The organism is Cupriavidus consociatus (genome assembly GCF_017814975.1).
Classification (GTDB): Bacteria; Pseudomonadota; Gammaproteobacteria; order Burkholderiales; family Burkholderiaceae; genus Cupriavidus; species Cupriavidus consociatus.
The window spans coordinates 57,431-142,001 of record NZ_JAGIQA010000022.1; the positions used below are offsets into that span (position 1 = coordinate 57,431).

Below are 84,571 nucleotides of genomic sequence, written 5' to 3' on the forward strand. Positions count from 1 at the left end.
GACTCCGGGAATGCACCGTCTGGGGGGAAATGCAGCGATTGTCACTGCCAGCCGATTCTGTGCCCACCGCAGACCGCGGTCGGGTCGAAGATTGAATGACGGCCGGTATCGCCTACTTCGAACCGGCCGTCCTAGCCTGTTATTTGTTGTTCGACAGCGCGGCATGCGCATCAAGGACGCGTGCCGAGTACACCGCCGCAGCTCCGGCATTCAGGGCAACGGCCATGCCCAGCGCTTCGGCAATTTCTTCCCGCGATGCACCAAACTCCACGGCCGCCTTCGTATGTGCCGCAATGCAGCCATCGCATCGAGTCGTCACCGCAACTGCCAGGGCGATCAGTTCGTGGACCTTGGGTTCGAGATGTCCTGTCTTCGCGGCACTGCCGCCGATCTTCCTCAGCCCTCCAACCACGTCAGGGCTCATCTCGGCAAACTCGCCAAGTCGGCTCGACACTTCGCTACGATATGCATTCCAGTCCATCATCACGACAACTCTCCTTTGTGAGGTGATTTACATCCGACAATTGAGTTCGCGCAGTCGCCTCGTCGCCTATCAAGCGCCTCCGCACTCACGTAGGGCACCACCACCCCACGATCCAGGATCGCGCTGACTACTTCGGTGCCTCCCTACACAGGCAGAAAAGGACGCCGTCCGGCGCGACCGACTAGCCTCGGCTACAACGTCAAATAGAAGAAAAACTATCCACTGGCACTTTCCGATGGCCGACGGTGGAGATGAAGGGGCGCCACGCGTTCCACGTCCCGCCTCACGCATCCGCATATATTAAAAGGCAGCAGCGTTCGGCCTCGCAAGCGAGATATTCTTCCAGACATATAAAGAAAATCTTCTTTGCCTCAGACCCTGAGGAATTTGCTATATTGGCCCACAGATGGCAAAGAATTTCTTTTATGAAAACACCGGTCTTTCTCAATGCGCTCCGTGCGTTCGAAGCGAGCGCAAGGCACCAGAGTTTTTCTGCCGCAGCAGCCGAGCTGAACGTGACGCCTGCTGCAGTTGGGCAACTGGTTCGCTCACTCGAAGAGTGGCTCGGCACTCCCTTGTTTCTCCGCGGAACGCGCGGCCGCTCACGCCTGGTCGCAACCGAAGCTGCAGAGCGTGCGCTACCGGACATTCGGGCCGGATTCGACCGCCTGTCGCTCGGGCTACGCCGCTTGCGTGAGGAATCGAGAACCGGGATGCTGACAGTCGCCGTGAGCCCAGCATTTGCCGCAAAGTGGCTATTACCGCGCCTCGACAGGTTCCATGCCATGCATCCGGAAACTGATGTACGCCTTGACACAAATCTCAAGCTGGTCGACTTCACTGCCCAGGGCGTTGATATTGGGGTACGTTATGGGCGAGGTTCCTGGTCTGATCTTGTAGCGGAAAAACTGATGGACGAGCAGATCTACCCCGTTTGCGCCCCAGGATGGCTCGCCAAGAATCGCGATCTGAAGGCGCCCCACGACCTCGCGGGGAAGGCTCTGATACACGACTTATCCGTAGACGCTCACATCGGGTTCGCGTCATGGGACGATTGGCTTCAGCGTGCTGGGGCCGCAAATGTAGACTCCAGCCGCGGGATGCAGATCAACAACTCCGCCGCTGTATTGCAAGCCGCTGTCGACGGTTACGGCGTTGCCCTCGCCCGGAGTGTCATGGCCCATGACGACTTGGCCGCTGGTCGGCTGACCCGGCTGTTTCCCACGGTTGAGTTGGCATCGGAATTGGCTTACTACATTGTCTACCGCACAGAGTCTGCGACTCTACCGAAGATCACAGCCTTCCGTGAATGGTTGCTGCAGGAGGCGGCATCCCTCTTAACCAATGTTCCATCATCGGATTAGCGTGACTCCCGGTACACCACAAGACAAGTAGTCATAATCTGCCATCCTCACTGCCCATCCAACCATTTAACGATTTTTATAGCTAAACTCCAATCGCGCTTTTCGAGAGGATTCCTAATCAGTCGAACTCGAATGGATTTGTGAGGAGGATTCACAACTGCGTCCACGAATCATCATAAATCTCTAGGGCAATTACGGATAGAGCCACGCTTTTCTGAAAAGTAAAATTGTTGCCATTAAGCCGGACCCTCTCCTCCTCCTTCGTTGGTCTTCCTCTGCGGCCCCGCAATCATAGACGGCCATCAAGAATAATATCGGCAGTTCATACTTCTATCGTGGATGGCACACCGACGTTTCGGCATCCCACACAGTAGGAAATTCAAATGCAGAGCGCAGCAGGAAACATGGCAACTGCCGGCAACAAGGCACTTCCACTTGATAGAGCATCTTCCGAACGGATTCCATTCACCTTATACGACGCCGGATGGGTGGTCCTGTGCATTGGGATGGCGATTGGTTCCGGCGTTGTCTTCATGCCATTGCAGATGGGAATAAAGGGACTCTGGACCTCCGCAGCGGCATTGGCAATTGGTTACCCGGCCGTTCATTACCTTTCAAAACTCTATATTCGCTCCCTGTCAGAAAGTGATGAATGCAAAGACTACTCCGGCATCATTACAGAATATCTCGGAAAGAACTGGAGTATCGTGCTCAGTGTGGTTTATTTCCTTACGCTCACTAAGGCGATGCTGGCTTATACCACGACGATCACCCATGACGTTTCTTCCTATCTCCAGGTCTTTCACGTCACGGAGCACTCGCTTTCATCGACCGGATGGTTTCCGCTTCTTCTGATTGGTGTATTCGTCGCGATTGCCTCACGCGGTGAAAAGATGCTCTTTAAAGTTTCCGGACCACTGATCGTTGTTAAGCTTTCAATCGTGGTGTTCCTGGGACTCGCCATGGTTCCATATTGGCACATTGAGAACGTCAACATGGCCGCACCGGACGGGATCCTGTCATTTGTACGGGACGTTCTTGTGTCACTTCCGTTCGCGGTATTCTCCATTGTCTACATTCAAATCCTGAATCCAATGAATGTCGCCTTCCGGAAGGTAGAGGCTGACCGGGCGATTGCGACCTATCGATCGCTGCGTGCGAGCAAGTACGCCTACATGATCCTTGTAGTGAGCGTGCTGTTCTTCGCGTTCTCGTTCCTGTTCTCCATCAGCGCCGCAGACGCCCGTTACGCGGTCTCTCAGAACATCTCGGCGCTTGCATTGGCTGCACGGGTCATCCCCGGGGAGACGGTCAAGATCCTTGCAACTGTGCTGAACATTGTCGCCATTCTCTCGGCATTCCTGGGGGTCTACTTGGGATTCCATGACGCAGTCAAAGGTATCGTCGTCAACATCGTAGACCGCTTCATCACGCGCGGCCCTATGTTCGATCGTCTCCTCCCTGCAGGCGTTGCAGTTACTTCCACGCTTCTTCTAACCGGTTGGGTCATGGCAAACATCTCCTCTATGGCGTTGCTGCAGTGGACGACGCCGACGTTCGGTCTCGTGTCGTGCCTGATCCCCTGCTACCTTGTGCTACGGGTGCCGTCGCTGAAGAAATTCCGCTCGGCTAGCGTTGTGTTCGTCGCCTTCACCGGATTCCTGCTGATCGTTGCGCCGCTGTTCAAGCTGCTCGAAAGGTAGCTTCAATGCGGCTCTGAACTTGGCTTGAGTGATAAGCAAGCTCCCCGGTCGCGCTCGACTGGGGGGAAGTTCCCGACCCCGAGAAGTGACTTCAGAGAGTAGGGCTCCGTTCAGAATCAAGCTCTCCGCGCCAACGCATGGGCCATGCATCTAATGCAGAAGGAGCCGATCATCCCTCCCGAGACTGAAAGCATGCAGGAAGAATTCAGACTGCAAGAGAGAATTAAAGCATTGATCGTGCAAGGGGAGTTCGAGATAGGAGCCAAGATCAGTGAGCATCAGCTTGCACAGAGATTCCGCGTAGGCAAGGCTCGCGTGCGTCGTGCACTGGACAACCTCGCTGTCATGGGATTCGTTCAAGTCCGTCCACGAATTGGTACCTTTGTCTTTACGGTAACTGAAGTCGAATTTGACCATCTGAATGCGGTACGGGCTCTGCTGGAGTGTGCAGCAATTCATCTCGCGATGTCTGTGGCCCCACAGCGCTTCATTGCAGCGATGCGGGAGAACATTCAAAGGGCCGAAGCCCTAGCTCTCAGGGATAACTACCGCAGGGCGTTTCAGCAACTGGACCGGGAGTTCCACCGCCTGTCCTTCGCCTATGCTGACAACCCGTACTTGACCGACGCTTATGAAGCGATAGACATCAAGATATGGGCCATGCGAAGCCAGCTCACTTTCCCAGGCTCGCACGTTAGCTCGTCGTTGGATGCCCATCGCGCGGTATTTCAACAGCTCGAGACTGGAGAAGTCGAACTCGCCTCCCAGCGTCTTCAGGAACATATTCGGAAGAGTTTTTCACAGCAAGCACGAGCCCTACTTAGCGTAGTCGCTATCATAGCGCCTCCAGACTCTAAAATCATCACCCTGTTTAGCAACACAGGCAGTCCTTTGACGCGCCATCGCAGAGGCCCTTGCCATGACGGGCGGGGCTGTCGGTTCGCACTTATCTGCCACTACGCCACGCGACTACACGCCTATGGCGCCCCCAGCGGGGCGACTGTCCGAGACAGTCGTATTTGCTTCAAATGGGGCTAGCCCTAGATCCTGTCGATCGCATAGCCAACAATGCAAGAGCAGGGCTGATGCCGTGTGTCAAAGAAACGCCCGACGCCGCAGCTCGTGGCTAGCGTGCTCGCTCCAGCACAGGGCGCCTTCACTGGCTCACCGTACCCGCTCGGCCGCTCGTGCCCATCTGTTGACACAAGCGTTTCCGTATTCCGTCATCGCCGCCGCAATGTCGACGCCAGACTTGTAGCCAATTGTGCCTGGGCGCACGTCAGCCTGCCACGGTCCTCCCGATAGATCAATGCCGGCGAAAGCTCGCTGCGCCTGCCGCTAGCGTAGAGCGGCGGGTTCCCGCTTCGTCGGCCAGGCGGTACAACCGCACCTTTCTGCTTACCAAGCTAGCTGCCGATGGATGCAGTCAATAAGTAAAAACGCCGATCCTGGCATGCCAGCGTGGCAAGCACCTCATTGAAGGACTCATCTCTTCATCCCTAAAATTCCTGACATTGCAGCCATGACTTTAGCTTCCGCGAAAGCCGCTGTTTATCAGGAGACGACATGAAGATTACGAAGGTTGAGATTTTCGATTGCGAAGTAAATCGCAAGGACCCCTCCATGGCAAAGTTCAACCCCGTGCTGATCCGCGTCCATACGGATGAAGGAGTAAGCGGCATCGGCGAAGTGGGGCTGGCTTATGGCGCTGGCGCCAAAGCAGCGGTCGGAATCGTTCGTGACTTCGCTCCCTTCATCATCGGCCAGGATCCGATGAAGGTCGAAGCCATCTGGGAACTCCTCTTCCGCACAACTTACTGGGGTGCCGGTGGCGGCCCCGTCGTATATGGCGGTATCAGCGCGATCGATATCGCGTTGTGGGATATCCGCGGTCAAGTGATGGGGCAACCAATTTACCAACTTCTCGGTGGCAAGACGAACGACAACCTCCGTACCTATGCTAGCCAGTTGCAGTTTGGTTGGGGCGATGTGTACTCGCAGAACGTCTCCCCGGAGCAGTATGCGGTCAGCGCTCGGGCCGCGATGGCGGAAGGCTACGATTCCGTCAAGGTCGATCCGTTACAGATTGGTCCTGACGGCGTGAAAACAGGGGTCACCAAAATCAACCAAAAAAACTATGGCTTGCTGAGCCACGACGACGTGCAGATGGGTGTTGAGCGTATCGCTGCAATTCGCGAAGCCGTGGGACCGAACGTAGACATCATCTGCGAAATCCACTCTCTGCTTGGAACAAACTCCGCCATTCAGTTCGCCAATGCGATAGAGCCCTACAACATCTTCTACTATGAGGAGCCGGTGAACCCACTGAACCCGAAGAACTTCCAGAAGATTGCGAGCAAGACGTCGATTCCGCTCGCTACCGGCGAGCGATCGTATACGCGGTGGGGCTACCGGGAACTGTTGGAGAAGCACACTCTGGCCGTTGTACAGCCTGATCTCTGCTTAGTCGGCGGCATCACCGAGGGCAAGAAGATCTGCGACATGGCCAATGTCTACGATGCCACCGTGCAAGTTCATATTTGCGGGGGACCTGTTTCGACCGCTGCCGCCCTGCATATTGAGGCCGTGATCCCGAATTTCGTGATTCATGAGCATCACACCTACGCATTGAAGTCCTGCGTGCGAGAGCTATGTGTGAATGACTATCAGCCAGAAAATGGTCGCTTCCAAGTTCCAGATGAGCCCGGCCTCGGTCAGAAGCTCAATGACGAGGTTGTGAAGGACTATCTCGCTTACACCATCGCGTAACTCCGTTAGCTATTTTCCTCTCCTCGAGCCGCTATACCGCGTTTCGAGGCAGGAAACGCCTACCTCTGAGAAGCGATGACGTCATGGGCATGAGTCTGTAGGGAGATTTGCTGCCTCCCTAAGATGCATGCTCCTTCACGACTCTAAAAAAATTAGCCCGAACTACCGCATCGCGGTAAACAGGAGACAAACCATGAAACCCTTCTTCTGCAAATTGGCGCTGCTGGCCCTGTACACGGCGCCACTTATCGCGCAGGCACAAGAATATCCCAACCGTCCCATTACTCTGATCGTTCCGTGGAATGCCGGGAGCAATACTGACGTCGTCATGCGCGCTGTCGCTGACGCGGCTAGTAAAAAGCTTGGCCAACCCTTTGTGATCGATAACAAGCCTGGAGTGACAGGCACGCTAGGACCGGGCATTATGGCCCTCAATGCAAAGCCAGATGGCTACACCATTGCCCAAGTCTCTGTCCCGCTGGTGAGGCAGCCTTTTCTGCAGAAGACCCGATGGGATCCGATAAAGGACTTCACCTACATCTCCAACCTGATGGGCTATACCATGGGCGTCGTCGCCGGCGCTCAGACGCCCTTTAAGTCCTGGAACGACGTCGTCGCATTCGCCAGGACCCATCCCGATGAAGTATCCTACGCCTCTTCCGGCCAGTACGGAACACCGCATCTTGCCATGGAGCAAATCAGCGCTCTCGCCAAGGTTCGGTTTAACCATGTGCCGTTCAAAGGTGGCCCGGAGGCCAATACCGCAGTAGCGGGTGGACACACCCAACTTCAGGCTAACTCCGCCAATTGGAAGCCACTTCTGGACTCAGGAAAAGCCAGATTGTTGGTCGTGTGGAGCCAGCAACGGAGCAAGCAGTGGCCTGAAGTCCCGACGCTGAAAGAGCTTGGCTACCCGCTGATATTTGAATCACCGTTGGGAATCGCTGGCCCCAAAGGCATGGATCCCAAGATCGTCACCAAACTGGATGTAGCCTTCCGCGCCGCCATGGACACGCCGGAAGTGAAACGCGTCATGGATGATTTTGCCATGTTCCCGAACTACAAAGGCCCTGAAGAATATCGCCAGTTTATGGTTGAACAGCAAAAGCAAGAAAAGAGGCAGCTAGAGAAGATGGGCATCCCGATCGTGAAATGACCACATGGCTGCTAACTGACCCGCGGCCGTTGAACGGTGACATTGTCGCCGTTCACCCACCCCAGGTGAGCCCACCTTAACTTCGGCGAACCAGCTTATCGCCACTCGCGAGCCTGCGCAAATTGTCTACGACGATATCTCTGATGTTGGCGGGAACCAGGTCTGACACTAAGCCCGCGACATGAGGAGTGATGATCAGATTTGGTGCCGACCAGAATGAGTCGTCCGCCGGCAGTGGCTCCACATACGTGACAATCTACTCCGGCTCCTGCCAACTTTCCGGACTGAAGCGCGCCCCCCCAGATCAGCCTGATTGACGACATTTCCCTGGCCACATTGATGAACAACACATCGTGCTTGCACTGGGAGAACGCATCCCGATCGAACATGCCGACCGTCTCGGGAGTCGATGGAACCGCCGCAACAACGATATCAGCGCGCGCGACTGCCTTGTAGAGGTCCGCGGATTCCACCATTTCGTCGACGTGTAGCTAGCGCCTCCGCTACCAGCGATCTCGCCAAATTCCCCAGGTAAGCCACTTTCATATTGATTTTCCCACCCATCATCCTGCTACATTGCCGTGGAGACACCACGGAATCACCGCTGCACGCGTTTCTCCACAGATTCTAACGACATGACATCGTTTGTCGCTAAATCCACCAATGGAATAATAACGCACCGCGCGGTGCATTTAGTCTAGCTCCTTCGACTGCGGGTGTTCTATTCGGTTTCGCCCCAAAGATTGGTGAATATCTGTTCAGTCACCTGTGAGCGAAGTTCAAAAACCATGCGGGATGCCCGTGGCTGCATTGCTTCTGCAGGAGCATAAAAGAAAGAATTTCTTTATATTCAATAAAGATCATCTTGTTTGCCGATCATGAACTCTTTCGCGACACTCTTTTTCTCCTTACCTTCCGTTTGTGAGGGTGCGCACGACTCGGAGCATGCTGTCAAAGAGGCTCATTTTCCGGCTCGGCAGCGGAGATGAAGATTCGGATAGAGGCGAGGTGTTCAACGGACAACCGTCTCGCTCCATCGCTTCGATGGCGGACGAAGCTACCTGGTTGGCGAGGGAAGCAGCCGCTGGCGCTTGGCTCGACATCAACGGAGTCCGGCACATCGCCCTGCAGGCAAGGCGCGACGCATACAGCCGGGCCACGGCTTCCTGTCGGAAGGCCCCGACTTCGCACATCAACGACAAGAGGAATGCACGTGACGTACTACGGAAAGATCGAAGCAGGCGCGGAGCGCGAGGCCGCCACCGAGGGGAGCAAGTTGCATGCTGGCCAGGCGCTCGGCGAGAACGGCACTCGCACCGACTCGCTTCCACGGCGGTCACATTGGGCATGGGCAGTCGCAAAGGGTCACCATGACTGGATGGATTCGCACACTCCATTTTCGCTCCACGAATAGCAGTTCGTTCAGGTTAGCGCACTAACGGGCGGAAGCTCCGGTGCCCGCCCATAGCGTCGCCTGCCCACCTCCCGACCTTGCCGTGCCGCTTGCGTATGGCCGATTCTCTTTTTTCGCCACATGAATTACACCCCAATCAAATCCCTGCTGATTGCCAACCGCTCCGAGATCGCGATCCGCGTGATGCGCGCCGCGGCCGAGATGAATATCCGGACGGTGGCGATCTATTCGAAGGAAGACCGCCTGGCGCTCCATCGCTTCAAGTCGGACGAAAGCTACCTGGTTGGCGAGGGCAAGAAGCCGTTGGCGGCCTACCTCGACATCGACGACATCCTGCGCATCGCGCGGCAGGCCAAGGTGGATGCCATCCACCCGGGCTATGGCTTTCTCTCGGAGAACCCGGAATTCGCGCAAGCCGTGATGGACGCCGGGATCCGCTGGATCGGTCCGTCGCCGGAGGTCATGCGCAAACTGGGCAACAAGGTGACGGCGCGCAATGCGGCGATCGAGGCTGGTGTGCCGGTGATGCCCGCGACCGATCCGCTGCCCGCCGACCTCGAGGAGTGCAAGAGCCTGGCGGCCGGCATCGGCTATCCGCTGATGCTCAAGGCAAGCTGGGGCGGAGGCGGGCGCGGCATGCGCGTGCTGGAGAACGAGCAGGACCTCGAGATATTGCTGCCGTCCGCGCGACGCGAGGCCTTGTCGGCGTTCGGCAATGACGAGGTGTATGTCGAGAAACTGGTGCGCAATGCGCGCCACGTCGAAGTGCAGGCGCTGGGCGATACGCACGGCAATCTGGTGCACCTGTACGAACGCGACTGTACCGTGCAGCGGCGCAACCAGAAGGTGGTGGAGCGCGCGCCGGCGCCTTATCTGGACGATGCCGGCCGCGCAGCACTGTGCGATGCGGCGATGCGGCTGATGCGCGCGGTTGGCTACACGCATGCCGGCACGATCGAGTTCTTGATGGACGCGGACTCGGGCCAGTTCTATTTCATCGAAGTCAACCCGCGCATTCAGGTCGAGCACACGGTTACCGAGATGGTCACGGGTGTCGATATCGTCAAGGCGCAGATCCGCATCACTGAGGGCGGCCATATCGGCATGACCGAGAACACGCGCGATGCAGATGGCAAGATTGTCATGCGCGCCGCCGGCGTGCCGGAGCAGACGGGGATCTCGCTGAACGGGCATGCCCTGCAATGCCGGATCACGACCGAGGACCCCGAGAACGGCTTCTTGCCGGACTATGGTCGGCTCTCCGCCTACCGTAGCGCCGCGGGCTTTGGCGTGCGCCTGGACGCCGGTACGGCCTACGGTGGTGCCGTGATTACGCCGTACTACGATTCGCTGCTGGTGAAGGTCACCACCTGGGCGCCGACCGCCCCCGAGTCGATCCGGCGCATGGACCGTGCACTGCGCGAATTCCGCATTCGGGGCGTGGCGTCCAACCTGCAGTTCCTTGAGAACGTCATCAACCATCAGGCCTTCCGGTCCGGCGAAGTCACCACGCGCTTTATCGACAAGACGCCGGAACTGCTGGCCTTCACCAAGCGGCAGGACCGTGCCACCAAGCTCCTGCGCTATCTCGGTGATGTGTGCGTCAACGGGCATCCGGAAATCAACGGCCGCTCGTTGCCTCCGCTGCCGTTGCCCAGCCCGGTACTGCCCAAGGTGGATACTGCCGGCGAGCTTCGGACCGGCACGCGCGACCTGTTGCGCGAACTCGGCGCGCAGAAGTTCTCCCGCTGGATGCTGGAGCAGAAGCGGGTGCTGCTGACCGACACGACCATGCGCGATGCGCACCAGTCGCTGTTCGCCACGCGCATGCGCACTGCGGACATGCTGCCGATCGCGCCGTTCTATGCCCGCGAACTGACACAACTGTTCTCGATGGAGTGCTGGGGCGGGGCGACGTTCGACGTGGCACTGCGCTTCCTGAAGGAAGACCCGTGGCAGCGCCTTGAGCAACTGCGCGAGCGGGTGCCCAACATCCTGTTCCAGATGCTGCTGCGCGGCTCGAATGCGGTCGGCTACACCAACTACGCGGACAATGTGGTGAAGTTCTTCGTCCGCCAGGCCGCCAGCGCGGGGGTGGACGTGTTCCGCGTGTTCGATTCGCTGAACTGGGTGCGCAATATGCGCGTGGCCATCGATGCCGTGGGCGAGAGCGGCGCGCTGTGCGAAGGCGCGATCTGCTACACCGGGGACATTTTCGACAGCTCCCGTCCCAAGTACGACCTGAAGTACTACGTCGGGATCGCGCGCGAGCTGCAGGCTGCAGGTGTGCACGTGCTGGGCATCAAGGACATGGCGGGGATCTGCCGTCCGCAAGCGGCCGCCGCGCTCGTGAAGGCGCTCAAGGAAGAGACGGGCCTTCCCGTGCATTTCCACACCCACGACACCAGCGGCATTTCGGCCGCCTCCGCGCTCGCCGCCATCGGTGCCGGCTGCGATGCGGTCGATGGTGCGCTCGATGCGATGAGCGGGCTCACCTCGCAACCGAACCTGTCAAGCATCGCGGCGGCACTGGCCGGCAGCGAGCGCGACCCCGGACTCAGCCTGGACCGCCTGCACGAGGCGTCGATGTACTGGGAGGGCGTGCGTCGCTACTACGCACCGTTCGAATCGGAGATCCGCGCCGGCACGGCCGATGTCTTCCGCCACGAAATGCCCGGTGGCCAGTACACGAACCTGCGCGAGCAGGCGCGCTCGCTCGGTATCGAGCATCGCTGGACCGAGGTGTCGCGCGCATATGCCGATGTCAACGAAATGTTCGGCGACATCGTGAAGGTCACGCCGACGTCCAAGGTGGTTGGCGACATGGCACTGATGATAGTGGCCAACGATATGAACGCAGCCGATGTCTGCGATCCGGCCAAGGAGATTGCCTTTCCCGAATCAGTGGTGTCGCTGTTCAAGGGCGAACTCGGCTTCCCGCCTGACGGTTTCCCTGCGGAACTCTCGCGCAAGGTCGTGCGCGGCGAGCCGCCCGCGCCCTACCGGCCCGGCGACCAGATCCCGGCAGTTGACCTCGACGCGGCGCGCGCCGAGGCCGAAGCGGTGTGCGAACAATCGATCGACGACCGGCAACTCGCCTCCTACCTGATGTACCCCAAGCAGGCGATCGCCTACCACGCACACGTGCGGACATTCAGCGATACATCGGCTTTGCCGACGCCGGCCTTCCTGTATGGACTGCAACCGCAGGAAGAGGTCGCCATCGACATCGCGGCGGGCAAGACTTTGATGGTTTCCCTGCAGGGGACGCATCCAGATGCCGAGGAGGGTAACATCAAGGTCCAGTTCGAGCTGAACGGGCAATCCCGCACGGCGCTGATCGAGCAGCGCAGCGCGGCGCAAGCCGGTCCGACACGTCAGAGCCGGACCGTTGCCGATCCCGATAATCCGCTGCATATCGCCGCGCCGATGCCAGGGTCGATCGTGACCGTGGCAGTCCAGCCGGGGCAGAAAGTCGCGGCTGGCACGACGCTGCTGGCGCTGGAGGCGATGAAGATGGAAACTCACATCCCGGCCGACTGCGATTGCGAGATCGTCGCAGTACACGTGAAGGTAGGAGAGCGGGTCTCGGCAAAAGACCTGTTGATTGAGTTGAAGAATGTAAGCTGAGCTGCAGGCGGCGAACACGAGGGCTCCTCTTGGCAGCTCTTGGCCCCTGCCGGCTGATTCTCCATCGTCCCCATTGACGAGACGCAGCACAGCAGAGAGGAATGGGGCGCGTGGTTCGGAGACCTCCTAATCTCACGCCCCGTGGCTCCGCGCTAGCATCGGGGTGCTATGGCGCAGTATGCTCTCGCTGCGCCGACTTTCCCTCTGTCCTTAGCCAATCTCTAGGTTGGTAGGCTTACCTCGTCGCACATCATCTTTGGACGGCCGCGTTCCGGCGTCAGAGCAAAGTCTGAGTCGCCTTCGATGAAGCCCGCCGCCGACCTAGCCGGTTTGATGGCACTCGATTCGCGCGATTCCAGATGGCCTGAGTCAGGCCCCCGGGGATTGCTAGTGCGGATCAATCCTTCGCCAACTGCTTGCCAGTTTGGTCGCCGGTAATCCAACCCCAGCGGGCGAAGATTGCCGCACCCGCTTTGGAACGCAGGAAATCAACGAACTGTCGGGAAGACGGATTCGCTTCCCCGCGTTTGGTCACGGCGACGCCCGTATCGCGGTAGATTGCATAGCGCGGCTCGATTGGGACAGTCTCGGCAAGCGACGGATTCGAGACCTGCCAGATATTCCAGATGAGCCATGCGTCGATCTCGGGCTGCGCAATCCAACTCTGCCGGGCAATCGCGCTATTACCTGCGTAGCTCACGATATTGCGACGCAACGCTGCGACCGTGCGGATCTCGCCAAGGCGGCCTGCCACGTCTTCCCACACACCGTTCTGTCCCGCGCCATTGACGACCAGGACTTTCACACCAGGCTTAAGCAAGTCCGCCAAGCCGCGGATTTGGCGCGGATTACCGGGGCGGACGAGGATCGCCATCGGACGCAGGTACAAAGGTTCTGGCGACTGTTGCGTTAGTTGGTCGCCCATCGCCACGACAAAGTCTGACATCATCGTCTCCGAACCGCTGAAGATTAGGTCAGCGTCGGCGCGCGCATGCTCAATCCAAGATGGCGTCGGTCCAGCCGTGACTTCGACGTGTGTACCGCTCCGTTTTTCGAAAGCCCCGGCAGCCTCCCTCATCGCTGGAGCGGGACCACCGGGGCCATAGACATGCAGCACGGATTGGGAGAACGCATTCAGCGATGAGGCGGACAATGCCAGGACGGCAACGGTTCGCAAGATGGTCTTCATGGAAGGGGGGCTCCTATAGGGTTGAACCGATTCGGCGAGACGGCGTTATGTCCTGCTAGCAAGGTGCCTCATCATTTGCGTCATGCCGACTGCGTCACAAAGAGAATGCTCTGAATGGGCCAGTTGCGGCTCCGGACCAACGGCGCGCGGTTTCCCCAGCGCGCATGAGGATGATGTCCACGACCTGTCGCAAGAAGCGCATTGCTGGATGAGCTTCCCGGTCGCTCCTTCTGCCGTCATCCTCATAGGGTAGGGGCCAACAGAAGGCGTCGTGTGGATGTCTGCAGAATGGATTGATCGTGGCACGCTCGGCAGAATTATTCGTTGCTACACCCGCCTATCGCAACGAAGATTAACTACCATGCCGTCAAAGAAAATCTTGCTGATCAGCCTTTGTCAAGACGGGCCGAGCCCCTGCCCAATTGGCAAAACGGCCGAGCCTGCATCATTTTTGTCGGATTGCCTTTCCACGCGCCTCTGCCTCGCCCGCCTTTGCGCACCAGCGTCAACCTCGTCTCCCACGTCTAAGCTCCATCTCCATGATGGGACCCGCGTTGGAGGCGTAGGTATCATCGCGGAAGCTTTCGCCATCCATCAGTTAGCGGCGATAATCGTTCCAACTAATATCGAGAGGCGCAAACAGCATGGACAAGCAAGGCTTCACTACTGGCATCGTTCACGGCGATAGGAAGACGGGCACAGAGCACGGCGGCGTTCATCAGCCGATTCACGCATCCGTCCAATATGGGTTCGACCGCGTCGAAGATCTGATAGGCGTGTTCCAGGGCACGAAAAAGGGAGGTTTCAACTACGCGCGACAGGGCACGCCAACGACCGCAGCGCTTGAGCGCAAGATCACGAGCCTGGAGGAAGGCGTCGGCACGGTCTGCTTCAGTACCGGCATGGCGGCGATCACAGCGACGTTTCTCACTCTCTTGCGCGCGGGGGACCATCTCGTATCGAGCCGTTACGTATTCGGCAACACCAACAGCTTGTTTGGGACGTTGCGCACACTCGGCGTCGAAGTGACGACCGTCGACGCATGTTCCGCCGAGGAGGTGAAGAGCGCAATCCGCCCGAATACCCGCATGGTGTTCGTCGAAACCATCGCGAATCCGGGCACGCAGATTCCCGACTTGCATAACATCGGCAATGTATGCCGCGGGCATGGCATCGCGTATGTCGTCGATAATACGATTACCTCGCCCGCACTTTTCAAGCCGAAAGCGATCGGCGCAAGCCTCGTGATCAACTCGCTAACGAAGACGATCGCGGGCCATGGCACCGCGCTTGGCGGAGCCGTGACCGATACAGGCCTGTTTGACTGGAGCGCGTATCCCAATATTGCTGCCGAGTACCGGCGTTCGATGGCACAGGAACAGGGGCTTCTGCAGATCCGCAAGAAGGGCCTGCGCGACATGGGCGCAGCACTGTCGTCAGAGCAGGCGCACGCCATCTCGGTAGGGGCGGAAACGCTCGCCTTGCGTGTGAAGCAATGCAGCGAAAACGCGCTCACACTCGCGCATTTTCTGGAAGGGCACGCAGCCATCTGCAGGGTGCTTTATCCCGGCTTGAAGAGCCATCCGCAATACGGCATCGCGCAAGAGCTGTTCAAGGGCGCATCGTGGCTCCTGTCGTTCGAACTGACTAACGCGGAGTGCATGATCGAAGTCGTCAACGCGCTGGAACTGCCGATCAAGGCGACCGGTCTTGGTGACACGCGCACGCTGATCATTCCTGTGGCATCGACGATCTTTTTCGACCGGCGCAGAGACCCGCAAAGCCATGGGGATTTCCGACGGTATGCTGCGGCTGTCGGTAGGCATCGAGGACATTGACGATCTGATCGCCGACTTCTCGCAAGCGCTGAAGTCGGCAGCTTGACGATCGGGCCCCAATATTATTGATCTTTCCGTAAATCATGACATCACCACAACGTTGCCTGAACCCAGCATGCGGCGATGATCGAAGGCCGGTGTTGAGCGCTTTTTAGCTTGCGATGCGCCCCCACCTGCAGCCGTGTGCGCAAGGCGCCCAGGCCGAGCATCTCATACACGGCCAGTGGCTCGCGAAGTCCTTTGATGTGGGTACGTCCCAGGGCCTGGAACGCGAAATACCCCTCCGTCAGCCGGTGGGTCGATTCGCTGACCAGGATGGAGGATGGAGTTCCGACGCCTTCCATCCGGGCGGCGATGTGCATGGTGTGGCCCACCGGGTCATAGTCGGTGCGCAAATCGTCCTTGCGGATCGAGCGGACCACCACTTCCCCGGTGTGAACGCCCACCCGGATCTGCAGCGGGATGCCCTGCTCCAGCCGGATCCTGTCGCTATGGCGGCGCATCGCCTGCTGCATCCGCAGCGCCGCGAACAGTGCCCGCAGCGCATGGTCTTCGTGGGCGATCGGCGCGCCAAACAGCGCGAGGATGCCGTCGCCGAGCGACTTGGCTACGTAGCCCTCATAGTGATGGACGGCTTCCATCATCAGCGCCACGACCGGGTCGATCAGGCTGCGGGCTTCCTCGGGGTCGAGGTCCTGGATCAACGCGGTGGAGCCGGCCATGTCGGCGAAGAGTGCCGTGATGGTCTTGCGCTCACCAGCCGCGTCCGCGCCCTTGGCTTCCATCGCGACGCGCTCGGCGCGGATGCGCTCGGCCAGATGGGGCGGCGTGTAGAGGACCGGGGCCGGGATGGGCGGCGCCGACGGCGGAATCTGCCGAGGCGCTGCCACCGTATCGGTCAACACCGCACCGCATGCACCGCAAAACCTGGCAGTGGCGCTAGACTCGTGGCCGCACTGCGGGCAGAGCTGCGCAAGCCTTTGCCCACACGCCTCGCAGAACCTGGCGCCCACGGGGTTCTCAAACTGGCAGTGCGTGCAGCGCATCTCGCCCTCGGACTGTCTGTTGGTCGCTACGCACTCATTCAAGGTCCAATCGATACCTGTGGCAAGCCCGTCACGGTCCCAAGGGTTGCCGACGACGACGCGTCAAGCAACCGGGGCCGCCGCAGGTCGCCCCGCTCAACTCAGTCGTCCGCCACTCCCGCGCTGGCGGTATCCGCCGGCGTTCCAGGTGGGCGCGAAGCCGATCGCAGCGTCTTCGCCTGTCGGTCGCGGCCGTCCTGCGTCGCTGGTCCCGAGGCTCCCGGGCGTCTATTAGTAGCGGTGTCTCAACGCCTCGCAGTTGACGCTTCGCCAGAGTGGCTTGGCGCCACAGCAACACATTGGCGCTTGCACAACTAAAGAATGAAAGGGACTTCCCCGTCCCGAGGGCTGCGGCGGAAGCCGCGAATCGGCATCAACGTGCCATGATGAGGTTTTGGCCTTCATCAACACCAGCAAGAGGGGAAGTCCATGCCTATTGTCACCGTTGGAATTGACCTAGCCAAGAACATCTTTGCCATCCACGGCGTGGACGAGGCCGGCAAAGCGGCGCTGACCAAGCCACGTGTCTCGCGCGATCAGTTGGCGGCTCTGATCGCGAAGTTGTCGCCGTGCGTGATCGGCATGGAAGCCTGCTCAGGAGCCCATCATTGGGCCCGCGTGTTCCAGCAACATGGCCACACCGTCAAGCTGATGGCGCCCAAGCACGTAGCGCCGTATCGCATGTCCGGCAAGCGCGGTAAGAATGATGCGGCCGATGCAGCGGCGATCTGTGAGGCGGTGACGCGCCCGAGCATGCGTTTCGTGCCACTGAAAGACGAACATCAGCAGGCCACGCTATGTCTCCATCGGACTCGGCAGGGGTTCGTCGAGGAACGGACTGCAGCCTATAACCGGATGCGTGGCCTGCTTGCTGAATTTGGTGTTGTCCTGCCACAGAGCCCGGAGCGTTTGCGAAGAGAGATTACTCCCCATTTGGATGCCCTGCCAGGCTGGACCCGACGCTGCATCAGCGATCTCCTTGACCACACGGGTAACCTCGAGGACCGTATCGCAGAATATGACCGGGCAATCAGGGAAATCGCACACACCGACGAGCGCAGCAAGCGACTCACGCAGCTCCGCGGCATCGGCCCGACTACGGCGAGCGCTCTGCTTGCAACCCTAGGCGCCGGACACGACTTCAGGAACGGGCGTCAGGTAGCCGCCTGGCTCGGACTGACGCCTGGCCAGTACAGCAGCGGTGGGAAGTCCCGGCTGGGCAGCATCACGAAGGCGGGAGATGCCTATTTGCGCGGTCTGTTGGTAATCGGTGCGCGTGCCGTCATTGCCAATCTCAGCGAGAAACAGGACCGCTTCAGCCGTTGGGTCCGAAGTCTCGTGGAGCGTCGAGGATACTGGCGTGCGGCTGTCGCGATCGCCGCCAAGAACGCGAGGATGGCTTGGGCGATTCTGAAATATGGCGATCCCTTCAAGTACGAACCGGTAGCCTTGGGAAGCCCATGACCGATGGTCACATTTGAATCAAAGATATTGGCTATGACTCAATAGACGATCACTTTGCACTGCCAGCGGTGATGTGAAGCGGGTTGGACCCGCGCAGGGCGTACCTGAAGTTACAACGGGGATATCCATTCCCGGCTAATGAATGAGGCCCCTGCGCGCGTCTTTCATCAGGGTCCGGGCCATTGGCCCAACATGACCGGTTGTAGTACCGCAGTCCTTCACCTTCTCACTCGCACCGGCCAGGCGGCGCAGCAGCAGAAAAATACGTTGAGCTTGTGTTCAGCGGGGAAGCCCTTCTATGAGCAATGGTTTGTCAAGATCGTAAACGTGAGGCTGTCCTCAGTGAGTGGGGCTCGATTAGGAAGGGGCTGTTGTGTTCGTGGGATGCCAGCACTGCGGATATGAAGCCGTTTATCGCGCCCGTGAGACCTGAGGTCTGCACTCACCTTCTATCCGCTGGCGTATGGCCAGCCCCATCCTGCATGCGCGCTTTGCCCGGAATATCACCGGGGCATGCGTCCCATCTTGTAAGCGGTTGCGCTATCGGCAACCAGGGCTTCCCACGGACGCATGCACTTCAAACCATTGTGCTGGTGTGCTCGACGGCGACATCGCCTCCTTCGTACAATATTCTTCTGGATCTACACGGACTTCAGTTGTGCCCCTTCGGGGACAATTCCGTCCGTCAGGTAGCGCCACAGCGCAATAGCGAGGCGGCGGGCGACGGCTACGATGGCGACCCGTCGGATTCGGCGACTCGCGGTCGCACCTTGTGTGCGCTGATAGAACCAGCGCGTCAACGCACTGTCGGGTTGATGCCGCAGCCAGACCCAAGCGATTTCGATAAGGAGGGCGCGCACCCGTCGATTGCCTTGTTTGCTGATGCCCTGATCAACCTGACTCTCGCCGCTATCGTACGGCTGAGGCACGAGTCCCACGCATGCTCCAACTTCACGACGGTTGTTGAAGCTGCGCCAGAACAGTTCGAGCGCCAGTCTCTGAGCACCAACACCTCCAATGCCTTTGAGGTGACTCAAATGGTCGACGCGCTCGCGTGCGGGTTCAGGCAATGCGCTCCGTAACGTGCGGTCAAGCTTGACGAGTTGCTGTTCGACGAACTCAAGCCGTTCGCACTCTCGCTGCAGGCGCTGAAGTAGTTCGGGCGGCAGCGGTGTACCGTCGTGACATCGCACGTCGTTGTGCGCGAGCCGTTGGGCGAACGCTTTTTGCCCGATGTCGTCCCAGCAGCCAAGGGTGGCCAGCAGTTTGCGCATGCGATTGCGATGCTGAAGCACTTCCTTTTGCAACTGGGCGCGTTCGCGCATCAGGTGGCGTGATGCTTCATCTTGAGGTGATGGCACGCGCACGACGCGCATGCGATCGCGTTCGCCGTGAAGCCAGGCGCGCAAGTTTATGACCAGCCTAATCGCATCGAGCCGATCCGTCTTGGCTCGTCGTTTGTGGCGCTCGACAGGAATGCTCGCGGGATCAACGACATGACACGCAATATTGCGAGCTTGCAGTGCGTGAGATCCCAGCTCATAGGAGGGCATCATGCGCACAGATTCGGCATCAACGGGAAAGACATCTACGGGCCCGAACTGCCGCCGCTGAAGAATCGGACGTGGAGATCAATCTGACCACGTGGCCCACGGTCGATGAGCAAGCACTGCCGGAGCCTCAGCGCGCCAATTTTCTCGCCCGCGTCAGAGCGGTTCGCCTCTATTTGAGCGGCGCCGATGGCAAGGAGATTCAGGCGAAGGCAGGGATCAGCCGTGGCCAGGTGTACCGCTTGATCACCGAGCGTTGCCTGGCGCCGCATCCTGACGGTCGCATCTTTGGCTGGCGCGGATTGCTGCCGCACCAGCGCATCCGCCCTTACACACGTACTGCACCTCTTGCGGTGAATCCCTGGGGAGGCGGGGCGGTCGGGGCGCTCCAGGCTTTGTTCTTGAGCGCCGCAGGCCAAGGTTTGGAAGCTGAATTTCGCCAGCAAATCCTCGGGAATCGTAAAACACTCGAATCGTCCCGACGACCTCGGGCCGTGCTGTACCGCTGGATTCTGACCGCGTTGCGGGAACGAGGCTTCGAGCAGCGCGGCGAATGGCCATTCAACGTCGCAAAGCAAGGCTACAAAGCCATCTGCCATTACATGGATACGGTCATTGCAGCGGCACCGCTACGGACCCGTTGCGCACTACTTGGCGGCCCGGAAGCTGAGCGCAAGACCCGCACGGGCGACGGGACACGCCGTCCCCCGTTGCGGTTGTTCGAGCGCGTGGAATGCGACGCGCACAAGCTCGACGTGCGGATGGTGGGCTCGTGCCCTCCCCGCACGGCGGCTACGAGCCGCGCGTCATCCACCGCCTCTGGGTGGTCGTGCTGATCGAAGTGGCCTCGCGCGCCGTTCTTGGCTACAGCTTGTCCTTGCGGCTATGCGCAAGAGAAAAAAGATGGACATCAGGCCGAGCCTTGAAAATACTGGAATCGGCAGACCGCGGGGTGTCCATTAGAGTGGGAGAAAAAGTGGACACAACGTCCGTCGCGTGTCCATGTTCCCCCCACAAGTTTGCCTGTATCGTATTTCGAGATCTAGCGGGACTGCAAGGGCAGGACACTACCGCCACGCAGCGCGGCCAGTTCCTTGCGCAGGCTGAAAACCTGACGCAGCAGGGCGAGTTCACGAGCCAGTGACTCGTCAAGCTGTGCCTGCAGATCCTTCGCGTTGCCCTTCGCGCGGTTCAGACGGTCGGTCAGTTCGAGCTTTGGCCGCTCGGCTACGGCGTTGGCCGCATCGATTGCTTCGATCAGCGCGGCAAACTGAGGGCGCGACTTCTTGATGCTGCCTTTCTTCCGCCCCGCCTCGATCGCCACGGTATCGTTATTGATACGCGCACCCTTGCGCTTCTTCAGTCGATCAAGGGCCGCGTAGTAGTCGGTCATGGCATCGCTCATGCGGCCTCCGGTTTCATCAGTTTCTCTTGCGCGTCAAGCAGTCGTTGCAGCGTCTGTGCCTCGATGCGGCATTCGACGCTCGCCTCATCGACAGCGCGCAGCTTCTCGACTGTGGTGCGCTGCGCCTTGATCAAGCGCTGAAGCTTCGACGGCACGACCACGAGGTTACGGCAGTTCGATTCAAGGCAATCCAGACGCATCCAATCGAGCGGCGTCGACTTGCACGGCTCGACGCTGGCGCAGCCGCCCAGCACCGTCTCGCGGTACGCCAGTTCGCCGTTCCCGAACATCCTCACCGTCTGCTCGCGTGAGTAGACCGACACAGGCGATGCCTGCACGGCACGGCTCTGTGTCCATGCTGCGTGCCCGCCGAACAGCCGCTCGTCAGAGAACAGAACCTGCTCAGCGTACGCAAGGTACTCGGACAAGGCCTGTGCGTCGGCCCATTCCTTCGCGAAGTGAGCCTTGTCGGTGTCGATGAAGCCCTGCGCAAACGCCGAGCCACGAGCGTAGTACATGCTCATTTCCTGCGTGATGTGTTGCAACTGACGTTTGAGTGTCGGCAGCGTGACGAGGCCACTACGTTGCGCATACAGCGCGAGCGAGCGGCGGAGCTGATGACGCGTGAACGGCCACCGCTGCCCGATCGCGTACTTCGGCTCGTCTTCCCATGCGCGGTGCATGTCGACACGCTTCAGTTCAGCGATGTCCTCGGCCGTGATTCTTGGAAAAACGCGCTCACGAAAAGCTTCAACTTCGTTATGTATGGTAGTGGGCGGCCGGCTTGCCAAGTACTTACGATGCAGACCCATCCGACAGAACAGCAGATGAGAACCGTCCTTCGACTCGGCGTAGCCTTGTGCGCCGTGCGCGCGATGCGCGTCGCCCGACAGCCGTTGCGCTAGCCTGACGGCACGAGCACCGAGCAGGCTCGTCACCCAACATGCGCGTTTAGGACGTCCGCCGGACAGCTTGGTCGTCACGCCCTCAATGGCGTAGTGCGTCATACCGTCCAGCCTGGTTTCCCTCAGGCAGTCGTACGGCAGGTTCTCTGCTTCCATCGCGCGCATGCCGGTGAACGACAGAATGACAAGTTGGCATAACGCGCTGATCGACGCCAAAAGCGACGCCACGACGTAAGGGGAGTCCGTGCACTCGAAGTGGACAGCAGCCATCTTCAGTGCGGCACAGACGCCAGGGCGTTCGCCAGCGTATGCGCGCGCGAGGTAGCTCGACAACGCGTTGGCGACGCTCTCAGCGATCACGAGGTCATGCTCGCAGGTCGACAGGAAGTGCTGGTAAATCCGCGTCGGGATGACCGGGTATTGTGAATTTCCGGCGCGTTGCGCGGAGCGTTCTAGCAGCGGCTTATGCAGTTGAGCCAATGGCACGCGCAGTCCCGTGGCTGCGGCGCCCACTCGGTGAAGCTTCGCCAGAATCGAGTGAAGGCGTTGGGCCTTCATGTCCATCCCGGCTCGTGCCGCATAGTCAAGAACAACGGCAACGCTGGATAGCCCGTCATAAAGAGTAAGCTGGCGTTCGTCTGCAAAGTAAGCAAAGTCCTTCAGGTAAACCGAGCAACCTTGAAGAGTACTGGACGCAGGTACCGTCTCGCTCGCTTCGTGCATCAGAAAGTACATGACCTGCTTCCACTGACGTGTAGTCGCGGCTGAAAGGGTGCGGCCTGCGTCGTTAAGGGGGTGGCCCCTAAAGTGGATATGGGTGCGGCGCGATCCAATCCTATATGCACGGATGTCCCAAGCGTCGTCGCCAAACAGCGAAGCAGCTTTCCCGGCCTTGTCGCGAGTCACGACCGCATCGTCTTCAATCCGATACCAGTCTGGGCGCTCGGCGAGCGCCGCGATCAGCGTATTGTTCATGCCACTCCCAATTCGTAAAGCTGATCAAGCTTGGTCGACCAGAAAGCGTCCAGGTCTCCATCAATATCAACGCCGTGCTCGATCTGACCGACCAGCGCGGCGTCGCGCTTCCGTAGTTCATTCAGAAGGAAGTCGACTCTTCGCAGCACCGCGCCGAACGAGCTCTCGTACTGCTCGAGCGAGTCAGCACGCCCGCTTACGAGCCTGATGCAGTGGCGGCAGCTCAGCAGTTTTCGAATGTCGGCGGCGTCAGCGTGCACGCGGTACTGGTCGCAAAAGAGACACCCTTCGGTCGAGCGGCAGTCAGGCTGTACTGCGACCGAAGCCGCGATCGGAGCTGGCTTGTGGAACTCGATGCAAACGCCCACCGCGCTCTTGATGGAACCCGCCGGGTCGTTGCCAGCCTTCAGCACGGTCTTCTCGACTGAAGCGAGGAATGCACCCATCTCAGCCTTGTGCGCAGTGTCCATGCCATTCGAGTACGAGCGCAGCGCCGTGGCCAAGGAGTGGCCCATCAGCCTGGCTGCAACGACAGGGCCGTGATTGCTCACCGCCCAATCCTGCTTCGCCGCACGCCACTGACGAGCGCTAATGCGCGGCAGCACAATCCCGAGCGTCCCGAGCCGACTGTAAAGCCGATCAAGGAATTGGGCTGAGAGAGCCGTTAGCCGCCGTAGCTGCGCATGATGCCCGACTACGACGAACAACGCGTCACAGTCTGCGTCCTGCACAAGATACCTGCGCAATGCCAGATACGCCTTGAGCTTTGGCATGAAGGCCAGCGAGACGGTGAACGTAACTTCCATTCCACCTGCACGGTACTTAACTTCGCGAAACTTCTGACGTACAACAGACGCTTCCTGCAGGTTCGCCGCAAGCTCCGGGCTCCATTTCATTGCGAGCAGCTGCGCGAGGCTGACGCCCGTTTCAGCCAGAAACAGCGTGGCGAAGCAAAAGACCGCCATCGAAGCGTGCGAGCGCCGGATCGGTGACTGTGCGTCCTCGTTGGCCGCCGCAAGATGTTTGGAAGTTAACCGCGCGATGCACCACGAACGATGGCGAGGATTGTTAGCTCCAGCCTCGGCCAAGCGCCTCGTGATTTCTTCCCGGGTTCGCAGCTGTCCCGTCTCTAGATTCCAGCCAAGCAAGCCGTACGAATCGTGCCCTTCGCTACGGCCATGTGTGTGCGGAACAAGGCAAAGATTCTCACCTCGCGCCGTGGTCACGTGCAACGGGTATGGCTTGAAGTCGAGCACCAGCGTGCTGATGCTGCTGAACAGTGCGTCAGCCCACGCGAGCAAGGCGGCTTGTGCCTCGGCGTCGGGCACAGCTGTCGGTGCATAAGCATACCGTTGCTGGCGCAGCACCCTTGCATCGGCGCAGAAGTCGTCGTTTCTGAAGAACTCACGAAGCATCGACAACAGATTAGGCTGAATGCCTGCGACGGTATTGTGGTTCAGGTTGCCCAGTGAGACCTGTTCACGCTTTTCACGAAAGTAACGATGAACCGCCTCCGCCGTAGCCTTCTCGTTACAGAGCACCTGATGCAAGCCCAGCCTGTCCGCCCAGTTGGCGAAGTCAAGCACGCCGCGCAGAGCACCGTAGATTGTCTCCGAACGCCAGGCGCCAAGGGTCACACGCTCGGAAAGCTGCGTCACCAGCAGGCGTACAACCTTGGTGCGTTCGCTGCTGAAGCTTCTGGGATCGAAAGTGTGCCGCGTGGGCCGCGTGTTCGACGTGTCGCGCGTCAGGTAGCAGATCTGTCCGATATCGGAACGGTTGCCAATGCCCTCCCACTTAAGCAGCGCGCGCTCGGGGTGCAGCAGCGTCGTGCCCGCTGCGAGCGGCATGCGAACCTCCTCGTACACGCGGCTCATATGGCCACCGCGGTGTCCAGGGTTCGCGTGACCAGCGTCGACAGGTGTGTGCCCCAGCTGTCCTGCACAGCGTCGAACAGCTTGCGGTTCTCGCGGTAGCTAAGGTAGCCCTCAGTGGTGGACAGTCGTGTGTGCCACATCAACTGCCGCAACTGATCGAGCGCTCGCGTGTACCTGGTCTCATTCGCGGTCATCGCGTCAACCATGTTCAGCCCGAAGGTTGCACGCAGGTCGTGGAAGCTGAACTCGTACCAAAGGTTGCCGAGCCGCGCGCGCATCATGGGCAATAGTTCATCCTTGATGAACTGCCGCACGGCTTGTCCAGTCTTGACGTGACGGCGCACTTGAGGGCTAGTGCTGACCGGGTCGCGCGATGCACGATCCTCGTAGAGCGCCGCACCGCGATGGCTCAGAAAGAGCGGCTGGTCGCGGTCATCGCCGCCGCCTGCCAGTTGGCGACGCTTGCGCGCACGATCGCTGTGCACGTAGATGTACAGCCGCTCGTAGAAACCGCGCGGCAGGTGCAATACGCCGTTGACACCGCCCTTCGTGTCGATGCCCGTACCCGGCCCACACGCGAGACGGATGTCGTCGCCGTGAAACTCGCCCGGCTTGCGCATTACGTGTTTCGCGCGAAGGGTCAATACCGTCTGGATGCGAGCGCCCGTCAACAGCGCGAACAGATGAATGAGCGTCATCTCGATGTTGCCGAGAGCGGCTAAGGATTCAAGCAGCACCGACTGCTCTGAAGAGGAGAGCGGGCGCAGGCGACCGCCGTCCCGAATGCGATCGTCCCACGGGTCTTCCGCGCGGCGACAGCGGATCGACAGGTCTGTGGTCTTGACCTCGATCACGCCGCTGAATCCCTTCTGGTCCTTGACCTCAATGAAACGATCAGATTCGACCCACGGCGCGTTCGCGGGCTTGAAGGCTGCTTCCGTTATGAGCCAGCGATAGAAGCGCACTACAGCACCCATACGACGCTTCGCGACACCCGCAGACAGTTCTCCCGCCTGCACGGCCAGCCTGAGCGATGCGCTATAGCGATAGGTCGGCCGTTGTCGCTTGTTCGCGGGGAACGTTAGCCAGTCGATACCCTCGTCATCCAGGTAACGACGGAACGCGACCAGATCGTCAGCGATGCTTGCAAACGTCAGCATATTGGGCAAGGACTTCGACTCCAGCATATCGACGAGCCAGACGTTCGCTTCAGCCCACGGCGCGCCGTCGGCAAGTCGGACAACGGGAAAGAGAGGGAAGGTGCTTGCAATCCACTGCGGTCGTGCGTCGCGCCGCTTGCGGGTGGCGGGGTCGGCGAGCGGGACCGTGTGATAGATGGTGCCACCCTCGGACGTTGTGATGCTAACCGGCGTCGCGCCGGGAGTGTCGGGGTCAACGACCTCGGTAAGCGGTAGTTGCCGGATGGTGGTTCTCCTTGCGATCATCGCCCAGATCCTCTTATGTGTTTGGGGGTGTCTGCTTTAACACAGCCTGCGAGTATCAGCAGATCGTTCTTGGCTTGCGCATATGCGGCGCGAGTGCGCGGCCGAGGATGTGCTGCGCGCCGTGCGTTGCGCACTCCTGCCGTGGACGCCGCGTGAATTGCAGTTCAGTGGCGACGCCTACGTGCCGGGGGCCGGCTTGCCCTCGTACCGCCTGCCGCAGCTCACTGGGGCGTGCTGGAATGAATTCAGCGTTGACGGTGCCCTCGCCAATACCTGCGCGCGCGTCGAAGGCGTGTTGCGCGACGTGGTGGGCGCGAAGATCGTCAAGCCGCAGGATCCGACGAGCTACAGCTGTCGACGCGGCAAGGATGACCGGCCATTTATCGAATCGTTCTTTGGACACCTGGCTGCCGGCGGCAGCGGGAATGGATGTGGCTGGTCGAGTTGCATAGCGTGCTGGAGAAACAACGCATCCGCCTGTGCGTGTTCTCGATCGCGTCGCTGCAGTTCTTCGACGAGCCGTTCGGCATGGCACTGGCCGGCGGCGCCCATGTCGCGGCGCGCTTCATGTTGGCGGCTGCGCCCTTTCACGGCGTGCGCAGCGTCGACGAACTCGCTTATGTAATGCGCGGCTACGACGAGGGCAGCGAATGGCCCTCTGGTTCAGGTTGTTCGTTCACGGCAGCCCTGGCACCGCGTCCGTGGGCCGGAGGATTTCGCATGGCGCAGCAGGCGGACGCGCTGATGCAGGCCATGCACGAAACCTTGCCGCCACGTTACGCGGGACCGATCGACTTCCCGATGAAGACCGTGGCACAAGCATGCCGCCATGTCTTGCTACGCATCGCCGGCGGCACCGACATCGAGATCGCGACCTCGGCCGAAGCCTGGCGGACCGCCGTTGAAAACTGCGGGCATAGCATGCTGATGGCCCTGGTGTCGGCGACCGCAGCCCTGCGGCACGCAGGTCGCGGGCAGACCCCGCATGCCTGACAGGCGTCTGACCTGGCATGTTGGCAGCGTGCTGCCCTATGCATCGCTCTGGCATACGGTATTGCGCGCGTGTGCGCTCAATGTGCTTCATCCACACGACTTGCCACCCCCTGGGGCGCGTCCACCCGCGACAGTGGCGTTGCTCGAGCGCGCCGGTGGCGTCGATGTCGCAGCGTTCGCACGCTTGCTCGGCGAGACGCCGGAGGTATTTCGGTGGTCCACGCTCGGTGCGCTGCCGTCTTGGCTGAGCGCGTCGCTGGTCGTGCCGCAGCCGCGCCTCTGCTTCGCCTGTCTCGCTGCCGGCTACCACACGGCGCTTTTCTCCGTCGCGTTGCTCGACGCGTGCCCGATCCACGGTACGCCGCTGGTTGAGCGCTGTCACTGCGGCGCACCGTTTCACGCGACGTTGCACTCCCTGGAAGACTACGCAGCGGCCGGCAGCTGCCGCTGTGGCCGGTTGCACTTTTTTACGCACGAAACCTGCCGTCGGCCTTCGCTGGCGCCGGAGGCAACCCATGCGCTCGATCCGGTCGCCGCCTGGCTGGACGCAATGGCGAGGCTGATCCGGTCGGCGCGGCTGGACGAAGCCTTGTGCCAACACGCTCCGGACGGCCTGGAGTGGGTAATCACCGCCGCGCAAGCGCTGGGCCTCGCCTATCCGGCGTGCTTGCGGCCGATCCGTTTGGTACCGCCCCCAATCAGCACGGCGTGGTACACGCCCCGCCCACGGCAAACGCCATCTCGAGATCATGCGCCGCCACCACCTGACAAACGCGAGCACGGGAAGCCTTCGTATTGGCCGTCGCTGCCGGCCACTACGGTGTATCGGGCCCTTGCCCGCCACGTGCGCCGACACCTGGCTCCCGACGGCGCGAGATGGGTGGCCCGGTTCATCGACTCGTGCGATCCGTTGGCGATCAGCGCGTGGATCGGCAGCAGTCCCTGCGCGCGGCAGGCATTCATCGACCTGCTGTGGGGACGTGCAGCCGAACCTGGCGTTGAACAACGGCGTTGGCCCGATCGTCAGCCGCCGGGCAGGGACCGCGGGTCAGCTTGCTGAACCCGTGCAAGCCGATTGTCAGGTGCGCGGCGCGGACCATGCCGATGCCGCGACGCGACACTGGCTTGCCTGCCATGCGGCGCGCGTGAGTCTGGGCGCGATCTGGTGCGATGCGCAAGCGCGCGCCACCGCGGCCGTATGCTCGGGCGTCGCCACCTGGGCAGACGCGGCGCCCAGCACATCGTGGCGTGACAGCGCCTGATTGGCGCGCCTCACGGCCAGCGGACTCGGCTTCGCGGCGGCGATCCCGGCAGAGTGGACAGCGGCCCCGCATGCTGACAAAGCAATGCGACAGGTGGCAGCGGCCGCGTGCCGACAGGCGCGCCGGGACACGATGTGGGTGGCCAGTCGTGGCGCGTGCCTGACCTGGTCGGAAGAGACCGGTTGGGAGGTGATCGACGCGATCGCACCCGCCGATTGCGATGTGCGACGTCGCCGCTTGCTGGGCCTGCAGGACGGGCATCCGTGGTGCTGGCTCTATCGCGCGGCCGATGCCCGCTATGTCGCACGCTGGGATCACGCACCGCTGCAGGCATGGGCGCCGACGCCGGCCGGGGCGATCGCGGGCCTGCGGCGCTGTGCGATGGACTATCAGCGGATCGCAAGGGTCGCGCTACCGTTTCCCAGTTCGGCGCACGCGGTGACGCCCGCACCGATTCCGCCGTGGCCGGCGGGGGGCTACCACGTCTTTGTGGCGATCGTCCGCCGCAGGAAGGGATTCTGGCAGGAGGCTCATGAGCTGACCGAGGTGGCCCGCTGCCACCAGCGGGCGCGCGCCCAGCCCGATTTTGCCGGGCGCTGAATTGCGCCTTCTCTTTCTGGCCGGCGCGACCCATCATATAGACACGCTCCGCGCCGGATTGCAGGGAAGTCGATGTGACGGCTCAGCTTACCCGGACGAGTGGTTACAACTTTAGTTGACGACATAGAAAGTTCCACCCAACCAGATTGCATAGTTTGGCCACTCCAGGCCTGAATCGCGTCTGACTCCCCTGCTAAAGGGGCATTTCCTTGCGTTCCAGCTTTGTAAAGCTATACCTGTTGCTTGCATCGCATGTAGCAGGAGCTGGACGTGAACGGTCAGGAACGGGCTGAAGAGAATTACAGGGCTTTCCTGAGCTGGGTCGGTACAAGAAGCAACAGCGACTTCCGCGAGCTCGCAGGCCAAGGGCGCCTGAACCGCGGTGAGATTTGCCGCGAGTGCAACTTCAGTCGCTCCGTGCTCACGCAAAACCCACGCGTCAAGGCAGCACTGCTGCAACTGGAGGAGCGGCTGCGCGCGACTGGCGTGCTGCCCCAAGCGGTAGCGCCGGGCACGGCCTTGCCGTTGCGGGCCAAGGGACAGCTGCAAGCGGCCAGCGATGCCGAACGGCTCAAGCGTCTCGAAGCCGAGAACTCCGCCATGCGGGTCGAGCTGGCTGATTTGCGGCAGCGCCTCAAGCGCTACGAAGCGCGCGAGGCCCTACTGGCCGAGACCGGGCGGTTGGCCCGATGACCACCGCCTTGACGCTGCGCGTGCAGCGCGTCCGCCACCGCTGCCAGGGCAGCGCAACTGCAACCGCGCTGGCAATCGACGCCAATGGGCGAGCCATACCGGACGCTCCGCGCTATGCCGTCATCTTCCCGGCGCGGAGCACGCCCGCTGAGGTGCAGCAAGGCCAGTGGTGGCGGGTGGTAGGCGACGCGAAGCCTGTGGAGTACGTGGTGGACGGCTTCCACGTGTTGGAGCACCGGCTCGTTGCGCAGGCTGCCGAGTTGCTTCGCCCCTCGGGCGAGCACATCGTGCAGCTGCTGGCCACCAGTCCGGCGTTCCCGGGCATCGGTGAGGTCAAGGCACGCCGGTTGTGGGAGGCGCTGGGGGAGCGGCTCTACCAGTGCCTGGAACAGGCAGATCAAGCCAGCGTGGCCGCCATAGTGGGCACTGAGCTGGCCGGCGTGCTGCTCACCGGCTGGCAGGCGTACGGCAACGCCAATGCGCTGCGGTGGTTCCAACGTGCGGGGTTGGAGCTGCGGCTGTCGCACAAGGTACTGGAGGTCTACGGGGCCGAAGCCCACGCCGCCATCGCGGCCGACCCCTACCGGCTGCTGGCCTTCGGCATGAGTTGGCCAGCCGCCGACGAGCTGGCCTGCGAACACTTCGGACTCGGCGTGAACGATCCCAGGCGCCTCACGGCAGCTGTGGAGGCGGTGCTCTACGGCGCGTTTGACGACGGCAACACCTGCTGCGACCGCGCGGATGTGGTCAGGGCTCTTGGGCGCCTGGTCGGCACCACCGCGGTGGCTGCGGCGCTGGATCTCGCCATCGAAAGCCGCGCGGTCCTCGTGCGCGGGGGGCGGCTGCATGCCCAGGGTCCCTACCTCATCGAACGCGGCGTGGCCACGGCCTTGAACAGGCGGCTGGATGTAGAGATGCCGCTGGCTTTGCCGTGCGAAGTGGCGGAGATGCTGGAGCGATTCGAGCACGAAGATGCGGCATTCACCGGTCGGGCGGACTTCGCCCTCAATGCCGCGCAGCGCGCTGCGGTGCATGCGGCGGCCACGCATTCCCTGACGCTCATCACCGGTGGCGCGGGCGTGGGCAAGACGACAGTGCTCAAGGCCGTCGGCAGGCTGCTGGACAGTTGCGGACGCACCAGCTACCTCATGGCCCTCTCAGGCCGGGCTGCCAAGCGCATGGCCGAGGCAACGCATCGGCCGGCTATGACGATTGCGGGGTTCCTGCGCAACGTCGCCCGGGAAGGCGTGCCGGACGACGCGGTGCTGGTTATTGACGAGGCCAGCATGCTTGACGTGCTGCTGGCGTACCGGCTGCTGGAGGCGATTCCGACTTCCTGCCGCCTCGTGCTCATCGGCGATCCGTTCCAGCTGCCACCTGTCGGGCCAGGTCTCACACTGCATGCACTCGTAGCAGTAACCCGGGTGCCCCGGGTGGAGCTCACCGGGGTGCGCCGCTTCGGCGGCGACATCGCCCAAGGGGCGCAAGCCGTGCGCGAGGGAGGCTGGCCCGCGATACCGGACGACCCGCAGGCGCCAATGGCCTTTGTGCCATGCGCGCAAGCCGACCTCGCCGCGACGGTGCTGCAACAGTACATGCAGGATCCGCAGCGCACCCAGATACTGACTTTCACGCGCGAGCGCGGGCCGGCTTCAGCCAAGGTCCTCAACGCCTTGTGTCAGGAAGCCCTGGGTGCCAATGCCCCGCCGCTGCTGGTGTGGAGTCAGGAGCGGCAACGAGTGGAGGACTCCGGGTTGCGCCTGGGCGACCCGGTGCTGTGCACGCGCAACCTATGGGACCTGGGCATCCAGAATGGCAGCTTGGGACGGCTTGAAGCCATCGAGGAGACGCCGCATCCGCTGGCCGACACCGAGGCTCGGCTTGCCAGCACTGTGCTGGCCTGGGTGCGGTGGGACGACGGCGAGCGCAGGCCGGTGACCGAGGAGGTGCTGGACGCGCTGGAGCTCGGCTACGCTGTGACAGTGCACAAGGCGCAAGGCAGCCAGTTCCCACGCGTCATCGTTCCGGTGTGGGCCGCGCGCAACCTCGACCGGACGATGCTCTACACCGCCATCACCCGCGCCACCACGCAGGTGCTATTGGTGGGCGACGCGCAGGCGGCACGCCGGGCTGCCGAGGCCGAGCCGTACGCCAGCCGGCGGCAGGTCGCCTTGGCAGGCCTATTGGAGGAGACGCCCTGATGTTCGTCACCGCCAAGGCGCAGGTGCATACCGACGCGACGAGCGCTTACACCGAACTGCCGGTGCTGCTGACGCCAGCCGGGGTGCTGGAGCCGCTGCTGGACTACTTCCTGGCCCGCAGCCACGACCGCAGCCTCGTGTGGATGGGTAAGGTCGCGCGTTCGGTGCGCATGTTCCTTGAATACCTGCACAGCAATCCAGCCGAGCGCGACAGCTACCGCCTGTTCCAGAACTTCGCCCAGCGCCTCTACACCGGCACCTTCGACCGCGATGGCCTGGACCCCAGCGGGCTGGCATGGTCGGCGCGCTCGGCAGTCGATGCCCAGCACATCATCACGCACCTCACCGACTTCTTCGAGTGGCTTGGCCAGATGCGCCCGGCAGCGGCGACCCTCAACCCGCGCTACGCGGGCGCAGCGTTCGACCGCCTGTGCGACGAGGCGGCCTACCAGTACCGCCGCGACCGCTCGTTCCTTGGACACATCTGGGCCGCCAACGCCACGCTGCATGCCCGTGGGCACCGCCTACGTCCACAGCGCACGCCCCAGGTGTTCCAGCGCGAGCCGCCCGCCTTCCCGGACGACCGCTTCATGGAATTGCTGACCAGGGGCTTCATGGTGGCGGGCCATCACGACTACCGTTGCATGCTGATCACGCTGTTGCTGCATGGAGCAGGCTTCAGAGAGTCAGAGCCGTTCCACCTCTACATCGGCGACGTATGTCCTGACCCGTCCAACCAGCAGCAAGCCCTCGTGCGGATCCACCACCCGAGCCAAGGCGCCGCGCCTGAGGACTGGCGTGATGCCCAGGGCCATCCGCGAAAGGGCAACCGTGCCGCCTACCTGGCAGAGAAGTTCGGCCTCGTGCCACGCACGCAAACGCTCGACAGCCGTGCCGCAGGCTGGAAAGGCGGCATGCACGACGGCCCGTACTACAAGCAGGCTCACTGGTTCGTGCCGCAGTACGGCGAACTGTTCCTGCAGTTATGGCACCGCTACCTCGAAGAGGTGGCTTGTCTGGAACGCGATCACCCCTTTGCGTTCATCAACCTGCGCCGCTCGCCGTTGGGTGAGATGTATTGCCTGGCTCAGTACAACAAGGCCCATGCCGCAGCCTGCAAGCGTATCGGCTTGCAGGTTGGCAAGGCCTTGGGCACTACGCCGCATGGACATCGGCACGCCTATGGCCGGCGCCTGATGAACGCGGGCATCGACAGGGCATTCATCCGCCGCTTCATGCACCATGCCTCGCCGGAAAGCCAAGAGGTCTACACGCAAGCCAATAGCCGGGAGATGCAGGCGGAACTGGCTGCCGCAGTGAATCGATTGCTGTCGGCTGTTGGCTCCACTGCAGAGATACAAGTGCCAGGGTGAGCAAAATCGACGTGCACCAGAAGGGAGATCACACATGAAACTGTCATCCACGCCGAAGATCGATGGCATCCCTGCGCCCGCGTCGCCGACAAGAAGGTACGGTGTCACGAAGGACAACGACACTACCCTTGGCTGGGTTGGCCGCGAATTCCCGCAACTGGAAGCGTGGCGCCTGCTGGCTGTGGAATGGCTCAGGGGTGAAACGCGAGGAGTAGACGTGCGTCTCTGGTCCCTGGTGGTCTTCCTGAAGCGATACATCGTCGGCCAGGGACTGCCGCTGAACCCGGCATTATTCCTTGCACGCGATACCGTGCTGCCCGACTTCTATACAACCGCTTGCCCGGACTCACGTCCAGGTGTGACGTACAACAATTACATTCACGCCTTCCTGACCTTCGTTCTGCAGCACAAGTTCAGCGAGCTGGATGTTCAAGGGAATGTCAGGGTATTGCCGGCATTCCACAACCCAGTCGCCAAACTGTCTGCCTCAAAGTTCGTCAGGCTTGACGAAAGCGTGCATTCGCCACTGCCCTACGGCTACGTTGATGAACTGCGCCAGATACTCGCGCAAGGCCCCACTTTCCGAGACTGGACCTGGGCACAGAGCGCGATGGGTGTTGAAGTCGGACAGGGCGGATATGCCGCGCCTGACTGGTTCAGCGTCAGCGAGGACCGGGTAGACCGAAGCGACCCGGATTGTGTATGGCGTGTGCGACAGCGGACCAAGCATGGTGGGGGACCTGTACTGGAAATATGGAGCCCCGTACGCTGGGTCGCCCTGTTGGTTAAGCTCATACTGCCGCTGCGGACTTTCCAGGTACGCATGCTTGACTCGGGCGAGGCCGACACTTAGCGCTACGACTCAGCCGCTGCCGGTCCATCTGGTGCTTGGCAGCTCAACACGCATCCGCGCAGCCGTCATCTCGTGCAGGGCAGCGAGCGCAAGCCCCTCCAGCAAGGTGTGTTCCGCCGCAACCAGCAGCCTGGCGATACAGGCAGGGGCGCGACCGTGCTCTATGTCAACACCAACAAGACAGCTGACATGACACGCTCGGGTGCTGAGAAGGGGTATGTGTTGCCTTGGCTTGCAGGCGGCCCGCTGCACCAGGACGTCTTCTATTGGTTGGAGAAGCTGCGCAACTGGCAGAGCAAGTACAACCCCATTCAGCGCCGCACGCCCTGGTCTGAACTGGATGGCCGTCATATACAGGCGAAGAGCGACGTGCAGCTTGCTGGCTACCCTGACGCCTGCTTCCTGTTCCGAACGCCAGAAGAGCGTGATGGAAATGCGCACTTGCCTATTACCACAGGGGCCGTGGAACGCGTCTGGTTCGCTTTGTTGGAGGTCCTTGAATGCCGCCTCGCTGCGCGGAACGAAACCCACGCCAATGGAGCGCCCATCAAGCTTCTACCTCCTTCCCCAGAACAGAACAGCGGGATGACCACCCTCTTCCCTCTGCACAGCTTGCGAGTCTCGCTCGTGACGGCACTCGCACTTGAAGGCCAAGTGCCGTTCCCGGTGTTGCAAAAGCTGGTCGGGCACAGCCGACTGCTGATGACGCTGTACTACACCAAGCCTGGCGCGAGCCATGTGCGTGACGTGCTGAACGACGCAGCGCGGCGTCTAGAGGCGCGTAAGGCGGCAACCATCCAGACCTTCTTGCTCGATACGGAGTATGAGCATCTCTTGGAGACGGCTGTCTGCAACAGTCCTTCTAGTCTTGCGGTGGCCATCCCGCCCCACCCGGCGAGCCGCAACGCCGCGGGTTGGATGCCCATGCACCACGGCTTATGCCTGGTTGGCGGCAACACCAGCGAGTTAGAGGGCAATGGGGCGGTGGGAGGCTGCTACAACGGTGGACCGCTGATCGGCCCTCCAAGTAAGAACAAGTTCAGCGCTGTGCCTGGTGGCAGTCGCAACTGCGTGCGCTGCCGTTGGTTTGTCACGGAGCCTCACCATCTGCCGGCGCTGGCCGCGCACTTCAACAACGTCGCCTACCACTTCGACGAGGCACGCAACGCGTGCCTCAAACACGAGCGCGCGCGACACGAGCTCAGACGCCAGAAGGCCGCGAGCGAGGCCGCTGGCAGACCCTTCACCGAGCAAGCGGCCCTGCGTCAGGCCGAACGGATATGGGAAGCCGACATGAAGCGCTTCAGCGATCTGGCCGAAGACTTGGTGGCCTGCTGGCGACTCATCGAGCGCTGCAAGAACTTGTTGGACGACTCGCAGGGCGGTGGAGCGCAACTCGTGCCCGTGGGCACCGTGGTCGACGTGCAGGTGGCCTTCGAGGAAACCGAGTCCGAACTGCTGCAACTCGCAGGGGTGTGCCAGGACACCGAACTGTATCCGGACCTCTACCCGGGCAAGGCTGTCATCCGGCGCAGCCAGCTTCTTGATACTGTCCTCTGCCGCGACGGCCTGCCGCCGCTGTTCATGCACCTGGCCGAAGAGGAGCAACTGCGGGTGGGCAACGCCTTCATGCACCGGCTTGCTCGGCAGATGGGGCCCGACAACCCGTCGCTCGGTATGCGACAGGTCGTCGAGTTGATGGACGCCGGCCAGCGCTTGAGCGACTACCTGGGCATCGACCTCGACGGTCTGCTACCGGCGCAAGCCCAGTCGCCGCGACCTCTGACCATCGCGCGCCTCGGAGGGCAGCCATGATGACGACGACCGCCATTCATCCTGATGCGGTGCTGGAGTCGCTGCTGGCCAAGGGCGGGCGCTCGCAGCGGCAGCGCAACCTGAAGGCGGTGCACGGGATATGCCACCGGCAACACCAGGTCGGCGTGCGCGACTTCTCGACAGCAGGGATCGGCAAGCTGTGCGAAGCCGCGGGCGTGCTCAAGGGCCGTGCCCTCTACAACGCCCAGTCCGCAGACTACAGGACGCTCATCGAAGCCTGGGCCGCTTACGCAGGACCGGCGATGCCCCAGGCGACCCAAGCGCCGGCGAGCCACGCGTACCTGCTGCGCATCGAGGATCCGGCCATCCGCTCCCTCATGCAGGCCATCATCGTCGAGCGCGACAAGCTCAAGGCGCAGATCAACACCCTGAAGGCCAACACCAAGGTGATCATCGACCGACGTCCGCTGGGCGCCCAGGTGGTTGCCGCCCAGGGCTGCGCCACGCCGCTGACTGTGACCGCGGCGTCCCAGTTGACCGACTCCGAACGCCAGGCCCTGCGCCGGGCCGTCGCCCCGGAGTTCCTGCGCGACCAGGGCTGGCGGGAACTGGAGCACGGGGAAATCGTCAACGACAAGGGACGCACCGTCTTTGACCCGGGCTATGCCACGGCCATCCGCAAGGTCCTCGGGAGCTGACGCAACGTCGGCCCCGCCGGCCTCCACGGGCGGCACAGCGAGAGGACCCTTCGCCAGTCTTCCCTGCTGGCAGACGTCGGCGTACCGGACCGTTGCAGAGGAGCATGTGTCGCTTGCCCAGCGCGCAGCGCTGGGTCGCGCCGTCGGCCGGCGCGACGACATGCGACGAACCCTGGCATTGGCTAAAAGGCGCCTGACTTGCCGCAGGCGCCCGTTGAACTATGCTGTGGGATGTATGTATGCATCGCTGGCCCGGCCCAGCCAAGTGATTGTCCCCCAAGGAGATTCAGTCACTCACTCACGAACGATGCATGCTTAGGATATAGGTCAGTAGACACAACTTTAGTTGTGTGAGCGAATGTGATTTAAACGACCCTTTTTTAGCAGCTTAGCGTCTTGTGTGATAATCCCCATTATCAGGCTTGAATTTTTACGGAATTTGCCGGGTTTTGGAAGCTGCACTTGGGGAAATTGGGCCTGGCGGAGGTGCCGGAACCGGCGCCGGGAGGCCGGCAGAGGCGGCGCGGACACCGCTTGAAACCGCCAGAGCCCGGCGGACCCCTACAGTGTAGCCGAAAATGGGGTCGCTGCCCGCTGCCCGCGATGCCACCAGCACGCCGCCCCCTGCCTGAGCGCTTCATCCAGCGCGTGCGCCGCGCTCGGGCCCATGCATGGATTATTATCAGGTAAGATGAGGGTCGCTGCCGACCCCCTTTCCTGCCATGGCCCAACATAACCTCGTCGCCGCCGACACCCCGCGTTATACCCGCGCCGACTTCACGGCGCTGCGCTTCCGGCTCAACCGCATCCCGACCGACCAGATCCTGGCGCGCGTCTATGACGAGGACGCGCTGCATGCCGCCGGCATCGACACCGCGGCGCAGCTGGAAGCGCGGCTCGACGCCATGCGCGACCACCTGGTCGAGCGCGTCTGCCTGAGCAACCCCTACCTGTCGGCGAGCCTGGCGGACGCGCGCCGCTTCAATCGCTGGCCGAAGAGTGCGATCGACTACCTGGTGCGCGCCGCCGACCAGGATTTCTCCGCGCCGCAGCCCGACGACCCGGTATCCGCGTGGCTGCGTCCAATCGTGTTCCGGGCGCTGCGCCAGGAGCACATCCAGACGCTCAGGCAGCTGCAAGGCTACATCGCGCTACGCGGTCGGCGCTGGTATCTGCCGGTGCCCCGGCTGGGGGCCGGCAAGGCGCGCGCCATCGAGCGCTGGCTGCAGTCCCAGGCGGCGACGCTCGGCCCGCTCGTGGTCGTCGACGACACGCCCCAGACGGCGCTGGTCGAGCTGGGCCCTGCGCTCGCGCGCAAGCTGGTGCCACTGGAGCAGGTCGGACGGATCGTGCCCGCACTCGACGGCAGCGCGGGCCGCAACCGGGCGCCGGGCTACTGCCTGATCGCGGCCCGCCATGACCTGGAGGCCATCCAGGCCTACCTGTCCCGCTTCCGTGACCGGGACAAGACCGCACGCGCCTACCAGAAGGAACTGGAGCGCTTCCTGCTCTGGTGCGTGGGCCAGCGCGGCACCGCGCTGTCCGCCATCGGCCCGGAAGAGTGCGAGCACTACAAGGCGTTTCTGGCGCAGCCGGATCCGTCCTGGATCGGCCCCAAGGCGCCCCGCACCTCGGCCCGCTGGCGTCCCTTCGCCGGCGCCCTCAAGCCGGAATCCCAGCGCTACGCGGTGCTGGTGCTGCGGGGTTTCTTTGCCTGGCTGGTGAGCATGCGCTACCTGGGCGGCAACCCGTGGCTGCTGGTGCAGGATCCGCTGACCACGCGCCGGGAGGTGCCGATCGCGGTCGAAAAGGCCTTGCCGGCTCCGCTGTGGAGAGCACTGGTGCAGCCCGATGGCATCCTGGACCAGCTCTGCGCGCAATGGCCCGCGGTGCCGGTGGCGGCGCCGCTGACCGCGAAGGCTGTCGACGCACCCGGCGCCCAGTACCGCCTGGCGCGCGCGGCCGTGCTGCTGCTGGGATGCAGTGGAGCGCGCCGCGAAGAGGCGGCGGGCGCGCAGCGCTGCCACCTCCAGCCGGTGCCGGAGCAGGCCGGCATTCCCGCTGGCCTGTGGGAACTGGCGCTGCTCGGCAAGCGCCAGCAGTGGCGCACGGTATTCCTCCCGGCGCGCGCCATCGATGCCTTGCGCGCGCACTGGGCCGACCGCGGCCACGATTTCGAGAATCCGGACCAGGAACTGGCCCTGCTCTCGCCGGTGGTGATACCGTCCACGCGCACGGCCCAGGCGAAGCACCTCAGCGAGGAGCACGGCGCGCCCGTGCTGCGCGGCAAGGGCTTTTCACCGGATGGGCTGTACCAGCTGCTGACGACGACGTTGGTGCGCGTCGCCGACGACGCCACGCTGCCACTGTCCGAGGCAGAGCGGAACCAGCTGCGCCACGTCGCGCCCCATGCGCTGCGGCATACGTTTGCAACGCATGCAGTGGCCAACGAGATGCCTGCGGACGTCCTGCAACGGCTGATGGGGCACGCCTCGCTGCAAACAACCGCTCACTACGTCCGCGCGGAGCGCGCACGTGGCCTCGCCGCGGTGGCGAAGCTTTATCCCGGCCTCAGCTAGGAAGCGCCCTGGCCACCTTAGCTCGCGGCAAATTGCAATCGAGCGGCTCCGCAGCTCGAGATTTCACCAATTTTCCGATGTGAGGGAACCAAGACACGTTGATGCCCGAAGCATCAGTGGTAGTGGAGCTGGGCACTCTTACGCGCGTACCGGCTGGAAACTTTGTGCCGATAGCACTCTGTCCCCTACCTCAGGAACGAAGCTGCAATTCCGAATTCTCCAAAGCGCCTTCCCGCGCTCTCGTGCATTAGCCGTGGAAGGTCATGCGGTAGGCGAGGTGGACAAAGCCACCAAAATTGGCCAAACGTCAGGCTGGACCAAGATAAAGTCACCAAGATTGTAAGAGCGTCAGTTTTTGTCTTCGCGTGCCGTAAAAGGGACCTCTCGGCCTGCCGTCACGGCCTTTCCCATTATGGTTAGGCTTGTCGGCCTCTCATAAGGTCACAAGTATTGTCCGGCTGAGGTCCTTCGAGACACGCAAGGTCACCATCAATTGTCCGTTTTGCGACAGAGGCCCTCTCCCAGACAAGTCAGCGCTGGGCCTACGAAGGGGTTGCAACTGAGATTCGTACAAACTTTGTGACCTTGCCTCGCGGCCTCGTGTAGCCGGTTCTCACAAGGTAAATTTCCAATGAGATGTTAGGAAACAGGGGCACTCATCCCTGAAGAGTACCTGATGCAACTCATTAGTGATGTGATCACGGAACCCGAAGCCCGTTCTCTTCACTCCTGGCCTCACGGGTGTCACGTTTTCATCTTCATCGATATCTACGGTCGATCGGTCTCGCCGAGACGGCAGTAGCCGTTGCTCACTTGCGCGATGACTACAAGAGATTCTGGTCGTTGTGACACACTCGGCCAAGTCAAAGTGCGTAGTCCGCTGCGCTGTCCTCCATATTTTGAAGCGAGTTGTACTGGCGGCTTAACTAAATTCACATTACTTCGGGTGTCCTGACCGTCAGCGCTCCGCAAAGCGGTTGTCGTTGCGCAGCCGTGCCAGCCACAGGCTAGACTCCTGCTGCTCTCGCCTACGATCCCGCCGGGACTTTCTTCAATACGCAGCTGCGATTCGAGCAGATCAAGGAGCACCGGCACGAGGGGCATTTTCTGGGGTGACGCTGCCTCCTTCGTGTTCCGACTCGGAACATGAAGGAGGCAGCCGACCAACGAAGAAGCGCTATTCATCTCAGCTGAGGTGTCGCATGGCAACGAGAATCGGAACGTCCTCGATCCGTGCGTTCTCGTAATGCCTCATGCAAGGCATGGGCCCTCGGAATTGGCAATCCACATCGCCTCGTTCACGTCCGGTATGTCTCGGGCACTCCGGACTTGCAGGTCAAACATCGACTGGCAAGTTGGCCTCACAATTTGCCGCAGGCTCGTACTCCCATACGGCGTATCTGACCGCCGGTCGTACCCGTATGGGTGCCCCGACCGGACTGAATGTTCATGCGGACCCATCGGCCGGGGCGCTAGCGCATGGAGAGTAGCAATGGCAAAGCTAACAAGTCGCCCAACAGGTTGGTTGCTCACTGCCCATTTGCGGCAGACTCTTGCCACGATCAACGTCATCAGCAGCATCGCAGCCTTGGCGCACTCCCGGTATCGCCATCCCAGATGCAATCGCAAGGCATGGACGTTCACGATGACGTTGTGTTCCGAGTCGGAACACGATTGCCTGACCGACCGGCGCGACTCATGGCACCAATAGCGCCGACACACATCCGCTCCTAATCGAGGACCGGCCACGGCGGAATTCAGAGCCCGTCTGTGTAAGAACGGGGCTCGTGTTCCGACTCGGAACACAAAAAAACCTCGGCGTGAGGGGTCCGACTGGTTTTGCGAGCGGCAGGGCTAACGTTGGGCAACGTCCTCACATTGATTACCGCACGTATCCGACGTTCACGATGACGTTGTGTTCCGAATCGGAACACAATTGCCCGACCGACCGGCGCGACTCATGGGTCAATTGCGCCGACACATATCCGCTCCTAATCGAGGACCGGCCACGAGGAATTCAGAAGAGCGTCTTGTAAGAACGGGACTCGTGTTCCGACTCGGAACACAAAAAAACCCCTCGGCATGAGGGGTTCGACTGGTCAGGAGCGGCGGGGCTAACGTTGCGGCCCGCCGTCAAAAAGTTCGTTGATCACCGTCCGTATCCGCTCCTCTTGAGCCGCTGTCAGGACTGCACTCTTGAGCTTTACAGTAAAGCTCAGAGAATCCTTTGTGATGCTGCCGGCTTGAGTTTTACCCGCATAGACCTTACGAATGTCGCGCTGCGAAGTTACAGGCGTCGCTTCACGCCGGATTAGCGACGCGTCCAGCAGCTTGGCAAACTTCGACTGCTCAAGGCTGCCGTCTACAAGTTGCTTCCATACCTCGCGAGCCACAGTCACAGCTGGCTCGCCATGCTTCTTCAGCACGGCGTAAGTGTCACTTGCTGCAGTCCCACTGAAAAGCGATGGATTCCTCTCCAGATCTACACGCATGAACTCGGGTAGATTGTCGAAGGCAAAATATCGATAGAGTGTGCTTCGGCTCATCCCCATCGATTCGGCCATCCGCTTCCTGTCGGGAAATTCCTTCTCCACGCGACGCATCGCCTTGCCAATCTCGTAGTCGGTAAGGTCTTCACGGCTGACGTTCTCCGCCAAAGCTAGCACGGCCATATCTGCATCAGACGCATCCGAAACGAGCGCCTTGATTTCCGGCAGACCCAACACCTGGTGAGCGCGCCAACGGCGTTCCCCGGCAATAAGCTCGTAGTACGCCTCTCCGTTGTCCGGTGTAACTCGTCGAACCAGAATGGGCTGCATTAGGCCCAGTTCCTTAATGCTCTCGGCAAGCTCAGTGAGACTGCTCTCGTCAAACCTTATCCGCGGCTGCCAGGGATTCGGCCGAATCTTCTCAACAGGAACCGTGCTTGCAGCCCCTTGGGACTCCAGTTCCTGAATCCGAAGCTGCGCCGCACTCAAGGCCGCCATCATTCCTGGCGCAGTCTTCGGACGGTCTGCAATTTGGGGGGCGGCGACTTCCACTTTGATTTCATTAGCAGGAGTCAAATTTGCGGTTTGCTCCAGCATGCGCTTGCGCATATTCATTTACGCGTCCTCCCACTTTCCGGAGTAAAACTCATCGACCCAGCGGCAATATTCGTCGAATGGAATCCGCACACGCTGGAATGTCTTGTTGCTGCCCTCGAACTTACTAATGTCGAACACCGTCGCAAGTGCGAGCGCCCCGTTACTCATCACGGAGCTCGCCGGCACTTCAATCGGGCTCATCCAATCACCGTAGGCTCGTTGGACCCAGGAGCGAACAATCGGAGCCGAAGACGCCACGCCATAGTCAACCTTCGAAAGCAAAATGCTCACGAAGTCGTAGGTCTTGTTTCCTTCGATGTTCTTGAAGCTGTCCGCCATATCGGAGAACAGACTCCAGAAACTCACCGAGCTAATAAAGTCGAGACTCTCCGGCACCAAAGGCATCACCATGGCGTCCGCTGCCATCAGGCCGTTAATGGTTAGGTAGGATAGCGACGGCGCCGAATCCAGCACGATATAGTCGTATTTCTTTCGGAGCGGCTCCAGGCCCTTACGTAACAGGGTCCAGAAGCGATAATTCGCCGACTTGCTTGCCATTGCCGGGATATGAAACTCCGCGGAGAACAAAGATGGATGCGCAGGGATGACATCAACCCCGTCCCAATAGGTCTCCTGAATGACACTCTCGAGGGTAAAGTCGTCAGGGCTGTAGATGTACGGCAGAACGGTGCTTTCCTCGACAATCATCTTTTCGGCATACAGGCCGCACAATTCGGTCAGGGATGCTTGCGGGTCTAGGTCAACCAGTAGTACCTTGCGACCGCGCAAACTCAGCCCCTGCGCCAGGCACATACTCGAAGTCGTCTTGCAGCTACCACCCTTGAAGTTGGCAGAAATAAGAACGCGACCGTCCGCTTCGCCGTTTCTTAGCAGCGGGGACGGCCTCACCTGCGAAGCTTGTTGAACCCACTTCCGGGTCTCGGCAAGCGAAAATTGGCGTACGCGCCCATGAAGCTCACCCGCCGGAAGTGTGCTTCCGTCTTTCGTTGCCAGATAATGAAGCCGAGCGCGGTCGATGCCGCACATCTCGGCGACCTGGGTGGAGGTGAACGTGGGCGGACTTTTCCGAGGCCGAGGTGCCAGGATATGTTCGCGAAGTTCCTCAGTTAGTTTTTGAAGCTTCTTCGAAAAGTCACTCATTGAACCAATCGTGACAGTCCGGTCAATCTCGGTTAATTCGCTCTTCACCACCATATTCAACGTTCCATGTGAAATTCAGGATGAAACGTAGAATACGCGACCAACGCGAAAACTTCACGTACTTGTACGCACTTTTGCCAAAAAAGTGACGTCTCTACTGGCTATATGTGCGAGGTTCGCCGAATCGAGTGAAGTAAACCAAAGCGTAATCCGCTCATGGGAAAGGATGGATCTTCCAAAAAGCCAGGCGCTGCGCCTGAGTAGGCAAGGTCACCGCCAATTGTACGAATTCGCCATTCGATGGTTCTTTAGATTCTGAAGGTCCTACCCGGTCGCTTCTGCCGCACACCCAAAGTCACCAAAATTGTCCGAATCGTAGTCCGGCAAAGGCCAAACGCAATTTCATTGACTGCTCTCACTTTGAGACAAGCGGCGACCGGGCACTCCAACTCCCTTCCGGAGCGTGGTTCGTACAATTTTGGTGACTTTGCCTAGCAGCGAGAGGGCCTGTTCGTACAAATCTGGTGACCTTAGCGCTTACTCCGCTATCCGGACAGGCGCTTCTGAACCGTTCATACCGGCAATGACTGGGCAGTTCGAGTGGATACCGCTCAACTGCGAACAATTTTTGTGACCTTGCTCCCCAACAATGGGGGAACGGCCCCTGGAGCGCAAAAATACAAATCCAGTGACCATGGGTCGCCCAAACTGCCCGCAACTCCTTGTCTCGCAAGGCTTCCGCGGCATTCCAACAATTTTTGTGACCTTGATGACAATTCCGGTTACCTTGCATGGACCCAGACTCCATGCCCCAGGTAACCGGGGGCCAAATCCGGTTACCTTGCGGCCACATCTAGTGACCTTACCAGACAAAATCGGCGACCTTTGGGCCCCAAAAGGTGACTTTTCCACTCTAAGTCACTGATTTAATTAAGAGGCCCGCGCTTCTTGTAAGTGATGTTCTGTTTCTAAAAACAAAAAACCAACCTACCCAACCATGAGGACATGGTTCCGGTCGGCGCAGGGATCCTCTACAGCCGAGCCCCGTATAAGGTCACCAGAATTGTCCGACTGCACGCGTCCATCCGTTTCCTTGGCCAAGCATCAGCGAGATCCGTACAGTAGCTATTGCACCATGCCACTAGGCGTTAGGGAGGCAAAGTCACAAGAAATGTTTTGACATTTCGACCTTTCCCCTGCAACCTCCTGCCCGAAGGAGGGAAGTGGTATGGAAAGCGCATCGCAACAGTTAGCCTTGGCACTATTCGAGGACTTCGCCCCTCGAGGCCAAAGCGTCACGGAAGCGCCAAAAGATTTGGGCTTCCGCCGCAGCAATGCCTTCGTCAAAATCATCGACCTAAGTCTGGCAGGCCGTCGCCTCATCGATGTTGCTTACTTCCTTGTGGCTGAAGACCAAGAAGTCCGGCGCGAATACCGGGTTGACGTCGGATTGTTCAAGTGGCTCCTAGCCACAACGAGCAACAACCGACGCCACCTCAGCAAGCTCGTTCGCGAAGCCCAGAAAGCCGCTATCGAGCTTAACGAGATCGATGTCGAAGACCCTTCCAAAGATCGATGGGGTGCAGTGCCCCTAATGGGCTCAGCATTCATCGAAAAAGGGGAGTTTATCTTTGAGCTTCCCGAACGGCTACAGCGCGCTATCAAGAACCCGAAATCCTCCCACTTTCTGAGCTTACGCTACGTATTCAAGTCGGTGCACTCTAAGGTTCTGTACGACCGACTACAACAATTTATGGTTGAGGGAATCACGCCTTGGTTCGAAGTTCAAGCCCTGCGTGCTTGGCTAGAGTGCGAGAAGAAAACCTACGACCTCTTCAAACACTTCCGAAGTAAAGTCCTTGAGGTAGCCATCTCTGAAATTCGCGAAGTGACCGGACTCCACATTGAGATGCTTACGCTTAACGTGCCCGGCTCAAAGAAAATCGGCCAAATTCGATTTCGATTGAACGCTACCGAACAGCCCAACGAGCAAAAAACCGCGTTCATCGTGCTTCGAAATGTCTACGAGACACTGCGCAAAGAGTTCGCACTCAACCAGTCCGAGTTCAACGAAATCATTACGAACCGCGACGTGTACAACGACGAGCGAATCCACCAGGCCATGGAGTACACCCGCCACAACGTGAAAGTTGGCAAGGTGAAGGTACGAGCAGGTGGTTATTTCATGAAGGCCCTTCGCGAGGGCTACCTGCTCGGTGAACTCGACAAGCAGATCCATTATCAGTCTGCCATTGCAGAGTCAACTCGTAAGGCTGCTGACCAGGAGATGGCCGAACGTGAAGCCCGCGTGAAGGCCGCCGGCGCCGAGCGCGACCAACGAGAAGCTGATTTGGGCTGGGAAGCCTACAATAAGCTCTCCCCTGAGCAGCAATCGGACATGATTGCAGAGTTTTGTCAGTCTCAGGCGGCCAAGCTTCTTGCACGAAGGCTTAAGGTTGAGTCCTTGAACGTGCACGAGCATATCAATGAGCCGAATGTTCGGAGCACATTTGGAGGCTTTGTGGCCAGTCGCGTGCACAAGGCAGCGAAGGCCGCAAAGCGAGTAGGCGCTGCAGCCTCAGCAAGTCTGATCTGAGCATGAGCAGGCCCTCTCACGGCAACCGAATACGTCCAGAATCCAACCTCGCGCGCACCAAAACCCGTAGTTGTTCGATTGCCATTTGTGCAGTGCCCGACGACCGTCGCGTTTGAGTTTGCGGTGCTGATAAGGGGACAGCAGCGGCGATGGTCATCGCCGGCAACTCTTCAATGCAGGCCTCGCCCAGTGCGCAGCGCATCAGATTGGTCGCGTCACACGGCAGGCGCGGCGCCACTACTGCCGATCGCTCTCTCGCTTGCGCCGGCTGGATTACGGCAGCGGCCAGTCCGCTCGCTACTCTGTTCATCTCGACAAGCCAGGCACGGGCCTGCTCATGCGCGAGAGAGCTTCGCCGGCCATTAGCGTCGGTGATCACGATGGATGCTGAATCGACTTCGTAGGTCGTTCCGTCCGACGCTGAAACCCGTTTGCCTCGGTACCTATCGACAAGGGTAGCAATTTGCTGCTGCTCTTGCGTGGCCCGGACCTTCGCTGCCAGCACTTCGTCTTCACGAACTTTCCGCGTTCGGACTACATGTCCGTAGTCGACCGGCTTGTCGAGCAGCGACTTAAGATATGCGAACAGTTCCCGCCCTCGAAGCGGCATGAGCGCATTGCCAGCCGCAGAGACGACGTCTGACAATCGATGGCCCGCCGTTCGCGCAAGTCGCATTAGCAGGAACAACGCGGAAATCTTCAGCGCTTGGTCCCGTACGAGGGGCGCCAGATCCATAGGCACCGCACGGCCATCAATCTGCAAGAAACGTCCTGCCCCGGGATGTTTCTTCGTAGAAGACTGTATGGTGTTGTTTACGTCACTCACCGATGCGAGGCTTGGAGATCCCTTGGACTCATCAGAGCGGGCCGGATTGTCGAAAGTAAGTTGCAGCTGTGGATTCGCGATCCCAATGCAACGGAGCAACTTTGCGGAGAACCCGATTCGTCCAACTACCTCGAGCCGCGCACTGGTCCTCCGCTGTTGTTCACGCTCGATCAACCCAGCGTCTTCTAGCGCGCCAAGCGCTCGATAGACAGTGGCCTCACTAATGCCGAGGTGTCGCGCAATGGTCTTCTTCTTTATGAAGGCAAGTGCAGAGGGATTCTGCCGGTTCAAAGAGAAGCGGACCAGTGTGGCCAGAACCTGACGGTTCGTGATGTGCAAAGCCCGAAGTCCATCCGCCTCGTAGATCAGCGCGATTGCTCTAAGAATACGCTCAGGCAGGCGGCTGGCATCGAGCCTGGCTGCATTGGCTTGCCGACTTTCGGTGGGGACAGGGTTGGAAGCATGCGACGTACCGCCGCACATTGATGTTCTTAGGGCAATAGGCAGCCCGTCGAAGCCACATTTCATGGTCGATAAACGCTATCTTGGAGAGGAAGCATTGACAGCGTAGGCGCGGGCTCCGTACACTCGATCTGTCTTGTAAGGTCGAGTCAAAGGGTTTCGAAGCTTGTCACCTCTTTGTCTATGCCGATGAAAAACCTGGAGTTGCCGCTCCAGGTTTTTTTTCGTTGGTTGAAATCGCTACTGGCTCATCCACCTTTTCCTTGGAAATCTGCGTGGCCGAGTCGTGCTTGTACGCGGCGGACAAGTAGAAGATTGGCGCTCAGGTCGATTTAGGGATTACTTTTGAGTAAGCACGACAATGTCATCCCTTCTTGCACTTGCTCCCGTTTGCAGGCAGCAAAAATACCGGATCCTGCGCTGCTTCTCTTGCGTCGTCATGTAGTGGTCGACGCATCAAGGCCTGCCTCTAAGACAAAGCGAGAGGTGGGATTCTTCTTGGCCATCGATAGCCGTAGATCCTCACGTGCTCTCGTCACTGCTACGTAGAACAGGCGACGCTCTTCCGATTCGGTGCTTTTCTCATCGGGCACCACGGTTTCCTCGGCCCGGATGATCCATACCCGATCCCACTCCAACCCCTTGGAGCTGTGCATGGTCGTCAGGATCAACGCATCCGGCGCCGGTTCGTTGTTGCTGCGGCGCAGGAACTCCAGCCTGTCGGAAAATGGACCATTGAGTCGGGACAGTACGTCGAACGTCGTGGTCATGGCACGACGGGCAGGATCCGAGTCGGTCTGGCGCATCATCCACTCGTACACTCCTTCCAGCACCAACGAATAAAACTGCCTGTCGCAGAGGGATCGCCATTCGACAAGCCGTTTCATAAGTTCCCGATAGCGATCTGCCGATGCCTCGGAAAGGCCCAGTTCCAAGAGCTCTTTTCTTTGGCGCTGTTCGGTATTCGCGTGGCCCTTACTGTGCAGGAGCCGTAGTTCTTGGGTATCAATCCCGACAAAGGACAGCAGCGCGTCCACTCCGGTACTCTTCGTCTTCTGGATCAGTTCCAGAAGATTACACATCAGGGCAGCTTCCGGCCGGTTCAGAATCGACTTGCCGGACGCCCGAAAATACTTGACGCCATGCGATCGGCATATCGCCTCGACGGGGTCGAGAATGCGGTTGGTCCGGGCAAGGACTGCCGCCGATTTGCCATTCCTTACCGCCGCCCTCAGATGCTCCATCGCTGCGACAGCCTCGGCATACTCGTCAGCGAACCGCTGGAACTGAACCTTCCCCCCGGGGCCCTTGTACGCAACCAGTTCCTTTGGGATCCTGTCGCGGTTATTCCGGATGATTCGGTCCGCCGCCCCAAGAATCTCTGCGTGGCAGCGATAGTTGTTGCCCAACACCACTGACTGCGCGTCAAACTGACGAATGAAGGATTCCATTCCGCGGAAGCCCAACGCTGATCGGAAGCCATAGATGCTCTGATCATCATCGCCAACAACGGTCACAATCGATCCGGCCTGAGCATGCGAGGCAATCCACTGATACTGGAGAGGGTCAGTGTCCTGAAATTCGTCGACCAAAAGATACCTGAACGGATACGGCTCGATGGTGCCGTTTTGCATGCCTTCCACGGCCAGCCGAAGCATGTCCTGAAAATCAATCTTGCCGTTTCGCTCCAGTGAGTCTTGGTAGCCACGGTAAAGCACTTCTTCGGCGCTGCCGCTTTGCACTTGGCCGAAGTTGGTCTTGATCGCTTCAACCGCCGCGATGGCGTCCTCCACCTTCCAGTCCAACCCGAGGTCAGAGAGAACCTGGATCAGAAGCCCGGTACGATCGCCATCGGTGGCGATGTCTGGCGCGCTGCCGCCGTCGCGCCGTCCAAGCTGCTTATAGGCGAGAGAATGGAACGTACCAGCAAGCAGTCGCCTCTTCGTCGCTGCTCCGGCAAGCTCGAGTATCCGCTCGCGAAGCTCGACCGCGGCGTCCTTACTGAACGTCACTGCGCCCACAGTCACATGCGGATCCGCGAGCAGGACTGCGGTCTTGGCAGCGATCGTCGCCGTCTTTCCAGCTCCAGGTACCGCCACGGCGAGGCAGTGCTGACGCAGGTCCACGACTTCGCGTTGGGCGGGATTAAGGACTGCTAGTACCTTTTTGAGCGACATTGGAATCCCGTTGTGGTGCTGGTGATAGCACGTGTGAGCAAGTGCCCCGAAGTACGACTACGAGACAGATACGAGGCAGTTGGGCGCCGATGTAGGTGGGACCATCTGTCACTAGGCGATAGCAAGTGACCCCACGGTGTAACTTGTGGCCCCTGGTGTGACGTGATCACACCAGCTGACACATATGGCTTACATCCCGCGCACAGTCGTCATCAGCTTCAGGTGCGTGGTGTAGCTGCGCAACCCCAGCGGCTGGAACTTGCGCAGGAAGCGCGTCACTTCGTCGTTGACGTCGCTCTGGTCACGGATGCCATTCCAGACCATGAAGTCGAACTGGTCCATCGTTTGGTCGAACTTGATCAAGATCTGGAGTGCCCGCACGGAGAAGCGCGAATACGCCTGAACCTCGAGCGAAAGGGAGGGGCGCTGTATCGTCGGCACAAACACGATCTCGTCTTGCGCGCGCATTTCCTGTTCCCGTTGCTCGCGGTAGGCTTTCGCCACTCGCAATTGCTCGTCCACATAATCCTCAATCTTCGAGAGTTCGCGCTCCAGGTAGTTTTCGAGTGTCGACAATTCAGAGCGCGAGAACGTGGCAGCGCCGAAGCGCTGCAGGTTCAGCGACATCCGGTTCATGTACGGCCACCATTGCTCGAACAGCGGCCGCAGGCGGGTGTGATTGAGCTTGAGCGCCACTGGAACAACTGCCGCACCGGCGAGCTCGCGATTGAGGATCTGCAGGCCGAGCTCGCGCCGGCGTCGAACGATCGCCTGGCGGTCTTCAGGCGCCAGGTCCCGAAAAAGCTTACGGGTGCGCTCCACCTGAGCCTTGCGCTCCTCATGATCCGCTGTCGAGATCAGACCTTCCTGGCGCAGTGCATCGGCCGATTGCTCCATCTCCGCGAGCTCGGTCTCGACGTCGCCAGAACTGTCAATTGCGCCAAGCGTTGGAGGTGTTGCGACGAGCGGCGCTGCAGCTACGTCGGTCGGCGCGGATTGCTGCAGGGTCTCTTCGGTGGGGGTCAAATCGGTAGTGGTCATGATGTTGTTCTCCAATATGGGGCCGGGCACCGTTACGGCACCGGCTACTTGCCGACATGGAAAGACGCCGCAAGGCGCCAGCAGAGCAGGCCAATCAGGCAGACACCAAAGGTCCACCAGGTCGCCAGCATGGGAAGGGGTAACAGCAGGGCAGACGCCCCGAAGCCGAAGCAGAGCGTCAATCCATGGGCCGCAACGTGGAATGTCACCGGGTTGGCGAACCCAGCCCCGGCGGCGCGAATCTTTCGTGATACGGTCCCGTCGTTGAATAGCGCAACGAACAGGACGATCGCGCCGAAAGCCCAGTGATGAGCCACCGCGGCTCGGTACACCGCACGGTAGATCGTCAGCCAGAAATGCTGCATCCAACCTCTGCCGAAGGCGGCGGCGCCCCCGTCGGAGAAACTGGTCTGGCCGTCGGAGCCGGTGAACGATGCCTTGACCGCACCGCTTTCGATGAACCACTTGTGAAAGCGGGCGTTGGCCAGCGAAACGACGTTATCCGTCCTTTCCTGGCCGAGCACGCGTTCAACCGACGCCTGTTCGGCCTCACTGATTTCGAAGGCGCGATCATTCTGCATGAACGGCGCCAGGGTGCAGATCATCAACGGCGAGACGATCAACCACAAGCGTACGTGCGAAGCGAAACGGCTGTTGGCCATGTCAGATCCAGCGCAGTGCCAGCCATAGCGGCAGGCTCAGAAAAGCGAACAGAGCGCCCCAGAAGATGGCCGGCTTGTCTACCGAAATCTTGATGAGCGCAAAGCATGCCGCAGCCGCTCCGCTGGAAAAGGACTGGGGCATCTCCTGGGCAACCCGCGGCGGCGCGGTCAACCATTCGTGCATGTGCAGCGCGAGCGCGGGGTCGACACCACAGAGCCTGGCCGCAAGGCGAGCGGGAGCCTGTTTGAGTCGGATTGCCGCCCGGCGCGCGTCAGTGTGAAAAGTTGCCAGCGACATCGTAATTCTCGAAATAGCGGGTGAAGGTGTAACCCGTCAGGACGCGGGCGGCGAGCTGAAACGCTGCGCAGCGTTGGGTGATCTCACCCGGCGCGGGCTCGTCGACGACGCGGCAGACATAGCCTTCCGGCTGGCGCTGCTCGAACGCCGGGATGGATTCGTGAAACGGATACCAGACGTTGTACTTTTCGCCCTTGAACGCGGCATAGCGCTTGCCATAGAGCTCGTGAGCGCGGGAGAACAGCCCCATCATGAAAGCGACGTTGGGATCGCCGTGCTTGCGGGCGGCGCGCCACGCCGTGATGCCGTCGGCGAGCATTTCCTTGACCAGCGGCTCCTCGCGGACGCGGAAATTCACGCCGATGTAGTCGACTAGCCGCGTGCAAATGTCATCGAGGTCCGGCGATAGCGAGAGCACCGGCGAGAGCTTCGCCGAAAGCTTGTATTCCTTGACGATTTGTCGGAACAGGCTGCTGCGCATTGGTATTTAGTCCGTGATAATTGGGATTCGACCCTGGTAGACGGCGCCCCCAGAGATTCGAAGGAAGTACTGCAGGTTCGGCAGTTGCATGACCAGGTCGTGCGGAATGAGCGGCGCCTTCTCAAGCTGAGCCGATCGAGACACAGAGCCGCTGAACTCGCCGACATGGGCCTCCGTTCCGGTGCTGGTGCTGCTTGAGACGACCAGGTTGCGGATGGCTGTGGTGCCGACTTTCTCGGAGAACCACTTGGCCGTGTCGATGTCTTCCAAGCGTAAAACGATCTGGTTGTTCAAATTCCCCAAGACCTGCTGCATTTTCGCCACGTTTCCAAGTTTGGCCGTGAAGTCCGAGCGGGTCTGGTAAGCCACGAACGCCCTAAAGCCTGCCCCGCGGCCCTTGTTCAGCAGCTGGAGCAACTGCTCGTTGATAGCCTCGGCCGCTTCGTCGACAACCAGAACGATCTCGGGCGGCTTCGCGTAAAAGTTGTAGATCGCGCCGGCGACAGATGCGATGTCGGCCAGCAGCATCGACATGACCGCCTGCGCGACCATCGAATTGGATAGCGAATCGGCGCCGACATAAAGCACAGCCTTCTGCTTGATGACCTTGTCGATATCCCAGATCTCGCGGTCGTCCTCAAAATCGTCCGCTTTGGGCGCGAGCATCAGTCCGGTCTCACCGGTGGCGAGCATCTGCAGAAGGGGCAGGGCAGAGGCAATGATCCGGCCATAGTGGTCGCGGTCGTGCTGAAAGGTCGAAATCAGGCCATCGATCGTCTCGTGCCCCTTTCCGAGTTTGGCGAATCGATCGATGTACATACTGACCATGGCATCCAGGCGCGTGCCACCCATCTTCTGTGCGACCTTCTGCATGTACGCGGTGACTTCTTCTTCCCAATCCGGCCTGCCGGCCTCAGGGAAAAATCGCTCCAGTGCTCGCTCGAGCAAATTGTTGATGCCGTTTTGCGCGTACTGCAGGATCGACCGGAGATTCGGCTTGTCGCCCACGTACAGCTCGCCCTTGACGGATCGGTCAATGAACAGGAAAGCGAACTGGCGAAACGGACCTTCCTCCATCAACTGGGCGATGCGAGTCGGAATTTCCGACGGCTGGGACCAGTTCTCCAGAGGGTTCAGCCGGATGGATTGCGAGGGCGCCGCCTGTTTCCAGTACAAGAACTTGCGTCCGGTGCGCTCGCACTCGCGCTTACACCGTGCCACCCAGTCGGGATCGTTCTTCGGATCGATCGCGATCAACACGTCATTGGGGTTGTGGATCACCTGTGTCGAGATCAGCTCGAACGTCCGTGTCTTTCCCGACCCCGTGGTTCCGCTGATCGACGTGTGCCCGCCCATTGCCTTGTAGTGAAATGGAACGGGGCCGCGCAGGGATTCCATGCCCCCGATCCAGGATTTGCCCTGTGGCGAGCGGTCCGCGATGCTGTGCTCGGGGGCGAACGCCTTCTCGATGGCTTTGACGGTGTCCTTGGGCAGCCATTTTGGCAGGCCCGGGATATCGCTTGATGGCATGCGCAGGATATCGTGGGCGATCTGACAATGCTTCTGAGTCCATTCGTAGCCCGTGCCCAAATACATGGCATCTTCGTCTTTGTCGGCGGACCGCAGTCGTCGGCTCTGTACTAGAAGATCATCGATCTTGGTCAGGGTCAGCCATTTCGTGGAGATGGCAAGCCGGAACCGCAGCGCCCGCCACACCTGTGTGGAGCGAACGACCAGGAATACCAGGCAAACCAAAGAGAAGTAGGGCGCGTTGGGCATGCCGCTTACGAGCAGCAGCACCGACGCCAGCGCCCAGCCGACCGCGGCCCGGAACTCGTAGATTGGGCGGAAGTGGTTGATGTAATGATTCATGCGTCGGATTGCGGGCCAGGCATGATGAGGTTCCCAACTTCGTCAAGCAGCAGGATGTCCTGGCCGACGATCTTGTAGAGATGCTTGAACTTGCGCAGATGCTCAATGAGCGTGTCGGAGGCAATGCCATAGTTGCCGAGCGACCGCTTGCTGATGGCAACCTTTCCCTCAACCCGCGTCACCTTGGTCTTGCCGGCGGCCGCGTCCTGCGAGAGCGCCTTGAAGAACTCGCGCATGAGGTTCGAGGTGCCGGCGAGTGCCTTGAAGGGATCCTCGGGCGTCGGCTCCTTGCGCAGCGAACGGGCACCGTCGAGCTGTACCACGTTGCGAGACGTCTCAACTCCCGCGTGCGGTTCGCTGGCCGCTGGCGAGCCATCTGCCGTATCAGGCGAATCCTGACGGCTACCTGCCGTTGGCGATGGCGTTTCTGCTACTGTTTTCGCAGTATCCTCGCTCGCTCGAGGAAGGTTCGCTGGCGCCGTCGGGGCGTCGGCTCCATCGGCGGCCAGGATTTGCGCCGCCGGCGCTGGGGTTGCGTCTGGGGCAAAGGCGGCACGACGGGCCTTCACCTCGAACTGGGTAGTGGTGTCGATCGCTTGCCGCACAACCTTGTGCAGGAGTGTCTCCAGGCCTGACGGCCGTGGATCGGGGTTGATGGCGCCGAACAGTTCGGAGAGCACGTGGCTGTCGAAAGCGCCCAACCGTTCTGCCCCGAGGATCTCTCGCGCGAGCAGCGCCGTGCGCATCCGTTCGACCGGTAACGCTGCCTCCCGACGCGTCACGTGGTAGGTGTCAGCGCCGAGCCAGCTGCCGAACGCCCCGTGTGCGGCAGGAACCCATTCCGCTCCATCCCGATGCCGAAAGAACTGGAAGTGGCGACAAGGCTCGTCCAGTCGCGAACAGCAGGCAGCCAGAAAGAGCGCATACAGGTACTGAGGTTCAAGCTGGCGCCGGCGTTCCGACGTCTGGTCCGCGCCGAATTTCTGGGCGCCGGAAAGGCGCATGGCGAAGTAGGCCGCCTCGACCGTGGCACGAAATGCCCCGCCGGGCTCGGCGTGCTCGGCCGGCCGAAGCGGCACGCTGGAGAACCATGCGGCGCAGCGTTCCAACACACTCAGCCACTTGCTTCTGAAGTCTGCCTCGTTCGTCTCGTTGGCGTATTGCCGAACCAGCGCGAGACGTCCGTCGTGGGCTGCCAGCAAGTCCGCAGCAGGCAAGGGCAGATGGACCGTCATTTCTTACCCTTCTTGGCGAGGAACCCGCCGATGCCCCCAGCTGCCTTCATGCCCAGGCGTGCGGCGGCGCCACCGCTCAGGCCGCCCCCCGATCCAAAGACCGCACCCGCCATCTTGGGAATCTCCAGTGCGACCAGCAGCATGAACAAGGCAACGCCAAGGGCATAGGCGGCGCCAGCTAAGGATTTGGTACCAATGCCGGACTGATCGACGATGGTGGAAGTAAAAGCGCTTGAAACGAGCCGCGCCATGATGGTTGCGATGACGATATACATCGAAGCGCCGATCATGAAATCGAGCCACGACATGAAATAGCGCCGTGTGTAGTCGGAGAACGCCAGGGCTACTGCAAGGGGGCCGATCACGATACCCACAGCGGCCTGAATCTCACCCAAGGCGATGAAGAAGCTGTACATCAGCGCTGCCACCGCGCAGACCACGAACGTAAAGAGAAGAATCAATCCCGAAACCGCCACGCCGAGCTTGCTCAGACCGCTTGCCGCGTCCATCGCCTGGTTGTACGAGTCCAGAAATCCCGCGCCCACCGAGATGAGGGTCATCGCCGGATTGCTGGATCGCGTACCGGCAATCTTGTTGGCGAGCGTCGTGAACCAATCATAGATGCCCGGCGCAAATTGGCTGTATCCCACATAGATCGAGGCGAGGATGCCTAGCACCATGATGGTTTCCAGGATGTCGTTCCATGCGCTGGTTGGATCATTCGTGGCGGCGAACCGGATGGCGGCAAGCGTCAGCGTAATGAGCGCCAATCCGTATGCCACCTTGTCCGTCTCCGATCGGATGCTCTGACTGAGTGAGGTGGCGCCCCCAATCAGGCCGGTGCGGAAGGAATCGAACTGCCCAATCCAACTCTTGAGGGATTCGGCAACAGTGCCCGTCGGACCCGAAAATGACGGCGGGGTCTGGGCAGACTCCTCGGACTGCGAAGGGGGCCCGCTTTCGGGACTCGTTGACTGAGCAAAGGCCGGGGCGGTGTGCAAGAGCACCGCGGTGAAAAGCAGAACCAGTAGGCGCAATAGCATGGCGTTCATTGCAACCGGATCAGTCAGCTTGCAGCTTGCGGGAGAACACGCGGGCGCGCAGCTGCCTGAGTTCTTCATCCTGCGCGATCGTAATCGCGCGCATGGCCTCGGCGCTTTGCGATTCCTTCGCGACGCTCTGTTGTTCCTTGTCCGCGTCGGCTTGAGCGCGAACGCTCATGAGCTGCAGCAGATCCGAGTTCTGGCTGGCGAGCACGTCCAGCATCTGGTTGGTCGTCTGCGCCGCGGCTTGCGCGGTCGGCGAGAGCTTAATGTTCGATTGAATCCTTTGCCGGCGCTTCGCCACTGACTGCGTATTCTTGTAGATTTGCTCGCCCAGGCTGAACAGGGCCTTGGCAGTCTTGTCGCCGTTCCTAAACAGATTGCGCTGGTCCTCGAACCATTGCTCCTTGGTTTTTCCCGAAGCGACGACCATGCTATGAATCTTCTTCAGGTAGTCGGCATTGTCCGAGACGGTGCCGTAGAGGTCCTTGAGCGTGGTGCCGTAGATCTCGTACTTACCGATGTCATCGGCGATGGAGTCCAGTTGCTCCGTAATGGCGGCCACATCCAGACCGGTGGCCTGCAGAAGCTGGTTGGCCATCATCTTGTACTGATAGATGATGTTGGTATTCTCGTAGACCTCGGTTTTCAGCGACTGCATTGCCGTCATGGTGGTCTGCACGAGGCCAACCCAATCGGTGACCGGCAGGGCAGCGTGGGCAGACGAAGCCCCGAAGACCGAGGTTGCGATGGCGATGTTGGCGATCCACTTCTTCACGTTGAGATTCTCCAAAGTTATGCGGCGCGCGCGAGCATCTCGCGCACATAGCGGTCCTGCCAATCGGTTTCCCCCGACGCGTAGTGCTTGTCGCAGATGGACTGCGCAACCCCGTCCGAGCGCAGCATGGCCACCATCTCGTCGGAGAATGCCGTTTGCAGCATCCGGGTCTGGGTATTGGTGATCAGGAGGTAGTCGCGGTTAGGCACAGCGTCTGAAATCAGCTGCACCTGGTCATCGGTCAGGCCGAACTTTTCCTTGTAGAGCTCGGGGCTGGTCTTGGCCTGGCTGTTCGGCAGGTAGATCCAGTTGGCGATGTTTTCCTTGAGAATCTCGAAGTTCGCCACGCGTGCAATCTGACGCAGGGACTGCGTCGCGGACCAGATGGCGCCATTGAGCTTGCGGATGGTGGTGATCCAATCCTCGTAGCGCCGATAGAATCGCTCGTTTTGGAAGAAGAAGCCGCATTCCTCGACCTCTATGATCGTGTAGCGGATGCCATCCATCGACTGACTGATCCGGTAGAACGCATAATCGGTGAACAGCACCGCTGCGCGTTCGTACTTCTGGAACAGTTCACCCATCTCGATACACAGGTTGTCGCTAACCGCGAAAGCGTCCTCGGCGTGATCGAAGAAGTGCCCGTACTGACCACCCTTGAGCCAGATCTGAAGCCGCTCGCGCAGGTCGGCATGCAGCATCGTTGAGAGCGAGCTGAGGGTCCAGCGCTCGCGAGGGTAGCCAGCCAGCAGCTTGACGGCTTCAAAGAGATCCTGCACTTGCTGAGGCGACAGCGTGAAGCCGTCATCCTCGAGGGCGAGCGTCAGCCACTCGGTGATGTAGGTGAAGTTCTTCGGGTCGGCCAGCAGCGACAACGGATTGACCGGCGTGCTGGTCTGAAACTTTCCGGTGACGTCAATGAAGGTGCCGCCGCTCAGCAGCGTGGGTATGCGTGTGGAACGGTCCTTGTCGAAGCGAATCCGCCGCGCCTTGTGCCTGTCGCCTTGCGACACCAGGAAATTCAGGAAGACCGATTTGCCCGCACCGATCGGGCCGATGACGAACAGATGGCCATTGCCGCCGCGCTGATGCATGTCGACGCGCTGAATTGTGCGGTGGCGCGTTGGCAGGCAGGTCAGGGGAGGCACTTCCGCTCCGGTCTTCTCGCTCAGCCACGCGTTATAAGACGGACCTTCCAGGACCGAGCGAACTGGCGCGATGTCGGACACGGCCGGCGTTTCCACGAACTGAAGGCGGCGTTGCTTGTCCCAGCGACCAGGCAGGGTACTGTTCCAAGCGGGCATCAGGTTCGCCTTCTCGCGGATCGTCCCGAAGCCGGCGTTGGTCAATGCGCCGACCACCTCGCTGACGGCGTCCTCGCATTCACCTTCAGAATCTGCGTAGACAATCACCGAGATGTTGGCAAAGCCGTGTTGGATCCCCTCGGCGGTGAGTCGCTTGAGTGCGTAGCCCGCTTCCTTGGCGAGTTCCTCGCGGCCCTCGTCGTTCTCGCTTTCCTCCTTGGAGACGTACTGCTTCATCATGGAGCGCAGATTCACCGCCGCCATCTTGTAGAAACGGCGAACCTTCTCGATGTAGGCCGTGGCGCGCGCGGTGTCCAGAAAGCGGTACATGATGCAGATATCCAACTCGGCATCCACGTGCATCAAACTGTCAAGTGCCGCTTCCTGGAAGCTCATCCATTCCTTCACCGCGACAACCGCTGCATAGCGCTTGCCGTGGGCGGATTCGAATAGCAATCGCTCGGCGCCCACCGTGACTTCGGATTCCGTCAGGTGCGAGTCGAGCAACGTGACAGGAAACCGGATGCGGCGCGGCGGCACGCTAGGATTGGCGACCTGGTGAAGCGCCGCATAGCTGTCCTGCATGGTGAGGCGGGTAGGCTTGATGCGCGGAATGCCGCCGGTAAAGGCATCGAGCATGGCCTCAAAGCGCCGGGTATCTGCATGCATCCTCTCCATATCGAAGGCGAAGGCGCTGCGAGACAGAACCGTGTCTTTTGCGGCCTCAACGATGGCGCCGTACACGGACCGCCCCCCGACCGTCATGTGATACCCAATCTTCTCGAAGAACTTTGCAATGCCCGACTCGGGAGTGTAGGCAATGCTGAGGGCGTGCGTACTCCGGAAGTAACGTCCGGTGGTCATATGCGCACGGTTCAGTGCGTTCAGACGTGCGTCGGCGCTGTTGCTGAAATCGCCATCGATGAAGCCAGTTGTGCGGCGGTGGGACAGCCGCCACCAGGCGGTGATGCGGTTGTCGAAGGATCGGCAAGCCTGGTCGAGTTGATCGCGGGCCGAGGTAATGTCGCTGGCATCGGCGCTATCCGCGTCGACACCACGAAACTCATAGGTCGCCAGAAGTGATCCATCCTTGTTCAGGATCAGCTCCGGCGTAATGGACGTGAGCCACGGCACGATCTCGGCCAGCGGCCGGCGTTTCAGTTTCAGCATGGCAGGTCGCTGTCAAAGCCGTAAGGCCGGCGAAAGACCGAGTGAGATTTTCCGTGCCAGGGGACCGAATCGTACAGGTCACCGTACATGTTGTAGACGTTGAGAATCTGGTTCCACCATGGGTCACGGCTAGTCAACCAGGCCAGCAGCGCATGGTTGCAAAGACCGCTGACGAAGATCGCAGCCGGGATCTCCCAGCCACTGCGATATGTGACATAGATCAGCAGCGCGACGATGGTGCCGTTGGCGATGGCCAGTCCGCGCACCGCGCCGGCGATCAGGCGCGGCATCGACAAGCCGATGCTCACATGATGTTTGCGCATGTCAGAAGCCGGTGCAGGCGGCCACAATATTCAGCGTCTTGAGGATCGACGGTGCCGCCGCGGCGAGGCCGACGCCCACGCAGGCCCCCGAAATGAACTTGGACAGGCTCGACTCCGCATTGGCATAGGCGTACGCGCCGAGCACGATGACGATCAGGCCAATGACGAAGAGGTACTTGGTGTTGATGAAGGTGGCGATGCCGCAGATGAAGTTGCCGAGATTGCCGAGGAACGAATCGTCCGCGGCGGCGGCGGAGGTGGCCACCGCCATCATGCCGACGAGCAACAGGACGGATGGCGCATACTTGCGTGCGGTAGCGCGGGCGCGCAGGGAGAACTGGGAGGTCATGCGGAGGGACTCCTGAGGTTAGAAAACGCGTTGGAATTCGTAGTCGTTGTTGCGAAAGCCCTTGATCTCAATGATCTCGGAGAGCACGCGCATGTCGCCTGATCGCTTCATGTGCACCACGTAGTGAATGCAGTCTGCGATGAGCCGGCGCATGTCCTCGACCTTCCATCCGGAGCCGGGTGGAATGCCGAGGAGGGCCATGCTTTCGAGACGGGACAAGGCCATGCGTGGGCTTGGTGCGTGAAGAGATCCCATGCCACCGTCGTGGCCGGTGTTGAAGGCCTGGAGCATGTCGTATGCTTCGCCGCCGCGGACTTCACCAACGAGAATCCGGTCGGGCCGGAAGCGCAGGGAAAGCGCAACGAGATGCTGCGTGGTGACCCCCTTGTCAGCGTTGGATAGCAGGCGCACGACGTTCGGCACGCTGGGCTTGAGTTCGGTCGTGTCCTCGATGGTGATGACGCGTTCGTCCGGCGGGATCTCCCCAACCATGGCGTTGAGAAGCGTGGTCTTGCCAGAGGACGTACCGCCTGCGACCAGGATGTTCTTGCGTTGTCGGACAAGCTCTCCAAGCGCCTGGGCGAGCGCTTCGTCCTCGACGCGACCGGTGAAAATGGGTGTTTCGGCTTCCGTGCGCGCGTGTCGCGAGGAGAAGGCGCCGGCCTTAACATAATCCGACAACCGCATGTTCTTCTCGCGATGGCGACGAATGCTAAGGGCGTGTCCATCGATCGAGGTCGGCTGCATCACCGCCGCAATCCGCAGGCCCTTGTGACCCGCGTTAATGATGCCCTGTGACGTCCCGCGGACTGCGGACTTCTCGACGGAGGAGGCGAGAGACCGGATTGCCCCTTCGACCTTGAAGGGATCGAGCTCGACATCGAGGCGGGTCATGACGCCGCGCCGCTCGACCCAGATGCTGTTGTGGCGGTTGATCATGACTTCTGCGACATCATCCGCATGGATGACGTCGTGCAGCGGCGCCAGCGATTCGAAGAACATCGAAACGGCGCTATCGGCCAGCTGCGTGAGCTGCAGAAGAGGGTGGTTGGCGGACGCTGATTCCATGCCCGCTATTGTTGGCGGGCAAAGCCTGACTTTGCGTACCGAAAGCTAGGCCATTTTCAGGAGCTTTCGATCGAGTCTGCAGCGTGTGGCGGCACCGTCGTCGCGAAAAGGAACATGTTCCCTCCAAAATCAGCGAAAGGCGCGGTTAAATCCTGAGCATTCGAAGGGTGATGGGCCAATGCTGTCGCTCAGCATGTGCAATCGGCAGAACCGGCATCGGAAACTCGTTCGCTCGTTAGCATTGAAGGCCGATGCGACAAATATGGAAAGCTCTGCAAAATGGCATAGCTTTCGAGGCCAGGTAGAGCGCAATTCGCTGATTCAATTAGCGGCATCCCAAAGTCCTGCCGCCACATGCGCTTCTCTCGCAAATCCACCGACAAAGCCAAGCCCCTGACCGTTGCGCCGGGCATGTATGGCGAAGAGCGTCCGGAGCAAGTCATTTTCGATCGGACCACGCGAATCACCGTGGACCGCAACCACTGGAAGCTCGCTACCGCCGGCGCCGCATGCCTCGCGCTCGTCGCAATTCTGACCCGGGAGCCGCCGCCGTCGGTGGTGAAGGTGGTGGGCGTGTCGGCGGATGCGACGGGCAAGCCCATCACGCGTGAATTGGACGCTTTCCACCCCGATGAACGGCAAGTGCAAGCCGCGTTGAAGGATCTTGTGCAGCGGTGGTTCACCATCGAGCCCATCCTGACGCCGCAGGTCGAATCATCGCGCATGGCGGCGAACCTGCGTTCGGTGCGAGAACAGATGCTGGGCTCGGCGAAAGAGCAGTTCAATGCATGGGTGGACGAGGATGAGCCGTTCCGGCAGGTGATGGCATCGCCGACGCTCACACGCGAGCCCAGGTTCACCAACATCGCAAGCCTGCCCGACAGCACGGTCGTGGTCGAGTTCGTCACCACGACAACCGAAGACGGGTACAAGCCGCGCAAGCAGCGGTACGCGATCACCTTTCGCTACCAGGTCAAACCGGCCGACAAGGAAGCCATGCTCGGCACGAATCCGTTTGGCGTGTTCCCCATCTTCTTCTCGATCCAGAAATCCGCGGCCTGAGCCGCGACTATGCCCATGGAAGCCCGTACCCCCTCCCGAGTTCTCCCGCCGGTCATCGCCCTAGGGCTGGCATTGTTGCTTTCGATTCCGGATGGCAACGCAGCGGACAAGACTGGGCGCCGTCTTGGCGCTGGCATTGCCGGGCTGGGTATCGGCGACCTGAGCGACGCCATGAATCCGGCGAATCCGTTCAATGGCGGTGTCGATCCTATCGCGCTGCCGGGTGACTCTCGGCTCGTGGTGTTCACGTACAGCCGGGACCAGATTTTCCGCGTGCTGAGCGCGCCATTGAAGGTCACGACCATCGAGTTTCCGGACGACGAGCAGATCGTTGGCGATCCCGCCTGGGGCGAGAACGTACGTTGGGACTATGACACCGATGGCGCCAACCATCTCTACGTGAAGCCGCAGGCGGCGGGCCTCGTCAATACGCTGTCGGTGAACACGAACAAGCGAAGCTACGAGTTCACGCTGGTGTCGTCGCCTCTGGGCGGCATCTTTTACCAGAAGGTGCGATTCCGCATTCCGACGTCGATCTCGGCCAAGGTCAAGGCCCGCAATGACTCGCGTAGCGAGCAGGCGGACAATGGGAAGGCGACAGAGGGCGATTCGCGTAACGTCGACGCCGTGGCGGTGCCGCCGGACCAGCTGAATTTCGAATACGCCATTTCGGGAAGCGCCAGCTTCAAGCCGGAGACCGCTTTCGACGATGGTAAGGCGCTATGGCTACGGTTGCCTGCCGCCGCGTTGCAGAGCTGGCCGGTCGCCCTGGTGAAGGACGGCAGCGACTTCGTGGTGGTGAACCAGATCCGCCGTGGCGGCTATCTGGTGGTGCAGCGTCTGGCCGATACCGTTGTGCTTCGCGCCGGCGACGATGAAGTCAAGATCGAGCGCGGCCGGCGTCGCGTGTTGGGGCTGTTCTGATGCGCGGCACGAAAATGGATCAGGTCACGTCCGTGACCGACGCGCAGGAGCGCACTGTCAAGGGGAAACTCCCCCGTAATGTGCTGTTCGCACTCGGTGGCATCTCGGCGGTACTTGTTGGCGGGTTGGGCTACTACTTCCAAACCATCACCGACGAGCAACTCGAAGCGAAGGCGGAGCAGGCGCGCGCCGATCAAATCAAGCAGCGCGCAGGCAACGCCGATACCGGCCAAAGCCTCGAGGCGGCGATTCGCGCCCAGGCGGACAAGGCCCGTGACGAAGCGGAGCGGCAGCGCAAAGCCGCTATTGCCCCTGACACGAAGGCGCCGGTGATGACTGCAGCGGATCTGGGCGGCGGGGCGAAGGCCAATCCCAGCGTGGACCCGAAGAAGAACGAGCAGGATGATCTCTTCACGGCACCAGTGTTCAAGTCGGGCGCGCGCAAATCGCAACTGAATCAAAGCCGTCTGCCGCCCGGCATGGCCGATGTCACGGACCCCGCTCAGATGCGTGCGCTGCAGCAGGCGGTGGCGGCACGCCAGGGTGCTGCCAACGCGGCCGCACTGGGGCAGGAAGGCGCGACCGCGCCACAGTTGTCCGGTGACCGGCAATTCCTGCGGGACGCGGGCGGCATGACGACGTTGCGAACCGGCTTCGATGGCAAGCTGCCAAAATGCACGGTCAGCCGGGGCTTCGTCATTCCGGCAAACTTTGCTGGCGGGCTCAATTCGGACAAGCCGGGCGAGTTCCGCGCGACCGTGTCACAGGACGTCTACGACACCGTGCAAGGCAACTGCAAGGTCATTCCTGCAGGCAGCACCCTGGTTGGCATCTACAGCGCTGACATTGCGGTCGGCCAGGAGCGCATTCTCACGGCGTTCGTGCGCATGCAGCTGCCAAACGGCAAGACCGTCCCGCTGATGGGCATGCAGGGCGCTGACCCAGATGGCACCGCCGGCAATAGCGGCGACGTCAACAACCACTTCCTGAAGATCTTCACCGGGGCTCTGGTGATCGGTGCGCTGTCGCTTCGATTCAACGATAACCCAACCACCACCACCATCGGCCCGGCGGGACTGGTCGCCTATGGGAACGCTGCCGGGCAAATCGCCACGCAGACGGCGCAGACCATCCTGAACCGCAACCAGAATATCCGTCCGACCATCACGACCGAGCCCGGGCAGAAGATGCTGGTTCAGGTCAAGCATGACATCGTGCTGGAGCCCTATCGTGACTAAGCGGCTCGCGTGCGTGCTCTGGATGACTACTGAGCTCATCACTGCCGGTGCACACGCTGCAACGATCGACGCGGTCATTAGCCCCAATGCCATCGTGGTGAAGGTCGATGGTCAGACCCGGCTGCACACCGTAGAAGGAAAGCCGGTCCTGTACTGCGGACTCGATGCGTTCCTTGCGTGGTCGGCACGTCTCTTGGGCGCGCAGGTGGATGCCGGGGCGGAAGCCGGCCCGGTCGTGACACTGGCCGGCAAGCCCGTGCCGATCGCCGCATTGCTGGTGCGCGAAGGTTGGCTGCGCCCGTCGGCGTTGAACGACGCCGCTCAGGAAGCAATTGCGGAGTGGCGCGGTGGCTGGGCGTGCGCGCCGAAGACTGAGCCGTTCGCGCAGATGGGCAGCCGCGTGGATCCCAAGATCACGGCGGGCATCGCCATGAACGAGTCGTCTTACCGAGGCCGGCCCTGGCCTTGGACGCTTAACGTGGCAGGACGCGGCATGTTCTTCTCGACGCGCGAGGAAGCCTACGCGGCCATCAACCGGCTTCTTGCCAACCAGCGCTGCGATTTCGATGTCGGGCTGATGCAGGTGAACTGGTGCTACCACGGCAAGCGATTTGCCTCGCCGTGGGAGGCGCTGGCGCCGGCGACGAACATCCGCGTGGCGGAAGACATTCTGGCAGAGAACCTGCAACGAAGCGGATCTCCGATGAAGGCGGTGGCGTGGTACCACAGCGCGAACCCTGAGCGCGGTGGGCCGTACTTCTCCCGATTCATGAAACACGTGGCCCAATTCCAATGATCAGGTCGTTCATTCTCTCTGCACTGGCGCTGGTGGCTGCGCAGGCCATGGCGGCCGACACCGACCCGCTCGATTTCGACTACCAGGTCATTGCGCGCGCCGCCGATCGTCCCGCAATGGTGTTCAACGATGGACTGTCGACCTACATCCAGCCGCGGCACGGCCAGGTCGTGCAAGCCGACGGCGCCATCCAGAATGGCCCGTACTGGGTGATCGATGGCGTGCCGGAGGTGGTCCGTTACTCAGTTAGTGGTCAGCCGGTTGTCGCGCGCTGGAAGCGCGCCAACGGCTTCACGTCCGAGCCGGCAAATCCGGTGGGAGACATGCCACGGAGTCTCGCCGCGATCTCCGGACGACTGGCGATGATCGGCAACTACGCCGGCCAGCCGTTGGTGCGCGCTGGCCGTTCGAACCTGCCGCTCGCCCAAATGATCAAGTCGATCGCGCCGGCGGGGTGGACCGGCACCGCCCAGAAGGATATCTCCCTGACTGACGACGTGGCACTCGATACCCGAGGCGGGGAGAACTGGCTGCAAGCGCTCGCCCGGGTGCTTGAACAGCGCAATCTCTACGCGGAAGTGGACTTCACGCGCAGGAACATCGCGCTGCGTGCCGGTCCCCCGAAGAGCTTCTCCGTGGCTGAGGCCGGCTCAAGCGCCGCGACACCTGGTGGAGTGTTGCAAGCCGCTCTGACGACATCGGGCAGCGAGGCTGCAGCGCCGAAAGAACCTGCGGCGCCGACGTTGCCGGTGGCTGGCACGCCGCTGCCGGAAGGGCCGACGTTGGCCTCCGCCTTCGGAGCACTGGCGATCCGTGACAACAAGCAAGGTCGGATCGAGATTCGCTTCGAGCAGGAGCCCAAGGACCTGGTCCTGCGTGACGAGACCGATAGCAAGATCTGGACGAGGTGGGACGAGGCCCAGCGCGTGTTGTCCTTTGCGACGCTTGACCGGTTCACGGCGACTGCGGACGGCAAGGCCGTCGAAGTCAGGCGCTTGCCGGAGATCGATTATGAATTTCCGCGCGAGAACAGTGCCGGCCTGGAAATGGTCTTCGAGAAGGACGGCGCCACCTACCTGAGCTTTGCCAGGTCGCTGGTTAGCGTTTCCGTATTTGGTGACGAGCATCAGCGCAACGGAGAGCACAAGGACCGCTATTACAAGTTCAACGGCATCGCCGCACGCCTGACGGTGATCGCGGACGGCAACGTGGTCTATGTGGATCGCTCGCCGCAGGTGCGGTTCAAAGAACAGCCCGGCAAGGTGGCGCTGTGAGGATCCGTTGGATGGTGGCGCTGACGGCATCCGCCTTGCTGGCGAGCGCAGCTCGCGCCGATTGCCTCGACGATGCCGCGATGTTCCATGGCGTCAGCCCTTCATTGCTTCGCAGCATCGCGATGCAGGAGTCAGGCCTGCGGCCATGGGTCACGAATCGGAATGGCAACGGTTCGGAGGATATCGGCCTCATGCAGATCAACTCGATCCACCTGCCGCGCCTGGGCAGGTATGGAATCACGCGTGCCCACCTGTTTGACGGGTGCATCAATGCCTACGTTGGCGCGTGGATTCTGCGCGAGAACATCCAGCGCTTCGGACCAACGTGGAAGGCGGTCGGGGCCTACAACGCCTCCTCACCCGACAAGCAGTTGCGCTATGCAAACCAGATTCATGCGCGGTGGCAGGCGCTGCAGCGCGCCGCCTTGCGGTAGTTCCTTAACTTCAACCGAACGCATAGCTATGTGCCAATCCAACCGAACCATTCGCTTTGCCGTCGCCGCAGCATCACTGGTGAGCGGCCTGATCCTTGTGCCGGCGGTGCATGCCTCGCAGCTGTCGAACGACGGCTGGCAGCAACTGCAGGCGCCACATGGCGCCAAGACTGCCAAGGCCGCCGTCAGCCCGACGTTGCTGGCCGCCAACACGCCTTCCGCTAGCGCGGCGCCGAGTTTGACCAGCACCGCCGTGCCCAACGTCGCGCCGGCGGCCGGTGCCGTGTTCCGACTGGTCAAAGGGGAGGCGCTTCAACAGCAGCTTCAGAACTGGGCGAGCCGCGCCGGGTGGACGGTGGCCTGGAACGTTCCTGACGGCTGGATCGTGCCCGGCGACAAGGACTACGGCAGCGACTTCGAAAGCGCAGTCAAGCGTGTGGTGGAAGAGCTGGCCAATAACGGCGCCGACGTGGTGGGGGATAGCTGGCGCGGCAATCGCACGGTGATTATCAGCCAAAATGGGATGGTGCAATGATGAAGCAGAGTAAGAGTAGTGCGGCGCGCTACACCGCAGCGGCCGTAGCGGCTGCAACGCTGCTGACCGGTTGCGGCGTGGTGGAAACGCGCAACATACAGAACGCCATCGGCAACGAGGCGCACGCGGCATACGCGGATGTGCCCCGCAGCCGTCCGGTATTCCGGGTGCATGAGGGCGCCTGGCTGATGGGTGAGAAGATCCGCGCGAGCAAGCCGCAGCCGGACATCTACAACAAACACGTGGTGTTTAAAGGCACGCTCGGGTCACTGACCGAAGCTGCCAACTGGATCGCACAAAGTGTAGGCGTGCGGGCGACCGTGGACGCCTCAGCCGTTGCGTCGGCGACGGGCGGTTCGGCACCTACGCAGCCAGCCGCCGGGTCGCGGCCGACTGGACCCATTCCGATGGGTGGTACGCCCCGCGTGGACCTGACCGCCCCATTGGCCGGCGCTTCTGCGTCGGGCCAGGGTGCTGGCGTGGCAATCACGATACCCTTGACCCTGCGGTATGACGGGAACTTCAAGGGTTTCCTCGATGCCGTCGAGGCGCATTTTGGTGTCTGGTCGCGTTACAACGACGGCACGGTGTCGTTCTTCCGGACGGAAACCCGGACGTTCATGCTGCCGAGCCTCGCGGATGCCTCGTCCATGAACGGTTCGATCACCACGTCGGACAGCAGCTCCGGGGGGATGGCCGGCGCCGGCGGAAACGGCGGCAGTGTAGGCGGAAGTGGCGGCCGTAGCGGCCAGTCGATGAACATGTCCGTCGAGATGAAGCCGTGGGAAACCCTCCAGGCGACTGCCAAGGCCGTCGCTGGCGCCAGCGCCGAAGTCGTGGTCGACAAGAACCTTGGCACCCTGACCGTGACCGGCGATCCGGTGCAATGCGACCGCATCGAACAGTTCGTCAAGAGCCTGGCCGCCATGTACGGAAAGCAGGTGGCTATCGATGTGCAGGTCTACGAAGTCCGCGTGACCCGCGAGGACAACTACGGGCTGAACCTGTCTCTTGCCTACCAAAGCTCCGCTGGCCAGACCGGCGTCGCGTTCAGCTCCGTCAGCACGCCGACGATTTCAGGCAGTGCCACCCCGATGAACTTGGGCGCGACGATCATGAGTGGTCCTTTCGCCGGTAGCAAGGCCGTCGTGCACGCGCTCTCGACGCTTGGCAACGTGTCGCAGGTGGTATCGCGCTCGGGCGTCACGCAAAACGGCAAGGTCCTGGCCCTGCAGACCGCCACGCTGCAGGACTATGTCGCGCAGTCGCAAACGACGCTGGCTGCCAACGTCGGTTCCACCAGTTCCATCCAGACCGGAACGGTGACCTACGGCTTTACCAGCAACTTCCTGCCCAAGGTTGTCGATGGCCGGATTCTGATGAACTTCGACATGACGCTGTCGGATCTACTGCCGCTGCAGCGATTCAACTCGGGCGGGGACGCGAACCAGACCAGTGTGCAGCTGCGCACCATGCCGACTAACCGGTTCACGCAGTCGATCACTTTGAAGCCCGGTGAATCGCTGGTGCTCACAGGCCTGCGCAATCAGAAGGCGTCTACGACCAACAACGGCGTCGGCGAGCCGTGGATGGCCGCGCTGGGCGGTGGCGTCGGTGCGCTCAAGGGAGACACGGTCATCGCCATCATGATCTCGGCCCGCTTGCTGTAACACGGAGACAATTCCATGCAGAATCGCGCATTCAATCATCGTTGGACCCCCGCCGTGCTGGCGATTGTCGCTACCGTCGGCCTGTCGGCTGCCGCCCCTGCCAATGCGGCGGCGGCGATGCCGAACCCTGTCGCAGCGGCGATCGCGTCGGCGGGGGGGAGCCCAGGGACGTCGCAATCGGGCACCGCCCCGTCGATTCAGCCGATGGCTGGCGCCCCAGCGGCGGGCGTTGCGAGCTCCACAGCGACGAGCACGCCCGCGGCAGAAGCCGTCCAACCGTCGCGCCCCTCTGACGCGCCGGAACTCGCGGCTTTGCAGTCCCAAATGGCTTTGTGGAAGGCGCGCGCCGAGATCGCCAAGTACAAGGCAGAGGTCAAGCGGGCCGAGGATTCGCTGATCGCAGCCCCGGCCGGCGCGGCGGCTGGCGCCGGCGTGGCGTCGATTTCGCTGGCCGGTCCGATGCCGGCTGGCGGCGTGGCAGAGCGCGCGCCGCGGCTCGCGCCGGAGGCTCCCCGCCTGGTGTCGCTGCGCGCGTTCGATGGTCACTACAACGCTGTTGTGGATGTCAGCGGTCGAACCATTCCGGTCCAGGCTGGCGACACGTTGGATGGTGGCTGGAAGGTCGTCAGCATCGATGACGGTGGGGTGAAGCTTGCCAATGGCAAGCGTGTGCGCACGCTGAGGCCTTGAGCGATGGCTGAGATCCTGTCATTCCCCGGACTGAAGGGTAGCTTCGCCATCGGGCTGACCTGGCAACACGAGGAAACCCAGCCGAGCCAGGGTGTCCTACGCGCGCGGGCGCTGGAACTCGGCCGGAACGTCCGTTGGGGCGTGGTGCATCAAAGCGCGGAAGGCGCAATCCAGACTGGCTGCTGCGAAGCGATCGCCGGCGCGAAACCGGCGGGGCTGAAGCCGCTTGCCGCGGTCGTTGCCGGTCAGCACCGGCAGCCATGGAGGGGACTCTTCCATCTGCAGGGCAGCCTCTACTGGTACATCGCCGTTCGGCAGGGCCACGCCGTCATTGCCGGTGGCGACCGAGTGGGCACCCTGGAGGAACTGGCACCGATCCGGGAGCGGCATCGCGCCCTTGGGGAATGGACGGAGGTGGAAGGGACGATACGGGAGCTCGCCAACATGGCGCGCGCTGCAAAGGGCGTGTCGCCCATGCGGGATGTGCTGACCGGCCCTTGGAAGTCGACCTCCTATGCGGTGGCAGCGGCAATCGGCGTCGTGGCCCTTCTCGTCGGAGGATGGTACTGGTACGACCAACAGCAAGCCGCTGAGCGTGAGGCGCAGTTGATGCGACAGCGCGCGGTTGCCGCCGCGCAGCTCGCCAATGAGGCCGCAAGGCAGCGGGCCATACCCTGGGTCGAGGAGGCGATGCCGACCGCCTTCCTGCAGGCCTGCCGCCGCGCCTGGGACCGGCAGGCACTAGCGGAGGCTGGCTGGACGCTTTCCAGCTGGCGCTGCAAGCCGGCCACGTCGACCGCCCTGACGATCGAAACCACCTGGAAGCGTGAGGGCGGCTTGGCTGCCAATGCTCCCGGAACGCTTTCCACGGACGGCAATCAAGCGACGGCGACGGTGAATGCGCCGGCGGCATTCCTGCCTTCCTCGCGCGCGGTCAGTGCGACAGGCGCCGCGCAACGGTCGATGTGGACGTACGCACAGGGTAACGGCGTGAGCTTGCAGTTGACCTCGCCGCCCCCGCTGCTGCCGGCAGACGGCAACACCCCGGTCGATCCTTGGCTCGCCATGACCGCGGACATCGGCTTTGGCGCGCCGCCGTGGCTGGGCATGGGCGAGGGACTGGATGGCGTGGCAGGCCTGCGCCTGACCGAAGTCAGCTACGAAGCAGCCGCCCAGTCATGGAAGGGCACAGGAAAACTGTACGCAATGCGGGACGGCGCAGTGCCGCCTGCTGGGAGTCAACAATGATCGCGACGATCTCTCGTCTGTGGCGCAGTCCACGCAGTGGGTCGGCACGAGGCACCGCATTTGCGACGCGGGCCGAGCCGTCCGTGAAGTCCGATGCACTGGCGTTGCCGAAGCCTCCCGAGGTGCTTGAGCCGCATATCCTCTATCCGCGCAACCTGCCCGCCACCTTCGACCGTGTTGCTTGCAACCTGAACCATCTGACGGACGACCAGGCAACGGCGCTTCGTCAGCGCGTCGCGGAGAGCGGCCTGCACGTAGAGGATGTCGCCAAAGAGCTTGGCCTGACCGATGACAATGTGCAACAAGTACTGGCGGTTCACGGCTGCGACATCTACGTGGATGCCCGGCATTTCGGCACCCCGCGGCTTTTGACTTGGGAAGCCAAGCTGCGGCGCAGCGGCGCCGCGCCCCAACTGCGCAAGGTGTCCGCGCAGGAGCTTGCCGTGCTGCGCCAGCAGCGCGGTTCCGGCCAGCTGCAGGATACCGACCTGCAGACCCTGACGCTCGCGCGCCGGCTGATCGCGGATTGCGCCGTTCTGATCGCCTCGGACATTCACATCCTGGTTCGCGAGCACCACACCGAGATTCAGGTACGGATCAAGGGAGATCTGCGCACGGTCTCGGCACTGTCGATGCGACGGGAAGAGGGTGAACGCCTGATCCGCGCGATGTACACGGGCCTCGCCACGGTGAAGGCCGCCACCTATAACCCGCTGGACGTGCAAGACGCGCAGATCGCCGGCGACGCGCTGCCGGGCACCGGGCTATCGAGCGTGCGGATCGTGCGTGGGCCCGCTTACCCGGTGGAGAGCGGCGGCGGCTTCCTCGTTGCGCGGCTGCAATACCGGGAGCACCACGAGGGCGCACTGAAGGCGGACGCGGTCGACGCGGCCAAACGGCTCGATGTTCGCTCGCCGAAAGCGCCGGGCGGCGAATTCAAGCTCGGCCAGATGGGCTATACGCCGCTGCAGGTGGACCTCATCTCGCAGCTGCTGCGCCGGCCCATGGGCGTGATCGTCGTGACCGGTCCGACAGGGAGCGGCAAGACCACGACGCTCTTCGAATGCACGCGGCATCAGGCACGCCTCTTTCCGCAGAAGCGGCTCATCACGATCGAGAATCCGACCGAGTATCCGATGGACTGGGCGATCCAGCTCGTCACGGAAAGCGAGCGGTTCCCGGAAATGTTGCGCATGACACTGCGGATGGACCCGGATGCGGTGCTGCTGGGCGAAATCCGCGGTGTCGAGGAAGCGATCGCGACACTGCAGGCGGCGGCGACCGGCCACCAGGTGCTCACCACGCTGCACGTGACCGACCCGTTCGAGACGTTCTCGCGACTGATGATGCTGGACCATGTTCGTCTGGCGATGGAGGTGATTGCCAATCACAACCAGATCATCGGCCTCATTGCGCAGCGGATTGTGCCGCTGCTTTGTCCGCACTGCTCGGTGAAGCTCGACAGCGCTGCGGAACCACTGCCGGACTACATGCTCAGTGCGATGCGAACCTGGGGCGATCTCTCGGAAGTCCGAGTGCGCGGCGCGGGCTGCGACCACTGCCACGGCCAAGCGATCATCGGTCAACAGGCGGTAGCCGAGGTTGTCGTGACCAGCGAGCAGCTGATGCAGGATTGCATCAACGACGGCGTACTGGCAGCGCGGCGCAATCATCGGCGCCGGCAGGGTTCGGACAAGCCCATGATCGCGCACGCGATGGACCTTGTGCTGGCGGGCCGCCTGAGCCCTGTCGATGCGGAGGGAAGCGTAGACGCCATTCCAATGCGGGAGGCACTGTGAGCGGATTGTCGTGGGCAATGCGCCGGCGCCTGTATCAACAGGCATCGAGCCAACTGGAGAATGGGCTGACCCTCGCCCAGGTCATTGAAGACTTCCGGGAGCGGCTAGCGCGGCGAGGCCGCAAGCGCGCCGCCGAGGCGGCGCACGAGATCGGTCGTCAGGTGCGCGATGGCAAGACCCTGATGGCGGCGATGGGCACAAGCCTCAGCGACCTTGAGCGCAGCGTGCTGGACGCCGGCGAAAAGGCCGGGCAGCTGCCGGACGCGATGCGCCTGGTGCTGGACGTGCGCGACCTGACAACGCGACTGCGGCAGAAGCTGCAGGCCAGTTTTTTCGCGCCGGCGGTCTACCTCGTAACGCTGTATGCGGTCTTGCTGTTGATCGGCGGCTACATCGTGCCGCAGTTCACCGATGTGCTGTCGATCGAGAAGTGGACAGGTTGGGCATATGCCATGTACGGAATGGGTCAGCTGGCTGTGGGATGGCCGGCGCCGGTCATCTTCGGGAGCCTCGGTGCCTACGCAGTCTGGAGCTGGTGGGCGTTGCCGAGGTGGGCTGGGCCGGGCAGGCGATTCTTTGACCAACATGTGTTTCCGTTCACGGTGTACCGCGAGATCACCGGCTTCAGCTGGCTGATGTCGTTCGTCGCGCTGCTGCGGGCGAAAGTGCCTGACATTGCAGCGCTGGAGGGCCAGATCGGCACGGCATCGCCATGGCTGGCCTCACGCCTGAGGCCGATTCGACTCGGCCTGGCCGATGGACTGGACCTCGCAGAAGCCATGCGGCAGACCGGGAACGGCTTCCCTTCGCTGGATCTAATCGATGAAATCGGCGCGTATGCGGGCTTTGAGGACTTCACCGAGAAGATCACGGTGGCCGTGCGGCAGAACGCCGAAGTCATCGAGCGGCAACTGCTTGCGAAGGGGATGGTGATGTCGGCGACCTTCACCGGACTGATGTTCCTCGCCTTCGTTGTGCTGCAACTCGGCTCCAACTCGCTCTCGGAGATCCTCACATCTTCGATGGGCAAGCTCTGACAATCGCTTTCGCAATCTCTAAAGGGGTATCACATGGACGGAATTCTTGGGCGCATCGTCGCTATCGTGTTGGGTCTGCTGGCGCTCGTTGGCATTGCCTATGCCGGGTACAACGGCTTTCAGAGCCACAAAGCGGGCGTGGTCGCGACCAATATCACGCAGTTGATCACGAATGCGCGTGCAGGCTTCTCGCAGGGGAACAACGGCTATACCAATTTCACCACCGCCAACATCGCTTCAATGATTACCGGCGGCATGTTCCCGTCGGACATGGTGCGCGGCACGGCACTCGTCGACCCTTGGGGCAATGCGGTCACGCTGGCAGCGGCCAACAACGGGTCCCAGGGTGTCATTACCTTCGGCGGCGGCAATGGCCAAACCGCAAAGCAATGCGTGAGCGCGGCACTGGGCCTGAAGGATTACGTGACGCTCGCCGTTGGCTCGACCACGTTCAACCAGACCAACCTGCCTGACCAGGCCACCGCCGGCGCTGCATGCAGCGCCACGGCGACCTTTACGTTGACCTTCCAGTAAGCCGGCAAAGCGCGCGCAGCGACGAGGCGGAATTTCCACCGGCATCACGTCCACGGTGGAAGGCGATGAAATCCGGGCGTGGACTATAGGGAAGTGACATGGATGGAATTCTCGGGCGGATCGTCGCCATCGTTCTGGGCCTGCTGGCACTGGTGGGCATCGCTTACGCGGGCTACAACGGCTTCCAGAGCCACAAGGCTGGCGTGGTGGCCACCAACATCGCGCAGCTGATCACGAATGCCCGCGCTGGCTTCTCGCAGGGGAATAACGGATACACCAACTTCACCACGGCCAACATCCCGGCGATGATCACCGGCGGAATGTTTCCCACGGACATGGTGCGCGGCACGACCCTGGTCGACACCTGGGGAAATGCCGTGACCTTGTCGGCCGCAAACAGCGGCTCGCAGGGTGTGATCCGGTTCGGTGGCGGCGGTGCGCAGACGGCAAAGCAGTGCGTGAGCACCGCAACCTCGCTGCGCGACTACGTCTCGTTGGCAGTAGGAACCACGACCTTCACGCAGGCGAACCTGCCTGACCAGGCCACTGCCGGTGCCGCGTGCAGCGCGACCGCCAGCTTCACACTGACTTTCCAGTGAGGCTCCACACGGCCACCAAAGTCTGAGGAGAAGGGCATGGGCTATCTCATCCTGCCGATCGCGACGGTCCTGTTCTGTCTCGGGATTGTTGCCCAAAGCCGGCAACTATCGGAAGCAGCGCCTGGGGCCGGCGTGGCTGGCCGCATGGAATCTGTAGCGACGGTCACAGCGCAGCAGGCGCAGGCATACGGCTCGGCCTGTGTGTCGACCGCCGGTGCAACACCGGGGCTGGTCGGTGCGAGCGTGACGCCAGTGTTGCCGTCAGGGATGGTGGCGCCGGCTGGTGCCGGCTGCATGGCCGTCGCCAATCCGGGCGGCGGGCGCGACGTCTACGGATATGTGCGCGTGTCATCAGGCGCAAGCGGCGCGCTGCTCAGCAGCACAGAGGGCAGTCTCGCGTGGTTCCGGGTCCGCAGTCAGGGCACGGCCGTCAATCTTGCCACCGGCGTCGCTTACAGCGTGCCGGCGACCATTCCCGTTGGGGCGCTGGTCAATTGGGTCCAGTTGAACACCTGAGAAACGCATGGAAGCCATCCTCGGATATCTCGTCGCGCTGATGCTCTCGATGCTGAGCCTTGCCGGATTCGCGACGTGGGCCAAAGCCGGCGTGACGAACGTCCAAACCGCCGCCGCGGCGAGCCAGATGCTTGTCTTCGACAAGGCCGCCCTGCAGTTCGTGCAGGACGAATCCGCGACGCTGGTCGCTCAAGCGACCGCGAGCGTCCCTGTTAACGTTACGCCGGCCATGCTGATCAGCGGCGGCTATCTGCCAGCCGGGTTCTCGGCGACCAATGTGTTCGGCCAGACCTGGCTGCTTCAGGTTCTGCAGCCGACGCCGAACAACCTGCAGGCGCTCGTCACGTCGCAGGGCGGGCGGCCGATCACCGACACCCGCCAGCTCGTGCAGATCGCTGCGCAGGCAGGCGCGCAAGGGGGCTTCGTACCCTATGCGGGCCAGAATGGCGACCCGACCATGGTGGCAAATCGAGCCTACGGGGCGTATGGCGCATGGCAGGTGCTGCTGGCCAACTATACGAATCCTGGCAGCGGCCGGCTCGCGTCGTTGCTAGCCTTTACCGGCGCGCAGGCCAACAACGGCTATCTGTATCGGGTGCAGGTTCCAGGCCATCCGGAACTCAATCGGATGCAGACGTCGATCGACATGGCAGGCAACGACGTCAACAATGCCGCTCGAGTCACGGCGACGACTGCCCTAACCAGTGGTGGCGATACCTATCTAACAAGTACCGGCGCGCCAGGTACTGCGTGCGGCGTCGAAACATCGACGCGTCGAAGCACCACCGGCACTGGGCATGTGATCTGCTCCGGCGGCATCTGGCAAGCGGTAGGCACGGCCGTGGCAAACATCTATGAAGGGCTGTGGTGTGGGAACAATGGTCAGATAGCGACCAGCGCGACCAATGTTGGATTCATCTGCAAGAGCAACAGGTATATCGCACTTAACAATGCGTTGGGCAACATGTCCGTCACCCGAAAGTTCGAAAACGTGACGGACGGCGTGACTATTGGCAAGGACAACTGCCCCGGTGGAACGGCGTGGGCAATGTTTACGCCGAAACAAGAAATGGTGAACGTTACCGGAAGTGTAATGCCCGCCATTCAAGGCACCTACTTTGCGATGAACGACTATGGCACGTACTGGTACGCACAAGCGAGCGCCATGTCTCCAGCGGCGTGGTATAGCGGCAACGACGTTGGCGCCCTAGGCGGGCAACTAGTGGGCACAGTCACAACTGGCTGCACGTTTTAAGGATCATTGATATGAAGCGCATACTGGTCGTTTGCACCCTGATGGTTAGCCTTTCGGCAGCGGAGGCCCAGCTCTATTCGTTTCCGGCACCGCCGATGACAGTGGCGGATTGTCCTGTGGGAAAGGTTTGGCTCGTCCAGAACGGATTGGCCACCTGTGGTGCTCCGACTCCACCGCCGCCGCCTCCGCCACCTTGCTGCGCGCCACCACCGCCACCAGCCTGCCAGTATTCTCCGAACGCCTATAGCATCGCCATTGGCGATATGGGTCAATGCACCGCCGATGGCGGATGTGAGGGAAAGGGGTTTCAAATTCTTTGGGCCGGAAGCGTTGTTGCCTCCCGAATGTGGACCGGGTACATGGAGTGGCCGGATTTGGGCTCTCAGGCTGTGGCCGGGATCGACGCCGCCGGATTTCGCGCCGGCGCAAACAAGGCGAGCTACTTGAGTAACGGCAACAACATGGGACTTCAGTTGTATGAAGTTTGCCGGAAATAGGCTCGCGGCATAGTGTTTGACCCCTGTGCCAGTTGAAAAAAGAGAAGGGCCCGCATTTAGCGGGCCCTCGTCAATCAACGGAGACTGCCTTAGAACGCGGTAAAGCTCCAAGACTTGTTGATAGCAACGCCATTGCGCGCACCTGCGAACGTGGCAGTGTATGTGCCCGCCGTGAGGGGTTGCGTCGGGAGAAGAAACGCTACCCCGCTATAGACGTACGGATCCGAGATAGCAGAAGTCGTAGAGCCCGACCTTGCACCAGTGGCCACCAGAATGCGAGCCGGAATGGAGCTGCCGCCGGGGCCAGTAAGTGTAAAGCTGGAGACGGTCAGAACGTCGCCTGCGGTTGGAGCCGGGACTCGGAACATGACAGGATGACCGGCACTCGGAAGATCAGGCGCCGGGCTGGGCGATTCAGCGGTGGCCGTGAACGTGCCCGGAACGTTCTCTCCATCGACCGGCGAGTACGCAAGAGCGTTCGTAGCCATTTGTTGTCCCCCCCATTGTGGGAGCCCATACCCGCTACCATTCGCTCCGGTCTTTACGCCAAAGTTCATTACGCAATAGCCGTCTCGAATGGCAAGGCCAATCGTTTCTTGGTTCCCCGTAATGCCCTGCAAGTGATACACCGAGTTCCTGAAGTCTGCCAAGCACCCGATTGACCCATCTGCAGCCTGGCTTATCCATTGATCCTTCGACGCGCCAGCAGCGACGCTTTGATCGTACGGATTCGCGCCGGTGAAGCCCGGCTTGCCGGCAGCTTCCTCGTGGCCAACGGCAGAATTCGCTTTCAAGTAGCCAAGGTGATTGTCCGCGGCAACATCCAACGCTGCATCCTGCTTCAGGGCGCCCACGCCCATCTTGATCCGGTAGTCGTTCAGGGCGTTAAACGCGGCCAACCGTAGATCGCCGCCAGGGTAGGTGGCTGCGGGGGCGGAAGTTGCCGGCGGTACTGAAGTCGGCTCCTGCGGCGTCGTCGGCGTTGTCGGAGTAGTAGGCGGCGTGGTGGGGTTCTTGGAGCCACCATCGTCACCGCCACCACCACCGCATGCGGTAAGAGCGAGCGTCATGGCAGTGGCCAGAACCGAGAGAGCGAATTTGGAATTTTGCATGTTTTCTTCCTCTGACTTTGACCGGTCGGGGATCGACCGTTACTTTTAGCTTACCTATCGGCGCGCGAAGTCAAGTGCCCGAAATCCCCGACCGGGCGTGAGAATACACGAAGGCAATCAGCATCTAGTCGACGAATTGGAGCCAAACTCGACCCCCGGAAAGTGGGGTGTCCTGGTAATCGTTACGGCTGGCGGAGCCGAAGACCGCGTCAAGTGCGCGTTACCGCGATCGGTAGAGCGATGTGCCGCAGCTAATGCAGAGATGCCACTGATGCACGGCAATGAACGGCTGCTCGCGCCAGAGGCGGATGCTTCTGGATCCGCACCGATTGCAAGACATGCCGCGCTCGGTCACGCACGCTGGATACTTCCGCGCATACTCGCTCACCGTCGGCAGGACTTTGCGCGTCAGCACAAAGGCGCGATCGTTAACCATTCCATCTTTGAATCTCCGTTGTATGTGTTTCGAGGCCTGTCACGCGAAATCGTCCGGCGGGGTCGTCGGCGCGCTTGGGCTATCGGAAAGTGGAGGCTCCCTGCGTAGCAGTCCTGAAGGTCCAGGAGATACTCACCGGTTTGCCGGCCCGAGTGCCAGCAAACGAAGCCGTGTAGGCCTCGCGGTCCGCAAGGGGCGCGAGCGGGACCAGGAAGGCCGCATTGTTCCGCAGGTATTCATCGACCACACCATTTGAGCCACCCACCTTCGCCGCTGGGGACACCAAAAGGCGCGCAGGCACCTCGGCGCCGCTGCTGTCAACGAGTTTGAAGGCCGTTACGGACAGTACCTCCGCAAGCGCGCCATTCGCGTAGATCTTGACATCCTCCCCTCCCTCGACCTTCGGTCGCCGCCTTTGGGCGGAAAGGAAGGGGATTCCTACGGCGCTACGCGGTGAGTTGCGCAGCCGCTTCGGCGGGTTCCTGCTTCGCAGAGCGGCCCAACTGCGCCGACTCTCCACAGGCTGCAACGCGATGTCCTCGCGCCAGAATGTTGACCGCGCCGACCACATCGGCGTTGTCCTCGAAACCGCACTCGATACACGCGAACTTCGCCTGGGTGAGCCGGTTGCCCGCACTGACGCAGCCGCATGCCGGACACGTCCGGCTCGTATTCTGCGGTGGCACGGCGATAAGCCAGCCGCCATTCCACGCCAGTTTGTAGCCCAACTGACGCCGGAACTCGAACCAACCTTGGTCGAGGATAGATTTGTTGAGCCCGGACTTGGCTTGGACATTCCTGCCCGGAACATCGGCGCTGCCCGCCGCCGACCTGGACATATTTCGTACCTGCAAGTCCTCGATACACACCATCGCGTGGTTTTTGCTGATCGTGGTCGTGGCCTTGTGCAGGTAGTCGCGGCGGGCGTTGCCGATATGGGCATGGATACGCTGGACTCTGGCTTTCGCCTTCTTCCAGTTGTTGCTGAACTTGGTCTTGCGACTCATCGCCCGCTGCGCACGCCGCAGGCGGGCTTCGTGCCGCTTGAAGCTGTTGAGCGGCGCAAGGTAACTGCCGTCGCTGAACGTCGCGAAGCGAGCGATGCCAACGTCGATGCCAACAGCGCTCGTTGCCTGCGGCACGGGCTGCACGACTTCACGCTCGGCCTGAACCGATACGAACCACTTTCCCGCGCTGAAACTTACCGTGGCATTGCACAACGTGCCCTGTACCGGGCGCGACAGCCGCAGGCGCATCCAGCCCAACTTCGGCAGGAAGATTCGCCCGTTGGCTTGGTCGAGCTTGAATTGCTTCGGGTCTGGATAACGGAAGCTGTCGCGCTGGCCTCGTTTCTTGAATTTCGGGAACGCGGCACGCTTGGCGAAAAAGTTCTTGTAGGCGCGCTCCAAATCCTTGAGGGCGTGTTGGAGCGGGTGCACGGGCGCATCCTTGAGCCACGGCGTGTCTGCACCGTTGCGCCACTCAGTCAGGCGCTTGGCCATGGCTACGTAGCCGATGAACTTGCCGCCAGCCTCGTAGTTCTCCTTCTGCAACGCCAATGCCTTGTTGAAGACGAAGCGACATGCGCCAGCGAAGCGGCGCATGTCGTGCTGCTGCTCGCCGGTCGGCACCAGTTCGTACTTGAAGGCTTGAAGTCGTTGCATGAGTCAATCGTAACAGGACTCACGGGTTGTCAAGGACGCCTACGGCGTCCGCGCTATCCTTCCCGGGCCTGAAGGCCGAGGTTTGCCGCGCATTCCGATCAGAGGTCGGCCGGGCGTAAGCAGTCCGGCGCGGGATTCGGCGACTCGCCGGAGAAATTGAAGCCGGGCTGTACATCGATGTCGCGGTCGGCTGGCACGGTGACGAAGGTTCCAGCGTCAATCTGCTGATCTCCCCCATAGGGCACGCCGTTGGGTGTAGGGTCTGGTTGTGTGGCAGTGTTCGTGCCGAAGTCGATGACGCAATGATTCAGGCCCAAGGCGCCAGTGCCACTGAATCCAATTCCCATGGATTCCTGGTTCGTGACGAGCGACTGCAAGTGGTAGACGGTGTGGTACCACTGATCGATGCAGCCTGCGCCAATCTCGCGATCATCGGGGCCTCTGGCTGCGCCCACGACTTCGGCCACCCATTGGGTGTCGCCGACACCGGCCCTTCTGGCTCGTAGCAGAGGCGTGGTTTCGTAGAAATGCAGAGAGTCTACGGATTGGTCATGCTGTGCCACGCTTTGCGCGCTGAGATAGACGGCATGTGCCTGGGCGGCGGTGTCGAGCGCGGGGTCTTGCACGAGAAGACCGACGCCGAGCTTCCGGCGCAAGGCGTTGACACCGTTGAAGAGCGCGAACTGTCCCGAACTCTTTGCGTAGGATGGCTCCGGCACGCTTGTCCGCAGCGCAAGGGAGGGAATTTCTGCCGGGCCAGGAGCAGCCGACGGGATACTTCCGCTTGCCCAAACTTCCTCATTGCCAATGAGCGCCAGCAACAGCAACGCAAACCTTTTTCTCGTCTTCACGAATTCTTCCGATATAGCAGGAGAGATGTCACTGCCTATTGCCCGTCGGTCCCGTAGTCTTCGCTGTTGCTGCTACTGCCAAGCCAGCACGGACAGCAGATGCTCTGTTCGGAGTAGTGGTGTCGCGAAATCTGCTAGCAGGCGCCAACGCTTGCGCGAACACCATTTCGCCGCAGTGTGATGAGGCAATGGGATCGCGGCTGGATTCCAGCCGCTTGATTCCAGATTAGCGACACCGTGCCGAAGTCAAGGCTCGCGGAACGGGAGGTCCCGACACTGGCGGTAAGGATGGTTAGTCGAAGGTTTCGCAAAGATTGAGCCCAGTTGGTTGGGGCGCAGAGCATAGGCAAAAAAAGACGGCGGCCCCAAGAGGAAGCCGCCGTATCGAGAAGGCCGAGAAGGGTCAAATTTCTGGCGCTTGCGATTCTTGGCTATGATCGCTGAAAGGACAACCCGTCAATCGAAGGGTACGGATAGGGGGTGCTTCGGCGACTGTTGCTGATTCGCGGTCAGTTCCGACGCCTGCCCCGTGAAGCCGTCAAAGTCCCGTTGCAGCAAGGGCACAGAAATGACTGCGAAAGCTCGATCTTCGCGGAGGAGTTCGAAGCCAGATACGGCGTCCCGCACTTTCGGCAGGGCCAGACCGCGAGCTCTTCGTGCATCGACATGGAGCGGGCCAGATGCAGCGACCGCTCGGGTGGCACCTTGCAGTCGTCCGAGAAGAACGCGCGATGGATGTCAAGGGTCGCGACGAAGCTCTCGGGTGTCGACACGTCACGAGCGATCGCCGATCGAAACAGCCAGATCTGGAAAGTCGACTGAACGCGGCGCTGCGCGGAATCCAGGTACCACATTAGCGATGACGGCGGCTGGCCGGGTGGCGATGGTTTGCCATGCAACCTCTGATAGGTCTTCCGCGTGGTCTCGATGGTGATATTGAACAATGATGAGACGCTCATGGCGCGACAACTGAGGGCCAGGAACGCCTCGGATAGGGCGTCGCGTACAAACGTCTCGAGCCGGAAGTTGCCCCAGACGCCAGAGTGCGCCAGACGGTCAGTCCGAAGCGGCGACGTTTCCATCAGATAATGAGAAATCATCTCCCGCGATAGCCGGCCGGAGTGACTCTCCAACCAGAACATCTCGTCCGCGAAGCGCCAATGGAAAAGCGGCACCAGCCGCTCGGTGATAGCCACGTCGAGTTCGTGCTGAGGCACCGACCGCAGGTACGCGGCCAAGTCGTTCGAGATGCCGATCAGAGGCGCCGCGAGTACCGACATGTTGAGAAGGTCGTACATGGCATTGATGTACGCGCGGTTCGTATGCTCGAGCGCCAACCGGTCCACCACTGACAGATTGCGGGGCAGGCCAGTCTTGAGCCGCTCCATTGTGGCGGTCGGCATCCGTCCTTCGATGAAGGATCGCCAGTCATCGATGGTTGTGAGCGTTGGTGCGTAAGCGAGAAACGGCGTTCCCAGAATCTTCGCCGACTGGGACAGGTCGTCACGCAGCGAGCGAAGGTTCTCGCTCGATACCCTGAAGATGCTTTCCAGCGTTGGATGCACCGTAACGGCATTCAGGACGTAGTTGTTGATTCGCAGATTGGCCGCAAGCACACGATCGCGCACCCAGGCTGGCAGGACGAACTGCTCGTAGATTGAACGGGTCGGGGTGGTGGTGTGCATGTCAGGCTCCAGTGATGGCGATCAGTTCGTTGTGGAAGGCTTCCACTGTGCGGCGCAAGGACACCAGCGCGGGGGCATGCTCTTTGACCTTGATGGCTTTGACCGCGCCTCGGAATTTCGCGAGCGCATCATCGAGATCCGCTTTCAGGCCGTCAATGCGTAGTGACAGACTCCGCGAGTCGGCCGACTTGGCTTCATGGCGTTCGATCTCATTGTTGAAAGCGGAGAGGCGCAGTTCGGCATCCTTGATCTGCGCATTGAGCGCTTCAAGTTTGCCGCTTCCGTCTATGACGGCGTCGGCGATGGTCTTGTATTCGGGAGGAATGACCTCGACCTTGATCTCCTTCACAACCTCCCGGATCTTCGACTCGGCCAATGCCTTCTGCAAGGCCTGTCGTTCGTCCGTCAAGCGCTTAATGGAATGCTGCAGGCTTTCCATGGCCCCAGCCTGCGATGAGAGCGCCGCGGAGGTTCGGTCAAGCTGCTCCTTTTGCGCCGCAGATTGCGCGTCGGAGGATGTCATCTGTTCGCGCATGTGGCGCATCTGGGCTTCGAGATCGCGCTGGCGCTCCAGGCTCTCGTTCAACTGTTCTTCCGCAGCCTCTAGCGTCGCCATGACGTGATTGAGTTCCTGGTGGGTGCGTCGAGACCATTCGATGTATGGGACGATTTCCTTGCGCGAATAGGGCTCGTCGTCCTTGCGAGCATCGATGAACCGCTGCACTTCCTCTGGCGTGATGTCCGACCGCTTGAGAATCGTCAGCTCACCCAGGTTCAGAAACGTCAAGGCATCGCTGTTCTCGGAGAAGTGATGAAATGCCTGCAGATACTTGATCGCGGAGGCGCGGGAAATGCGCAGGGCGCGCACCGCGAAGTTGTACAAGTTGTCATCGGCTTCCTGGCGAGCGCGGGGGGTGTCGCCCAGACGCTTCTGCACACACGTTAGGATCACGTGGTAGATCTGGAATAGGCGAGAGCCGATGGCGGTATGCTCACTGAGGATCCGCTTGCGCGAGAGTTCGATCTCTTGCGCGGCTTGCACGATCCGGCCGATCGCGCCGGCATCGACATAGTGACCCAGTTGCTGGATGGCCAGCTCGCGCAATACGGGCGGCTTCGGGTCGATGAGATTGAACTCGCGTTTCTCTTCTTCTTTCTTCTTCATTGTTGCCCTTACGGAAAGTTGTTGCGGCCCCGGTGATCGCGGCAGCCACTTCAACGTACACGCTAGGAGCAAGTGTCAAGCTGATGAAACGGGTGCAGCGATCTTCGGATGGAAGCTTATGCCGAGTTTGAGCATCGGAATGACACGAAAGCTCAGGAAAATCAGGTGTCTTTCGAAAGTCAAGCTCAAATCAGCAGCGCTTTGCCTCACTTTTTATCGACAGGCATTAACTGGATTTGAGGTAGCACCCCCTTCAGATGCAATCCACCCAAGTTACTGTAAGCATCAACAAGCCTTATAAGCAGCATGTCGATGAGGCTTTGGGCGAGGCGGACGA

63 protein-coding genes and 4 pseudogenes are annotated in these 84,571 nt (G+C 61.1%); 36 read left to right on the forward strand and 31 right to left on the reverse strand.

Translation table 11 applies throughout. The features are described 5' to 3' along the window. Positions 1 to 139: 139 nt before the first annotated feature. Complete coding sequence (locus tag J8I82_RS26120) at positions 140 to 487, reverse strand: carboxymuconolactone decarboxylase family protein (protein WP_209761739.1); 348 nt, start codon at positions 485 to 487, stop codon at positions 140 to 142. Between the two features lie 422 nt (positions 488 to 909). Between J8I82_RS26120 and gcvA the strand changes: the two genes are divergently transcribed. The 5 genes from gcvA to J8I82_RS26145 all read left to right on the forward strand — a co-directional run bounded on the left by gcvA (position 910) and on the right by J8I82_RS26145 (position 7,476). Next, positions 910 to 1,848, forward strand: a complete 939-nt coding sequence (gene gcvA / locus J8I82_RS26125; protein ID WP_209761740.1) for a transcriptional regulator GcvA — start codon at positions 910 to 912, stop codon at positions 1,846 to 1,848. Positions 1,849 to 2,231: 383 nt separating this feature from the next. Then, a complete protein-coding gene (locus J8I82_RS26130; protein WP_209761741.1) occupies positions 2,232 to 3,551 on the forward strand; it encodes an amino acid permease in 1,320 nt (439 codons plus the stop codon). A gap of 192 nt (positions 3,552 to 3,743) precedes the next feature. After that, positions 3,744 to 4,589, forward strand: coding sequence for a GntR family transcriptional regulator (locus J8I82_RS26135; protein ID WP_209761742.1), 846 nt, complete (start codon positions 3,744 to 3,746; stop codon positions 4,587 to 4,589). A gap of 528 nt (positions 4,590 to 5,117) precedes the next feature. Then, complete coding sequence (locus J8I82_RS26140) at positions 5,118 to 6,320, forward strand: mandelate racemase/muconate lactonizing enzyme family protein (RefSeq protein ID WP_209761743.1); 1,203 nt, start codon at positions 5,118 to 5,120, stop codon at positions 6,318 to 6,320. A 193-nt stretch (positions 6,321 to 6,513) separates the two neighbouring features. After that, the gene (locus J8I82_RS26145) at positions 6,514 to 7,476 is read left to right on the forward strand and encodes a tripartite tricarboxylate transporter substrate binding protein (RefSeq protein WP_209761744.1); all 963 of its coding nucleotides are present in this window, start codon (positions 6,514 to 6,516) and stop codon (positions 7,474 to 7,476) included. Positions 7,477 to 7,571: 95 nt separating this feature from the next. Here J8I82_RS26145 and J8I82_RS39675 read toward each other — a convergent pair whose 3' ends face one another. Further along, positions 7,572 to 7,952: an NAD(P)-dependent oxidoreductase gene (locus tag J8I82_RS39675; protein ID WP_209761745.1), complete on the reverse strand. Its 381-nt coding sequence runs from the start codon at positions 7,950 to 7,952 to the stop codon at positions 7,572 to 7,574. A 1,058-nt stretch (positions 7,953 to 9,010) separates the two neighbouring features. On the opposite strand from J8I82_RS39675, the gene J8I82_RS26155 reads away from it, so the two are divergent. Then, entirely contained in the window at positions 9,011 to 12,520 is a 3,510-nt protein-coding gene (locus J8I82_RS26155) for a pyruvate carboxylase (protein WP_209761746.1), read from the forward strand. A 397-nt stretch (positions 12,521 to 12,917) separates the two neighbouring features. On the opposite strand, the gene J8I82_RS26160 is transcribed toward J8I82_RS26155, so the two are convergent. Next, positions 12,918 to 13,709: a substrate-binding domain-containing protein gene (locus J8I82_RS26160; protein WP_209761747.1), complete on the reverse strand. Its 792-nt coding sequence runs from the start codon at positions 13,707 to 13,709 to the stop codon at positions 12,918 to 12,920. Positions 13,710 to 14,353: 644 nt separating this feature from the next. Here J8I82_RS26160 and J8I82_RS26165 point away from each other — a divergent pair. Further along, a pseudogene (locus J8I82_RS26165) lies at positions 14,354 to 15,593 on the forward strand (cystathionine gamma-synthase family protein). A gap of 106 nt (positions 15,594 to 15,699) precedes the next feature. On the opposite strand, the pseudogene J8I82_RS26170 reads toward J8I82_RS26165, so the two are convergent. After that, a pseudogene (locus tag J8I82_RS26170) lies at positions 15,700 to 16,593 on the reverse strand (adenylate/guanylate cyclase domain-containing protein); the annotation flags it as partial. Between the two features lie 468 nt (positions 16,594 to 17,061). Here J8I82_RS26170 and J8I82_RS26175 point away from each other — a divergent pair. Further along, positions 17,062 to 18,096: an IS110 family RNA-guided transposase gene (locus J8I82_RS26175; protein ID WP_209761748.1), complete on the forward strand. Its 1,035-nt coding sequence runs from the start codon at positions 17,062 to 17,064 to the stop codon at positions 18,094 to 18,096. A 641-nt stretch (positions 18,097 to 18,737) separates the two neighbouring features. Here J8I82_RS26175 and J8I82_RS26180 read toward each other — a convergent pair. Then, positions 18,738 to 19,658 (reverse strand): annotated as a pseudogene (locus J8I82_RS26180) (IS110 family RNA-guided transposase); the annotation flags it as partial. 62 nt (positions 19,659 to 19,720) lie between these two features. Here J8I82_RS26180 and J8I82_RS26185 point away from each other — a divergent pair. Further along, positions 19,721 to 20,482 (forward strand): helix-turn-helix domain-containing protein, encoded by a 762-nt coding sequence (locus tag J8I82_RS26185; RefSeq protein WP_209761749.1) that lies wholly within the window; start codon positions 19,721 to 19,723, stop codon positions 20,480 to 20,482. Positions 20,483 to 20,688: 206 nt separating this feature from the next. Here the strand turns inward: J8I82_RS26185 and J8I82_RS26190 are convergent, their stop codons facing one another. The 5 genes from J8I82_RS26190 to J8I82_RS26210 are packed head-to-tail and all read right to left on the reverse strand — an operon-like array spanning position 20,689 to position 26,656. Further along, the gene (locus J8I82_RS26190) at positions 20,689 to 21,039 is read right to left on the reverse strand and encodes a hypothetical protein (protein WP_245180131.1); all 351 of its coding nucleotides are present in this window, start codon (positions 21,037 to 21,039) and stop codon (positions 20,689 to 20,691) included. 8 nt (positions 21,040 to 21,047) lie between these two features. After that, positions 21,048 to 22,931, reverse strand: a complete 1,884-nt coding sequence (locus J8I82_RS26195) for an integrase (protein WP_209761751.1) — start codon at positions 22,929 to 22,931, stop codon at positions 21,048 to 21,050. Then, positions 22,928 to 24,781, reverse strand: a complete 1,854-nt coding sequence (locus J8I82_RS26200) for an integrase (protein ID WP_245180132.1) — start codon at positions 24,779 to 24,781, stop codon at positions 22,928 to 22,930. The genes J8I82_RS26195 and J8I82_RS26200 overlap by 4 nt, the downstream gene beginning before the upstream one ends. Positions 24,782 to 24,804: 23 nt before the next feature. After that, a complete protein-coding gene (locus J8I82_RS26205) occupies positions 24,805 to 26,253 on the reverse strand; it encodes a site-specific integrase (RefSeq protein ID WP_209761753.1) in 1,449 nt (482 codons plus the stop codon). Between the two features lie 55 nt (positions 26,254 to 26,308). Further along, positions 26,309 to 26,656 carry a hypothetical protein gene (locus tag J8I82_RS26210; protein WP_209761754.1) on the reverse strand — a complete coding sequence of 116 codons (348 nt, stop codon included), beginning with the start codon at positions 26,654 to 26,656 and terminating at the stop codon, positions 26,309 to 26,311. A gap of 26 nt (positions 26,657 to 26,682) precedes the next feature. Between J8I82_RS26210 and J8I82_RS26215 the strand changes: the two genes are divergently transcribed. From J8I82_RS26215 to J8I82_RS26260, 10 genes and pseudogenes are all read left to right on the forward strand, one after another. Then, positions 26,683 to 27,246 carry a hypothetical protein gene (locus J8I82_RS26215; protein ID WP_209761755.1) on the forward strand — a complete coding sequence of 188 codons (564 nt, stop codon included), beginning with the start codon at positions 26,683 to 26,685 and terminating at the stop codon, positions 27,244 to 27,246. Then, entirely contained in the window at positions 27,239 to 28,306 is a 1,068-nt protein-coding gene (locus J8I82_RS26220; RefSeq protein ID WP_209761756.1) for a hypothetical protein, read from the forward strand. The genes J8I82_RS26215 and J8I82_RS26220 overlap by 8 nt, the downstream gene beginning before the upstream one ends. Positions 28,307 to 28,310: 4 nt before the next feature. Next, on the forward strand, positions 28,311 to 28,508 hold the full coding sequence (locus tag J8I82_RS26225; RefSeq protein WP_209761757.1) for a hypothetical protein: 198 nt from the start codon (positions 28,311 to 28,313) through the stop codon (positions 28,506 to 28,508). Between the two features lie 84 nt (positions 28,509 to 28,592). Beyond that, positions 28,593 to 29,108 (forward strand): hypothetical protein, encoded by a 516-nt coding sequence (locus tag J8I82_RS26230; protein WP_209761758.1) that lies wholly within the window; start codon positions 28,593 to 28,595, stop codon positions 29,106 to 29,108. Positions 29,109 to 29,378: 270 nt separating this feature from the next. Beyond that, positions 29,379 to 29,801 (forward strand): VPA1267 family protein, encoded by a 423-nt coding sequence (locus tag J8I82_RS26235; protein WP_209761759.1) that lies wholly within the window; start codon positions 29,379 to 29,381, stop codon positions 29,799 to 29,801. Next, positions 29,798 to 32,002: an AAA family ATPase gene (locus J8I82_RS26240; protein WP_209761760.1), complete on the forward strand. Its 2,205-nt coding sequence runs from the start codon at positions 29,798 to 29,800 to the stop codon at positions 32,000 to 32,002. Before J8I82_RS26235 ends, J8I82_RS26240 begins: the two co-directional genes overlap by 4 nt. Next, the gene (gmtY, locus tag J8I82_RS26245) at positions 32,002 to 33,375 is read left to right on the forward strand and encodes a gamma-mobile-trio recombinase GmtY (RefSeq protein WP_209761761.1); all 1,374 of its coding nucleotides are present in this window, start codon (positions 32,002 to 32,004) and stop codon (positions 33,373 to 33,375) included. The genes J8I82_RS26240 and gmtY overlap by 1 nt, the downstream gene beginning before the upstream one ends. 34 nt (positions 33,376 to 33,409) lie before the next feature. Further along, a pseudogene (gene gmtZ / locus J8I82_RS26250) lies at positions 33,410 to 36,043 on the forward strand (gamma-mobile-trio integrase GmtZ). Beyond that, on the forward strand, positions 36,040 to 36,702 hold the full coding sequence (gene gmtX / locus J8I82_RS26255) for a gamma-mobile-trio protein GmtX (RefSeq protein ID WP_209761762.1): 663 nt from the start codon (positions 36,040 to 36,042) through the stop codon (positions 36,700 to 36,702). The pseudogene gmtZ and the gene gmtX overlap by 4 nt, the downstream one beginning before the upstream one ends. A 722-nt stretch (positions 36,703 to 37,424) precedes the next feature. Continuing rightward, positions 37,425 to 39,281, forward strand: a complete 1,857-nt coding sequence (locus J8I82_RS26260; RefSeq protein ID WP_209761763.1) for a site-specific integrase — start codon at positions 37,425 to 37,427, stop codon at positions 39,279 to 39,281. A 2,114-nt stretch (positions 39,282 to 41,395) separates the two neighbouring features. Here the strand turns inward: J8I82_RS26260 and J8I82_RS26265 are convergent. Next, positions 41,396 to 42,385 carry a ParB/RepB/Spo0J family partition protein gene (locus J8I82_RS26265; protein ID WP_209761764.1) on the reverse strand — a complete coding sequence of 330 codons (990 nt, stop codon included), beginning with the start codon at positions 42,383 to 42,385 and terminating at the stop codon, positions 41,396 to 41,398. Next, entirely contained in the window at positions 42,386 to 43,582 is a 1,197-nt protein-coding gene (locus J8I82_RS26270; protein ID WP_209761765.1) for a ParA family protein, read from the reverse strand. It abuts the gene before it with no gap. Between the two features lie 1,174 nt (positions 43,583 to 44,756). Here J8I82_RS26270 and J8I82_RS26275 point away from each other — a divergent pair. Beyond that, entirely contained in the window at positions 44,757 to 46,124 is a 1,368-nt protein-coding gene (locus J8I82_RS26275) for a replication initiation protein (RefSeq protein ID WP_209761766.1), read from the forward strand. Between the two features lie 16 nt (positions 46,125 to 46,140). On the opposite strand, the gene J8I82_RS26280 is transcribed toward J8I82_RS26275, so the two are convergent. The 14 genes from J8I82_RS26280 to J8I82_RS26345 form a co-directional block, all read right to left on the reverse strand. Further along, complete coding sequence (locus J8I82_RS26280) at positions 46,141 to 47,478, reverse strand: helix-turn-helix domain-containing protein (RefSeq protein WP_245180134.1); 1,338 nt, start codon at positions 47,476 to 47,478, stop codon at positions 46,141 to 46,143. Between the two features lie 371 nt (positions 47,479 to 47,849). After that, positions 47,850 to 49,589, reverse strand: a complete 1,740-nt coding sequence (locus J8I82_RS26285) for an ATP-dependent helicase (protein ID WP_209761767.1) — start codon at positions 49,587 to 49,589, stop codon at positions 47,850 to 47,852. A gap of 189 nt (positions 49,590 to 49,778) precedes the next feature. After that, positions 49,779 to 50,630, reverse strand: coding sequence for an ATPase (locus tag J8I82_RS26290; RefSeq protein WP_209761768.1), 852 nt, complete (start codon positions 50,628 to 50,630; stop codon positions 49,779 to 49,781). 44 nt (positions 50,631 to 50,674) lie between these two features. Continuing rightward, positions 50,675 to 51,292 (reverse strand): IncC plasmid conjugative DNA transfer DtrJ family protein, encoded by a 618-nt coding sequence (locus J8I82_RS26295; protein WP_209761769.1) that lies wholly within the window; start codon positions 51,290 to 51,292, stop codon positions 50,675 to 50,677. 1 nt (position 51,293) lies between these two features. Next, positions 51,294 to 51,590 (reverse strand): hypothetical protein, encoded by a 297-nt coding sequence (locus J8I82_RS26300; protein WP_209761770.1) that lies wholly within the window; start codon positions 51,588 to 51,590, stop codon positions 51,294 to 51,296. Further along, positions 51,565 to 52,071, reverse strand: coding sequence for a hypothetical protein (locus J8I82_RS26305; RefSeq protein ID WP_209761771.1), 507 nt, complete (start codon positions 52,069 to 52,071; stop codon positions 51,565 to 51,567). Before J8I82_RS26305 ends, J8I82_RS26300 begins: the two co-directional genes overlap by 26 nt. 6 nt (positions 52,072 to 52,077) lie before the next feature. Continuing rightward, on the reverse strand, positions 52,078 to 53,943 hold the full coding sequence (gene traD, locus J8I82_RS26310; protein ID WP_209761772.1) for a conjugative transfer system coupling protein TraD: 1,866 nt from the start codon (positions 53,941 to 53,943) through the stop codon (positions 52,078 to 52,080). Next, complete coding sequence (locus tag J8I82_RS26315) at positions 53,940 to 55,178, reverse strand: TraI domain-containing protein (RefSeq protein WP_209761773.1); 1,239 nt, start codon at positions 55,176 to 55,178, stop codon at positions 53,940 to 53,942. Before J8I82_RS26315 ends, traD begins: the two co-directional genes overlap by 4 nt. Further along, a complete protein-coding gene (locus tag J8I82_RS26320) occupies positions 55,175 to 56,230 on the reverse strand; it encodes a TrbL/VirB6 family protein (RefSeq protein WP_209761774.1) in 1,056 nt (351 codons plus the stop codon). Before J8I82_RS26320 ends, J8I82_RS26315 begins: the two co-directional genes overlap by 4 nt. Positions 56,231 to 56,240: 10 nt before the next feature. Beyond that, positions 56,241 to 56,999: a TrbJ/VirB5 family protein gene (locus J8I82_RS26325; RefSeq protein WP_209761775.1), complete on the reverse strand. Its 759-nt coding sequence runs from the start codon at positions 56,997 to 56,999 to the stop codon at positions 56,241 to 56,243. Positions 57,000 to 57,016: 17 nt separating this feature from the next. Next, a complete protein-coding gene (locus tag J8I82_RS26330; protein WP_209761776.1) occupies positions 57,017 to 59,473 on the reverse strand; it encodes a VirB4 family type IV secretion system protein in 2,457 nt (818 codons plus the stop codon). After that, complete coding sequence (locus J8I82_RS26335; protein ID WP_209761777.1) at positions 59,467 to 59,796, reverse strand: conjugal transfer protein; 330 nt, start codon at positions 59,794 to 59,796, stop codon at positions 59,467 to 59,469. The genes J8I82_RS26330 and J8I82_RS26335 overlap by 7 nt, the downstream gene beginning before the upstream one ends. A gap of 1 nt (position 59,797) precedes the next feature. Then, positions 59,798 to 60,145: a TrbC/VirB2 family protein gene (locus J8I82_RS26340; RefSeq protein ID WP_116386141.1), complete on the reverse strand. Its 348-nt coding sequence runs from the start codon at positions 60,143 to 60,145 to the stop codon at positions 59,798 to 59,800. Positions 60,146 to 60,163: 18 nt separating this feature from the next. Then, positions 60,164 to 61,213 carry a TadA family conjugal transfer-associated ATPase gene (locus J8I82_RS26345; RefSeq protein WP_209761778.1) on the reverse strand — a complete coding sequence of 350 codons (1,050 nt, stop codon included), beginning with the start codon at positions 61,211 to 61,213 and terminating at the stop codon, positions 60,164 to 60,166. 354 nt (positions 61,214 to 61,567) lie between these two features. Here J8I82_RS26345 and J8I82_RS26350 point away from each other — a divergent pair, with 354 nt between their 5' ends. The 16 genes from J8I82_RS26350 (at position 61,568) to pilV (ending at position 76,824) form a co-directional block, all read left to right on the forward strand. After that, positions 61,568 to 62,275 carry a VirB8/TrbF family protein gene (locus J8I82_RS26350; RefSeq protein WP_209761779.1) on the forward strand — a complete coding sequence of 236 codons (708 nt, stop codon included), beginning with the start codon at positions 61,568 to 61,570 and terminating at the stop codon, positions 62,273 to 62,275. 15 nt (positions 62,276 to 62,290) lie between these two features. Then, a complete protein-coding gene (locus J8I82_RS26355) occupies positions 62,291 to 63,199 on the forward strand; it encodes a TrbG/VirB9 family P-type conjugative transfer protein (protein WP_209761780.1) in 909 nt (302 codons plus the stop codon). 14 nt (positions 63,200 to 63,213) lie between these two features. Next, positions 63,214 to 64,437 (forward strand): TraB/TrbI/VirB10 family type IV secretion system protein, encoded by a 1,224-nt coding sequence (locus J8I82_RS26360; RefSeq protein ID WP_245180136.1) that lies wholly within the window; start codon positions 63,214 to 63,216, stop codon positions 64,435 to 64,437. Then, the gene (locus tag J8I82_RS26365) at positions 64,430 to 65,233 is read left to right on the forward strand and encodes a lysozyme family protein (protein WP_284183160.1); all 804 of its coding nucleotides are present in this window, start codon (positions 64,430 to 64,432) and stop codon (positions 65,231 to 65,233) included. Before J8I82_RS26360 ends, J8I82_RS26365 begins: the two co-directional genes overlap by 8 nt. Next, positions 65,230 to 66,507, forward strand: coding sequence for a TrbG/VirB9 family P-type conjugative transfer protein (locus J8I82_RS26370; protein WP_209761782.1), 1,278 nt, complete (start codon positions 65,230 to 65,232; stop codon positions 66,505 to 66,507). The genes J8I82_RS26365 and J8I82_RS26370 overlap by 4 nt, the downstream gene beginning before the upstream one ends. Positions 66,508 to 66,518: 11 nt before the next feature. Beyond that, entirely contained in the window at positions 66,519 to 66,941 is a 423-nt protein-coding gene (locus J8I82_RS26375) for a lytic transglycosylase domain-containing protein (protein ID WP_209761783.1), read from the forward strand. A 28-nt stretch (positions 66,942 to 66,969) separates the two neighbouring features. Then, positions 66,970 to 67,476 carry a toxin co-regulated pilus biosynthesis Q family protein gene (locus tag J8I82_RS26380; protein WP_209761784.1) on the forward strand — a complete coding sequence of 169 codons (507 nt, stop codon included), beginning with the start codon at positions 66,970 to 66,972 and terminating at the stop codon, positions 67,474 to 67,476. After that, a complete protein-coding gene (locus tag J8I82_RS26385) occupies positions 67,476 to 69,146 on the forward strand; it encodes a type II secretion system protein GspD (protein WP_209761803.1) in 1,671 nt (556 codons plus the stop codon). Before J8I82_RS26380 ends, J8I82_RS26385 begins: the two co-directional genes overlap by 1 nt. A gap of 15 nt (positions 69,147 to 69,161) precedes the next feature. Then, a complete protein-coding gene (gene pilP, locus J8I82_RS26390) occupies positions 69,162 to 69,836 on the forward strand; it encodes a type IV pilus biogenesis protein PilP (protein ID WP_209761785.1) in 675 nt (224 codons plus the stop codon). A 3-nt stretch (positions 69,837 to 69,839) separates the two neighbouring features. After that, entirely contained in the window at positions 69,840 to 71,084 is a 1,245-nt protein-coding gene (pilO2, locus tag J8I82_RS26395; protein ID WP_209761786.1) for a type 4b pilus protein PilO2, read from the forward strand. Continuing rightward, positions 71,081 to 72,883: a GspE/PulE family protein gene (locus J8I82_RS26400; RefSeq protein WP_209761787.1), complete on the forward strand. Its 1,803-nt coding sequence runs from the start codon at positions 71,081 to 71,083 to the stop codon at positions 72,881 to 72,883. Before pilO2 ends, J8I82_RS26400 begins: the two co-directional genes overlap by 4 nt. A 17-nt stretch (positions 72,884 to 72,900) precedes the next feature. Beyond that, positions 72,901 to 73,920 (forward strand): type II secretion system F family protein, encoded by a 1,020-nt coding sequence (locus J8I82_RS26405; RefSeq protein WP_245180138.1) that lies wholly within the window; start codon positions 72,901 to 72,903, stop codon positions 73,918 to 73,920. Positions 73,921 to 73,953: 33 nt separating this feature from the next. Further along, entirely contained in the window at positions 73,954 to 74,454 is a 501-nt protein-coding gene (locus J8I82_RS26410; RefSeq protein WP_209761789.1) for a prepilin type IV pili, read from the forward strand. A gap of 98 nt (positions 74,455 to 74,552) precedes the next feature. Further along, positions 74,553 to 75,053 carry a type 4 pilus major pilin gene (locus J8I82_RS26415; RefSeq protein ID WP_209761790.1) on the forward strand — a complete coding sequence of 167 codons (501 nt, stop codon included), beginning with the start codon at positions 74,553 to 74,555 and terminating at the stop codon, positions 75,051 to 75,053. A 36-nt stretch (positions 75,054 to 75,089) separates the two neighbouring features. After that, positions 75,090 to 75,569, forward strand: a complete 480-nt coding sequence (locus J8I82_RS26420) for a hypothetical protein (protein WP_209761791.1) — start codon at positions 75,090 to 75,092, stop codon at positions 75,567 to 75,569. A gap of 7 nt (positions 75,570 to 75,576) precedes the next feature. Beyond that, positions 75,577 to 76,824, forward strand: a complete 1,248-nt coding sequence (gene pilV, locus J8I82_RS26425) for a shufflon system plasmid conjugative transfer pilus tip adhesin PilV (protein ID WP_209761792.1) — start codon at positions 75,577 to 75,579, stop codon at positions 76,822 to 76,824. Positions 76,825 to 77,410: 586 nt separating this feature from the next. On the opposite strand, the gene J8I82_RS26430 is transcribed toward pilV, so the two are convergent. The 5 genes from J8I82_RS26430 to J8I82_RS26450 form a co-directional block, all read right to left on the reverse strand. Then, positions 77,411 to 78,433, reverse strand: coding sequence for a CAP domain-containing protein (locus tag J8I82_RS26430; RefSeq protein WP_209761793.1), 1,023 nt, complete (start codon positions 78,431 to 78,433; stop codon positions 77,411 to 77,413). Positions 78,434 to 79,315: 882 nt separating this feature from the next. Further along, positions 79,316 to 80,533, reverse strand: a complete 1,218-nt coding sequence (locus tag J8I82_RS26435; RefSeq protein WP_209761794.1) for an RNA-guided endonuclease InsQ/TnpB family protein — start codon at positions 80,531 to 80,533, stop codon at positions 79,316 to 79,318. A gap of 98 nt (positions 80,534 to 80,631) precedes the next feature. Next, positions 80,632 to 81,384, reverse strand: a complete 753-nt coding sequence (locus tag J8I82_RS26440; protein WP_284183161.1) for a CAP domain-containing protein — start codon at positions 81,382 to 81,384, stop codon at positions 80,632 to 80,634. A 509-nt stretch (positions 81,385 to 81,893) separates the two neighbouring features. Further along, positions 81,894 to 83,069, reverse strand: coding sequence for a FlhC family transcriptional regulator (locus J8I82_RS26445; protein WP_209761795.1), 1,176 nt, complete (start codon positions 83,067 to 83,069; stop codon positions 81,894 to 81,896). A 1-nt stretch (position 83,070) separates the two neighbouring features. Then, entirely contained in the window at positions 83,071 to 84,234 is a 1,164-nt protein-coding gene (locus tag J8I82_RS26450) for a hypothetical protein (protein WP_209761796.1), read from the reverse strand. Between the last annotated feature and the right edge of the window lie 337 nt (positions 84,235 to 84,571).

Coding starts and splice junctions, on each gene's coding strand:
- J8I82_RS26375 (WP_209761783.1), top strand. CDS start 66,519: ATGGTGGCGCTGACGGCATCCGCCTTGCTGGCGAGCGCAGCTCGCGCC.
- J8I82_RS26135 (WP_209761742.1), top strand. CDS start 3,744: ATGCAGGAAGAATTCAGACTGCAAGAGAGAATTAAAGCATTGATCGTG.
- J8I82_RS26215 (WP_209761755.1), top strand. CDS start 26,683: ATGTGGCTGGTCGAGTTGCATAGCGTGCTGGAGAAACAACGCATCCGC.
- J8I82_RS26410 (WP_209761789.1), top strand. CDS start 73,954: ATGGACGGAATTCTTGGGCGCATCGTCGCTATCGTGTTGGGTCTGCTG.
- J8I82_RS26220 (WP_209761756.1), top strand. CDS start 27,239: ATGCCTGACAGGCGTCTGACCTGGCATGTTGGCAGCGTGCTGCCCTAT.
- J8I82_RS26290 (WP_209761768.1), bottom strand. CDS start 50,630: ATGACCACTACCGATTTGACCCCCACCGAAGAGACCCTGCAGCAATCC.
- J8I82_RS26435 (WP_209761794.1), bottom strand. CDS start 80,533: ATGCAACGACTTCAAGCCTTCAAGTACGAACTGGTGCCGACCGGCGAG.
- J8I82_RS26445 (WP_209761795.1), bottom strand. CDS start 83,069: ATGCACACCACCACCCCGACCCGTTCAATCTACGAGCAGTTCGTCCTG.
- J8I82_RS26295 (WP_209761769.1), bottom strand. CDS start 51,292: ATGGCCAACAGCCGTTTCGCTTCGCACGTACGCTTGTGGTTGATCGTC.
- J8I82_RS26260 (WP_209761763.1), top strand. CDS start 37,425: ATGGCCCAACATAACCTCGTCGCCGCCGACACCCCGCGTTATACCCGC.
- pilP (WP_209761785.1), top strand. CDS start 69,162: ATGCAGAATCGCGCATTCAATCATCGTTGGACCCCCGCCGTGCTGGCG.
- J8I82_RS26400 (WP_209761787.1), top strand. CDS start 71,081: ATGATCGCGACGATCTCTCGTCTGTGGCGCAGTCCACGCAGTGGGTCG.
- J8I82_RS26380 (WP_209761784.1), top strand. CDS start 66,970: ATGTGCCAATCCAACCGAACCATTCGCTTTGCCGTCGCCGCAGCATCA.
- J8I82_RS26195 (WP_209761751.1), bottom strand. CDS start 22,931: ATGAACAATACGCTGATCGCGGCGCTCGCCGAGCGCCCAGACTGGTAT.
- J8I82_RS26450 (WP_209761796.1), bottom strand. CDS start 84,234: ATGAAGAAGAAAGAAGAAGAGAAACGCGAGTTCAATCTCATCGACCCG.
- J8I82_RS26370 (WP_209761782.1), top strand. CDS start 65,230: ATGATCAGGTCGTTCATTCTCTCTGCACTGGCGCTGGTGGCTGCGCAG.
- J8I82_RS26155 (WP_209761746.1), top strand. CDS start 9,011: ATGAATTACACCCCAATCAAATCCCTGCTGATTGCCAACCGCTCCGAG.
- J8I82_RS39675 (WP_209761745.1), bottom strand. CDS start 7,952: ATGGTGGAATCCGCGGACCTCTACAAGGCAGTCGCGCGCGCTGATATC.
- J8I82_RS26415 (WP_209761790.1), top strand. CDS start 74,553: ATGGATGGAATTCTCGGGCGGATCGTCGCCATCGTTCTGGGCCTGCTG.
- J8I82_RS26275 (WP_209761766.1), top strand. CDS start 44,757: ATGGAAAGCGCATCGCAACAGTTAGCCTTGGCACTATTCGAGGACTTC.
- traD (WP_209761772.1), bottom strand. CDS start 53,943: ATGAATCATTACATCAACCACTTCCGCCCAATCTACGAGTTCCGGGCC.
- J8I82_RS26345 (WP_209761778.1), bottom strand. CDS start 61,213: ATGGAATCAGCGTCCGCCAACCACCCTCTTCTGCAGCTCACGCAGCTG.
- J8I82_RS26190 (WP_245180131.1), bottom strand. CDS start 21,039: ATGACCGACTACTACGCGGCCCTTGATCGACTGAAGAAGCGCAAGGGT.
- J8I82_RS26360 (WP_245180136.1), top strand. CDS start 63,214: ATGGATCAGGTCACGTCCGTGACCGACGCGCAGGAGCGCACTGTCAAG.
- J8I82_RS26350 (WP_209761779.1), top strand. CDS start 61,568: ATGCGCTTCTCTCGCAAATCCACCGACAAAGCCAAGCCCCTGACCGTT.
- J8I82_RS26405 (WP_245180138.1), top strand. CDS start 72,901: ATGCGCCGGCGCCTGTATCAACAGGCATCGAGCCAACTGGAGAATGGG.
- J8I82_RS26320 (WP_209761774.1), bottom strand. CDS start 56,230: ATGAACGCCATGCTATTGCGCCTACTGGTTCTGCTTTTCACCGCGGTG.
- J8I82_RS26140 (WP_209761743.1), top strand. CDS start 5,118: ATGAAGATTACGAAGGTTGAGATTTTCGATTGCGAAGTAAATCGCAAG.
- pilO2 (WP_209761786.1), top strand. CDS start 69,840: ATGGCTGAGATCCTGTCATTCCCCGGACTGAAGGGTAGCTTCGCCATC.
- pilV (WP_209761792.1), top strand. CDS start 75,577: ATGGAAGCCATCCTCGGATATCTCGTCGCGCTGATGCTCTCGATGCTG.
- J8I82_RS26145 (WP_209761744.1), top strand. CDS start 6,514: ATGAAACCCTTCTTCTGCAAATTGGCGCTGCTGGCCCTGTACACGGCG.
- J8I82_RS26355 (WP_209761780.1), top strand. CDS start 62,291: ATGGAAGCCCGTACCCCCTCCCGAGTTCTCCCGCCGGTCATCGCCCTA.
- J8I82_RS26175 (WP_209761748.1), top strand. CDS start 17,062: ATGCCTATTGTCACCGTTGGAATTGACCTAGCCAAGAACATCTTTGCC.
- J8I82_RS26230 (WP_209761758.1), top strand. CDS start 28,593: ATGCGACAGGTGGCAGCGGCCGCGTGCCGACAGGCGCGCCGGGACACG.
- J8I82_RS26300 (WP_209761770.1), bottom strand. CDS start 51,590: ATGTCGCTGGCAACTTTTCACACTGACGCGCGCCGGGCGGCAATCCGA.
- J8I82_RS26285 (WP_209761767.1), bottom strand. CDS start 49,589: ATGTCGCTCAAAAAGGTACTAGCAGTCCTTAATCCCGCCCAACGCGAA.
- gcvA (WP_209761740.1), top strand. CDS start 910: ATGAAAACACCGGTCTTTCTCAATGCGCTCCGTGCGTTCGAAGCGAGC.
- J8I82_RS26340 (WP_116386141.1), bottom strand. CDS start 60,145: ATGACCTCCCAGTTCTCCCTGCGCGCCCGCGCTACCGCACGCAAGTAT.
- J8I82_RS26240 (WP_209761760.1), top strand. CDS start 29,798: ATGACCACCGCCTTGACGCTGCGCGTGCAGCGCGTCCGCCACCGCTGC.
- J8I82_RS26315 (WP_209761773.1), bottom strand. CDS start 55,178: ATGACGGTCCATCTGCCCTTGCCTGCTGCGGACTTGCTGGCAGCCCAC.
- J8I82_RS26305 (WP_209761771.1), bottom strand. CDS start 52,071: ATGCGCAGCAGCCTGTTCCGACAAATCGTCAAGGAATACAAGCTTTCG.
- J8I82_RS26265 (WP_209761764.1), bottom strand. CDS start 42,385: ATGAATATGCGCAAGCGCATGCTGGAGCAAACCGCAAATTTGACTCCT.
- J8I82_RS26200 (WP_245180132.1), bottom strand. CDS start 24,781: ATGCCGCTCGCAGCGGGCACGACGCTGCTGCACCCCGAGCGCGCGCTG.
- J8I82_RS26130 (WP_209761741.1), top strand. CDS start 2,232: ATGCAGAGCGCAGCAGGAAACATGGCAACTGCCGGCAACAAGGCACTT.
- J8I82_RS26280 (WP_245180134.1), bottom strand. CDS start 47,478: ATGAAATGTGGCTTCGACGGGCTGCCTATTGCCCTAAGAACATCAATG.
- J8I82_RS26420 (WP_209761791.1), top strand. CDS start 75,090: ATGGGCTATCTCATCCTGCCGATCGCGACGGTCCTGTTCTGTCTCGGG.
- J8I82_RS26205 (WP_209761753.1), bottom strand. CDS start 26,253: ATGATCGCAAGGAGAACCACCATCCGGCAACTACCGCTTACCGAGGTC.
- J8I82_RS26330 (WP_209761776.1), bottom strand. CDS start 59,473: ATGCTGAAACTGAAACGCCGGCCGCTGGCCGAGATCGTGCCGTGGCTC.
- J8I82_RS26335 (WP_209761777.1), bottom strand. CDS start 59,796: ATGCGCAAACATCATGTGAGCATCGGCTTGTCGATGCCGCGCCTGATC.
- J8I82_RS26270 (WP_209761765.1), bottom strand. CDS start 43,582: ATGGTGGTGAAGAGCGAATTAACCGAGATTGACCGGACTGTCACGATT.
- gmtX (WP_209761762.1), top strand. CDS start 36,040: ATGATGACGACGACCGCCATTCATCCTGATGCGGTGCTGGAGTCGCTG.
- J8I82_RS26385 (WP_209761803.1), top strand. CDS start 67,476: ATGAAGCAGAGTAAGAGTAGTGCGGCGCGCTACACCGCAGCGGCCGTA.
- J8I82_RS26430 (WP_209761793.1), bottom strand. CDS start 78,433: ATGCAAAATTCCAAATTCGCTCTCTCGGTTCTGGCCACTGCCATGACG.
- J8I82_RS26160 (WP_209761747.1), bottom strand. CDS start 13,709: ATGAAGACCATCTTGCGAACCGTTGCCGTCCTGGCATTGTCCGCCTCA.
- gmtY (WP_209761761.1), top strand. CDS start 32,002: ATGTTCGTCACCGCCAAGGCGCAGGTGCATACCGACGCGACGAGCGCT.